The sequence below is a fragment of the Streptomyces sp. MMS24-W38 genome (genome assembly GCF_059889265.1).
In genome coordinates this window covers 980,418-1,095,760 of the sequence record NZ_JCBCPP010000001.1, presented here as the reverse complement: position 1 = coordinate 1,095,760, position 115,343 = coordinate 980,418, and the positions used below count along the sequence as shown (strand labels likewise).

Sequence of the window (115,343 nt, the reverse complement as noted above, 5' to 3'; positions counted from 1 at the left end):
CTACGGCGGCCCGCTCGAGCACCGGCTCCGCTTCCCGCTGGAGGTCTTCGACGCCGTCCGCGCGGTGTGGCCGGAGCAGCGGCCCATGACCGTCCGCCTCTCCGCCACCGACTGGGCCGACGGCGGCACCACGGCCGAGGACGCCGTCGCGATCGCCCGCGCCTTCGCCGCGCACGGCGCCGACGCGATCGACGTGTCCACCGGGCAGGTCGTGTCCGACGAGAAGCCGGAGTTCGGCCGTTCCTACCAGACGCCGTTCGCCGACCGCATCCGCCACCGCGCCGGTGTCCCCGTGATCGCCGTCGGTGCGATCTCCTCCTGGGACGACGTCAACTCGCTGATCCTGGCCGGACGCGCGGACCTGTGCGCGCTGGCCCGCCCCCACCTCTACGACCCGCACTGGACCCTGCACGCGGCGGCCGAGCAGGGCTACGAGGGTGAGGGCGTCGTCTGGCCCGCGCCCTACCTGGCCGGCCGCAGACCCCCGCGGACCGGCCGCACGGACGCTCCCAGACCCCGGCTGACCCTGGGGAACTGAGGAGACGGCCGGCCCTCGGGGTCACAGTCCGGCGAACTCGGCCCCCGCGTCCCGCAGGCGTTCGTGCAGGCCGTGGAAGACGCTCGCCGACCGCGTCCCCGGCCAGTCGGCGGGCAGCAGGCCGGCGGGCAGACCCGGGTCGGTGTAGGGGAGGTGGCGCCAGGAGTCGAGGGCGAGGAGGTAGTCGCGGTAGGCCTCCTCGGGCGGGGTGTCCGCACGCTCCCGCCAGGCGCCCAGCACCCGCGCGTGGCGCTCCAGGAACGCCTCGTGCTCCTTCGCGATCCCCTCGAGGTCCCACCAGCGGGCGACCGCCTCGGCGGTGGGCGCGTAACCGAGGTGCTCACCGCGGAAGAAGTCGACGTAACCGTCCAGCCGCAGCCGCTGAAGGGTGTGCCGGGTCTCCTCGTACAGCCGGGCGGGCGCGATCCACACACCGGGCGCGGCGGTGCCGAAACCGAGGCCGGACAGGCGGGAGCGCAGGAGGTGCCGCTTCTGGCGCTCGGACTCCGGTACGGAGAACACCGCGAGCACCCAGCCCTCGTCACCGGGTGCGGCGGTCGCGTAGATGCGGCGGTCGCCGTCGTCCAGCAACTGGCGGGCGTCCGGTGACATTTCGTAGCCGGCCGCGCCCTGCGCGGTACGGGCCGGGAGGAGCAGCCCGCGCCGCTTGAGCCGGGACACCGAGGAACGCACGGAGGGAGCGTCGACGCCGACCGCGGCCAGCAGCCGGATCAGCTCGGCGACGGGTACGGGGCCCGGCACGAAACGGCCGTAGGCGCCGTAGAGCGTGACGATGAGAGACCTCGGAGCGTGCTGCGCGGACTGGTCGGACACGTTGATCATCTTAGGTCGTCTTGATCCACTCCGGCCCCCGGCACCGGTGTCACCCCTGGTCAGCTCCCGTACCGGCGGCGGTGCGCAGGCGGAACCGCTGGAGTTTGCCGGTCGCGGTGCGCGGCAGCGCGTCCAGGAAGACGATCTCGCGCGGGCACTTGTACGGGGCGAGCTCCGACTTCACGAAGGCGCGCAGGGCCTCGGCGTCCCGCTCGGCGCCCTCCTTGAGGACCGTGTACGCCACCACGACCTGGCCGCGCGTCTCGTCGGGCCGCCCGACCACCGCCGCCTCCAGGACGTCCGCATGGCGCAGCAGCGCGTCCTCGACCTCGGGGCCCGCGATGTTGTACCCGGCCGAGATGATCATGTCGTCGGCGCGGGCGACATAGCGGAAGTAGCCGTCGGGCTCGCGGACATAGGTGTCGCCGGTGACGTTCCAGCCGCCGCGCACGTACTCCCGCTGGCGCGGATCGGCGAGATAGCGGCAGCCGACGGGCCCGCACACCGCGAGCAGCCCCGGCTCGCCGTCGGGCACGGGAGTGCCGTGGGCGTCCTGCACGCGCGCCCGCCACCCGGGGACCGGAACTCCCGTGGTCCCGGGTCTGATCCCTTCGTCGGCGGCGGAGATGAAGATGTGCAGCAGTTCGGTGGCGCCGATGCCGTTGATGACCCGCAGCCCGGTGCGCTCGTGCCAGGCCCGCCAGGTCGCGGCCGGCAGGTTCTCGCCCGCCGAGACGCAGCGCCGCAGCGACGAGATGTCGGGTCCAGCGGGTCCGTCGTGTCCGTCGAGGGTCTCGAGCATCGCCCGGTAGGCCGTGGGCGCGGTGAACAGCACCGACACCCGGTGCTCGGCGATCGCGGTCAACAACTGTGCGGGACGGGCCTGTTCGAGCAGCAGCGCGCTGGCGCCCGCCCGCAGCGGGAAGACCACGAGACCGCCCAGGCCGAAGGTGAAGCCGAGCGGCGGACTGCCGGCGAACACGTCGTCCGCCTGCGGCCGCAGGACGTGCCGGGAGAAGGTGTCCGCGATCGCGAGCACGTCCCGGTGGAAGTGCATGCAGCCCTTGGGGCGGCCGGTGGTGCCCGAGGTGAAGGCGATCAGCGCCACGTCGTCCGCGGTGGTGTCCACGGCCTCGTACGGCGTGCCGGGCGCCGGACGGTTCAGCAGGTCGTCCGGCGCGTCACCGCCGTACGGGGTGATCCGCAGGCCCGGGACCTCCGCCTTGGCGAGGTCGTCGACGGCCCGGACGTCGCACAGCGCGTGCCGTACGTCGGCGATCCCGCAGATGGTGCCCAGCTCGTGCGGACGCTGCTGGGCCAGCACGGTCACGGCGATCGCGCCCGCCTTGAGCACCGCCAGCCAGCAGGCGGCCAGCCAGGGCGTGGTGGGGCCGCGCAGCAGCACCCGGTTGCCGGGAACGACGCCGAGGTCGCCGGTGAGGACGTGGGCGAGCCGGTCCACACGGGCGCGCAGCTCGCCGTACGTCCAGGTGCCGCCGTCGGGGGTGCGGAACGCCGGGCGGTCGCCCGGCGGGCCGTGCAGCAGCTCGGCGGCGCAGTTCAGCCGTTCGGGGTAGTCCAGCTCCGGTAGGTCGAAGCGGAGTTCGGGCCACTGGCCGGGTGGCGGGAGGTGGTCGCGGGCGAAGGTGTCGAGGTGCCCGGTGGCCCGTGGATTCATGACGGTTCGCCCCCTCGGCGTGGTGGGCTCGCCCCAGGAGCGTATCGCGTTGATGACGACAGTCAACGGTTCGCGATAGCCTGGCGGGGTCCACTCGGACGAGCCTCATGGCGGGCCGCATCGGGCACGGGGAGGGAAGGGACCGGCGATGACCGCATTCTCGCTCGAACCAGAACAAATCGCCTGGTGCGCCCGGTTGCGTGCGCTGGCCGCCGAGCGCCTGCGCCCGCTCGCCGAGAAGGGCGAACCGGGCCGGGTCAACCGGCCCCTCGTCGCCGAACTCGGCGCCCTCGGCCTGCTGCCCCGCCTGTTCACCTCCGGCGCGCTCGACCTGTGCCTGATGCGCGAGTCCCTGGCCCACGGCTGCACCGAGGCGGAGACCGCCCTCGCCCTCCAGGGCCTGGGCGCCCACCCCGTGCACGCCCACGGCGCCGAGGAGCTGCGGGCCCGCTGGCTCCCCCGGGTGGCGGACGGCACGGCGGTCGCGGCGTTCGCGCTCAGCGAGCCGGGGGCCGGCTCGGACGCGGCGGCGCTCTCCCTGACCGCCGACCCGGACGGCCCCGGCCGCTGGCGGCTCACCGGCGAGAAACGCTGGATCTCCAACGCGCCTGAGGCCGACTTCTACACCGTCTTCGCCCGCACCACCCCCGGCGCCGGCGCCCGGGGCGTGACCGCCTTCCTGGTGCCCGCCGACCGTCCGGGCCTCACCGGCACCGCCCTCGACATGCTCTCCCCGCACCCCGTCGGTGCCCTCGCCCTCGACGCCGTACCGGTGAGAGCCGACGACCTGCTCGGCGAGGTGGACCGCGGCTTCCGGGTCGCCATGGGCACCCTCAACCTGTTCCGGCCCAGCGTCGGCGCGTTCGCGGTCGGCATGGCGCGGGCGGCGCTGGACGCCACCCTCGAACACACCGCCGGACGCGAGGCGTTCGGCGGCCGACTGAGCGATCTGCAGGCGGTGTCCCACCAGGTCGCCGAGATGGCCCTGCGCACGGAGGCGGCCCGCCTGATGGTGTACGCGGCCGCCACGGCGTACGACGCGGGCGACCCTGATGTCCCCAGCCGTGCCGCCATGGCCAAGCTGCTGGCCACCGAGACCGCGCAGTACGTCGTCGACCGGGCCGTCCAACTGCACGGCGCGCGGGCGCTGCAACGCGGGCACCTGCTCGAACACCTCTACCGCGAGGTCCGCGCCCCCCGCGTCTACGAGGGGGCCAGCGAGGTCCAACGGGACATCATCGCCAAGGAGTTGTACAAGAGCCTGGAGAACCGATGACCACCGAGCGTGTCAACCCGCCCGAGCTGTCTCCGCCGGCCGGCTTCTCGCACGCTGTCGTCGCCACCGGCTCCAGGGCGGTGTTCCTGGCAGGCCAGACCGCCCTCGACGGCGACGGGAAGGTCGTCGGCGACACCCTGCCCGAGCAGTTCACCCGGGCCCTCACCAACCTCCTCACCGCCCTGCGCGCCGCCGGCGGCGCCCCGGCCGACCTGGCCCGCGTCACCGTCTACGCCACCGACCTCGCCGCGTACCGCGTCCATGCCCGCGAACTCGGCCGCGTCTGGCGGCGGTTGGCCGGCACCGACTACCCCGCGATGGCGGTGGTCGAGGTCGCCCGCCTGTGGGACGAGCAGGCGATGGTGGAACTCGACGGCTTCGCCCTGCTGCCCTGACCTCCCTGCGACCCCTGACCCCACGGTGAGGCGGGCGGCCCCCCGATGGCCGGTGCCAAATCGCCACCGAAGGGGTGAGGGTCACTGTTCCCGGCTCGCTCTCCCGGTACTGATGGAGGCCCCCGTTCCTCTTTTTCCGGAGGCTTCCCCATGTCCGTACGTCCCTTCCTCGGCGCGGCAGCCGGCGCGGCGCTGCTGCTCGGGTCCGCCGTGGCGGCACCCGCGGCGGCTGCGTCCGCCGCCCCCCGCGCGAGCGTGACGGTGGCTTCGAAGGGCCGGATCGCCGCAGACGGCACCGTCACCCTCTCCGGCACGTACCGCTGCTTCGAGGGCTCCGGGCCGGTCCTCGTCGGCTCCTCCGTGCACCAGGGCCTCTCCCAGGTCCGCTACGGCATCGGCGGTACCCGTGCCGTGTGCGACGGTAAGAAGCGCCGGTGGGAGAACACCGGGAGAGTCCCCTCCGCCGCTCTGAAGGCCGGCGCGGCCGACGTCGAGGCCGCCCTCCTGGAACTGCGCCCCTTCGGCGGCATCCCGCTGCCCGTCTTCCACGCGGTGCGGCGACAGGACATCAAGCTGGTCCAGGACTGAACGAGCGGCGCCCGCGCCGCCGTTCTGCCGCGGCCCGGAAGCCGGTCGGCGCCGGTTCTGCCGTCCCCGGGCATGGACGGGTGGGCGGCCGACCCGGCAGGCTGACCGCATGGTCTCTCTCCGTCACACGGTGGTGCTCGCCCCCGTTCCGCGCGCCTGGCTCGTCGACGCTCTCGCCGCTGTGGTGGAGTCGGCGGAGAGCAGCCGGGTGGAGGCGGGGCGGGTACTGCTGCCGGACGGGAGCGTGCTGCCGGACGTGCGGCTGACCGAGGGGCGTCACCTCCGGCCCGGTGCGGTGTACGAGGGGGTGCTCGACGAGAGCGAGAGCGAGAGCGAGAGCGAGGACGGGGACGGGAACGAGAAGGGGGCCGGGACCGAGGCCGGGGACGCGGAGGAGAAGTGGACGCCGGGGGACCCCGGGGAATCGCTTCGGATCACCGTGCGGGAGTGGGACCGGCGCCGTGCGCTGCGGCTGGGGATCGCCGCGTCCGAGGCGGACGCCGTCCTGGTGGGGGAGGTGGCCCTGCGCAGCCCGGACCGTCCGCGTGAGGCCGAGATCAAGGGGAGGGCACGGATCGACGGCGTGTGGTCCGTGCTGGCCCGGCCGACGGGCCGGGCCCGGCTGCGGCTCGACGACTGGTGGACCGCCACGGACACGGGGCGGGCCCCGCGCTCCGCGCCGCTCCGGGCCCGGCTGGAGTGCGGCGCGGCGCGGGCGGAACTGCGGGCGGTACCGCGGCCGGACCCCGTCGACGACAGATGGGAGGTGACGGTCACCGTGCGGATACGAGGCCGCCGTCTGTTCCGCCCGGTGGCGGCCCTCGCCCTCCGCCTGGGACGGCGACGACTGCAACGGGCCCTGACCGGCGCCCTGGAGGACCTGGCCACGCACTGGAACACCGAGGTGCCCCGCCTCACGGCGATGGACCGCGACGACATCCGCCGGGAGATCCTGCCCCCTGCCTGAGGCGAGTGGGCCCGGACGCCCGGCAACCGGGATGAGTCGTGAACTCCTACGGAATCAGAGTTCGTTGGCCGGCCAGGCCAGCAGGCGGGCGCCGATGACCGACGTCTGGAGCATGTAACGGTGCGCCGGGTCCGACGGATCGGCGCCGGTGAGTTTGTGGATGCGTTCCAGACGGTACGTCAGCGCCCGTACGCTCAGTGAGAGTCGGCGGGCCGCCTCCGCCGCGACGCAACCGGAGTCGAAGTACGCGGTGAGCGTGTCGAGGAGGGGCTCCGCACCGCCCCGGGCCGTGGTGAGCGGACCGAGGGTGTTGTGGACCAGATCGGCCATCGCCTGGCGGTCGCGGGCCAGGACGGGGTAGACGAGCAGATCGGCGGCGCGCAGCAACGGCTCGTCGAGCCCCAGCCGTTCGGCTATCTCCAGGGTGCGCAGGGCCTCTTCGTAGGAGTGGACGACACCGCCGGGCCCGGGCTGCGGGCGGCCGATGGCGATCTGGCCGCCGTCGGTCGCGGCGTGCGCCTGCTTGGCGAAGTGGGTGAGCACCTCGCCGTGGTGGCCCGGCGCGACGCACAGCAGCCGCCCGTCCTTGGTGGTGAGCAGGATGCTGCGGTCACCGAACCGGGCGACGAGGGCCTGCTCCACCCGCCGCGGCACGGCGTCCCCCTCGTCGTAGGCGACGGGGCCCCGGGCGACGGCGACGGCGTGCGCCTGGGACAGCCGCAGTCCGAAGCGGTCGGCGCGTTCGGCGAGCCGGCCCAGGTCGCTGCGCCCGTGGAGCAGATCGTCGATGAACTCCCGCCGGGCCGCCTCCTCCCGACGGACCGCCAGCCGCTGCGCCCGCTCGTAGCCCTCGGCGAAGGCGTCCACGGCCTGCTGGACGGCGGAGAGCGCCGCCTCGGCCGAGTCGGTGTGGCCGCGCGGCCAGGCGTCACGTGCGGCGGTCAGATGGGTGCGCACCAGGGCACGCAGTCCGAAGCCCGCCTCCGCGGCGCGTTCCCCCAGTGCTTTCCGGGAGGCCAGCTCGTCCCGGGAGAGGCGCCGGCCGGTGGCCGCGACCTCCTCCAGGATCTGGGCATAACCTTCGAGATACTCCTCCGGAATCTCCCGCTCTGCCACATCGCCCCTTCGATTTTGACGCGCCCTTGACGCCGTCTTGATGCGTCGTTGATGCCCTACCCGGCATGAAGACCCTAGTGAACATTGCCGGGTTCCGGCAATGCGCGGACGGCCCGGCAGCGGGCAACATGGTCCGCGGGGAGCACCGCGGATGGTTCCGGTGCCCGGCACCGGCAGGCGTCGGGCACCGAACCCGAGAGGACCGGTGCTGCCGCCGGTACGAGCCGCGAACGGGAAGGGGGGAACGGGGATGCACTTGATCGCAGAGGCCGCGACGGGCCTGCCCACCCTCCTGTTCACCGCGGCCCTCGTCGTGGCGGCCTGCTTCTGGCTGTTGGTGGCCGTGGGTGTCACCACCCCCCACGCCTTCGACTCGGACGCGGATCTCGACGCCTGGGGGATGGGCGGGGTACCGGTCGCTCTCGCGCTCTCCCTGCTGGCCCTGTTCGCCTGGCTGCTGGCCACCGGCGCGACCGTGCTGCTGGCCGTCCACGTCCCCGACGGGGCCGCCGCGAGGTCGCTGCGCCTGCCGGTCGTGTTCGCCGCGTTGTTCGCCGCCTGGCGGCTGACCCGCTTCTTCGTGCGCCCGTTGCACCGGCTCCTGCCCGACGAACCCGAGCCGTCCCGGTAGTTTCGCGGGCTCGGAGGGAACCGGGACGGTGCGCCGCACGTGTCTCGTGACGGAGCCGGCCGACGGCTCCCGCGCAGGCCGAGCGTGCCACGCGACCACGCCGCACCACCACGCCGTACGAGCCGTCCGGGCTCTCCGGACTCGCTGAGTTCTCCGAGCCGAGCCGCACCGGGGGAGGCTCCGCCCGCTCCACTTCTCGACGCCCGGCGTCGACCTGTCACTTCTGTCCGTCACAAAGCCCTGAAGGACGTGTCCCATGGATGCTGCCACCGTGGGTGTCGCCGTGCTCGTCGGCGTCTGCCTGCTCCTCGTGTTCGCCGCCCTGTTCGTCATGACCAAGCTGTTCCGCAAGGTGGAGCAGGGCAAGGCGCTCATCGTCTCCAAGATGCGCAAGGTCGACGTGACCTTCACCGGGCAGGTCGTGCTGCCGGTGCTGCACAAGGCCGAGGTGATGGACATCTCGGTGAAGACCATCGAGATCACCCGGGCCGGCAAGGAAGGCCTGATCTGCCAGGACAACATCCGCGCCGACATCCGCATCACGTTCTTCGTCAAGGTCAACAAGACCGTGCAGGACGTCATCAAGGTCGCCCAGGCGGTCGGCACCGCGCGGGCCAGCGACCGCAACACCCTGCAGGAACTGTTCCACGCGAAGTTCTCCGAGGCACTGAAGACCGTCGGCAAGCAGATGGACTTCACCGACCTCTACACCAAGCGTGAGGAACTGCGGTACCGGATCATCGAGGTCATCGGGGTCGACCTCAACGGTTACCACCTCGAGGACGCGGCGATCGACTTCCTGGAGCAGACGCCGCTGTCCCAGCTGGACCCGGGCAACGTGCTCGACGCGCAGGGCATCCGCAAGATCACCGAGCTGACGGCCATCGAGCACGTCCGCACCAACGAGGCCCAGCGCGGCGAGGAGAAGGAGATCACCCGGCAGAACGTCGACGCGCGGGAGGCGATCCTGGAGCTGGAGCGCCGCCAGGTCGACGCGGAGATCAAGCAGCGCCGGGAGATCGAGACCGTACGGGCCCGTGAGGAGGCCGAGACGGCGCGAGTGGTGGAGGAGGAGCGGCTGCGCGCGCAGAGCGCCTTCCTGCGCACCGAGGAACAGCTCGGCGTGCAGCGCGAGAACCAGGCCCGCGAGGTCGCCGTCGCCGCCAAGAACCGCGAGCGGGTCATCGCGGTGGAGAGCGAGCGCATCGAGAAGGACCGGATGCTGGAGGTCATCGCCCGCGAGCGGGAGACCTCGCTGACCCGGATCGCCGCCGACAAGGAGGTCGAGGCGGAGAAGCGGGAGATCGCCGAGGTCGTCCGGGAGCGGGTCGCGGTGGACCGTACGGTCGCCGAGCAGGAGGAGTCGATCAAGAAGCTGCGGGCCGTGGAGGAGGCGGAGCGGCAGCGCCAGGCCGTGATCATCGCCGCCGAGGCCGAGGCGCAGGAGAAGCTGGTCAAGGACATCAAGGCCGCCGAGGCCGCCGAGCAGTCCGCCACGCACCGCGCCGCCGAGGAACTGACCCTGGCCGAGGCCCGGTTGAAGACCGCCGACCTGGACGCGCAGGCGAAGCTGCGGATGGCCGAGGCCGTCCAGGCGGAGGCCGCCGCGGAGGGACTCGCCGCCGTGCAGGTCCGCGACAAGGAGGCCGAGGTCATCGAGAAGGCCGGCCGTGCCGAGGCCGAGGCGGCCGAGGCCCGGATGCGTGCCGAGGCCGAGGGCGCGCGGGTCAAGGCGCTCGCGGACGCGGAGGCCATCAGCGGGAAGCTCAGGGCGGAGGCGGCCGGCCTCACCGAGAAGGCGGCGGCGATGGCCGCACTGGACGAGGCGTCCCGCGGTCACGAGGAGTACCGGCTGCGGCTGGAGGCGGAGAAGGACGTACGGCTCGCCGGCCTGGAGGTGCAGCGGCAGGTCGCCGAGGCGCAGGCCACGGTCCTCGCGACCGGCCTGGAGGGCGCCGACATCAACATCGTCGGCGGGGAGTCCGTGTTCTTCGACCGGCTGATGTCGTCGATCTCCCTCGGCAAGAGCGTCGACGGGTTCGTCCAGCACTCCCGGACCGCCCAGGCCCTCGCCGGGCCCTGGCTGGACGGCACGGCGAGCTTCACCGACGACCTGAGCCGGATGCTGGGCTCCGTCTCCAGCGCCGACGTACAGCACCTGACGGTGTCCGCGCTGCTGATGCAGCTGATGAAGGCGGGCGGCGAGAACACCGGACAGCTTCAGCAACTGATCGAAAAAGCTGGGGAGTTGGGCCTTGCGGACACCCCGCTGGCCGCGCTGAACGGCCACGCGAGGGCCTGACGCGCCCGACCACCCCCATCGGGAGCCGCCGCACAGGGGACGGCGGCTCCCGACCGCTCCCTCCCGAGAGGCAGCCATGAGCACCGGCACCCACGAGACGCCCGACATCCGCGCCCACGCCCCGGCCGACACCGACACCGGTACCGGCCCCGGCGCCGGCTTCCACGGGTCGGTCGACGGCGGCACCTACCAGGTGCTGCGCGACCGGCTGTCCGCGCAGGCCGCCGAACTGGCCCGCCGCACCGAGGCGTTGAACCGGCAGAGGATCGAGGCTTTCGGCTCCGCCGAACTGCGCCTCACCGGCACCGAACGGCTGCGCACCGATCGCACGAGCGTGCCCCGCGACATCGTCGCCGTGGGCGACGTGCTCCTCTTCGGCTACGGCGCCCAGCCCCGCCCGGACACGGACACCGCCGTCGGAGACGTCCTCGCCGTACACGACCGCGACCTGAGCCGGCTGCCCGACGACGCCGTTCCCGGACTCCTCGACGACCCCGCCTTCGTGCGGGAGTTCGCCGCCCTGCACCGCTACTACCGCCAGGCACGCCTGCTGCGGCTGCGCCGCGTGGACGGCAGACTGCTCGCCGTCTTCCAGACCGGCGAGAAGGCCGGCGACATCCGCGTCCTGCGCTGGTCGGTGACCGAGGACGGCCGGGCCGCCTTCCTCGACGCGCGCGGTGACCGCGACCACGCGCGCACCCCGGCCCCGGACATCGAGTGGACCCGCACCACCCGCGAGGACCACGTCCTCGGCCGGCACCCGCACGTCTCCGTCCAGGGCGAGGTCTTCGTCGACACCCTCGGCGGCACACTCACCGTCAGGACGCAGAGCGACACCGAGACCCCCGACGGCATCCACAGCGAACCGGTCGAGGAACCGCTCCAGTCCCTCGCCGACGCGGAGATCTCCTACGCCCGCGTCGGCGCCCTGATCCTGCTGCGCGTCCTGCCCTACAAGGAGACCGCGCACCGCCACCTCGTCTTCAACACCCTCACCCGGACCGTCGTCCGCCTCGACGGCGTCGGACAGGGCTGCCGACGCCTGCCCGAGGACCAGGGCATCGTCTTCCCCGGCGGCTACTGCCTGGCCGCCGGCCCCCACAAGACATACGAAATCGACACGACCGGCATGGAGTTCGAGCGCGAGGTGCGCTCACCCAACGGCGAGGACGTGCTGTACGCCTTCCACGCACCCGGCCGGGGCCGCGCCCTGCTGCTGTCGTACAACGTGATCCGCGAGGAGGTCGCCACCCCGCTGACCTGCCACGGCTGGGCCCTGTTCGACGACGGCGCGCTCACCCTGCTGCGGCCCGACGGTGACGAACCGGCCCGCGTCCACCCGCTCCAGCAGTGGCACTCGCCCTACGTCTCCGACACCCACGCCGCCGCGCAGCCCGTCGGCGACGGCCCCCTCGACCGGGTCGGCAACGCCGACCTCGTACGCGGCGTCTCCGACTGCCTCTCCCTGGTCCGCTCCGTCACCGAGACCACCCCGACGACCGAGGTGTACGAGGCCCTGGTCGCCGCCTGCGTCCGCACCGCGGACGCCCACCACTGGCTGGCCGACCCCGAACTCGGCGATCTGCACGCCCCGTTGGAGCAGGTGCGCGGCACCGCCGAGCAGGTCCTGGCCGAGTTCGAGACCGTACGCGACCTCTCCCGCCGGGCCGCCGAAGCACTCGAGGAGGCAGCCGCCCGCATTGCCTCCGTGGTACGCCGGCTGCGCGGAGAACAGCCCCGCGAGGCCACCGCCTGGGTCGCAGGACTCACCGAACTCCGCCACGCCCAGGGCCACCTGCTGACCCTGAAGGAGATGCGGTATGCCGACCACGCCCGCATCGACGAACTCGCCGCCGACGCCGGGCACGACCTCGCCTCCTTCGGACAGCGCGCGGTCACCCACCTCGCCCACGAGGACGCCTTCGCCGCCCACCACGCCGACGTCGAACGCCTCGTCGCCGACGCGGAGGCGATCACCGCCGCCGCCGAGGCGGCCCCGGTCGCCACCCGCCTGGACGAACTCGCCGACGGACTGCGGACGGTGACCGAGGTCGTCGCCGGCCTCGACATCGGCGATGCGACCGTCCGCACCGCCGTACTGGAACGCGTCGCCGAGGCCCTCGGCGGCGTCAACCGCGCACGCGCCACCCTCGACGCCCGCAGGCGCGGCCTGCGCGACCGGGAAGCGCGCGCCGGATTCGCCGCCGAGATCGCTCTGCTCGGCCAGACGGTCACCGGCGCCCTCGCCGCCGCCGCTGACCCCGAGTCCTGCGACGAACAACTGACCCGCGTACTGGCCCAGTTGGAAACCCTGGAGTCACGTTTCGCGGAGTTCGACGATGTCCTCGGCGAACTCGCCGACCAGCGTACCGAGATCTACGAGGCGTTCGCCGCCCGCAAACAGAGCCTCACCGACGCCCGCGCACGCCGCGCCGAACAGCTCGCCTCCGCCGCCGACCGCGTCCTTACGACGATCGCCCGCCGCTCCACCACCCTCGCCGACACCGACGAGGTGAGCACCTACTTCGCCTCCGACCCACTGGTCGCCAAGGTCCGCCGCACCGCCGGTGAACTGCGCGAACTCGGCGACCGGGTCCGGGCCGAGGAACTCGACGGACGCCTCCGCTCCGCCCGGCAGGAAGCCGCCCGCGCCCTGCGCGACCGCACCGACCTCTACGCCGACGGCGGCCGCGCCATCCGCCTGGGCGGCCACCGCTTCGCCGTCACCACCCAGCCCCTCGACCTCACCGTCGTCCCGCACGGCGACACCCTGGCCTTCGCCCTCACCGGCACCGACTACCGCAGCCCCGTCACCGACCCCGTCCTCACCGACGGCCGCCGCCACTGGGAGCGGCACCTGCCCTCCGAGTCGCCCGAGGTCTACCGCGCCGAACACCTCGCCGCCCGCCTCCTGCACGAGCACGGCCCCGACACCCTGAACGGCGCCGACGACCTCGACGCCCTCGTGCGCCGGGTCGCCGAGGAGGCCTACGACGAGGGATACGAGCGCGGCGTCCACGACCACGACGCCACCGCGATCCTCACCGCCGTGCTGCGCCTGCACGACGGGGCCGGAGTCCTGCGCCACGAGCCCGCCGCCCGCGCCCTCGCACTGCTGCACTGGACCCACGCCACCACCGCCGAGGAACGCGCCGACCTCACCCGCCGGGCCCGCTCCCTCGCCCGGGTCCGCGACGCCTTCGGCCCGCCCCCGGCGCTCGCCGAACTGCACACCGAACTCGCCCGCACGATCGCCGACCGGCACCCCGGCGCGACCGCCCGACCGGAAGCCTGCGCCGCCTACCTCTTCGACGAACTCACCACCGGCCCGGACGGGTTCGTCATCAGCGCGCAGGCCCGCACCCTGCTCGACAAGTTCCGCCGCACCGTCGCGACCGAGGCCTACGACGAGGACCTGCCCGCCCTCTCCGACCTCACCGCCCGCCGCCAACTCGTCGAGGCCTGGCTGTCCGCGTACGCCACCGCCACCGGTACCCACCTCACCCCCGGCGACCTCGCCGAGGCCGTCGCCGCCGAACTCTGCCCCGACCAGCCCCGCCACGAGTCCGACGCACCCCTCACCACCACCGTGGAGGGCCTGCTCGGCATCCACCCCCGCATCACCGACCGGCGCCTGGCCCTTCGCCTGGACGAATTCCTCGCCCGCACCCAGGAGTTCAGGGAGCACGAAACCCCCGCCTTCCGCGCCTTCCAGCGCCGCCGCACCGCCCTGGTCGACGCCGAACGCACCCGGCTGCGCCTGGACGACCACCGCCCGCGCGTGATGTCGACCTTCGTCCGCAACCGCCTCGTCGACGAGGTCTACCTCCCCCTCATCGGGGACAGCCTCGCCAAACAGCTCGGCACCACCGGCGAGTCCGCACGCACCGGCACCGGCGGACTGCTGCTCCTGGTCTCCCCGCCCGGCTACGGCAAGACCACCCTCATGGAATACGTCGCCGACCGGCTCGGCCTCGTCCTGGTGAAGATCAGCGGCCCCGCGCTCGGCCACACGGTCACCTCCCTCGACCCGGCCGAGGCACCGAACGCCACCGCACGCCAGGAGATCGAAAAGATCAACTTCGCGCTGGCCGCCGGCAACAACACCCTCCTCTACCTCGACGACATCCAGCACACCTCGCCCGAACTCCTCCAGAAGTTCATCCCGCTCTGCGACGCCACCCGCCGCGTGGAAGGCGTGTGGGAGGGTGAGCCGCGCACCTACGACCTGCGGGGCAAGCGGTTCGCCGTCTGCATGGCCGGCAACCCGTACACCGAGTCCGGCGAACTCTTCCGGGTGCCCGACATGCTGGCCAACCGCGCCGACGTGTGGAACCTCGGCGACGTCCTCACCGGCAAGGACGACGCCTTCGCGGCCAGCTTCGTGGAGAACGCCCTCACCGCCAACCCGGTGCTCGCCCCGCTCGCCGGGCACGACCGCGCCGACCTCGACCTGCTGATCCGCCTCGCCGAGGGCGACCCCACGGCCCACGCCGACCGGCTCACCCACCCCTACGCCCCCACCGAACTGGACCGCGTCCTGGCCGTACTGCGCCACCTGCTCACCGCCCGCCGCACGGTCCTCGCGGTCAACGCGGCCTACATCGCCTCCGCCGCCCAGTCCGACGACGCCCGCACCGAGCCGCCGTTCCGCCTCCAGGGCTCCTACCGCAACATGAACAAGATCGCCCAGCGGATCCAGCCGGTCATGAACGACGCCGAACTCACCGCCGTCATCGACGACCACTACACGGCCGAGGCGCAGACCCTCACCACCGGCGCGGAGGCGAGTCTGCTCAAACTCGCCGAACTGCGCGGCACCCTCACCCCCGCGCAGGCCGACCGCTGGGACGAGGTGAAGGCCGCCCACCTCCGCACCCGCACCCTCGGCGGCCCCGACGACGACGCCCTCACCCGCGCGGTCGCCGCCCTCGCCCTCCTCGGCGACCGCATCGCCGCCGTCGAGTCGGCCATCACCCGGGCGGCCGGCCCCCGGGGCGCCGGCCGGGGCCCGTCGGGGGATCGGAACGTCATCTGAAGAACTGTGAATTCCCTTAGATGAAAGGGGTTTATCTACGCGCGGAGATGATCCGGCTGAATGATCATTCAGGCATTACGGGCGGCTTTTCGCCGAGGTGTTACTGACGAGTTCCAGCCCTGCTAAAAGAGTGTTTGTTTCATCAACCAATCGCTCTTTCCCCGCACTTCGAAGGGCTGACCGTTATGTCAGTGCGTTCTCTCCGGGCCTCTGTGCTGGCCTTCGTCATGGGTGCCGCAGCCGTCCTCGGCATGGCGCAGCCGGCCTCGGCGGCCGGCCACAACTACGTGGCTCTCGGCGACTCCTACTCCTCCGGCGTGGGCGCCGGAAGCTATACGTCCGAGAGCGGCGCCTGCAAGCGCAGCACCAAGGCCTACCCCCAGCTCTGGGCCGCCGCGAACGCCCCGTCCTCGTTCACCTTCGCCGCCTGCAGCGGCGCGACCACGACCAGCGTCTCCAGCGGCCAACTGGGTGCGCTGAACGCATCGACCACGCTCGTCAGCGTCACCGCGGGCGGGAACGACATGGGCTTCGCGGACGTCATGCAGGCCTGCGTGCTGCAGAGCGAGGCGACCTGCGTCAGCCGCGTCAACTCGGCCATCTCCCTCATGAACAACTCCCTCCCGGGCAAGCTCGACACGATGTACAACAACATCCGCTCGCGTGCCCCGAAGGCCCGCGTGGTGGTCCTGGGGTACCCGCGCTTCTACAAGCTCTCGGGCAGCTGCATCGCCGGACTCACCGAGACCGAGCGCGGCGCGATCAACAACGCCTCGGACGTGATGAACGGAGTGATCGCCAAGCGGGCGGCCAACGCCGGGTTCGCCTTCTCCAGCGTGGTGGACGAGTTCACCGGACACGAGCTCTGCTCGGGCGACGCCTGGCTCCACAGCGTGACGGTTCCGATCGAAAACTCCTACCACCCGAAGGCCGTCGGCCAGTCGAGCGGCTACCTGCCCGCCTTCCGCACTTCGGTCTAGCCAGGGCCTGAATTCGGGTGGTGCCGCGCGCAAAACCCGGCACCACCCGACAACCGTCCGACGCGTGGGCCGGTAGGGAACTCGGGTCCTGCATCCGCGACGGTGAAGGTCACGGGAAGCGCGCCAGGAGCCGGCTTCTGGACCTGGCGGTGATCACCGGATCGGCATCGACTGCCTTGACTGCGGGGGCGCGTCCGGCCAGGGGGCCTTGCGAGGCCACTGCTGCCGGAGCCGATGTCCGGGGCGCGGTTGAAGCCCGTTCCGGAACCAGGATCACCACTACCCGGAGGACCGGACGCAGGGCAAGTGTCGGCGCGCAGGCGAACGCGGCTTGGCCAGATTTTCGTCATACGAAAATCTGGCCAAGCCGCGAACGTGCCTACGGTGCTTGGTCAGGTCGGTGTTTCTGCTTGAGCCGGGCGGAGCCGACGAGCCGGAGAGCGCGCGTCCGAAGTCGGCGACGAGTGTGCCGCTCAGCCCGAAGCAGAGGCAGGTGATCGGCCTTTGGTGGCGCCGGGGCAGAAACCGTCGGGGGCGATGGCGCCGTTGATACGGCGGCCGATCTCCCGCAACTGCTTCTGCTGAGCCCTGGTGAGCGGGTCGAACACCAGGCGGCGCACTTCGGCGACGTGGCCGGGGGCAGTCTCCACGACTTTGTCCCAGCCGGCGTCAGTGAGAACGGCCAGGGTGAAGCGGCCGTCCTCGGGATCCGGAGTGCGGTAGATCCACCCCTCCTTCTCCAGGCGCTTGGCCGTGTGGGACAGCCGGGACAGCGAACCGTCGGCGAACTCGGCGAGAGTGCTCATCCGAAGGGTCCACGTGGGCTCCATGGAGAGCCCGGCGAGGACCTGGTACTCGAAGTGGCTGATGCCCGCGTCACGCTGAAGTTGGGCGTCCAGTGCGGCCGGGAGGCGCACCACGGCGCTGGCCAGCGCGATCCACGCCTCGTGCTCCTCATCGTCCAGCCAGAGGGTCTCATCTGCGCTCATGCCCTCACGGTAACGTGAAACGTCAAGCCGGAAGTGCGACAGGTGCGCGTACGGCTCTTCCACTAGATGACTTGACCCTTCAAGTGATCGGCTCTACTTTTCACTTGAAGGTTCAACTCATCTAGTGGAAGAGCAGTCCTGATGAACGTCACTCTGTGGATCATCGCGCTCGTCCTTGCTCTGGCGTTTCTCGCGGCCGGCCTGATGAAGGTCGGCCGGCCCAAGGACAAGCTGGCGGCTTCCGGCATGGCCTGGGTCGAGGACTTCTCGCCCGGAGCGGTCAAGGCGATCGGCGCCGTGGAAGTGCTGGGTGCCCTGGGGCTGTTCCTGCCCGCCCTGCTCGACATCGCACCGGTCCTGGTGGGGTGGGCCGCTGTGGGGCTTGCCGTCACCATGCTCGCCGCGATCGGGGTGCACGCGCGCCGCAAGGAGACGAAGGCGATCCCTGCCAACGCCGTCCTGCTCGTCCTGGCCGCCGTCGTGGCATGGGGGCGACTGGGCCCCCACGCGTTCTGACCGCTTCCCGCCGAACCCCGCCCCTCCCACACCACCGCATCCACCGGTATCCCTGATTGGACACCCGTGTCTACTCCGTCCCGGACCGCCACAGCCGACCTCACCACGCCCCGGCCCGCGCCGCTGAAGGTGGCCGGCCTGTTGCTCGGCGCCCTGGTGGCCTCCGTCATCGTCAACGCCGTTATCGCGACCATCGCCCTGGCGGCCGGAGCCTCGGACGACTTCCAGCCGCTCCAGCCGGGCGCCTACAGCTCCTTCACCGTCGTCGGCGTACTGATCGGTGCCGTCGGATGGGCCCTCGTCCGGCGTCGCGCAGGCGCCCGTAAACTGCTCAGGACGCTCGTCCCGGCCGTGGTGCTCGTCTCCTTCGTCCCCGATCTGGCCATGCTCGTCAGCGACTACCGGCCCGAGGCCGACGCGACGGGAGTCATCGCCCTGCTCCTCATGCACGTCGCCGTCGCCGCGATCGCCGTCTTCGCCTATCAGCGAGCCCTGCCGCTGCCCATCGAGCAGGACTAGGGCCGGGCTTCCCGACGGATCTCCGGGGCGTTGCGACGCCCCGGTACGCACCGCAGCGACGTCCTGGCGCCCTTCGCCCGAGGTGTCGCCTGCGTTTCGCCCCCCGTCCCGTTGCCCGCTGCACGCCAACGCAACAGCTTTGGAGAAAGAGAGCGAAGATGAGCGAGAACCGCGACCCGTTCAACCCGGCCGTGCCCGCCGGTGCCTACGACGACCTGCTCGCCCGGGTCCTTCCGCGAGCACGCCTGCAGCGTCCATGGGAAGAGGGCGACGGACCACTGCCGGCTCTGTTCGTCAGCCACGGCGCCCCACCGACCCTGGACGACTCCCTGTGGCTGGACGACCTGTTCACCTGGGCCCAGAGCATGCCCAAGCCGCGAGCCGTCGTCGTCGTCTCCGCGCACTGGGAGGATGCCCCGCTCGCCATGTCGAGCACCGGGCCCGGCACCCCCCTCTACTACGATTTCGGCGGCTTCCATCCCCGCTACTACACCCTGAAGTACCCCACACCCGACGCCACCGGCCTCGCCCGGCGCATCACCGTCACGCTCAGCGGCACCACCGTCCACCACACCGACCGTGGCCTGGACCACGGCGCCTTCATTCCGCTGATGGCCATGTACCCCGCCGCCGACGTCCCCGTCGTCCAGCTCAGCATGCCCAGCCTCGACCCCCGACTCCTGTTCACTCTCGGCCAACGTCTTCGCTCACTGCGCGAGGAAGGTGTCCTCGTCATCGGATCGGGCTTCATGACCCACAGCTTCACAGCCATGCGGTCACCCGGCGCCGCGGCACACACCCGGGCTTTCGACGAATGGGCCGCCGACGCCCTCGGCCGCGGCGACGTCGACGCCATGGCCGACTACCGCAACAAGGCACCCGGGGCCGCCGTCTCCCACCCCACCGCCGAGCACTTCGTTCCTCTCCTGCTCACCCTCGGAGCAGCCACCACGCCCGGCCAGTCCGCCACCACGGCCATCGACGGCACCAGGTACGGCAACTCCATACGATCCGTCCAGGTGGCCTGACCGCACCGACTGCTACAGGAGAGGACAGTGAGCATGTGAATCACCGGATGTCCCGGGCCTCTTGACCCGCACAGTGATGGACGCGCCAGGATGCCGGTGCCGGGATGTTCTCGCGGCCTCCCGACCCGCACTCCGACCGGCGGTGCTGTCCTTCCTCTCAGTGCCTGGCCTGAGACTCTGGCATTGGGCTCTTTCTGCACGCGAACATGAGCGTGCACGACAGCACGCCAAGCCGGCCGTGGCCGACCGCCGCGTCCTTCTGGTGGGCAGCGCGAACCTCACCGAATCCGGAGTGCGCAGAAACCCGCAAGCCGGCGTGCTCGTCACTGGCGGTGCCGCTCCGCAGAGGGCCGCCGAGCACATCCGGGAACTGCAGCGCCGGGGAATTCTGAGGCCCTTGCCGTGAGCCGGTCACCATCTGCCACACCACGGTGGCCGCACCCGGCGAGGCGGGGCCCGGCGATGTGGGGCTCGTGAACCGGCTTTCCGCGCGGGGCTGCCCAAGCCGGGGGTCATCCGCCGTCGGTGTGCTCCGCGGGCTCCGGGGACATCGCGATGAGCGCGGCCAGTTCCTCCGGCGTCCGGGGCCCGGCAGCCGCGTCGGCCGGCAGGCCCTGGGCGCGGAGAAGGCGCGCGGCCGCCACCCCCCACGGCAACCGCAACCCCGCCGCCGCGAGGAGGTCCGTACGGGCCAGCATCGTGGGCGCCGGGCCGGTGCGGGCACCCGACGGGGTGAGCAGGGCGGCGTCGTCGGCCCAGCGCAGGGCGAGGTCCACGTCGTGGGTGGCCATGACGACCGTGGTGCCGTTCGCGCGCAGCCCGTCGAGGGTGGCGAGCAGCCGCTCCTGGCCGTCGGGGTCGAGCCCCGCCGTCGGTTCGTCCAGGATCAGGACCCGGGGCCGCATGGCGACCGCGCCCGCGATCGCCGTCCGCTTGCGCTGCCCGTAGGACAGCAGGTGCGTGGGCCGGTCGGCGAGGGCGGTGATGTCCAGCGCCGCCAGCGCCTCCGTCACCCGCGCCCGCACCTCCGCGTCGGACAGCCCGAGATTCAGCGGTCCGAACGACACGTCCTGGCCCACGGACGCCGCGAACAGTTGGTCGTCGGGGTCCTGCACCACCAGCTGCACGGTCGTCCGCAGCCGGGTCAGCCCCTTGCGGTCGTACCGGACGGGTCGCCCCGCCACGGTCAACTCGCCCGCACCCGGCCGCAGTCCACCGCTCAGCAACCGCATCAGCGTCGTCTTGCCGCTGCCGTTGCGGCCCAGCAGGGCGAGCGCACGCCCCTCCCGCACCTCGAAGTCGAGGCCGGTGAGCACGGCCGGGCCGTCCTCGTACGCGAACGACGCGCCCCGCAGGGCGACCAGTGCGGGCCCGCTCATGACAGGGGTCCTTCCAGGACGAGGGTGAGGACGGCCAGCGCGACAAGCAGCACCACGCTCCCGGCCGTGAAACGGACGGAGACCCGGGCCTCCGGCACCAGCACGCGCAGCGTGCCGTCGTAGCCGCGTCCGGCGAGCCCCGTCTGCAGCCGCGCCGCCCGGTCGAAGGACCGGACGAACGCGGTCGCGCCGAGCCCGCCCAGCGAACGCCAGGTCGCCGCACGGGTGGTGTGCCCGAGCCGGGCCGCCTGCGCCTCCCGGACCCGGCGCACCGAGTCGAGCAGCAGGAAACTCATCCGGTACGTCACCAGCGCCACATCGACGAGGGGAGCGGGCACCCCGGCCCGTACCAGGCGCGGCAGCAGATCCGACATCGGCGTGGTGAAGGCGAACAGCAGCACCCCGAGGGAGGCCGCCGAGGTGCGCAGCAGCAACTCCCCGGCACGCAAAGGCCCGTCGTCGGCCCAGGCCACGAACCCTCCCGGCCCGCCCACCCGCACCAGCAGCGTGAGCGCCCCGGTCACGCAGAAGCCCAGCGGCACCCGGTAGGCACGCCACAGTCGCCGGCCCGGCACCCTGGCCGGGCCCAGCAGCACCGTGAGCGCGGTCAGCAGCACCAGGGCCGCTCCCGGCCAGGGCGGCAGCGAGATCGCCAGCACGGTGAGCCCCAGCCCGAGCACGGCCTTGTCCACGGGATGACGGCGGCGCCAGCGACTGCTGTGCGCCGCCGCGTCGATCGGCAGCACGGGGGATCAGCCCCCGGGACCCGCGGGGGCCGCGTCCTCGGCGTCCGCCTCGGTGCCGACCCCTCGCGCCCGTTCCGCCCCCTGCCGGCGCCCCCGCCGCAGCCCGAAGTAGTACGCGAGCACGCCCGCGCCGATCGCCGCCTGGAGGGCGAACAGCGCCGACTCGATCTCCCCGGACGGCGGTTCGTACAGCGGCGAGAACCACGGCTCGTAATCCGGGTCGATCTCGGTGATCGCTGTCTCCGCCTCCGCGTCGGCGCCCGCGAACGGCTCCTCCTTGTGGTCGCCGAGCCCAAGGGCCAGCGGCACCACGGCGAGCACGGCCACCAGAAGCAGCAACAGGGAGTTGATCTTCGCGTCACGGCTCATCGGGCCACCGCCTCGCCCGCGCCCGCCGACTTCTTCCCGATCCCGGCCACCAGCACCCCGAGCCGGGTCAGTTCGCCCTTGCTGGACTGCACCAGCATGCGCATCACCAGCACCGTCAGCAGCCCCTCGCTCACCGCGAGCGGGATCTGCGTGACGGCGAAGATGGAGCCGAACTTGCCGAGCGCGCCCAGGAATCCGCTGCCCGGGTCGGGGAAGGCGAGCGCCAACTGCACACTCGTCACGCAGTACGTCGACAGGTCGGCGACGAACGCTCCGCAGAACACCGCGGCCATCAGCGGCGCCCCGTACCGCCGCGCCAGCCGGTAGACCCCGTACCCCGCCCACGGCCCGACGACCGCCATCGAGAAGACGTTGGCGCCGAGCGTGGTCAGCCCGCCGTGGGCGAGCAACAGGGCCTGGAACAGCAGGGTGATGGTGCCCAGCACCGCCATGACCGGCGGCCGGAACAGGATGGCGCCCAGCCCGGTGCCGGTGGGATGGGAGCAACTCCCGGTCACCGAGGGAAGTTTCAGTGCGGACAGAACGAAGGTGAACGCTCCCGACGCCCCCAGCAGCAGCGTGCTCTCGGGATGTTCCCTGACCTCACGGGTGAGCGACCGGGCTCCGTGGACGACGAACGGCGCCGACGCGACGCCCCAGGCGACCGCGTGCGCCGGCGGTAGAAAACCCTCGGCTATGTGCATGGCTCAGCAGACCCTCTCCAGCACCTCGTGGATGGTTGACGCGCCTTGGCCGGTCTCCTGGCTGACGGGTACCACCGCCCGTGCTCCGCCTTCCCGGGTCCGAGGTGGACCCAGTGGCTGCCTTTCGGTCCTGTCGAGGGGACAGGGCCTGGGGCCGGAGCCGGACTTCCCGATCACAGTGGCGAGGGCCGCACCGGCATCACACCGGATTTCCCGTTCACCAAGGCGAGGCGACACTAGACCCCGTCCCGGCCCGCTGACAAGCAGTCCCCGGGGGCGCGCGGACGGCGCTCCGCGGCTCGCGCCCCGCGGACCCGGCCCGCCGAAGCGCGGGAATGAGGGGAGGGGGTCCTGGGCAGAACTCTGCTGCAACTAATATGCAACAACGAGATCCGGGCAGCAAAGGTGTGAGACTCGATGACGACCCGACGAATAAAGGGTGCCGCCCTCGCGGCGACCATGGCCGCCGCGGTCGCCGCGTGCTCGGCGCCCGGCGGCGGCACGGACGGCGCCGCGGGCGGCGGGTCCGCCGACTCCGTGGTGATCGGGGTCGGCTCCGAGCCGGACACCTTGAGCCCGCTCCTCGGCTACGGCAAGGACGGCAACTCCAAGATCTTCGACGGGCTGCTCGCCCGGGACGCCGACCTGGAACTCGAGCCCGCCCTCGCGAAGGCGCTCCCCGAGGTCGCCGACGACGGCCGCACCTACACCTACACCCTGCGCCCCGGCGTGAAGTTCAGCGACGGCGAATCCCTCACCGCCGAAGACGTCGTCTACACGTACGAAACGGTCCTCGACGACAAGACCAACAACACCGCCAAGAGCGAACTCGACGCCGTCAAGGAGGTCCGGGCGGACGGCGACGACAAGGTCGTCTTCACCCTCAAGTACCCCTACGCCGCCTTCCCGGCCCGCACCGTCCTGCCCATCGTCCCCGAGCACGTCGCCGGCGAGCAGGACCCCAACACCGGCGCCTTCAACACCGAGCCGATCGGCACCGGACCGTACGTCCTCACCGGCTGGAGCAAGGGCGAGAAGCTCACCTTCAAGGCCAACCCGGACTACTGGGGCGGCGCCCCGAAGGTGAAGAAGCTCACCATGGCGATCATCGCCGACGACGACGTCCGCGCCACCCGGCTGCGCTCCGGCGACCTCGACGGCGCGACCCTCCCGCCCAACCTCGCCGCCACCTTCAAGAACGACGACGCCCGCAAGACGTACCAGGCCACCACCTACGACTTCCGCGCCGTCACCCTCCCCACCGGGAACAAGATCACCGGCGACACCACGATCCGCCGCGCCCTCGACCTCGCCGTGGACCGCCAGGCCATGGTCGACAAGATCCTCGCCGGCGCCGGCCGCCCCGCCTACGGGCCGCTGCCCCTCGACGACCCCTGGTACGCCAAGGACATCGAACGCCCCCGGGACCTCGCCGAGGCCAAGAAGATCCTCGACCGCGACGGCTGGAAGGCCGGCCAGGACGGCATCCGCGCCAAGGACGGCGCCCGCGCCGCCTTCACCCTCTTCTACCCCTCCGGCGACAAGGTCCGCCAGGACCACGCCCTCGCCTACGCCTCCGACGCCAAGAAGGCAGGCATCGACGTCAAGGTCGAGGGCGCCACCTGGGAGGTCATCGAACCCCGGATGGGCAAGGACGCCGTCCTCGCCGGCTTCGGCAGCACCGGCGACCCCGACTTCGGCCTCTACACCCTGCTGCACTCCTCCCTCGCCGGCGACGGCTTCAACAACATGCCCCACTACGACAACCCCGCCGTCGACGAGGCCCTGGAAACCGGCCGCCGCACCCAGAACCCCGACGACCGCAAGGCCGCCTACGACGACCTCCAGCGCGAACTCGTCAAGAACCCCGGCTACACCTTCCTCACCCACATCGACCACCTCTACGTCCTCGACGACCACTGGGGCGACCTCACCACCCAGGTCGAACCGCACGAGCACGGCTTCGCCAGCGGCCCCTGGTGGAACGCCGAGGACTGGCAGCCCGAGAAGTGAAGACCCTGCCCTGGGCGGCGATGGGACACCTCGTGGCACGGCGGACCCTGCTCGCCGTGCCCGTCCTCCTCGTCGTCACCTTCGGCGCGTTCGCCCTCGCCGCCGCCTCCCCGTTCGACCCCGTCAAGGCCTACGCCGGAACCGCCGCCCTCGGCGCCGACCAGGAGACCCTGGACCGGCTCCGCGCCAATCTCGGCGTGGACCAGCCCTTCGCCGTCCGCTGGTGGGAGTGGCTGACCTCCGCGCTCACCGGCGACCTCGGCCACTCCAGCGTGATGCGGCAGCCGGTGGCCGAGGCGATCGGCGAACGGCTGGTCTGGTCGACCCTGCTGTGCACCGTCGCGTTCGCCGTCGCCGTCCTCCTCGGCACCCTGCTCGGCGTCCTCGCCGCCCGCCGCCCCGGCTCGCTCGTAGACCGCACGGTCACCTCCCTCGCCTACTCCCTGGAAGCCGCGCCGGTCTTCTGGATCGCCCTGCTCGCCGTCTGGCTGTTCGCCCTCCACCTCGACGTCCTCCCGGCCGGCGGCCTCACCGACACCGGCAGCGAACACGTCACCGCCGCACAGGTCACAAGCCACCTGATCCTGCCCGCCGGCGTCCTCGCCGTCTCCCAGCTGCCCTGGTTCACCCTCTACGTCCGCCAGGGCGTCGGCGACGCCCTCGCCGAGGACCCCGTGCGCGGCGCCCGCGCCCGCGGCCTCGCCGAACGCACCGTCCTGCTCGGCCACGCCCTGCGCTCCGGACTGCTGCCCGTCCTCACCCTCATCGGCTCCCGCGTCCCCGAACTCATCACCGGCGCCCTCCTCGTGGAGACCGTCTTCAGCTGGCCCGGCATCGCCGCCGCCACCGTCGAGGCGGCCACCGCCGTCGACTTCCCCCTCCTGGCCGCCCTGACGACCCTCGCCACCGCCGCCGTCCTCGCCGGAAACCTCCTCGCCGACCTCCTGTACGGACTGATCGACCCGCGGGTGAAGCTGGAAGAGATGTGATCCCCATGGCTGACACGACCGTCGAGAAGGCCGACGCGACCACCCCCACGGCCGCGACCGCCTGGCGCTCGCACGGCACCACCCGCCGCTCCACCCACACCCTGCGCCTGCGCGTCTCCGCCGCCCTGGTCGCCCTCACCGCCCTCGCGGTGCTGCTCGTCCCCCCACTGGTCCAGCTCGACCAGCAGGCCGTCGACCTCGCCTCGAAACTCCTCCCACCCAGCTGGGCCCACCCCTTCGGTACCGACGACGTGGGCCGCGACCTCCTGCTGCGCTGCGTCTACGGCCTACGGGTCTCCCTGCTCGTCGGCGTCGTGGCCGCACTCACCGCCACCGTCATCGGCACCGCCGTCGGGGCCACCGCCGGAGCCCTCGGCGGCTGGGTCGACCGCCTCGTCATGCGCCTGGTCGACACCATCTCCTCCGTCCCGCACCTGCTGCTCGGCATCTTCATCGTCGCCATGTTCCGCCCCGGCGTCTGGCCCGTGGTGATCTCGGTCGCCCTCACCCACTGGCTGTCCACCGCCCGCATCGTCCGCGCCGAGGTCCTCTCCCTGCGCTCCCGCCCCTACATCGACGCGGCCGTCTCCGGCGGCGCCTCCCGCCTGCGGGTCGCGGTACGGCACCTGCTGCCCGGCGTACTGCCGCAGGCCGGCCTCGCCGCCGTCCTGATGATCCCGCACGCCATGTGGCACGAATCGGCGCTGTCCTTCCTCGGCCTCGGCCTGCCCACCCACACCGCCAGCCTCGGCACCCTCATCCAGGGCGCCCGCGGCTCCCTGCTCGCCGGCCACTGGTGGCCCACCCTCTTCCCCGGCCTGTTCCTGATCATCCCCACCCTCGCCATCGCCGGACTCGCCGGAGTCTGGCGGGAGCGGATCAACCCCCGCCGCCGATCGGAGCTGACGCTGTGACCGAGCGACCTCCCGTGCTGTCGGTCCGCGGACTGTCGGTCCGCTTCCTGGTACCCGGCGGCGGCCGCATCGCCGCCGTCACCGACGCGCACTTCGACGTGGCGCCCGGCGAATGCCTCGCCCTGATCGGCGAGAGCGGCTGCGGCAAGTCCGTCCTCGCCTCCGCCCTGCTCGGCCTGCTCCCCGCCAACGCGCAGACCGCCGGCCACGCCCAACTCGGCGACCTCGACCTGCTCACCGCCGACGAACGCACCCTCGCCCGCACCGTACGCGGCCGACGCATCGGCCTCATCCCGCAGAGCCCGGCCGCCCACCTCACCCCCGTCCGCACCATCCGCTCCCAGATGGAGGAGACGGTCGCCGAACTCACCGGCGGCCGCGGCCGCGCCGCCCTGCGCGCCGCCGCCGAACAGGCCGCCGCCCGCGCCGCCTTCCCCGCCGACCACCTCGACCGCCACCCCCACGAACTCTCGGGCGGCCTCGCCCAACGCGCCGCCACCGCCCTCGCCCTGATCGGCGACGCACCCCTCCTCCTCGCCGACGAACCCACCACCGGCCTCGACCGCGACCTGGTGGACCACACCGTCGACGAACTCCGCCGCCACGTCGACGCCGACGACGACCACGCCCGAGCCCTCCTGATGATCACCCACGACCTGACGGCAGCCCAACGCATCGCCGACCGGGTCGCCGTCATGTACGCGGGCCGCATCGTCGAACTCACCGACGCCGACGCCTTCTTCGGCACCCCCGGCCCCCGCCACCCCTACAGCCGAGGCCTCCTGAACGCCCTCCCCGACCACGCCTTCACCCCCATCCCCGGCATGCCCCCCGAACTCGGTTCCCTCCCCGACGGCTGCGCTTTCGCCCCCCGCTGCGACCGAGCCACCACCGCCTGCGCGACCCTCCCGCCCCTCACCGCGTCGGCCGCCTGCCACCACCCGCTCCCGGTCGAGGCCCTGGAGGACGTCCGTGCTTGAACTCCGCGCCATCACCGCCGGCTACGACCGCCGGGCCCCCGCCGTCCGCAACGCCTCCCTCACCGTCGCCCCCGGCGAGGCCGTCGGCCTGCTCGGCCCCAGCGGCTGCGGCAAGTCCACCCTCGCCAAGGTCGCCGCCCTCCTCCACCGCCCCGACGCCGGCACCCTCACCCTCGACGGCACCCCCGTACGCCACTGGCGCCACCGCGCCCCCCGCGCGCTGCGCACCGCCTTCGGCGTCGTCTTCCAGCAACCCCGCCTCTCCGCCGACCCCCGCCTGACCCTCACCGACCTGATCGCCGAACCCCTGCGTGCCACGGGCCGCCGTGCCGAGGCCCCCGACCGGGTCGCCGAACTGGCCGACACCGTGGGCCTCACCCCCGACCTGCTCACCCGCCGCCCCCACGAGGTCAGCGACGGCCAACTCCAACGCGCCTGCCTCGCCCGCGCGTTGGTCCTGCGCCCCCGCTGGCTGATCTGCGACGAGATGACCGCCATGCTCGACGCCTCGACAACGGCCGCCCTGGTGTCGGTGGTCGAGGACTACCGCACCGCAACAGGCGCCGGCCTGCTCGCCGTAGGCCACGACCGCACCCTCCTCGACCGCTGGTGCGACCGCACGGTCCACTGGGACACGGTGGCGCCCCGGCCGGTGTCGTCTGCCCGGTCCGCGCGGTGAGCGTATCGACGTCACGCCCCACGTAACCTTTTCCTGTGCCAGCCCCCCGCCTGCATCGCGTCGCCGTCCTCGTGCTCGAGGGCGCGAAGCCGCTCGATGTCGGAATTCCCGCGCAGGTTTTCACGACCCGCGCGAGCATGCCGTACGAAGTACGGGTGTGCGGGGCGACACCCGGTCTCGTGACCGGCGGCGACGGCCTCGCGTACCACGTCGCCCACGGCCTCGACGCCCTCGCGTGGGCCGACATCGTCTTCGTCCCCGGCTACCGGTTCCCGGACCGCGAGGACCCGCCGCAGGCCGTCGTCGAGGCACTGATCACCGCCCACGACCGGGGCGCGCGGCTCGCCGCCATCTCGACGGGCGCCTTCGCGCTCGCCGCCACGGGCCTGCTCGACGGCAGGCGCGCCACGACGCACTGGCACTACACGCGGGCGCTCGTGGCCAGGCATCCGCTCGTCCAGGTCGACGCGAACGTGCTGTTCGTCGACGAGGGCAGCGTGCTCACCTCGGCCGGCGCCGCCTCCGGCATCGACCTGTGCCTGCACATCCTGCGCGGCGACCTCGGAGTGGCCGCGTCCAACCACGCGGCCCGGCGTCTGGTCGCGGCCCCCTACCGCAGCGGCGGCCAGGCCCAGTACGTGCCGCGCAGCGTCCCCGAGCCGCTCGGCGAGCGCTTCGGCGCCACCCGCGAGTGGGCGCTGCACCGGCTCGGCGAGCCCCTCACCCTCGGCGTACTGGCGCGGCAGGCCGGGGTCTCGCCGCGCACGTTCTCCCGGCGCTTCGTCGAGGAGACCGGCTACACACCGATGCAGTGGGTGATGCGCGCCCGCATCGACCTGGCCCGCGAACTGCTGGAGCGGTCGCAGCGCAGCGTCGAGCAGATCGCCGCCGACGTCGGCCTCGGCACCGGCGCGAACCTGCGGCTGCACTTCCAGCGCATCCTCGGCACCACCCCGAGCGAGTACCGGCGCACCTTCACCCTGGGCGAGTAACCCGCCCGGCACCGCGTGGCGAGATCCTTTCGAACCATGGCGACCCCGCCACTGTCAGCGGCGCGAGCCGCGGGCGAGCCTGGTGGCGAAGGGAAAGGACACCACTCATGACTCGCATCGCCATCAACGGATTCGGCCGCATCGGACGCAATGTGCTGCGCGCACTGCTGGAGCGCGACAGCACCCTCGAGGTCGTCGCCGTCAACGATCTGACGGAACCCGCCACTCTCGCCCGGCTGCTCGCCTACGACAGCACGGCCGGCCGGCTCGGGCGCCCGGTGACCGTCGACGGGAACGCCCTCGTCGTCGACGGCCGTCGGATCACGGTGCTGGCCGAGCGCGAACCGGCGCAGCTGCCGTGGGCCGAACTCGGCGTCGACATCGTCCTGGAGGCCACCGGCCGCTTCACCTCGGCCAAGGCAGCCCGCGCCCACCTCGACGCGGGCGCGAAGAAGGTGCTCGTCAGCGCGCCGTCGGACGGCGCCGACGTCACGCTCGCCTTCGGGGTCAACACCGACGCCTACGACCCGGCCGTGCACACGGTCGTCTCGAACGCCTCCTGCACCACCAACGCGCTCGCTCCGCTGGCCGCGATCCTCGACGAACTCGCCGGTATCGAGCACGGGTTCATGACGACGGTGCACGCCTACACGCAGGAGCAGAACCTGCAGGACGGTCCGCACCGCGACGCCCGTCGCGCCCGGGCCGCCGGCGTCAACATCGTGCCGACCACGACCGGTGCCGCCAAGGCGATCGGCCTGGTGCTGCCGAACCTCGACGGCAAGCTGTCGGGCGACTCGATCCGCGTACCGGTGCCGGTGGGCTCGATCGTCGAACTCAACACGACCGTCGCTCGCGACGTGACGCGCGACGAGGTGCTGGCGGCGTACCGCGCCGCGGCACAGGGGCCGCTCGCCGGCATCCTCGAGTACTCGGACGACCCGCTCGTGTCGTCCGACATCACGGGAAACCCCGCCTCTTCCATCTTCGACTCGGCCCTCACCCGCGTCGACGGCCGCCACGTCAAGGTGGTCGCCTGGTACGACAACGAGTGGGGCTTCTCGAACCGCGTGATCGACACGCTCGAGCTCCTCGCCACCCGCTGACCGGACGCCGGGGCGGTACCCCGCCTCCGGCGACCGAGCCGGCCGGCACTTCCCTTGGGCGCTCTGGTTGACCAGCCGGGCAGCCAGAGCGCTCAAGGCACAGAACTCGTGGGTGTGGCTGTCTCGCCCATCAGCAGGGAGCCACATACGCGATCCTTCCGAACTGGCGACGGCCGGGCCGGCAAGGTCTCCTGGAAAACCACCACCGCCACGAATCACGAACCCCGGGGGCAACCTGCCCACTGTCGAAGGCGATGCTCGAGAAGGGCTTCACGATCACCGGGCAGGAGTTCCACAGCTCCACCCCGGCCGTGAGCAGTTCCGGCACCGCACGTTGCTCGTCGGAAGTCCACACGGCGCACTCGTCCCCGAACGGCTTCTCGAGCGCGCGGGATGGGTGACCGGGATGCTCAGCCGTGTGAGGTCTCGGCCACGTCGACCGCTTCGAAGCCTTCGCGACGCATCCGCTCACTTCCCCAGGCGCCGAGGGGCCCGAGCGCTTGATTGAGCGTGCGCCCGTGCTCGGTCAGGGAGTACTCCACCCGCGGCGGCACCTCGGCATAGACCTCCCGGTGCACGAGACCGTCCGCCTCCATCTCGCGCAGGTGCTGCGTCAGCATCTTCTCGCTCACTCCCGGCAGGCCGCGCCGGAGTTCGGCGAAGCGGCGTACGCGACGGGCATCGAGTTCCCACAGGATCAGTCCCTTCCACTTGCCGCTCACCACATCGAGCGCAGCGTCGATGCCGCAGATGTAAGGCCCGCGTCTCGGCGCCTTGGCCATCACTGGTCCCCTTACTGAAAGGTAAGTACCGCAGAAAATAGTGGGTACTTCCGAGAGTAGTGACGCTCTTCGAGGATGGAGGAGTGAACGAACAACAGAACCGCACCACCAAGCAGAACAGCGCTGTCACCGTGGTCGGACTCGGCCCGATGGGCCAGGCGATGACACGCACCCTCCTCACCGCCGGCCACCCGGTCACCGTCTGGAACCGCACCGCCAGTCGGGCCGACGGCGTCGTCACCGACGGAGCGACGCTCGCGGCGACACCCGGCGAGGCGGTCGAAGCGAGTGACCTCGTGATCCTGAGCCTCACCGACTACCAGGCGATGTACGACGTCCTCGACAGCGCCACCGAATCGCTCGCCGGCCGGACGCTGGTCAACCTGAGCTCCGACACTCCCGACACCACACGCAAGGCAGCAACCTGGGCAGCGGGCCACGACGCCACCTTCCTCACCGGAGGTGTCATGGTCCCCGCGCCGATGATCGGCACGGAGGCCGCCCATGTCTACTACAGCGGCCCCGACGAGACGATGCAGCGCCACCTGGCGACGCTGGCCCTGCTGGGAACACCAAAGTATCTGGGCGAGGACCCGGGCCTCGCCCAGATGATGTACCAAGCCCAACTCACGGTGTTCCTCACCACCTTGTCCGGACTGATGCACGCCACCGCGATGCTGGGCACCGCAGGAATCAAGGCCGGGGAAGCGCTGCCGGAGTTGCTGTCCTTCGCGGACTCGACAGGCGACATCCTGAGGGCCGGTGAAGAGAACCCCGGCGCCGCGCTTGATGCCGGAGAGCACCCCGGCGACCTCAGCACGGTCACCATGATGGGGGCGACGTCCGACCACATCGTCGAGACCAGCACGTCACTCGGCCTCGACCTCGCGCTCCCCCTGGCCGTGCAGGCCCACTATCGGCGCGCGATCGAGGACGGACACGGCGGCGACAACTGGACCCGCATCATCGACGGCATCCGAGGACCGCGCTGACCGAACGCGGGACCGATGGACACCGGCCCAGCCGCGATGCACGCGGTCGGCTTCGGGGCCGCGTCCAGCAAGGGCAGGTGTTCCCACAGCGGTAGCTGGAACCGGGACCATTCCCGCGGGTACGGGGAGCAGGGCAACGAGTGCGTGACGTAGATCGTCACGTCGGTGTCATCCCTGCGGGTGCGGGGAGCAGGATTACCTGAGAATCGTAGGAGAGGTAGGGATGCTCCCACCCCGGGCGGGGATATCGGTATCACGTACAGCTGCTCCCCGCACCCGCAGGGATGGCCCGCCTCCGTCATCTGCCACGAACACGGCTAAAAGACAGGCGTGTTGTCACCAGGGCCACCGAACGGAGCGCACTGGACTGGCCTCGGTTCTTTCACTTCGTGGTCATGTCACCGGTCTGCGACAGCGGTGTCCTGGAACGAAGACGCCGGGATCTCCTCGGCTCGTAGCCCCCTCATAGTGGACAAGCAAGTACCGAGAAGCCGAAACCGCTTCGGCCTCAGCCACTGATTAACAGGGGGATTTCATGTTCGGCAACCGTCGCAAGGCCTTACTCGTCTCCGCGGCCCTCGTCGGAGGCGCCATGCTGATGACGGCGTGCCAGGATTCGGACGCGGCCACGGACACCGGCGCTGCGCAAGGTTCTTCGTCCGCCACTCCGGCCGGCGATGCGGTCACCCCGTCCGGCTCGTCGACCGCGGGCGGTGACCAGGGCACCGGCAAGGGCTCCGACGCCCCGGGCAAGGGAACTGCGGACGGGGCCGGCTCCGGCGCCGACACCGGCAACGGCAAGCGGGAGCCGGTCGAGCAGAGCTGCGGCGCCAACGACATCTCCTGGAGCACCAGGTCCGAGACCCAGGCCGGCGGATACATCCTGATCGTCGCCAAGGCGAAGCCGGGGATCACCTGCTACCTGCCCGCCGCGCTTCCGACCGTGGCGTTCGGATCCGACGGCACCCAGGCGGGTCCCGCGGAGCAGGCCGTCGGCGAGCAGATCAAGCTGAGCGGGAGCACCACCGCCTACGCCGGGGTGAACCCGAAGACCACCAACGGAAACGGTGGCAAGGAACTGGACAGCATCATCGTCGCCATCGGTGACGACGACCCCAACCCGGTTTCCCTGCCGGTCGGCACCATCACTGTCGATCGCCCGATCGTCACCAACTGGCACACCGCCCCCAAGGACGCCGTTCCCTTCAGCTGAACGGACCCGCAGCGTGCCGACCTGGTGACATCCGCCGTGCCTTGTCTGATCGAAGTCGCAGGTCAACGGAGGTCGATGGTGACAACCAGCGTGCTTCGGCTCAGACGAGTCGGGTACGGCGGATGGTGCGGCACCCGAGCCCCGTAACCGCTGAGACCGCAGGTCGCGAATGCCGCCGGTGGCTCCCGTGGGAGGATGACGCCGGGCGGGGGAGGGGCGTGTGAGCGACGGGGTGAAGCGGCCGCCGGGGCTGCGTGTGGAGGAGCCGGGGGACCCGCACGGCTTGCGGGGGCCGCAGCCGATCTCCGTTTCGATGGTGGCGGTGCTGATGATGGCTCCGACGGCCGTGGAGATCGTGGGCTTCGTGGAGATGGCAGGGGAGTCTCCGATGCGCAGCGATGGTCCCGGCATCGTGTTGCTGATGCTTCCTGCCCTGTTCTGCTTCGGTCTTCCCGTGGCGTTCCTGGGCACGTTGTTCGGGGTGTTGCCGACGCTGTCGGTCGCCGTGTGGGCGGGGCGACGGTGTGCCGGTCGGCACGTGGGGTGGTGGGTTCCGGCGGTGGCCGGTTGTTGGGCGGCCGCGGTGGCGCTGTGGCCGGCGGTGACGGGGGACGGCCTGGAGACCTGGCTGTGGGCGTGGCTGTCCGGCACGGCGGCGCTGTCGACGGTGACGCTGCTGACGCGCTGGGCCCTCACCCGTGGACGCCCGTACGGGACGGTCGTCGGGGTCGGCCTGCTGTCGGCGGTCGCCGTGGTCGCCGTGGGGTCCTTGGCCTACGGGACCGGTGTGGTGGACGAGTACGCACCGCCCCGGGTCCACGCCTCGGACCTGGTCGGCACGTGGAACGACGGCCGTGGCGGCACGCTGCGGCTGGACGGAGAAGGTCGTGCGGTGGCCATCGGCACCTGGAGCCAAGGCGGAGTGGACTCGCCGGACGGGCGATGTGAGGGCTCGGGCACGTGGAGGTTCGAACCGGACGACAATCCCTGGCTCCAGAGCGTCACCGTCGATGCCGGCGATTGCTGGTCGGGACAGTGGACACTGGGCGGCACGGCCGACCGCCCCAAGCTGAACTACCAGCTCGGAGACACGGATTCGCCCGAGTGGTACGTGCTCACCCGGTGAGAAGGGCAGGCACACCGGCTGGTGCGCGGTACCCGCATTGAGCTGAGCGGCGTGGTCGGCCGGACCGGCCGACCACGCAGTGGTGACCGGGCTTGCCCGACGGCTGCGACCGCTGACGGAGTCGTGCCGGCTGTTCGCGGCGACAGGGGTCGTCACGCAGCCGGGGCCGGAGCCTCCGGCGGGGCGGGAAGCGTCCGTCCCAGGCGGGCGAGTGGGGACAGGGCCATCAGTGCCGGTGACAGCAGCATGCCTGCGGCTGTCACCAGGAGGCTGGTGCGCGTCCCCCACCCTTCCGCGAGGAAGCCGCCGAGCAGCGAACCGAGCGGGGTCAGCCCCATGCCGACGAAGTTGATCGTCGCGGCCGCGCGGCCCTGCATCCCGTCCGGAGTGAGGGTCTGCCGGACGGCCATGAGCGTGACGTTCACCAGCTGACCGAAGGCCCCGAACACGAAACTGATCGCAAGGAGCGCGGGAACCGTCACCACGGAGGAACCGTGCAGTGCGGGCACAAGCAGGAACACACCGTCGCCGAGTGCCGCCGCGGACACGAGCACGGCGCCATGTCCGAACCGGCTCGGCAGGCGGGCGGCCAGCAGCGAGCCCAGGAGCGCTCCAGGCCCCGTCGCCGACAGTGCCAGCCCGACGGCGGTGCCCGACAGGTGCAGGTCCCGTGGCAGGAACAGCAGGTAGACGGTCATCACAGCCGCGAAGGAGAACTGGAAGGCGGCTGATGCGAGGCACACGGCCCGCAGCGAGGTGTCGCCGGCGACGAAGCGGAGGCCCTCGTGGATCCGCCGCCAGACCCGAGGAGGACGTTCCGAGCGCTCCGGGATCGACTCGTGGCGACCGATCCGTCGGATCGACAGGAACGACAGCGCGAAGAACAGCGCGCTGGAGGCGGCGGCGATCGGCGCCGACAGCACGGACACCAACGCACCACCGAGGGTGGGACCGCCGATCTGCGCCGCGGACCGACTGCCCTCGAGCGCGCTGTTGGCACGCACCAACTGATCGCGTTTCACCAGCCGTACCAAGGAGGCCTGGTACGCCACGTCGAAGAACACGGACAGGGCCCCGACGGCGAAGGCGACCACGAGCAGCGTCGGCAGGCTGAGCCGGCCGAGGAGACCGGCCACGGCGGCGGCGCCCAGCACCAGGGTCCGGCCGACGTCCGTCAGCACCATCACCGTGCGGGTCCGCCACCTGTCCACCCACGCGCCGACGAAGAGCGAGAGCAGCAGAATCGGCGCCTGCCCCACCGCGCGCAGGGCGCCCAACTGGCCGGCACCGGCGTCGAGCGTCAGGACGGCGAAGAGCGGCAGAACCACCAGGCCTGCGTGTTCGCCCAGTTGGGAGGCCGTCTGGCCCATCCAGAGCCTACGGAAGTCGCCGTCCCGCCACAGGCTTGACGGAGCAGGACGAACGGAATCGGACCCAGCGGAGGAAGAGGACGGCACAGGGGTCCCTCGGATGACCGAAGACGAGAGCCGCCGACCGGCGCACGCCGGGCGCACCGACGATGTCAGGCAGCGGGAAGGGAAGGCTCGCTGTGCCGCGCTGTGAGGGCAGCACGCGATGACGGGCCGCTCGCGGCCTCAGACGTCAACGCGTGCTCGGACGACCGACCATGTCTTCGCTCCTTGTGAGTCACTCGCCGCGCGAACACTAGCTCCCGCTCGGCAGGGCACGAAAGGCAATTAAGGGCCGGGCGGGCGGCGGGAGGAGTCCGGTTGTTCGCGCCGGGGCACGAGGGTGGGGCGGCTCAGCCGGTGGCTCGGGCCCAGAAGCCGTTGAGCTGTGTGCGTGGTGAAGGCTGAGCGCAACTCGGTGGCGTCCGGAGTAGAAGTCGGGAAGGCTTGTGCGCATGGTTTCGGTAGTGCAGAACGTGGCGATCGACTGTGCGGATGCCTATGAACTGGCCCGTTTCTGGAGCGGGGTGACCGGCCGTCCGCTGCATCCGGAGGACAGACCGGGCGACCGGGAGATTCAGGTGCTGCTGGCGGAGGGCCCGGTGCTGCACTTCAACCAGGTACCCGAGGCCAAGACGGTCAAGAACCGGATCCATCTGTGTCTGCGCCCTGAGACCTCGCGCGAGCAGGAGGTGGAACGGCTGCTGGGCCTCGGCGCCGCCTTTGTCGCCGATCACCGGAATCCCGATGGCTCTGGTTGGGCGGTCCTTGCCGACCCCGAGGGTAATGAGTTCTGTGTTCTTCGCAGCGATTCCGACCGAGCCGCGATGGGTTCCTGACACTCACGCACCATCCTGGCCGGTTTCGCATGCCTGCTGGTCACGCTGCTCGTCGATGGCCGAGATGCGAACGGTCGCCTCGTTCCGACTCTGGCTCCGACAGTGCTCCGCGACTGGCTGGTCGTCCGAGCCGGTGGCCGACGGCGGTACCTCGAGGACGAAGAACAGGAAGGTGGGTCTGGTCGAAAGGTCGTGGAAGTCGTCGGGGAACAGTTCGCGGGCGGCCGGGTCGGGCTGCGGCTCGCTGATGACGGAAAGGCGGAAGCCGGCGGTGGTGAAGGCATCGGTCATCGCGTGCAGTGGCTTGCGCCAGAACCTCATCGGGACGGACTGCCCGTTGAACGTCCAGTCGAAGGTGTAACTGGTGGTCGCGGAGTAGTCGGGTCGAGGATCCTGGATCGTATAAGCCACGAAGGGGTGGTCCACCGACGCGATCAGCCGGCCGCCGGGCCTGAGCACTCGCCGCAACTCGGTCAGCGTCGGCCCCCAGTCCTCCAGGTAGTGCAGTACCAGTGACGCGACCACGTCGTCGAACGCGCCGTCGGCGAACGGCAGACGGTCGCTCAGGTCGACCAGGTGCAGGGCCACGCCTTCACCGAGCCGCCGCCTGGCCAAGTCCAGCATCTTGGCGCTGGCGTCGATGCCGGTGACGACCGCACCGCGGTCGCGCAGTGCGGCGGACAGGGGGCCCGAGCCGCAGCCGGCGTCCAGGATCCGACGGCCGGCCACGTCTCCGGCGAGGGCCACCATCGCGGGCCGCGCGTAGTACGCGTTCACGAGGTTGTTCTCGGTTTCCGCCGAGTACGCCTCGGCGAAACCGTCGTAGTCGTTCACCCGAGCCGGATCGGCGGACTGGGCGAAGCTCTCGGGCACGTCGGTCAAGCGTTCCATCGTCGCAGCCTAGTTTTCACATGATCCGCCGGACAGACCCTGGATGAATGAGTTCGATGTGTGTGCCGACCGAAACCACGGCGAAGGGGATTCGTGTCCCGTCTCGTGGTGTAAGAGCTCCGAACACAATGGGCGCTCGGCTCGTGGGGTCTGGCACGCACTTCCCCAAGCTCTCGGCTTCGCTCGAACAGGGGGGACCCCCACGAACAGGGGACCCCCACGAACAGGGGACCCCCACGAACAGGGGACCCCCACGAACAGGGGGCCCTCATGAGCAGGGGACCCCCATGACGCCGCGAGCTGCTCGGACTCCCGTTGTGTTCGGAGCTCTTAGCCGCCCGCGTCCACGTCGTTGCGGGGCGCCCCGTCGCCGACCGGCGGCAGATCGCCGCGTTCGACGGGTTCGGACGGCGCCGCGCCGTCGGCGGGTGCGGGCGGCAGCAGCTCGGCTGCCTCCTCACCGGACGGCCGGCGGGCGTCCCGCGCCGCCTCACGCAGGACGTCGCGGGAGACGCCCGCATCGCCCTCGAGCCGTACGACGTGGTCCTCCTTCACCACGGCGTACTCGTGCGTCCCCCGACCGGAGCGGTACCAGACTCCCTCCCCGTCCGACTCGCACATCTGCTGCCCCTCGGCGCAGTCGGAAGCGGACATCGTGCCCCGGTCGACGTACAGCCGCAGCTGCCCGCCCTCCTGCCGTGAGACGTACGTGGCGGAGAAGCCGTCCCCGCCGTACACCCCGACGGACTGCCGGGCGAGCGCGAACCCGGGTGCCTCGATGACGTAGACGAGCTCCGGGGCGATGCCCAACGCCCTGGCGCGGGTGGCGAGTTCGGCGGCCGGGGCGTCGGCGTCCCGTGGCTGCCCCGGCTCACTGCCGCAGGCGGTGAGCAGCAGGGGAGCGAGGAGCAGAGGAGCGAGCAGCAGCGGCAGCAGTGGGCGCACGGTACGGACCATGCGCCCATCCAACCGGACGCCGGTCGCCGGCGTCCGTGCCATCGGGATGGTCGTCTCCGGCATGGCCGCCTCCGTCGCCTTCTACCGTCGGCGCGGGTTCGTGTTCCCCGAGAGCGCCGACACGCCGGGGTGGGCCTGCGGTACCGGCCCGCCCCGGCGCGTGGGCCTCAGCCGCCGAGTGCGGCGACCATGTTCATGATGGTCTCGACCTGGGCGCCGCCCTTGATGGGGTAGTTGGTGGCGCCGAGGTAGCCCCACCAGTCCCAGCATCCGTTGGGGTTCACGACGGACGACGTGGCCTGCGGGTACAGGACGATCATCTTGTTGTTGTCGGCGTACTGGTTGAGGTTGGCGCGGTCGACGAAGGTCGTACCGACCTTGTCGTACGCCTGCAGGCAGCCGTGCAGGGAAACCATCAGGCGGCAGCTCTGCCCCGACTCACAGGACTTGGGGACGTAGGCGAACCCGGAGCTGCCCATGCTCAGGGTGCTCGGCATTCCGTTGACGGCGTGGGTGCTCTGCCCGAACTTGATGAGCTTGCCCGTCAGCGGCCCGGTGTTGGGGGAGGAGACCGAGCCGAAGAGCTTCTGCAGCAGCGCTCTCTGGGGGTCGGTGCCGCAGTCGTTCATGTACGGCGCGCTGTTCGCGGTGCAGCTGTTCGGCCCGTACGGGGTGACCCAGGAGTGCCCCGCCGCGGAGGTGTTGTCGTAGGTCACGTTCGCACCGAAGTGCTGGTAGAAGGCCTTCCCGGCATCGCCGACCGAGGGCTTCACCACGCTGTCGTTCTTGCCCTGGTAGAGGTACACGGGGCTGCCGGACAGGTTGCTGACCGGGTCGACCCACCCGTAGGAGGACCAGGTGGAGGCCCTCGAGGTCAGAGTGCTCGTATAGGTGGGGTAGAGGTTGTCCCCGCAGCCGTACAGGGCCTGGTAGACGTTGTTCTGGGCGCAGTAGTACGGTCCCGCCCCGAAGATCGCCGCGCCCTTGATCTTCTTCGAGTAGGCGACGTGCAGCTGACCGGCCATGTAGCCCCCGGAGGAGATTCCGGAGACGTACACGCCGGATACGTTGTGGCGGGTGAGACTGCCCGACACCGGGGGAACCGTGTGGGGAGTGGCGGCCTGGGCGGTACCTGCCGACGTCAGCAGGGCCACCAGGACGGAGAGGATCAAGGCGGGGGACCACCGGAAGACACGTTGACGGGCTCGCATCATGTGCACCTGCTCCCTGGGGCTTGCGGTCCGGTCGAGGCGCCGGTCCGTGCGGTAGCGGAACAGTAGGGGTGACACGAGAACACTGGCGATGTGTGCGGCACACATCCATCAGCGGATCGAAGTGGCTCAAACACACTGGTCCTGACGGCCGGTGCGCCGGGCGTGAGCCGGGCGGGCGGGAGCAGTGCCCGGGAAGACCACGACCCCTGCCCGATGTTTGCGGCTACCGGTGGTGGGGTGGGTGAGGTGGTGGGGGTGGGATGGTGGTGACGTCGGGGGCGGTTTCGGGCCAGACGAGAAGGACGGGGCAGGGGGCGTGGTCGACGACGAAGCGGCCGGCGGGGCCGAGACTGCGAGGTCCGAGACGGGTGCGGTCGCCGTCGCGGGCGAGGACGAGCAGGTCGGCGCCTTCGGCGGCGGCCACGACTTCCCGCTCGACGCGGCCGGCGCGCTCGACACGGTCACAGGGACGCGCCAGGCGCTGCGCGGCTTCGGCGAGGAGCCGCTCGGCGGAGGCGGTGGCCAGGTGCTCGACCGCCGTGCCGGGGTCGCGTTCGGGACGGCCGCGGCCGAGCAGCCCGGCGAAGGCGCCGTGTGCGGCGCCGGGGGCTTCGGGGCCGGTCACGTGCAGCAGCACGATGTCGGCGGCCTCGGGGGCGTGGCTGCGGGTGGCGTCGACGCAGGAGGGCCAGGTGCCCTCGGTGATCCAGGCGATGACTCTCACGGTGATCAGCCTCCGATGACGGTGAGTGAGGCCCACAGTGCCACCACCGCGAGCAGCAGGGCGGCGGGCACGGTGCACAGGCCGAGCCGGGTGAACTCGCCGAGTTCGACGTCACTGTCGTGTTCGTGCACGATGCGCTGCCACAGCAGGGTGGCCAGGGAACCGGCGTAGGTGAGGTTGGGTCCGATGTTCACTCCGAGCAGCACCGCGAGGACGGCACCGGGCCCGGACGGTGCGGTCAGCGGCAGCAGCACCAGCACGGCGGGCAGGTTGTTGATGAGGTTCGCCAGCACGGCGGCCAGCGCCGCGACGGCGAGCAGGGCCGCGAAGCCGTTTCCGCCCGGAACGAGACGGCCCAGGCCGGCGGCGAGGCCGTTGTCGACGACCGCGCGGACCACGATGCCCAGGGCCAGGACGAAGGCGAGGAACGGGACCGCGGCGGCGCGCACGAGGGCGGTGGGCCCGGTGCGGCGCCGCACCAGAGCACGCACAGCCAGCACGACGGCGCCGGCGAAGGCCGCCCAGGCGGGGTTGACTCCGAGGGCCGAGGTCAGGACGAACCCGGCCAGGGTGCAGGCCACGGTGGCCAGGGCGAAGACCGGCAGCTCGCGGGGTTCGGCGGTGGGGGGAGCCTGGGCTCCGGCGTCCAGGTCGGTGGCGAAGAACCGGCGGAAGACCACGTATTCGGTGGTGACGGCGACCAGCCAGGGCAGGGCCATCAGGGCGGCGAAGCGGGTGAAACTCAGTCCGCTGGCGGCGAACGCGAGCAGGTTCGTGAGGTTGGAGACCGGCAGCAGCAGCGAGGCGGTGTTCGACAGGTGGGTGCAGGCGTAGACGTGGGGCTTGGGCCGGGCGCCGAGCCGGGCGGCGGTGGCGAAGACCACCGGGGTGAGGAGCACGACGGTGGCGTCCAGGCTGAGCACCGCGGTGATCACTGACGCGGCTGCGAACACCTGGACCAGCAGGCGGCGCGGGCGACCTGCCGCGGTACGGGCCATCCACGCTCCGCACGCGTGGAACAGGCCCTCGTCGTCGCAGAGCTGAGCCAGGACCAGGACGGCGGCGAGAAAGCCGATCACCGGTCCGAGCCGCGCGGCCTCGTCGCGGGCGTGGTCGAGTGAGATCGCTCCGGTGGCGATGACCACGCCCGCGGCCGGGACGGCGACGACCGCCTCCGGCCAGCCGAACGGGCGGACGACGGCGCACGCCAGCACCGCCAGGAGCAGAACGACGGAGACGGCCTCCGCCAGCGGGGGGCTCACGATCAGATCTTCTCCCAGCCGTGCGGTACGGCCGGCCGGGGCATCCGCCGGACGGTGGATCGCCGCGGGCTGACCTGCCGAGGCGGAGCGCGTGCTCGAGGCCTACACGGTCCGCGTCGAGCAGCGGCGGCACGAGGACTTCGTCCTGTACGGGGCCGGCCTCGGTTCCGTCGACGAAGCCGTCGTCCGCACCTGCCCGGCCGCCGGCTTCTCTGCGCACCGCGCCCACGAGGTAGCCGAGACCTCCACCGCGCCCGCACATGACGATCGAGGTCACACCGCCGGCCCGCCGGGGGCAGCCGCCACCGTCCGGTGGGTGTGAAGGGTGTCGGCGAGATCGGCCAGGTCGGTGTGGCGGCGGAGAGCGCCGATGCCGTGCACCACGCCACCGGGCGCCGGGTGCGCAAGCTGCCGATCACGATCGAGGACCTCCTGTGCGGACAGCGGACGTCCTCCGAGGGGCGGCGGACCTCCTTCGAGGTCGTACGGACCGCCCCGCCGGGCGCCCCGGGGCCGGCGGGGGTCACAGGGCCGCGTCGGACCACTGGTCGAGGATGTCGTCGCCGGTCAGGGCGGCGCCGGGTTCACCCTCCCTGCCGTCCAGTTGCTGCTCGGCCCAGATCACCTTGCCGGTGGGCGTGTACCGGGTGCCCCAGCGTTCGGCGTAGCGGGCGACGAGGAACAGGCCGCGTCCGCCCTCGTCCGTGGCCGCCGCCTGGCGCAGGTGGGGCGAGGTGCTGCTGCCGTCGGAGACCTCGCAGATCAGGCGGCGGTCCCGCAGCAGGCGGACGTGGATGGGGACGGTGCCGTAGCGGATGGCGTTGGTGACCAGTTCGCTGAGGATGAGTTCGGTCGTGAAGCCCGCCTCCGTCAGGTCCCATGCCGCCAACTGCCGGGTGACGTCGGCGCGGACGCCGGACACGGCGGCGGCTTCGGGGGGCACGTCCCATCCGGCGACCCGCTCGGGGTCGAGCACCCGGGTGCGGGCGACCAGCAGGGCGACGTCGTCGTTCCCGCCGTTCGGCAGGAGGGCGTCGAGCACCGCGTCGCAGGTCTGCTCGGGGGTCCGGCCGGGGTGGGACAGTGCGCCACGCAGGATCTCCAGACCGACGTCGATGTCCCGGTCGCGGCTCTCGATGAGCCCGTCGGTGTAGAGGACGAGCTGGCTTCCCTCGGGCACCTCGAACTCCGCGCTCTCGAAGGGCAGGTCGCCCAGGCCCAGCAGCGGGCCGGCCGGCACCTCGGGGAAGGTCACGGTGCCGTCCGGACGGACGAGGGCGGGTGGCGGGTGGCCGGCCCGGGCCGCGCTGCACATGCCGGAGGCCGGATCGTAGACGACGTACAGGCAGGTGGCTCCGATGAGTCCCTCATCGTCCCCCTGGTCCGCCCGCTCCCGGTCGATTCGGGCCACCAGGTCGTCCACCCGGGCCAGCAGCTCGTCCGGCGGGAGGTCGAGGGTGGCGAAGTTGTGCACCGCGGTACGCAGCCGTCCCATGGTGGCCGCCGCGTGCAGACCGTGCCCCACCACGTCCCCGACCACCAGTGCCACCCGGGCGCCGGACAGCTCGATGACGTCGAACCAGTCCCCGCCCACCCCGGACTGGGCCGGCAGATAGCGGTGGGCCGCCTCCAGCGCGCTCAGGTCCGGCAGGTCACGGGGGAGCAGACTGCGTTGCAGGGTGACCGCCAGCGCGTGCTCGCGGGTGTACCGGCGGGCGTTGTCGAGCGCCACGGCGGCCCAGGCGGACAGCTCCTCGGCGAACAGCACATCGCTCTCGTCGTACGGCTCCGCCCGCTCCGAGCGCCAGAAGTCCACCGAGCCCAGCACCGTGCCGCGGGCCCGCAGGGGTACCGCGATCAGGGAGTGGAAACCGTGTCCCAGGAACTCCTCCGCGCGGTCGGGGGCCAGCGTCCGCCATCCCTCGGCGGTGCTCAGATCCGCCTCCAGCACCGCGCGGCCGCTCCTCACGCACCGGGCCTGCGGTGTGGCGTCGGGGAAGCGAACCGTTTCACCCACCGCCATCAGCGGCAGGCCGTCGTGGATGGTGCTCAGCCCGGCCCGCCGCATGACGGTGTGCCGCTCGGTCGGCTCCTCGCCGTGCAGCACCTCCTCGGCCAGGTCGACGGTGACCAGGTCGGCGAAGCGCGGAACCGCCACCCCGGCCAGTTCGTGTGCGGTGCGCTCCACGTTCAGGGAGGAGCCGATCCGTGCCCCCGCGTCATAGAGCAGGCTCAGGCGCTCCCGGGAGGCCTCGGCGCGACCGGACAGGGCCCGCAACTCCGTGGTGTCCCTGAGCGTCACCACGCTCCCGGCGCTCCCGTTGCCGGCCCCTGCGCTCCGCTTGTTGACCGCCAGCAACCGCTCGGCCGTGGGAAGCACCTCGTCGGTGGCCGTCCGCTCCGAGGCCAGCAGTTCGACGACGCCCGGGCTCAGACCCAGGTCGGTGACCTTCCGGCCCTCCGCGTCCGGCGGCAGGTCCAACAGCCGCCGCGCCTCGTCGTTGGCCAGTACCAGCCGCCCGTCACCCCCTACGATCAGCACCCCCTCCCGCACCGCGTGCAGCACCGCGTCGTGGTGGTCGTACATCCGGGTCATCTCCACCGGACCGAGACCGTGGGTCTGACGCAGCAGCCGTCGGCTCACCAGAGCGGTGCCGCCCGCGCAGATGGCCAGGGCCACGCCCGCGGCCCCCAGGATCACCGGGAACTGCTGGGCCGCCATGCCCGCCACCTTCTGGATCGTGATCCCGACCCCCACCGAGCCGACCGGCGTTCCGTCGGGCTCGGTGACCGGGGCGTACCCGACCACCGAGCGCCCCTTGACGGTCTCGATGGTCTGCGTCCGGGGGGAGGTCAGCGGCTTGATCGGGCCGGTGACGGCCTTCCCGATCAGCGAGGGGTCGGGGTGCGTGTAGCGGACCCCGTCCTTCGAGTACACGACGACGAGGTCCACGTCGGTCGCCCGCTCGACCCGCTCGGAGAGCGGCTGCAGGGCCTCGCTGGGGTGGGGACCGGTCATCGCCGTCAGCGTCTGCGGGGAGTTCGCGAACGTCGTGGCGATGGCCAGGGACCGGGTCTGGGCCTCGTGGAGGCTGTCACGCCGGGCCTGGAACACGAGGGCGACCAGCGCGGCGGTGATGATCAGGGTCACGACCAGGACCTGAAGCACGAACACCTGGCCGGCCACGCTGCGGACCCGAAGCAGGGACCGCAGCCGTCCGGGGGGCCGCACCGGCCGGGAACCCTCGCCGCGCCGGTCCCGCCGCCGGGCCGACCCGGCGCGTGCGGCCCGGCCCCCGAACAGGCGGGACGACATGGGGAGAGGGCGACGGGGATGTGTGGTCACTGCATCGTTCGCCTCCTCGGCAGCGGTGCCCCGGCCGTCCATGACCACCCGCCCGCCGGTCGGCGGGGGGGGAAGACCGGCGTGCGCGGCCTCCGCGGCGTCGCGTCCGGTGAGCGGACACCGGGGCCATCGACCCGGATGTTCTTCGCATTCCTCGCGAACGAGTCAACGGTACCCGCTCATCCCCGGTCCGGTTGCGGGACAGCTGCGCGCGGAGGGCGCCACACGCCACAATGCGGCTCAGGAGCGACACCACTACAGGGGGGAAAGCCATGGCCGACCGGCAGAAGTTCCAGGCAGCGGTCAGAGTCGAGAAGGCGCGGATCTGGTTCGCCTGGGCGTCCGGCGGCTCCGTCATGCTGGCCGCCGCCCTCGCCACCCAGGACATCGGTGTCGTCGGTGTTGTCGGCGTCGTCACCCAGGTCCTGCTCGTCGGCGTCGGCATCGCGTTCACCGTCACCGCCGTGCGGATGACCGACCGGCTCAACCGCAAGGCCGAAACGGCCCGCCGGAACACTCTCGGGGGCCTCTGACGCAGGGCCCCTGACTCAAAGGGGGAAACCTCGAAGGAGGAAACGGGCCGACCCGTGGCCGGGGGCTCAGCCGGCGACCTGCCCGGTGAGGTTCCGCCCGATACCCCGGGCCGCCACCTGCAGGGCGCTGACCAGCCGTGCCCGGTCGCGTTTGAGGCTGGGGGCGACGATGCCGAGCGCCGCCACCACCGCGCCGTCCGACCGGATCGGCACGGCCACCGTGCACGCGCCCAGGCTCATCTCCTCCACCGTCGTGGCGTAGTCGTCCTCGCGCACCTTCTTGAGCTGGCCGCGCAGCAGTCCCGGCCGGCTCACCGTGTAGGGGGTGATCCGGGGGAGGTCGGCGAGCACCTCCTCCTGGACGTCGGCCGGGGCGTGCGCGAGCAGCACCTTGCCGACCCCCGTCGCGTGCAGCGGCAGACGGGAGCCGATCGCGCTGACCACCGGTACCGAGGCGTGACCGGAGAGCCGGTCGACGTACAGCGCCCACAGGCCGTCGCGCACCGCGAGGTGCACGGTGGCGAGGGTCGCGCCGTAGAGGTCGTGGAGGTACGGGGAAGCGATCTGCTGCAGCCCGGTGTGCACCGGCGCGAGCAGGCCGATGTCCCACAGCCGGCGCCCGACGACGTACTCCCCCGACGCGGTACGGCTCAGCGCACCCCATGCGACGAGCTCGCCGACCAGCCGGTGCGCGGTCGGGACCGGGAGGCCGGCGCGGGCGGCGAGTCCGGTGAGGCTGAGCCGCCGGTGCCGCCCGTCGAAGGCCCCCAGGATCGCCAGCGCACGACTGGTCACGGAACGCCCGGGTCTCGTGGAATTACCTGCCATGCCCGGCATCCTTCCGCTGAGCGGAAACGAAGACAACCCCGGCACCGTCTCCACGGCCCCCGGCAGCGGCCCCGGGGCGGCAGGAAAGGTGGGCTGCTCGTCATTGCAGCCACCCGGCTCCCCGCCGAGGATGAACGCCATGACGAGGAGATCGGTGCTGGTGGTCGTCTTCGACGACGTGCAGAGTCTCGATGTGACCGGACCCCTGGAGGTGTTCACGGGGGCGGGTCGCCACAGCGGGAACCCGTACGAGATCCGTACCGCCTCGCTCGACGGTGCTCCGGTCCGTACCTCGAGCGGTCTCACCGTCGTCCCGGACCGCGCACTGGGCGAGGTCGAGGTGCCGCACACCCTGCTCGTCCCGGGCGGCAACGGCACCCGTCACCCGGCTCCCCGGCTGATCGACTGGCTCCGGGAGCACGCCCGGGACGCCGAGCGCATCGTCTCCGTGTGCAGCGGCGCGCTGCTGCTGGCCGAGGCCGGCCTGCTCGACGGCCGTCGGGCGACGACCCACTGGTCGGTCTGCGACCACATGGCCAGGACCTACCCGGCCGTGGACGTCGACCCCGACCCGATCTTCGTACGTGACGGCCGGATCGCCACCTCGGCCGGAGTCACCGCGGGCATCGACCTCGCGCTCGCCCTGGTCGAGGAGGACCACGGCAGGGACACCGCGCTCGCCGTCGCCCGACATCTCGTCGTCTTCCTCCGGCGTCCGGGCGACCAGGCGCAGTTCAGCGCCCAACTCGCCGTCCAGACCGCGCGGCGCGAACCACTGCGGAAGGTCCAGCAGTGGATCACCGAGCACCCGGACGGGGACCTCTCCGTCGAGAGCCTGGCGGAGCGCGCCAACCTCTCCCCCCGGCACTTCGCCCGCACCTTCCACTCGGAGACCGGTACGACACCCGGCCGGTACGTCGAGCGCGTCCGCCTGGAGCACGCCCGGCGTCTCCTCGAGGACACGGCCGACGGAGTCGGGCAGGTCTCCCGCGCCAGCGGCTACGGCACACCCGAGGCGATGCGCCGCGCCTTCGTGAAAGCCCTGGGCACCGCTCCGGCCGAGTACCGCCGGCGCTTCCGCCCGTCGACACCACCTGAATCCACCTGAATCCGCCCGCTGAAAGGCAGACGATGCAGATCGCGATTGTCCTCTTCGACCGCTTCACCGCGCTGGACGCGGTCGGCCCGTACGAGATGCTCTGCCGCATACCCGGTGCCGAGACGGTCTTCGTCGCGCAGCGACCGGGCCCCGTGCGCAACGACCGCGACGACCTCGCCCTCGTCGCGGACCACAGCCTCGACGACAGGCCGGCCCCCGACATCGTCGTGGTGCCCGGCGGCCCGGGGCAGACCGCCCAGATGGAGAACGAGACGCTCCTCGACTGGCTGCGCACCGCCAGCGCCACCAGCACCTGGACGACCTCGGTGTGCACGGGCTCGCTCCTGCTCGCGGCGGCCGGGCTGCTCGAAGGCCGCCGTGCCACCTCGCACTGGCTGGCGCTCGACCGCCTCGCCGCGTTCGGCGCCGAACCGACCGGCGAGCGCGTCGTCACGGACGGCAAGTTCGTCACCGCGGCCGGAGTCTCCTCCGGGATCGACATGGCCCTCACCCTGGTCGGCAGGGCCGCCGGTGACGCACACGCGCAGGCCGTCCAGCTCGGGACCGAGTACGACCCCCAGCCGCCCTACGACGCGGGTTCACCCCGAAAGGCCCCCGCAGCACTCGTCGACAAGCTCCGCGCCGGGAGCCGCTTCATCCTCCGGTAGGGCCCGTCCGGCGGATCCTGCCGCAGACGCGGGGTCTGGCACGCCCTCCCCGAGCTCTTCGAGCAGGGAGACCCCCATCGCCCCCGCTCACCCGCGCCGACGAGGCACCGTCGTTTTCCTGCGGTCTGCTCCGCCGCACAGGCCCTGGGCCGCGTCCGGCGGGTGGCCCCACGCGCGCCTCTCAGCCGCGGACGCAGTCCTCGATCACCGAGGCGACCTGCTCGGTCGCGGCCGAGACGCGGTGCGTGCGCCGGGCCAGCACCAGTTCGACGGACTCGGAGCCGGTGAGCGGTACGTAGGTCACGCCCTCGAGGCTCAGGCTCTGCACCGACTGCGGTACGAGGGCCACGCCGTGCCCCGCCGCGACGAGGACGACCAGGGTGGCCGTCTCGCCGATCTCGATGAGCGGGTCGGGCCGGAAACCGGCCCGCCTGCAGGCGGACAGAACCCGGTCGTACATCGAGGACCGGGACTGCGAGGGATGGATGACGAACGGCTCGTCGGCCAGGGCCTTCAGCGGGATGCTCGGCCGGTCCGCCAGCCGGTGGTGGGCCGGCAGCACGGCCACCAGCGGCTCGGACCGCAACGGGGTGGTGCGGATGTCCTCCTCCGACACCGCGCCCCGCAGGACGGCGAGGTCGAACGTGCCGGAGAGCAGGCCCTCGACGAGCCGCGGGGTGAGGACCTCACCCCGCAGGTCCAGGGTGATGCCCGGCAGCTTCGCCCGTACGGTGCGGGCGACCTTCGGCAGGACGTCGTAGGTGGCCGTGCCGATGAAGCCGACCGAGACCCGGCCCGCATGGCCGGTGGCGAGTTCCCGCAGGTGGATCCGCGCGCGCTCCTCCTCCGCGACGAGGGTGCGCGCGTAGTCGGTGAGGTGACGGCCGGCCTCGGTCAGTTCGACGTGCCGGGTGGACCGGTTGAACAGCGAGACGCCCAGCTCCCGCTCCAACTGCTTGACCTGCTGGGACAGGGCCGGCTGCGCCACGTGCAGACGGGCGGCCGCGCGCCCGAAGTGGCACTCCTCGGCCAGGGCGAGGAAGGAGCGGAGCTGACGGAGTTCCATCCCCCCATTCTATAAGCGCTGCTTATGAATCAATGCAGACTAGGTCTTGGACATGATGAAAGGGGCCCTCGTACTGTGGGGGCGTGAGCGACAGTTACCTTTACGCAGCAGCAAGAACGCCTTTCGGTAAATTCTCAGGCGCCCTCGCCGAGGTCCGGCCCGACGACCTTGCCGCGGTGGCTGTCACCGGGGCCCTGGCCAAGACCCCCGCACTCGACCCGGCCGAGATCGGCGACGTCGTCTGGGGCAACGCCAACGGCGCCGGCGAGGACAACCGCAACGTCGGCAGGATGGCCGTCCTGCTCGCGGGACTGCCCACCTCGGTCCCCGCCACCACCGTCAACCGGCTGTGCGGCTCCTCCCTGGACGCCGCCATCATCGCCTCCCGCGCCATCGAGACCGGCGACGTGGACATCGTGCTCACCGGCGGGGTCGAGTCGATGACCAGGGCACCCTGGGTCCTGCCCAAGCCCTCGCGCGCGTTCCCCGCCGGGGACGTGACCGCCGTGTCCACCACGCTCGGCTGGCGGCTGGTCAACCAGCGCATGCCCAAGGAGTGGACCGTCTCCCTGGGCGAGGCGAACGAGCAGCTGGGCGACCGCTTCACCATCGCCCGCGAGCGGCAGGACGAGTTCGCCGCCCGTTCCCACAACCTCGCCGACGACGCCTGGAAAGCGGGCTTCTACGACGACCTGGTGGTGCCCGTCGTCACGGACCGCAAGGGCACGACCGTCACCCGGGACGAGGGGATCCGCCCCGGCTCGACCGCCGAGAAGCTGGCCGGGCTCAAGCCCGTCTTCCGCACCGACGGCGTCATCACCGCGGGCAACGCCTCCCCGCTGAGCGACGGCGCCTCCGCGGTCCTGCTCGGCTCGGGCGAGGCCGCAGCCCGCATCGGCACCGACCCCGTCGCCCGCATCGCCGGCCGGGGCGTGTCCGCGCTGGACCCGCAGCTGTTCGGATACGCCCCCGTGGAGGCGGCGAACCGGGCGCTGAAGGGCGCCGGGATCACCTGGTCCGACGTCGCCGCCGTCGAACTCAACGAAGCCTTCGCCGTCCAGTCGCTGGCCTGCGTGGACGCCTGGGGCGTCGACCCGGAGATCGTCAACGCCAAGGGCGGCGCGATCGCGCTCGGCCACCCCCTGGGCGCCTCCGGCGGCAGGCTCCTGGGCACCCTGGCCCACCGGTTGAAGGAGTCGGGGCAGCGCTGGGGCGTCGCCGCCATCTGCATCGGAGTCGGCCAGGCGCTCGCCGTGGTCCTGGAGAACGTCTCGGGAGGCAACCGATGAACACACAGCTGTGCGAGCACGCGGACGAGGCGGTGGCCGGGATCGAGGACGGCTCGACCGTGCTCGTCGGAGGGTTCGGCATGGCCGGCATGCCGGTCGACCTGATCGACGCCCTCATACGCCAGGGCGCCAAGGACCTCACCGTCGTGTCCAACAACGCCGGCAACGGCGACACCGGACTGGCCGCGCTGCTGGCCAAGGGGCGGGTCCGCAAGGTGATCTGCTCCTTCCCGCGCCAGGCGGACTCCTGGGTGTTCGACGAGCTCTACCGGGCGGGCCGGATCGAACTGGAGGTCGTCCCCCAGGGCAACCTCGCGGAACGGATGAGGGCGGCCGGGGCCGGCATCGGCGCCTTCTTCTGCCCCACCGGGGTCGGCACGCTCCTCACGGAGGGCAAGGAGACCCGCGAGATCGACGGCCGCACCTACGTGCTGGAGTACCCGATCAGGGGCGACGTCGCGCTGATCGGCGCCCACCGCGCCGACCGCATGGGCAACCTCGTCTACCGCAAGACCGCCCGCAACTTCGGTCCGGTCATGGCCACCGCCGCGACCACGGTGATCGCGCAGGTCCGCGAGATCGTCGAGACCGGCGAGATCGATCCCGAAACCGTCGTGACCCCCGGCATCTACGTCGACCGTGTGGTCAAGGAGGCAGCCACCGCATGAACGCGACCAGCCGAGCGATGAACGACCGGGGCCCGCTGAACGGCCGGGGTCCGCTGAGCAAGAACGACATGGCCGCCCTCGTGGCGCGCGACATCCCCCAGGGCGCCTTCGTCAACCTGGGCATCGGGCAGCCGACCCTCGTCGCCGACCACCTGCCCGCCGACTCCGGTGTGGTCCTCCACACCGAGAACGGCATGCTCAACATGGGGCCCGCCGCGAAGGAGGGCGAGGTCGATCCCGACCTGACGAACGCGGGCAAGATCCCGGTGACCGAACTGCCGGGAGCCGCCTACTTCCACCACGCCGACTCGTTCGCGATGATGCGCGGCGGCCACCTGGACATCTGCGTCATGGGCGCGTTCCAGGTCTCGGCCACCGGAGACCTGGCCAACTGGCACACGGGAGCACCCGACGCCATCCCCGCCGTCGGCGGGGCCATGGACCTGGCGATCGGCGCCAAGAAGGTGTACGTGATGATGACGCTCTTCACGAAGGCCGGCGCCCCCAAGCTGGTGCCCGAATGCACCTACCCGCTCACCGGGCTGCGCTGCGTCGACCGCGTCTACACGGACCAGGCGGTGTTCGACGTCACCCCCCAGGGCCTCAGGGTCACCCAGACCTTCGGCACCACCCTGGACGAACTCGCCGACCGCCTCGACGTACCCCTGCTCCCCGCCGAGGCGTGAGCCCCGGACCGCCGGCCCGCCCGACCGCACACCGACGGCCTGCCCGCACACCGACGGCCTGCCCGCACACCGCGGGCAGGCCGTCGCACGCTCCGAGAAGAACGTCAGCGGCCTGCTCACCCGCGCCGGTCCTGGTGAGACGGGGGCACGAGCCGTGTGCGGCCTGCAGAATCAGGTCGGTGACCTCGTCCGGGTCTGTCTCCAGTACGGCGTGCGGGGCGTCGACCTCGACGGTGGTCGAGCCCGCCCGCTCGGCCGTGAAGCGCAGGTTCTCGGTGCCGATGGTGCGGTCGTCGGTGGCGACGGGGCACCAGGAGGGGATCGCCTTCCAGGCGACCGCCGTGGTCGGTTCGCTGCCGGTGGCGAGGGCCGCCGGCCGCTGCGAGGCGGCGAGTGCGTCGGCCCGGCTCGCCGTTACCGCAGACATGGACCGGTCCGTCGAGGCCTCGGCCCGAGAAGCCCCCGAACCACCCGGATGTCCGCCTACTGAGACATGCATCTCAAACGGGTACGTTTGTGGGACACCTCGGCGTTCTGCCGGGGCAGTAAGAACGCGAGAAAAGGAAACACGCATGTCTCACCCCCTGCTGGTGGACCCGGCCTGGCTGCACGAGCGCCTCGGGGACCCCGCGATCCGGATCATCGACGCGACCACCTTCCTCACCCAGCCCGAAGGCGACGGCTACTACGACGTCGAGTCGGGCCGCCAGGCGTACGAGAAGGCCCACATACCCGGCGCCGTCTTCGCCGACCTGCTGAACGACCTCGCCGACCCCGACGCGGCCACCACGTTCACCGCGCTCGACAGCGAGACGTTCGCCGCCCGGCTCGGCGCTCTCGGCGTCGGCCCCGGCACTCACGTGGTCGTCTACGACCAGGGCCCGAACATCTGGGCCACCCGGCTGTGGTGGAACCTGCGCTACGAGGGCTTCGACGACGTCTCGGTGCTGAACGGCGGGCTCCCCGCCTGGACCCGGACGGGCCACGAGGTCAAGAGCGGCGTGGAGTCCAACGAACCCGCCGTGTTCACCGCGAACCGCCGTCCCGAGCTGTACGCCGACAAGGACGCCGTCCTCGCCGCGATCGAGGACCCCGGCACCCGGCTGGTGAACTCCCTCGACCGGCCGACCTTCGCGGGCACCCGCCAGACCTACGCACGCCCGGGTCGTATCCCCTCCAGCACGAACGTGCCCTTCCCCGAGCTCGCCGACTCCGACGGTCTCTTCCGCGGCCCGGACGAGGTCCGCGGGCTCTTCGACGACGCCGGCGCCCTGGACGAGTCCAAGAAGGTCATCACGTACTGCGGCAGCGGCATCGCCGCCACCGGCCTGGCCTTCCAGCTGGCCCTCCTCGGACGCCCCGACGTCGCCGTCTACGACGGTTCCCTCACCGAGTGGGCCGCCGACCCGGCCCTGCCCCTCGAAGTCGACTGACAGTCCCGGCTCACCCGGACACCCCCGGACCCGCGCTGTCCGGGGGGTCCTGCCGGGCGGCGGGGCACGGGCGAGGCTGGAGATCCCGCTCGCTCCACGCAGCCGCCGCCCCGCCCGCAGCGCCCGCCGACCACACCTCGATCAAGGCGGGTTCGAGCGTGTTGATCACTCACTCGGGAAGGGACGCCCCTCGCGCGTTCTCCCGGGCCCGGGCCTTTGGACCAGCGGACGGCCCGCCGAACAGCCTGGTCGGCACCTGGGTCCTCCCTGTCCGGTGCCGGTGTCAAGGAGCAGCTTGCGGGTCGGGCTGGAGCGGGCCTGTTCGGTCAGGGCCTCGACCTCGATGTTCCGTTCCGTCCGTGACCTCCTTCACCCGGTAGTAGCGAGCGACACAGGAGGCGGGCCACGGCCGCTCGCCACCGCCGCTGAACGGTTCCAGCATCCCGCTGACGACGAGCCGCCTGTAGGGCAGCACCGTGGCCCCCGCCGCGGCCCGGTCCCGGAGCAGGCGGTCCTGACTGTCCCAGGCCCTGGCCCGCACCCGCATGTCCGACTCCAGGTCGCGCAGGGACACGGCCAGCACGGCGGTGACGCACACGCACAGGAGCGCGGCGCCCGCGGCCACCGGCGCCGTCCCACGACGGTACCGCCGCACCGCCAGGTTCCCGAGGAGACCGCCCGCGCCGACGAGCAGGAGGAGCAGCGGGAAGAGGTAGTCGTTCCACAGCCTGTTGGCGGTCGCGACGGAGGGGCCGAACGCCGGATAGGCGATGACCGTGCACACGTACCCGGAGAACAGCAGAGCCGCCGCCCCGGACCACAGAAGCAGGGGTGCCCTGCGGTCGGGTCGGGGAATGCCTCCGTCCGCGCGGCGGGCGAGTGCGCCGATCAGCACGCCCACGGCGATCGCGCCGACGTACTGCCAGGTCGTGACCAGGGTGTGGAGGACCTGCGCGTACCCCCGCAGCGAAGCGAAGAGCGATTCGGGCGCGAGCATGGAGTCCGTGGGGTGACGTGAGCGCCGGTTCATCGCGCCGGGGGAGGTGAGGAGCACGGCGGTGCCGATGAGGATGCCCGCGCCGGACGCGGCGCACCAGGCCCGGACGAAGGCGAGCCGTCCGGCCGGGAAGAGCCGGCGGCCCAGCAGCAGGGCCGGGGCGAGGACGGTCAGGGCGACCACGGAGGTCTCCTCCGACAGCGTGCCCAGAACGCCCCCGACGACGAACGCGACCGCGGCGGCGGTGGCCTTTCCGCGCCGCGAGGTCGCCAGCAGGGCCGGGATCGTGGCGGCGGCCGCCAGGACGGGCGGGAAGGTGTGGGAAACCGACGAGGCCGGCCAGAAGAAGGTCTTGTACGTGTTCGTGGAGGCGAAGCAGAAGAGGCCCAGGACCATGGTCGCGGAGAACAGCGGCACGCCCCGGGGCAGCCGCCACCCGGCGCACCGCAGCAGTGCCGCCGCCCACGCCCACAGCAGGACCAGCATCAGGGCCGCGCTGATCCCGGCGTACCACTGGTGGCCTGCCACGCCGAACGTGGCGTAGGAGGCGACGAGCAGGCCGTTGGCGATCCGTCCGTTGTCCATGGAATAGAACTGGTCCACCAGGGCCATGAAGCCTTCGTCACGCACGAGGGGCAGGAAGCACCACTCGTCGGCACTCGGGCGCACCCAGCGCGCGCACCATGCGGCTCCGCCCAAAAGAGCCAGCGGAACAAGGGGCAGCAGGGCGGCACCCGCCGTGATGAGGGGCGGGGGAGCGCCGGCTGGGCTCGGCGCGTTCCGGCGCACGCCCGTTTCCCTGTCGGTCTCCTCCACGGGTCGCGCGGACGCCGGGCCCTGCCCGCCGCCGTCCGCGCGGACGGCGGCGCTAGCCGGGGGTGAAATCGTCCTGTTTCGTCCGGGCGGGGCCGTTCGACACCATGGCCGCGGCGCCCGTCGGCCGGCGGCCGGAGTTGATGGCCCACCGGGCGAGGAGGAAGGAGACCGGGGTGACCAGGACCCCGGCGGCAAGTGCGGCGACATTCTTGTCCATTTCGAGTCGGCTGACGGCCACGTAGAGCAGTGCGCCGGAGGCCACGAGGTTGAAGCCGCTGGACAGCGGATACCGGAGGAACGCGTGCCAGGTCGGACGGGTCCGGACGGTGAGGCAGGAGTTGAGCAGGAAGGAGCCGACGACACTGACCGCGTAGCCCAGGACATGCGCCGCGAGATACGGGATCCAGGGGTGCAGGCCGACGTAGACGGCCAGGTACACGGCGGTGTTGACGAAGCCGATCGCCACGAAGGTGGCGAACTGCCGCGCCGTGGCGAGACGGCCTTTCGCATGAGCGGGCGATTCGTGCTGCGCAGGACTGGGGATCGGGGCGGGGCACTCGTCGGTTTCCCGGACCACGAAGGAAGGGCGGCGTTTCACCTCGTGGTAGATGCGGCCGACGTATTCACCGATGATCCCCAGAGTGATCAGCTGGATTCCGCCCAGCCCCACCACCGCCATCAGAAGTGTCGCGTAGCCGGGGACGGTGGCCCCGTGCAGCGCCACGTCGAAGCCGACCCACACCGCGTAGCCCAGTGCGGCCAGAAGACACCAGAAGCCCGCGTAGATGGCCAGCCGCAGGGGCCGGTTGTTGAAGGACAGCAGCCCGTCGATGCCGTAGTTGAGCAGACGGCGGCTGCCCCACTTCGAGCTGCCGGCGAGCCGCCGGGCGTTCCGGTAGGTGAAGGTGACCGTCGTGAAACCGATCCAGGAGAAGATGCCCTTGGAGAACCGGTTGGCCTCCGGCAGCGACAGCACCGCGTCCACCGCCCGGCGTGAGAGCAGCCGGAAATCCCCGGCGCCGTCGAGCACCTCCACCTCCATGAGGCGGCGCACCAGGGCGTAGTAGCAGCGGCTCAGCACGGTGCGCGCCGTGCCCTCCCCGTCGCGGGTCCGCCGGGGAACGACCTGGTCGTAGCCCCGCTTGTGGAGTTCGAGCATCCGCGGAAGGAGCTCCGGGGGATGCTGCAGGTCCGCGTCCATGAGGACCACCGCCTGCCCCCGGGACATCCGCAGGCCGGCCAGCATCGCCGCCTCCTTGCCGAAGTTCCTGCTGAGCACCGTGTACCGGACGCGCCGGTCCGCGGCACCGAATCCGCCGATGATGTCCCGGGTGCGGTCACTGCTGCCGTCGTCCACATAGCAGATCTCGTAGTCGAGCTCCAACGGGCCGAGAACCTCCCCGACAGCCGAGTGGAACCTCTCGATGACGGCGGCCTCGTTGAAGCACGGCACGACCACGGAAAGCTGAGGAGTCGCCAAACCAGTCTCCTGACCGAGGACGTGAGAGCGGTGCCGTCCACCGCACGAAGGCGGGACGGCTGTCCCTGTCGCTGCCGGGGACAGCCGTCCCAGGGGCATTCGATCCGTACTCACCCGCCGAAGGGCGGAATCACGCATCCACACGCCTGCGGATGACCCGTTCGGCCTCGTCGGGTGGCCTGACGGACATGAGATCCACCGGATCGTCACGGGTACGAGGAAGACCGCGAGACCGACCACCGCACCCGACGGGGCCGGTGTCGACGCCCCGGACGTCGGCTGCCGCCAGTGCGAGCCCCCGTCCGGGCCGCGCGCGACCGCCGCCGTACGCTGCCTGAGCCGCATCACCTCAGCCGCCGACCGGGAGTTTCCGCGTGACCGAGTCAACCGCTCCGTCTGCCCCGTCCGCTCCGGGCAAGAAGCCCTTCCTGTACGTCGTCGTCTGCGCGAGCGGGATCGCCGGCGATGTCGGCACGCTGATCGCCGCCGCGCAGCAACGGGGCTGGGACGTCGGGGTCGTGGCCACCCCGCAGGCATTGGGCTTCCTCGACGTGGAAGCGATCGAAGCGCGGACCGGCTACCCGATCCGCTCCGCCTGGCGCAAGCCCGGCGAGGCCCGCCCCCTTCCTCCCGCGGACGCGATCGCCGTGGCCCCGGCCACGTTCAACACGGTCAACAAGTGGGCCGCCGGCATCTCCGACACCCTCGCCCTGGGCATCCTGTGCGAGGCGTACGGCATGGGTGTCCCCGTCGCCGTCCTGCCGTACCTCAACGCGGCCCAGGCCGCACACCCGGCCTATCGGCAGAGCCTGGAACGGCTGACCGGGATGGGCGTCCTGGTCGGCTCGCACGAACCGCACCGACCGAAGGCCGGGGGAGGCATCGACGGCTTCCACTGGACGGAGGCGCTGGACCTGCTGGAACCCAAGGTGCCTGCGTAACGCGCCGCGATCGGACCGGCCTTGCCACCGGCCCCGGCCGAGGCCTGCGCCAGCGGTGCCCACCGACTCGACGGAAGGGGTTCAGGCATCCCCCGGACGGGCATCGACGAGCAGCGTCGGTACGGCACTGCTTTCCGGCCCCTGTCCGCCTTCGAGGAAGGCATGCGCAAGGTCGGCGAGCCGAGCCGGCGGCCCGCACTCGTCCGCACCGGCGCGCGCGTCGGTCGGCCGGTCAGGCGGCGGGTGGCAGATACGGGCTCGGAGCTCCGCTCCACGTCACACTCAGTGCTTCGCGAGCGCGCGTGCAGGCGACGAAGAAGAGGCAGCGTTCCCGGAGCAGGTCGGCGTCGTGTTGCAGCGGGTCCGCCTCGCGCGCGGTGATCTCCCGGGCGAACGGGACGGCGCCCTCGTTGACACCGAGGACGGACACCGCCCGGAACTCCAGTCCCTTCATCGCGTGCATCGTCGCCAGCCGTACCCCCTCGGCCTCCCGCGCGGTCTGTCCTTTGACCCGCAGTACCGGGACACCGGCGGCCCTCAGTTTCTCCTCGGCCGCGTCCAGGGAGAGGTTGAAGCGTGCGCACACACCGATCTCGTGCGGTGCGAGGCCCTCGTCGAGCAGCGCCCGTACCCGGCCCACCAGGGCCTCGGTCTCCTCCTGCCGGGTCGCGTACCCCTGCGCCTGGGGGCGGCGCCCGCGGAGCAGGGAGCGGTACCCGGCCAGCGAGTCCGTCCCCTCACCTTCGAGCGCTTCGACGGTGACGGGTGCGAGGAGCCGCGCCGACCAGGCGAGGATCTCCTCGGTGGAGCGGTAGTTGACGCGCAACCGGAAGCTGCGGCCGGCCGTGGCGATGCCCAGGGAGCCGAGCGACACCCGTGAGTCGTAGATCCGCTGGTGCGGGTCGCCGGTGACGAACAGGTCGTCGGGGCCGGGGGACACGGCGGCGCGCAGCACGCGCCACTGGGCGGGGTGCAGGTCCTGTGCCTCGTCGACGACGACATGGGTGTAGGGAGCCGTCTCCCCGGCGAGGAGTTCCGCCGCGCGGGCGCAGACCCGCAGATGTGTGGTCTCGCCGCGGTCGCTCAGGAACCGCTCGAACCGCTCCACACCTCTCGGCGGCGCGCAGGACCGAGACCGGTGCCGCGGCCCCGGCGGCTCGCACCGAGGTAGGCGTCGAGATCGCGCAGGTCCTGGCCGAGCACGACGTGCCGGTACTCCTGAGCCAGGAACCGGTCGGTGAAGGGCAGACCGAGCTGCTTGACGGCCTTCTCCCACAACTGCCGTTGTTCCCGGTCCCCGATCGGTTTGGGCGCGGCCGCCGACTTCGCGCGCACGACGCCGTTCGCGTAGGCATCGACCGTCGTCACGTCGACTCGCGCCAGCAGCTTCTCGTCCTCGTCGAGGAGCAGGCCGAGCATCTCGCGCAGTCCGGCGGCGAGCGCGTTCGTGTACGTGGTGAGCAGGATGCGGCCGTCGTCGGAACGGCCGAGCAGGTGCTTGACCCGGTGCAGGGCGGCCACCGTCTTGCCTGTCCCGGGTCCGCCGGTGACCTGGACGGGACCCCCGTACGAGGTGCGGTGGGCAACGCGCCGCTGGGAGGGATGGAGGAAGACCCGCCAGGCCGCGAACGGCTTCTCCAGGACCTCCTCCAGCTCCTGCGGCCCGGTGACCAGGCGGATGCGTGCGGGAGTGTTGGCGATCACCGTGGCCAGGTCCTCGACCGGCTCGGCGGGCGCGTCGGCCGGTCGGCGGACGGCCACGACGTCCCGGTAGACCTCTTCCGGGCCGAAACCCTCGGCGAGGTACTGCAGCACTTCCAGCTGATCCTCCGGCAGGAGCGTGGAGAACGCCTCCAGTTGGGCCTTGTCGACCAGGGAGCGTGCGGCGCGCAGCACCTGGTCGTCGATGCCGAGTTCGCGCAGCGTGCCGTCGGAGACATCTGCGAACAGCAGCCGGGGAGCCGTGCGCGCAGCCGTCTCGTACAGCGGTGTCAGCTCGTCCAGGGCGACGGCGTTGCGTACCTCCAGGGCCCGGGTCGCGGAGTTCGCGCTGTACAGACGCTTCGCCGCCCAGGTGTAGGCGTCGTCGTGCGGCAGGACGTTGACCAGCAGGAACATGTCGCTGCCGTCATCGGGAGCGAGGACGACGCCCCGCCAGAAGTCGGTGATGCGTATGGTGCGCATCCGCGGGTCACGGGCGTTCTGGACGGACTCCAGTACAGTCCCTTGTCCGCGTTGAGTTCGGCGACGCTCATGGCCTGGAATTTCGCCATGGCCTTGCGCACTCCGGCTCGGGCCGGCTTCTCCAGGGTGTCGTAGCCGTCCCAGAAGCTCTGGGCGAAGGCGAGCCGGGGCATGAGGGCACTTCCTTTCCGCCTGACGGCGTTTCATGATCGAGAATGTGGGGCGGCGGCCAGCCGTCCGGCGATCCCCCGGAGAGCCGACAGCAGCTGTGCCGGCGTGCGGGAGAGGTCGAGACTGTGCTGATATAGCCGCACTCCCTGTCCGTCCGGCCCTGCCGCCGTGCCGCGCACCTCGTGGAAGCGCTCGGGCTGCCGTCCGGCCGCGTACACCAGGTGCGCCTCGCGCAGACCGAGCACAGTGGCGTACGCGAGCGCCTGGTACAGGTCGGCGTTGAGGAGTCCGTCGGCCTTCTCGACCTTGTACTTGGCGTCGACGACGGCGAGCGGGGTGCGGCCGTCGCCGGTGCGGACGACGAGGTCGGGGCGCATCCGCACGAGACCCGCGGTGTCGAGGTGGTGGAGGTCCTGGAGGCACGCGGTCAGCCCGTGCTCCCGAAGGACCTCGCGCAGGGCGACGGTGACGAAGTCCTCGAACAGCTTGTTCATGTCGAGCAGGAAGCCGTCCACGGCGAGCGGTTCGGCCCCGGCCGGTCGGTGTTCCGGCGAGGAGCCGCGCAGGACGGCCTCGGCGAGCCGCAGTGCGGGCTGGTAGCGGGAGTTGAGGCGCGACGGCTGCCAACGCGGCAGTTCCTGCCCCCGTACCAGCGGTAGGGCGTCGGCGAGACGGACGCGCTGATGGGCCAGGCGCCGACGGACGGGACCGGGAACACCGGGCAGCCGCAGCAACCGCTCGGCGGCGGCGCGCAGGATGCGGTTCTCGGCGGTGTCGGCGGTGTACGCGTCGTAGGCGATCTCCACGGGCGGGGTGCGGCCGAAGTGCCGCCGGATCTGCTCGGCCTCGCGCAGCCGCCCGCGCACGACCAGTGCGGACTCCTCCACCTCCCGGTATCCCTGGAGAACCCCCTGTCGCAGCGCCGCGTCGATCTGCCGCTCCACGGCGTGCGCGAGCGCGGGGACGACATCGTCGTACGCGCCGGTGTCGACGGTGCCCTCCCGGCTTTCGCGCCAGGCGCGTGCGGGATCGAGGCTGAACCCGAGCAGGAAGAACAGCCGGCTCACCGGGGTCTTGGGCGTGATCCGTACGACCGGGCCGCCGGGCGTGCTGCGCACGGCGCCGACCCGGCTGCCCGCCCGCAGCAACCAGTGCCCGTCCCGGACGGGGTCCGGGGTCGCGCTCTCCAGGACGCCGGAGGCTGCCAGGGCCCGCCCGGCCGCGGCGTCCAGCGGGACGGAGACGGCGGGCCCGTACTCGCGCAGCGCCACCTCGGGCACGGACACGGGCACGGTCATGGAAGCTGCTCGCGCAGTGCGTCGAGGCCGTAGCGGGCAGCGACGTCGATTCCTTCGCCGTAGTGGTGCTCCTCGAGCAGCGGCAGGATCTTCGTGCGCCAGGTCCGTTCGAGACCGCCGTCGCGGTAGACACCCGGCTTCATCAGATACGAAGGTCCGATGGCGAAGTCGGCTTCGTCCATACGGGCGTTGAGGGCGTCGAGGAGACAGGCGGGCTCCAGGTCCCTGCCCTCACGCTTCAGCCAGCGTGCGAGCAGTCCTGCGGTCGGCTCGGTGTGCGGGGACAGCTCCACGAACGCGAAACGGCGCCGCATCGCCGCGTCGACCAGCGCGATCGACCGGTCGGCGGTGTTCATCGTGCCGATCACGAAGAGGTTGGGCGGCAGTGGGAAGTCGTCTCCGGAGTAGGTGAGACGGACGGACCGGTCCCGGTACTCCAGGAGGAAGTACAGCTCGCCGAACACCTTCGCCAGGTTGGCACGGTTGATCTCGTCGATGATCAGGAAGTGCGGGACGTGCCGGTTGCCCTCACGGGAGGCGAGATCGGCGAGCTCCCGCAGCGGGCCCGCCGTCAGCCGGAACGCCACCTCCCTCGTCTCCGGGTCCTCCGCGGGCCGGAACCCCTCGAAGAAGTCCTCGTAGGCGTACGACGGGTGGAACTGCACGATCTTGACCTGCTCCGGGCCGCCGCCGAAGTACTCGGCCAGCTTCATCGCCAGGTACGTCTTGCCCGTACCCGGCGGGCCGTAGAGCACCATCTGCTTCTCGTCGAGGAGGAGTTCGCGCATCTCCTCCAGCCAGGCCCGGTCGTGGACGAGGAGGTCGGCGGCGAGTGCTTCGGTGATGTCCGGCAGGGTCAGCTCCCGTTGCGCCGGCCGCTCCGCGGCGGGGCGGTCGCCGGTGCCGTCGGCCGCCGTCGGGTCCACAGGTTCCGTACGCCCGGTGAGCCCGTCCAGTGCGTCCAGGACACCGGTCAGATCGACCACGTCGTGCTGCACGGACAGTTTCTGCTGCACCTCCTCCGGCAGCTCCTCGTACGCGTGGCTGTCCGCCTGCCAGGCGACGGTCCGGCGCAGATTGGACAGTCCGCCCGGTGACGCGTTCTGCACGGCCTCCCCGGTGATCCGCCCGACGTGCAGTCGGCCGTCGCCGATGGTGGCCACCGTGTCGCCGACGCGCATCTGCGTCAGGAAGGCGTGCAACTCGTCGACCAAGCCCTGCTTCTGGTGGTACGAGGCCGCCCCCTCGTACCCCTCCTCGACGAAGCGGCGCAGCGCGCTCTTGGTCGGATCGGCCTCCTCCAGGGGCGGCAGGTGCGCGCCCGCGAGCGAGACGAACCCCTCCTCCAGCCACAGCCGCCGCACCAGGTTGTGCCCCGAGACGTTGGACCCGCGCACCAGCCACGCCTTGCGCGGGGCGCGCCAGCCGGTGGACAGGTAGTCGGCGAGCGGGTGGCCCTCGACGGTGCGCCAGGACTCCGGGCCGGAAGCGTCGTAGCCGTACACCAACGCGGCGGCGGCCGAGGAGGAGTTGCACTCGATGTCCCGGGTCACCGTCCAGCGCGGCGGTGTCTGCGGCCGGTCCGGATCGGCGGGCGCGTCGACGAGCGCCCCGCTCGCGCGCAGCTCCGCGCGGAACCGGCGTGCGTGGTCGCCGAGCCCGGGCCACGCCTCGGCGGCGACCGTCGAGCCCGCCTGGAGGAGGAACTTGTACGTGCCGTTGCCGCCGAACTCGGTGAGCAGGTGCCCGCGCGCCTCACCGCTGTTTTGGGAGAGCTTGATGCGGAACTCGGGAGTGCCGGGGAGGAGATCGGGCTGCGGCATGGGTGGCCCTCCGGGTGGGGCGAGGTCTGCAGAGCATCGCACACCTTACCTGTTGACGTTGTCAATCGCTTCATGTCTATAGATGAAAAGATTCGATCAATGTGTTGACGGTGTAAACGAGTTGGCTCTATGTTGTGAATGTATCCGGTCGGCTCTTTCGGGCGGAACTGGCGCTTGGTCGTCGAAATGGGGGCGCTATGGGTGGGAAGCCGATGACTGAAGCCGAGCGGCACGTGATCGAGGCGGAGTTGCCCTCCGTCATCGAAAGGCTCAAGCGCTGCGCGTCTCGTGCGGGAGTCGTCAGTCAACGGGCCTTCGTCCTGGAAGCGGAGAGGCTCGGACTCACGACCGACGAGCAGCAGCGAAGGCTCCGCAACGGGCTCGCCACTGTCGGCCTCCGTGTGAGGCCCTCGCGCCGGGGGCGGGCGGACCACCGCCCCGTGTCCGCCTCTGGCCTCGAGACGCGTGCTGCGGTCCCGTCGGCGAGGGTGTCTGCCCCGCCGATCGCCCCTGAACCCGAGTCTGTTGTCGCCGGGGCAGCCGAACGCCTGGCCCAGGCTCGGCGGATGATGGCCCGTTACGCCGACGCCGACGGCGCCGTCGGCAAGCTCGCCCACGACGGTGTGGTGCGGCTCCACGGGCTCGGCCCTGCCGAAGCGCGTGAGCTGACCGCCGACTTCCCGATCACCCGTCCCCGCCCGCTCGGCGCGTCCGTCCGGACGGTGACAAGCACTTTGAGCCTGCCCGCGGTGTCCGAGTCTCCGGCGTCGAGCACCGCATCTTCGAAGTCGCCGGTCGGCAAGAAGCGCGCCCGTTCCCCGCTCTCCGCTGTGGACGACGGGCTGTCCGGCGCCGTCCGCGCGGCGCGGGCCGTGATGGAGGAGGACCGGTGGCGCCGGAACCCGGGCAAGGTGGTGCTCAAGGCGGAAGAGGAAGTGGGGCTGGCCGTCCTTCTCCGGGGCGGTGCCGACCGCCTCGGCCGCGATGTCCCGGCGGAGGAGATCGCGGCGCTGCCCCGGGACAGCGAGCGGTGGCGCGCTTACGAGTGCCTCGTCCGGCACAACCAGCGGCTCGTGTGGAAGATCGCGCTGGGCTACCAAGAGCGCGGACTGGACATCGAGGACCTCGTCCAGCACGGAACGACCGGACTGCTGCGCGCAGTTCGCAGGTTCGACGCCACCAAGGGCTACAAGCTGTCGACCTACGCGACGTGGTGGATCAAGCAGGCCATCACCCGGGCCATCGCCGACGAGGGCACCCTGATCAGGCTTCCCGCACACATCCACGAGAAGGTCAGCAAGGTCGCTGTGGCCGAGCGCAAGCTCCTGGGCGAAGGCCGCCCCAGGACCATCGACAACGTGGCCTACGCGACCGGTCTCACCTTCGCCGAAGTGGAAAAGGTGCGCAAGATCAGCAGGCCCACCGACTCCCTGGACCGGATCATCGGCGACGACATCGCACTCGGTGACCTGATCATCGGGCCGAGTCGGCTGCCCGGACCTCCCGTCGTGCTGATCCGCAAGGAGCTTCAGGCGCGCCTGCGGCACGTCCTGGAGCACCTTTCCGAGCGTGAGCGGTACGTCCTTGTCCGGCGCACCGGTCTCGACGGTGACGAGCCGGACACGTTGGAGGGCATCGGCGCCGTCTTCGGCGTCACCCGCGAGCGCATCCGCCAGATCGAACCTAAGGCCAAGGCGAAGTTCCGTGGCCAGCTGATTCGTCACGGGATGATCCCGTCGCACGTCTGAACCGACCGCGTCTCACGGCGAGCTCGCCGCTGTTACCTTTCCACGCTCCCACCCGATCCGAAGGAACCCGCACATGGACCCGCGCCAGGAGCTGGTCGACTACCTCACCCGCCAGCTCGTCGGTCCGGCCGGCGGTGACGACGAGGTGCTCGACGCACCGCCCGACCGGCAGTACCTGATGGGAACGCTCTACCCGCAACAGGCGGACCTCCAGCGCCAACTCGCCCACGCGGGCGACGACCCGGAGGGACCCGGGGCCGAGCAGGACGCTCCCGACGTGGACCCGGCCCCCGACCCGGTGCCCGAGACCAACAGCTGGCTGCCCGCTTCCCTCGGCATCAGCTTCTACACCGACGCCGCCCACATCGAGGTGAGCTGCGCCGCCGCTCACTACGAGACGCAGAGGAACGAACCCGGCCGCGGGCGGCGCTGGCAGCGCGTCCCCCTTCCGTCCGAGACGCACACGATCGGCCTCGACCGAGAGAAGGTACCCGTCCTCGACGGCCGCGCGAAGATCCAACTGACCCGCCGCTCCTACGGCGACGGCACGCTCATCACTGTGGCCCTGGTCAACGAAGCGCACCACGACGGCTCCGACGGCAAGGCGCCGAGCTGGGACGACATGCTGTTCCAGTGCCGGCTCACCGTCCGCCCCGCCGACGGTGCCGTGCTGCCCTACCCCAGCGTCCGGCTCGCCAGCCGCGACCCCGAGGAACGCGAACTGCGCCTGCAGTACCGGCACGTCGTCACCCATGCCGTCGGCCACGGCTGCGCCGTCCACGAGGACCGCGGTGAGGACGGCGGCGTCGAACTCCTCGCCTGTGAAGTCCTGCCGCGCGCCGAAGTCCCCGCCGTCCGGGCCGGTGGCCCGCTCGACGCCCCCGTGCTCACCATCTCCCACTTGGCCGACCCAGCCGTCAGCAGTGATCAACTCCGCGAGGAGCTCGCCGAGTTCGCCGCCTCGTACCACGCCTGGTATGTGGGCCAGCGGTCCGTCGAGGTGCCGCCGTGGGGGAGGGAGGCGGCAGACCGGATCCTCGACCGTATCCGCCAGGCCGTCATCCGCATCGAAGCGGGCGTACGCACCCTCTGCGACCCGGATCGCCCCGAACTCCTCGCTGCCTTCCGCATCGCCCAGCGCTCCATGCTGCTGCAGATGCGGCACTCCGCCCCCGACCAGGCAGGTCAGCGCCGCCACCGCTCGGACCCCGTGGCCCTCGATCCGCCCGTCGACCCGGAGGCCACCTGGCGCCCCTTCCAGCTGGCCTTCTTCCTCCTCGCCCTCGACGGCGTCGCCGACCCCGGCCACCGCGACCGCGGGACCACCGACCTGATCTGGTTCCCCACCGGCGGCGGCAAGACCGAGGCGTACCTGCTCCTCGCCGCCTTCGCCATCGCCCTGCGTCGGATCCGCGACGAAGGCGACGGAACCGCCGTGCTCAGCCGCTACACCCTCAGTCTGCTCACCACCCAGCAGTTCCAGCGCGCCGCCACAACGATCTGCGCCCTGGAGCACCTCCGCCGCACCGAACCCGGACTCGGTCTCGGCGACCGACCGATCACCATCGGCCTGTGGGTGGGGGAGAGCACCACTCCCAACAGCTTCCAGGCGGCCAAGGACGCCTTCGAGGAGCAGCGCGAGGCCAGCCACCCCGAGGACGTCTTCGTCCTCGACCGCTGCCCCTGGTGCGGCACCCGCATCCTGCCGGCGACCCGGTCCAGCGTCCGCTCCGACTACGGAGTCCGCGCCGACACGGACGACTTCGCCTTCCACTGCACCCGTGACGAGTGCGCCTTCCACGACGTCCTGCCCGTCGCCGTCATCGACCAGCACCTCTACCGGGACCCGCCCACCTTCGTCCTCGGCACCGTCGACAAGTTCGCCCGGCTCGCCTGGGAACGCGACTCCGGCCGGCTCTTCGGCGCCGGCACCGGCAACCCGCCCCCGTCCCTGATCATCCAGGACGAGCTGCACCTGCTCACCGGCCCGCTGGGCACCACGGTCGGCCTCTACGAAGCCGCAATCCTGGAACTGTGCACCGGCCCGGACGGCCGCCCGCCCAAGATTGTCGCGGCCACGGCCACCATCCGGCGCTCTGCCGAACAGGTCCGCGCCCTGCACCACCAGGACGTCCAGCTCTTCCCGCCGTCCGGACTCGACGCCCGCGACAGCTTCTTCGCCGTCCCCGACACCGGCCGCCCCGGCCGTCTCTACCTCGGCGTCATGGCACAGGGCCACACCGCGGGTCGTGGTGCCGTCGCCACCACGGCGGCCATGCTCCAGGGCGTCCACCAGCTCCCCGAGGAGCACCGCGACGACTACTGGACGCTCGTCGCCTACCACCACAGCCTGCGCGAACTCGGCCGCACGGTCACCGCGGCGGGCGACGACATCCCCGCCCAGCTCCGGGGACTGGACGAGGGGGCCGGCGTCCGCACGCTCGGTGGCGGCGACGTACAGCAACTGGACAGCACCGTGCCGCGCGCCGAGCAGCCCATTCTCCTCGACCGCCTCGAAAAGCCCTGGACGGCCCTCCGGTCGGTGGCCTTCCTGCCGTGCACCAACATGCTCTCCGTCGGCGTCGACGTGAAGCGGCTCGCCTACATGCTCATGCAGGGCCAGCCCAAGACCACCGCCGAGTACATCCAGGCCACCAGCCGCGTCGGCCGCCACCGGGTGCCCGGACTCGTCGTCACCTACTTCAACGCCACCCGCCCGCGCGACCGTTCCCACTACGAGACCTTCAACGACTACCACCGGGCCCTGTACCGGTACGTCGAACCCGCCAGCGTCACCCCCTGGTCCCTGCCCGCCCGCCGCCGCGCCCTGCACGCCGCGCTCGTCGTCCTCGTGCGCCACCGAGTCGGCCTGGCCGCCGAGAACCAGGCCGGACGGATCACCCGCCACAAGGAAGAGGCCGGACGGATCGCCGACGCCCTCGCCGGGCGCGCCGCGATCGCAGAGCGCGGCGCCATGGGAGCCGACGCCGACGCCGTACGCGCCGAGGTCCGCACGGAACTCGGCTACCTCCTGGACGTCTGGTACCAGCAGGCCGAGAGGGCCGCAGCCGAAGGCAAGGACCTCCACTACCGCAGCCAGGGCAAGGGCCAGTACAACCTGCTCAAGGCCTTCGAGCAGCGCTACGGCCTGTGGGAGACCCTCAACTCCATGCGCAGCGTCGACCGCGAGTGCCAGATCACCGTGACGGGAGCAGGAAAGTGACGCGCAAACTCCGGGTCCGCCAGGCGCAGACCGTGCTGCCGTTCGGCGTCGGCGCCGTCCTCGACGTCCAGGGCGAGTCCTTCGTCGCCGCAGGCATCGAGAACTGGCCGGATCTCAAGACCCCCATCGCCTCCGAGCGGCTCGCCGCCCGCCTCGGCGTCAAGGGCTTCTTCGCCGCGCCCCACACCCTCAACGACCGCTACGACCGGCCCGACCGCCCCGGCGTCCCCTACGTCCGCTTCCCCGGCTGGCTGTTCTGCGGCTCCTGCCGTGCCATGGTCCGCTTCCTGCGCGAGCACGAGAAGCCCGGCGAGCCGCCCGTCTGCACGTCCTGCGCCGCCGCACCACGCCTCACCCCCATGCGGTTCGTCCGCATCTGTGCGGACGGGCACCTCGACGACGTCGACTGGTGGTACTGGGCCCACTCCAAGCTCGCGCCCGAACTGCGGACCTCCTGCTCCGAGGCGGAGCACGCCTGGAAGGCGGGCCGGCTCAGCTTCCGCGTCGCCGACCGCGCCTCCGGACTCGAAGCGCTCTCGGTGCGCTGCGGAGCGACCCGGCAGGACGGCAAGCCGTGCGGCGCCGAGCGCGACCTGCTCGACATCCTCGGCCCCCAGGGCGGACACTGCGCGGGCCGCAACCCCTGGCAGCGCCCGAACGGGAAGGCCACCTGCGGCCAGCAGGTCCACATCGTGCAGCGCACCGCCGGCAACGTCTACTACCCGGCCGTGTACTCGGCCCTCGACATCCCCCGGTCCGCCGAGCCCCCGCGGGCGCAGCAGGACGCGGCGGAGGCCGTCCTCGGCCACGACTACTGGACGATCCTGCTCGACGCGGTCGGTACGCCCCGGGCCGAGACCTTCCGCAACCTGATCAAGGAGGACACAGAGGCTCCCGACAGCCTCATCGACCAGCTCGTCGCGGAGGCCACGGGGTCCCCTGCCGCGCCGCCGCCCACCGACCGGCCGGAGGCCGAGAAGGTCGACCTGAGCCGTGACGAGTGGTACGCCTTCGACGCCGTCGAACTCCCGGAGGCCACGAAGGAGTTCGCAATCCGCCGCGGTGGACTCGGCCTCGACGGTGAGACCGAGGAGCCCTGGGCCACTCTCGACGTGCACGTCGACGGCGTCGTCCTCGCCGACCGCCTCCGCGAGGTGCGGGCACTGACCGGGTTCCGCCGCCACTCCCCGGGCGGCACCCTCGTACCCGCCGACACCAGCGGGCGCCTGCGCTGGCTGCCCGCCACCGAGGTCTACGGCGAGGGCATCGTCCTCACCCTCGACGAACAGCGCCTGACCGCCTGGGAGGACGACCCCCGCGTCCAGGCCCACGTCCACGGTGTCCGTACCGACCTCGACGGCTCGTTCCGCGCAGACCAGCTCGCCGAGACCGCCGGCAGCGAACTCTCCCCCCGCTTCCTCCTCCTGCACACCCTCGCCCACCTGCTCATCCGCCAGCTCTCCTTCGACTCCGGCTACACCACCGCCAGCCTGCGCGAGCGCGTGTACGGCCGTCCCGAGCACGGCCAGCGCGGCCTGCTGATCTACACGGCCGCCGGCGACGCGGAAGGCACCCTCGGCGGCCTGGTCCGGCAGGGCGGGGCACCGCACTTCGCCGAGACGCTCGTCCGGATGCTGGAAGCGGCCGCCTGGTGCTCCGCCGACCCGCTGTGCGCCGAGCACACCGGCCAGGGCTTCGGCAACCTCAACCGGGCCGCCTGTCACGCCTGCACCCTGCTGCCCGAGACGAGCTGCCAGACCGGCAACACCCTCCTCGACCGCGCCTTGGTCGTCGGCTCCGCCCGCGTCCCCGGCTACTTCACCGACGTCCTCACCGCCAGCCGCGAATACGCGGCCGCCACCGCCCTGGGATGACGCCCATGACTCCTGTGAACACCCCGGTTCTCCATCCCGACCTCACCCCGGCCCAGCGCGACTGCCTGGACGCCCTGCCGCTGACCGGCCATCACGTCGTCAGCGGCCCGCCCGGCAGCGGCAAGAGCCTGCTCGCCGCGCACCGCGCCGTTCACCTCGCCCTCACCGGCCGCCCCACCGTGCTCCTGTCGCGCTCCAACCTGCTGCGCCAGCTCCTGCGTCACACCCTGCAGGGCCTCACGGTCCCCGGCGCGTCCGTCGAAGCCGCCACCGTCCACGGCTGGATCCAACGCCGCTTCGGCCGTGACGCACCGCGCACCGAGGACGGCTGGTTCGACTGGACAACCCTCACCCACCAGGCCGCTGCACCCCTCGGTGAGAACGACGCGGCCAGACCCCACCTCATCGTCGACGAGGGGCAGGACGTGCCGCCGGGCTTCTACCGGATGGTCCGCCTCGCCGCCGCCTCCGTCACGGTCTTCGCCGACGAGTGCCAGCGCCTCACCGAGACGAACTCCACGCTCACCGAGATCACCGACGCCCTCGGCCGCGCCACGGGCCGGATCGAGACCGCCGGCAACCACCGCAACACCCGCGAGATCGCCTCCCTCGCCGAACACTTCCGCACCGGCGGCCCCGGCCCCGAGATGCCCGTCCGCAGCGGCACCCTGCCCGTGATCCGCCACTACTCCGGCAACCAGGACCTCGCCGAGGACATCACCACCATGGCGGCCCGGCAGCCGAAGCACCGCATCGGCGTCATCGTCAGATCCCTGCGCACCGCGGCCGACCTGATGCGGCGCCTGGAACGGGCCGGCCTCGCCCACGAACCCCAGCTCTACAGCTCGGCGGCCTCCGCCGGCCGCTACCGTGACCTGGACCTCGCTCGCCCCGGCGTCGTCCTCGTCCACCGGGCCAGTGCCAAGGGCCTCGACTTCGACACCGTCGTCATCGCCGACACCGAGACCGACTCCGACACGGACCCCACGGCCGCGGCCCTCCGCATGGCCTACTACGTCATGATCACCCGAGCCCGTGAGCGGCTGGTCCTGGGCTGGCAGGGCAGCCGGTTGCCGCGCCACCTGGAGGGATTGCATGGGTGGGCGCAGACGCGTTGATGGCGCGACTGCGGCCACGAGCGTGCGATGACCGTCCGCGACCGATGATCCGAGCGAGTGCTCGGCCCCCGGCCCACGGTCGTGGGTATTTTCGTCCGCCCCGATCGACTGGTCGAGGAAGTGACGGATCGCATTTCGGAATTGATGTATTCACCCGCACCGCCGACGTCTGCTTCAGACGTGACCCCATACCGACGCCCTCGAGGCGCTCGCTATCCGAGAGGACAAGAACTCCGATGGCCAAGACCGACGACGCCAAGAACCTGCTCCAGCAGGTTCTCGATAAGGCGTTGCTCACCCAGCAGCCGCTGGCGAAGAGAAACGTCGAGCGCCTGCGGCGAGTCCGTCCCGGTGACACTCCACAGGAGTTGATCCGCCGGTTGGACCGTTACTACCTTGCCGGCGTCACCGCTTCCGGCCGAGGGTACGCGCTGCTCGTACGGTGCGAGACCGAGGGCAATGACCGTCGTGTGTCCATCGGCACCGTGACCGACGGGAAGAAGACGGGCTGGGACCCCCTGGAACACTGCCGGATGACCGACAGCGGCCTCGTCACGCCCGAACTCGAGGAGCTGCGAGCCAAGGGAGCGGTCCGCGACGACGGCATCGGCTGCGAGCCGCTTCCCAGCAGTGTGTCCCTTCCCAGCGGACAGGTCGTGTTCGCGGTGGACACAGAAGCTGCACCCCTGTCTTCGTCGCCGTTGGACGTGCCGGGCAGGCGCCTGATTCCCGGCTTCGTCAAGCCGACGGGAAGCCGCATCGTCCGGGCCTGTCTGTCCCTGCCCGAGACGGTGCAGGCTCCCACGGACCAGTACGTCTACCGTCTTGTGGGATCGGTCCGGCTGCTGGTCACGGACGTCGTCGAGGGAAACGGTTCCTCGTGGGCGGTCCGGGCCGACACCCTGATGCCGCTCAACGGCCTGGAGGCGGAGCGCACCGGACTGTGGCGTCCCAGCGTCGCGCTCGACGCGAGGCACGTCCCGGCGCCTCGTGCCTCCCGCGTTCGCGAGCGGACCCCGCTCACCGAACCCGTGCCCAGCGTGCCGGAAGCGCCGGAAACCACATCGGGGCAGACAGCCGACGTGCTCAGGAAAGTGCTGGAGGAGGTCGCGGCGAAGGGCGCCACGATCACGTGGAGCGAGCTGACCGTGCGCACCGGAATGCCGCTGTATGACCTGCCGAATCCCAAGCGCCGGGATCTGCTGGTCGAGGTGGACAAGCCGCGGGTCCCTGACCGCCCGTTGCTGAGCGTCCTGGTCGTCACTCACTTGGGCAGGCCCCTTCATTACCTGGACCAGGTGCTGCGCGGACTCGGGGCCGCCGAGCCGGCTTCGGAGTTCGCTCTGCAGCAGTGGGCGGCAGCCGAGACCAGGAAGACGCACGAGGCGTACGGGAGCCGGCCGACACGCGTGCCGGCCGCTCCGCCGCCCGGTGCGAACCGGTCGGCCGCCAAGGAGCAGGAGCCCTCCGAGAGCGACCTGCTTCAGGCACGCCAAAAGCGTGCGGAGATGCGGGAAAAGCTGGAAGAGGCGGCGAAGACCCGAGCCCGGACGAAGGGGGCGCGCGTCCAGCGCCTGTCGCAGGCGATTCAACAAGGGCAGGCACATCTCCAGCGGTACGAAGAAGTCTGCTCCCGCAAGCGGGCCCTCCGTGTCTGGCTGGGGGAGGGCGACCGCGTCCTGGACCTCCTCGACCGTCTGATCGGCCGCCCCATCACCGTCACCTCTGCCAAGACGGAGCCTCGGACCGTCTCTCCCGAACCGAAGCCGGTCAAGGTCCTCGAACCGAAGCCGGCCGAGAACAAGGATCCGCTCCTCAGGAAGATTTGTCGCCTGCTCGGTGAACTGAGTCAGACCCATAGAAACCGGCCCACCCAGGACCTGGTGCGGCTGCTTGAGGAGATCGAGAAGCATTGCGTTCAGTTCGCCCAGCCACTGCCGGTCGCGCAGGCCAAGCAGCTCAGGCGGTGGCGACGCGTACTGGAGAACCGGGTGTCCGCCGAGCGCTCCGCCCGGGCCGCGGCCGCCTCGCGGAACGCGTCGTCGGGAGCAGGCCGCACCGCCGAGCCACCGCAGGACGACCGCCTGCCGGCCGAGAGGATCGGCAAGTCGGCCATCACGGTCCGCGGCATCCTCGAGGAACTGGCCCGCGCCGACGGCACTCCCTTGAGCTGGGGCGACCTCCGTCTCAGGGCAGGTGGGCAGCTTCCGTTCCTGCACCCCGACGATCAGGTCGCGTTGCTCGTCGCGGTGGACCGGGACACACCGGCCGACGAGCCGCTCCTGTCCACGCTGGTCGATAATTCCGTCGCCGCCCCGCACCGGCTCTATCGTCAGGTGCGCCTCGGCCTCGGCCGGGAGCCGGTCCCTGACACGGAGCTTGAGGCTCATCGGGCCATGGAGGCCCTGCGGTTGCGGCAGATCTGGCGTTACCGGCGGTGAGCGGGTCGGGGTTCCGGCGTTCGTGACGGGGTGGTGCGAAGCGGTGTGCGTCACCCGTCGGCTGAAGGGGTCGCACGGGGCGCAGACGCGGTGACGACGCGACGGAAGGTGCAGGCGTGCGAGGAAGCCGGCCTGGTTCCGGGACGGTCCGATGTGGATCGAGTGACACCCGGGTGCTGTGATTCGGCTATACGGTTCTGCTGGGACGTCAGTTGTGGGCTGACGTGGGGATGAGTCAGGGGGGACGATGATCGACTACCGCAAGAAGGCAGCCGTTCCGGTGTGGACGCTGGCGACAGGTGACGTCCAGGTGCCGGCGGTGGCCGGGGGTGGGCCGATGACGGCTGAGCGTCTGGCCGAACTGCGCGGTGCGCTGGCCGCGTTGGCCGACCGGCCGATCGCCACGCTCGAGGTGCATCCGCTGCCGGACAAGCTCGACCGCGGCCGGGGCATCTCGCTCGATGCCGCGAGTCCGCTGGCACAGCACCTGTCGCAGCTGATCACACAGTCGGCGCGCGGTTCCGCCGCGGCGGCCAAGGCGACGGCTGCCGGCGAGGGGCTGTACGTCATGGTGGTTCCGGCGAAGGTCGCCAAGCAGGTCGGTCAGGGCCTCGTTCGTTCGATGTCGTCGAAGGCGGTGGCCGGTGGTATCCGCGGCCCCCTCGTGAATGCGACGACGGGCAAGATCGTCGCCAACCCGACGTTCGTGCGGGTCGAAGGAGCGGCAGCGGCGGGCACGGTCGGCGGGGCCGGTGCGACCGCCGGCGCCGCGGCCGCCGGGGGTACGCTGCTCACCGTGGCCGCACCGCTCGTGCTCATGGCCGTGGCGGCCGGGGTGAGCGCGCATGCCGACGCCAAGCGGCAGGAGGCCATCACGCACATCACGGAACTGCTGGAGCAGCTTCAGGCGGACAAGCTCGACGACGAGCACAGCGCGCTCAACGGCTGTCGTCCCGCCATCGACAAGGCCACGGCCATCCTGCTCGACCAGGGCAAGCTCGGTGTCTCGCTGGGACTCGACTCGGCGGTGCACGCCATCGACACGGCACTGAGCAAGGCCGACATCCGCCTGGCCCGGTGGATGAGCGCGCTCGACAAGCTGCCCGCCGGCGAGCCCGTCGAGATCGGCACGCTGACCGAGTCGTTCCCCGGCGTGGACGACCAGGGCGGCACGTTCCGCACCCACGTCGAACTGGCGGAGCTGGCCATGGCGTTGAAGCGGCGCGTCAACGTCCTCCAGGCGGTCGAGCGGGCCCAGAGCGAGCCTGACAACCTGTTCGAGAACTTCGCCCGCGCCCTCAAGGACGACGAGCGGCGTCTCGACGAGCTGGAGTCGGGCATCGCCGGGGTGCTGGTGCGCCTGTCGACGCTGGAGCTGGCACGCCCGAACAGTAAGCGCCCCGTCTTCACGACCGGTGAGGTCGACCGGCTCCTGCGCGCGGCGTACCAGATCCGCCGCCTGGGCGACGGCGTCGCACTCAACGGCCACCCGACGGACGTGGCGATCGAGATCGCCCGCGACAGAGACGGCTCGGTGGTCGTGTTCCCCGCGCTGCCCGCAGCTGCGTAAGGGATCGAAGTGGAGGGTGCGGATCTAGTGCGGTCGCGCGGGCGTGACAGGGAAAGCCCGCCGCCCGACCGACGCCGGCCGTATCCGCTCCCGGAGCGTCTGCTGGTGAGCGCTCTTCCGGGTCCGGGATCGCAAAGCCGGCGCCGCGGCGGCGCTTGCGCTCATACGGCGCCAGCTCGTTCAGGTCTCTCCTTGGTCGCGCCATCTCGCCCCCTCGCCGCGGCCCGGCCCGGGAACCGCAGCCACTGACCGCTCCGCCCCGACATGCTGACCAGATCATTCGCGGTGCCCTGCCGCCAGCCACGACCAGATCCGACGAGCGCTAGACGACATGAGTGAAGGCGCGGTACTCCCGAGCCACCAGCTCCACCTCGTGGGAATGCCTGTTGAGGTACTGCCCGATCGAGACGATCTCGCCATCAGCCGCAATGGTTGCGTACGCCTGTGCGTACCCGCGAGGATCCGTGTCCGAGGAGTAGACGCGAGCACCCTGATCTTGGTGTATCCAGATGCGGTGCTCTTCGGCCACCGCCGCCTGGGATCCAACGGGTCCGATCTTCTCCAGGAGTACGTAGTGCAGCCCCAGGAGATCCAAGAGCTCTCGGTCACGTTCCCACACGGCCCCCGCGTACATGTTGCTCATCAGGAACAGCGGATCGCGGTACACGAGCCTTACCGCATCGGGCAACGACATGCCTCGGCCGTTCCAACACAGGGCGCCACGTACCGAGTGCCGTAGGCCGTGGCGGGGTACGGCTTCGCCCATGACCATGGGCAGGAGATTCTCCAGGCCGTCTGGCCACCCATGGGTGATTGTTTGCAGGAGGTCACAGGGGTTGTAGACGTGCAGTCCGACGTCTCCCTCACCAACCTTCGGGCCCACTTCGTCGAGCCAACCGGCCACCAGCGAATCCCACTCGTGGTTGCCGGCCAGGCTCTGCCGAGCCTCCTGCCGGAACGTCTTCCAGCGGCTGGCTACCTGCGGGCTGGCGGTGCCCGTGTACAGGATCTGACTGTCTCCTCGTTCGTCCCCGGTAAGGAAGCGGAACAGGTCCCGCTCTTCGAAGGCGGCTGTGACGTCGTAGGCGCCGGTACCCCGGAAGCCTTGGATGGCCCAGTTGGGGTCGTCACGGAGATTCTTCAACAGCCCTGGCCGTGCGGACTCCATGTTCATTCCGCGCAGCTTGTTGCGCGCAAGACGGTTGCAGATCTCGCAGAGGGCCAGGTACTCCGCCTGATGCTCGTCAGCGAACGGCTCAGGCCCGTCGTAACCACCCAGGAGATCCACTGCGGCGAGTTCCTCGTTCACTCGGCCGATCGCCAGGTACAGGCCGAAAGGCGCAGGGATGTAGTGCTTCTCCGCTACGCGGTCCAGATCCGCCGCCAACAGGTCGAGCGCCCCCAACTCGTCCGCGACCTTGCTGATGATCTTCCAGCCCTGCTCCCGCTGTTCCTCCGTGACGAAGAAGAACAGGTTGTGGATGGGGGTGATGCGGGGTTCAAACGCCCGGGGCGGGAGCTCCACCCGCTCAGTCCCGATGGGGGTGCCATTGTTGTCCAGGAGCAGTCGGTATCCGCGAAGATCATGACTCCAGTCACGCGCGGCATGGCTGACGGCGATCAGGAGTTCCTCCCAGTCATCCGGCATGGCGACGATCACCGCACGAATGCGGTCCGGCGCGAGGTTCTTCTCCCGGCAGAGAAGCTCGGTGTACTTGTTGACCTCGTGCAGGGCCTGCCGCGCGCTGGACCGGGACCGCTTCAGCTCGATGACCACCCACATCTGATGGCGATCACGGGCCAGGATGTCGATGCTGCCCCTGGTGCCGTGTGCGTTGGGCAGCGGGTACTCCTCGAACTGAACCGGCCGGAGCCCCGGCTCGATCAGCTCCAGGTTCTGTACGAGCGCATTGCGGAGAACGTTCTCGAGAGGCGGTCGCATGGCCGAAGGCTAGACCGACGCACTGACAAGAGCACTGACGTGGGCCACAGTTGGCGGTTCCCCTGCATCCCTTCGGTCCCCGTGACGAGCACGACCGCATCTCGGGCTACTCGTTCTCTTTGCTCTCCGACCCGGGTGCGCCATAGGGCTGGCGATCACGGCTCCGCAGGCGGCCTCCCAGATGCCCCCTATGTTTGTCAAGCAGCGGTCGTGAGGGCTGATGGGCCATCAGGCAACTGGTGGCGTGTGATCATGTCGGCGCGTATCAGGGCGTGCACCTCGCGGGCCGCGCGGTGGGTCGGTGAAGTGATCAGGGAGTGATGTCGAGCAGCTCCGCCCGGACGGTCTTGCCACTGGGCAGGTAGGGGACGCAGTCCCAGTGGTCGGCGAGGGCGGTGACGAGGGTCAGGCCGCGCCCGGTGGTGCTGAGTGGGTCGGACGCGGTGTCCGTGGGGCGGGAGAGCGGGTGGAGGTCTCTGCGGGCGTCGCTGACCTCGATACGGAGGCGGCCGGCCGCTGGGTCGGGGACGAGGGTGAGCCGGAAGCAGCGGCCGGGCACGCGGCCGTGGAGGACGGCGTTGGCGGCGATTTCCGCGACGACGAGTTCGGCACGTTCCGTGAGGTCCTGTGAGGCGCCCCGGGAGCGCAGTTCGGTCACGGTGAGGAGCCGGGCGAGACGGGCGCCGCGCCGCGTGGACGACAGTAGCTGGGTGAAGGCGCCGGCGGGGGCACCCACTGGGGATGTTGCGTGGTTCATGCCGTCAGACTGGCGGTCGGGTGGGGGCGGGGGCGAGTGCCGCGCCCGTACGCGGGGTGACCGTACGGCGGCGGAGAGGAGTCGGCGCGCTTGCGGAACGGGCATGTGCGAGGCGTTGGGGACCGGGCCGTGGACCGAGCGGGCCGCACCCCGGAGTGGGGTGCGGCCGACTGTGCGCACCTGGTGTCAGTTGGCCGCGGGTCCGGGGTTCCTCGGCTCTTGGCTGGGGACTGCGGTGTGCTCCGGGCCCTGGGCGGGGGCGGGTACGCGGTCCGTGGAGGAGGGGGAGGCGAAGATCTCGTCGAGGGTGGTGGCGTCGATGGTGCGGTCGAACCAGAGATCCAGGAGCGGCATGTCCGTGCAGGTGGTGACGCGCTGTCGGGTGTCTTCCGTCATCGAGAGGCCGCGGCGCTCCATCAGGCGCAGTAGTTGCTCGGCCTTTCCGGCCGCGCGCCCTTTCTCGAGTCCTTCCTCGAGTCCTTCTTCCTGTCCTGCGAGGCGGGCATCGCCCACGATGGTGCCTCGCCTGGGGGTGAAGAGGGTTTCCATGAGGTTCCTCCAGATTTTCCGGGCGTGTTCGCTGCCCAAGCCGTCCTCGATCAGCCCCGCCAGGTCGTCCCGCGCTTCGCGGTCCGTGTCCTGGGCCAATGCCTCGCCCACTACCGTCAGTATGCCCTCGATGTCCGGGTCGTTGCTGTGGATCCACAGGCAGAACGCGGCGAAGTCCAGGTCGGCCGAGGCGTCCTGGATCCGGCTCACACGCGGAACGTTGGAAGGCCCCAGTACGTGAGGCACTGTCACCTGGGTGGGGCGTCCCAGGCCGGTGCGCAGAGGTCTGGCCGCCCATGCCGCTGTTGCCGTGTCCACGCACAGGACCAGCAGGACGACCTCGAGTTTGTACCGGTCACGCAAGTAGGCGACGTAATACGGCCACGAGGTCTCCTTCTTCGTCTCGACGCCGGTCTGCGCCTCGACTAGGAGGATGAACGGCTCGTGCCCGTCGGGACGGACCACCCTCAGCACGGAGTCCATGCTCCGGGTGAACATCTTCGGGGCGCCGGAGGCGTCCGTCGGGAGAGTCTCGGTGGTGACACCGGGCGGGATTCCGAGGTCCAGGAGGTCCAGTGCGCGGTTCAGCGCTTTCGGACGTCCCGGCAGGAAGCCGTGCAGGGTGTCATGACTGACGTTGGGCATGACGTGAAACTATGCGCGAAGTGAGAACATTCGTTGGTGTTTGATGCGTGATCACCCGTTTGGTGGAGTCCTCTGGGGTTGACGCCGAGGCATGCGGTCGGGGCGGCCACGGCATGTCACGCTTCGGCCGGTGTGGTGAGCAGCGCCCGGACGGTCTTGCCGCTGGGTGGGTAGGGGACGTAGTCCCAGTGGTCGGCGAGGGCGGTGACGAGGGTCAGGCCGCGCCCGGTGGTGCTGAGTGGGTCGGACGCGGTGTCCGTGGGGCGGGAGAGCGGGCGGAGGTCTCCGCGGGCGTCGCTGACCTCGATATGGAGGCGGCCGGCCGCTGGGTCGAGGACGAGGGTCAGCCGGAAGCAGCGGCCGGGCACGCGGCCGTGCAGGACGGCGTTGGCGGCGAGTTCCGCGACGACGAGTTCGGCACGCTCCGTGAGGTCCTGCGGGACGCCCCAGGAGTGCAGCTCCGTCACGGCGAGGAGCCGGGCGAGCCGGGCGCCGCGCCGCGCCGCGCCGCGTGGACGACAGCAGCTGTGTGAAGGGGGCGGTGGGGGTGCCGACTCGGGGAATCGCGGGGTTCATGACGCCAGAGTGACGGTCGGGCCGGGTGGGGGCGAGTACGGCACCCCGTATACCGAGTCAGCGTACGGGCACGGAGGGTGGGCGGTGCGCCGGTCCTCCGTCACGTTGTGCGGTGAGCGCGGGGGTGAGGTCGACCGATGGCCGGCCCTCTCGATCCGTGGTGGGCCATCGCCCCGTTCCGACCGCCCGGGACGGACCCGGGCGTCCGCCGGAGGCTCGGCCGCCCGCTTTGGGTCAGTGGCCCACGTCACACCCGGCTCCTGTCAGCAATCGGGGCGCCGTCTCGTTCAAGGGGCACGCGAACGAGACAGGAGCAACGCCATGAAGCACCGCATCGTCGTCCTCGGCGCCGGATACGCCGGGGCCTTCGCCGCCGGAAACCTGGCCCGCCGACTCTCTCCCGCCGACACCGAGATCACCGTCGTCAACGCCGTGCCCGACTTCGTCGAGCGGATGCGGCTCCACCAGCTCGCGACCGGCCAGGACTTCGCGGTCCGCAAGCTCGCCGACGTGTTCGCGGGCACCGGGGTGCGGCTGCGCCTGGCGCGCGTCACCGGCGTCGACCCCGAGCGCAGGACCGTCGCCGTGACCGGTGAGGACGGTGAGGACGGCGAGCTCGCGTACGACACGCTCCTCTATGCCCTCGGCAGCTCCGTCGCCGACCACGGCGTCCCCGGTGTGGCCGAGTACGCCTTCGACGTGACCGGCCGGTCCTCGGCGCTGCGTCTGCGCGAGCGCCTGGCCGGCCTGGGCGGGGGTGGCACCGTGCTGGTCGTCGGTGAGGGGCTGACCGGCATCGAGACCGCCACCGAGTTCGCCGAGTCCCGGCCCGACCTCTCGGTCGCGCTCGCCGCCCGCGGCGAGCTGGGCGCCTGGCTCTCCCCGAAGGCCCGCCGCCACCTGCGCCAGGCCTTCGACCGGCTCGGCATCACCGTCCACGAGCACACCGGCATCGAAGCCGTCGAGCCGGCACACGCGATCGCCGCCGACGGCAGGTCCATCCCGGCCGACGTGACCGTGTGGTCGGCCGGGTTCGCCGTGCACCCCATCGCGGCCGCCGCCGGCCTGGAGGTCGCCGAGACCGGCCAGATCGTCGTCGACCGCACCATGCGCTCGGTCTCGCACCCGGAGGTCTACGCCGCCGGTGACTGCGCCTACGCGATCGGCGGGAACGGCCGGCCGCTGCCGATGTCCTGCGCCTCGGCCGGCTTCACCAACATGCAGGCGACCGCCGCGATCATCGCGCGCCTGACCGGCAGCGAGGTTCCGACCACCGGGCTGAAGTACTACGGCAACCACATCAGCCTCGGGCGGCGGGACGCGATCGTCCAGATGGTGGACGGGGACGCCCGGTCGAAGTCCTGGTACCTGGGCGGCCGGACCGCCGCGCGGTTCAAGGCGGCCGTGCTCAAGGGGTCCGGGTGGAGCACCGCCCACCCGACCTTCGGCATGCCGAAGCGCAAGCGCCGCCTGGCCACCGCACCGGACCGGTCCGGTGTGAGGGCCGCCGCATAACCTGTTCCGCATGGACAGCGCAGCCATCGATCGGTTCGAGGCCAGCCGGGGCCGGCTGGCCTCGCTCGCGTACCGTCTGCTCGGCTCGGCGGCCGACGCCGAGGACGCCGTGCAGGACACGTTCCTGCGCTGGCAGGCCGCGGACCGCGAACGCGTCGAGGTGCCGGAGGCGTGGCTGACCAAGGTCGTCACCCATCTCTGCCTCGACCGGCTCCGCTCGGCGCAGGCGCGCCACGAGCGAACGGCCGGTGCCTGGCTGCCCGAGCCGCTCCTCGAGGGCGACCCGATGCTCGGCCCGGCCGACACCTTCGAGCAGCGCGAATCGGTCTCCTTGGCCGTACTGCTCCTCATGGAGCGCCTCTCGCCGGTCGAGCGGGCCGTCTACGTCCTGCGTGAGGCCTTCTCCTACCCCCACGCCGAGATCGCCCAGATCCTCGACATCACCGAGTCCGCGAGCCAGCAGCACGTCCACCGGGCCCGACGCCGGGTCACCTCCGAGCGCCGCCGCGGCGACGAGGTGGACCCGGCGTCCGCGCGCCGGGTCGTCGAGGAGTTCCTCGCCGCCGCCATGTCGGGGCGCACCGAACGGCTGGTGGAACTGCTCACCGACGACGTGACGGCGGTCTCGGACGGTGCCGGACTGGGCAGGCGGCTGCTGCGGTACACGACGCGCGAGCGGGTCGCCTCCTTCGTGCGGGCCGGCTTCAAGCCCACGCCGGCGAAGCGGCGGCTGGCCGGCGGCTCGCCCGCGATCCACATCGCGCTGGTCAACGGCTCCCCGGCCGTCCTCGCCGTGGTCGACGGCCGGGTGGTGGGCGCCGTGGCGTTCGACGTCGGCGACGGCAAGGTCGCGTCCCTGTGCGGCATCGCCGCCGCGGACCGGCTCGGACGCCTCAACGAGGCCTGGCGGCAGCACGAGCCCGACGCGCCGGTCATCAGCGCGTGGTGACCGGAGCCACCGGAATCCGGTGACGCGTCCGGACCGTCGCGGGCACGGCTGCGGGCGCGATGCCGTGCCGGGCGCGTGCGCGGCTCTCGCCCGGTCGGGGTGCGAACGCGGTCGCCGTCGTGACACCGTCCACCGACGAGGCCGCGGTGGCACTCCACCGATCGGCCGGGTCCCACGCCCTCTTGACGTCGTGGCGCGTTCCGTACGCCCGCTCCGGGAGGGATGCTGTGGGCGGGTGGCCGCGTTCACCGGCCTCCTTGTGCGACGGGCACGACAGGAAATGTGGCGGAGGGGCATCGGAGGTTGCTGGTGGCCGTGGGTACGACTCGGGCCTGGTGGTCCCGGCTGGCCGCCTATCCCGCCCGTGGCGTCGTCCTGGCCTTCGCGTTCGTCGCCGTGCTGGGTGCGGCCCTGCTGGTGCTGCCGGCCGCCACCGAGCCCGGCAGGGAGACCAACGTACTGACTGCCCTGTTCACCTCCGCGGGGGCGGTCAGCGGCGGGCTGCCCCTCGTGGGGACCGGCAGCCACTGGAGCGCGTTCGGCGAGGGCGTGGTCCTGGCTCTGATCCAGATCGGCGGGTTCGGCATCATGACGCTCGCGTCGCTGCTGACCCTGCTCGTCTCCGGTCGGCTGCGACTGCGGACACAGCTCGCCACGCAGGCGGAGAGGAGCCTCGGCGTCGGTGACATCCGTCGGGTGGTCCTGGGAGTCGCGGGCATCACGCTGGCCGTCGAACTGGCCACGGCCGCCGTGCTCATGGTCCGTTTCCACATCGGTTATGGCCTGACGGCCGGAAACGCCGTCTACCACGGGATCTTCTACGGGATCTCCGCCTTCAGCAACGCCGGGTTCGGGCTGCGCGACGACAACCTCGTCGGCTATGCGCACGATCCCTGGATCGTCCTGCCGATCGCCGCCGCCTGTGTGCTCGGTGCCCTCGGCTTCCCCGTACTGTTCGAACTGCTGCGCAGCCGCCCGGGCGCCCGCGGCGGCGCCCGGCACCGCTGGTCCCTGCACACCCGGCTCACCCTCCTCACCTCCGCGGTGCTGCTCGCCGTCGGCACCGTCATGACCTGCGCGCTGGAGTGGAGCAACCCGAGGACTCTCGGACCCCTGGAATGGGGGGACAAGCTGCTGGACGGGTTCTTCACCGCTGCCAGCTCGCGTACCGCCGGCTTCAACACCGTCGACACCGGTGCCATGGAACCGGCCACCCTCCTGGGCATCTGCGTGCTGATGTTCATCGGCGGCGGCAGCGCGGGTACCGCGGGCGGCATCAAGGTCACCACGTTCGCGGTTCTGGGAGCGGCGATCCTGGCCGAGGTCCGCGGGCGCACCGACGCGGACATCATGGGCCGCCGGGTCTCCGCGGCCACGCTGCGCCAGGCCCTCACCGTGGCGCTGCTGGGTGTGGGTCTCGTCATGGCGGGCACGTTGGTGCTGCTCGCCGCCACCAGGGAAAGAGCCGACGCGGTCCTGGCGGTCCTGTTCGAGGCCGTCTCTGCCTTCGGCACGGTCGGTCTGAGCACCGGCGTCACCGGGAGCCTTCCCGCAGTGGGCCAACTCACCGTCATCGTCATGATGTTCGTCGGGCGCGTCGGCCCGATCACTCTCGCCAGCGCGCTCGCACTGCGTCAGCGTGACCGTCGGTACACCCTGCCCGAGGAGCGACCCGTCATTGGCTGACCACTTCAAGTCACTGCGTCCACACCGACGTCGGAGTTCCGCCGACCGTCGCCCGGCCCGCGATTCCAGAGTGGCGGTGATCGGTCTCGGCCGTTTCGGACAGTCCGTGGCGGCGGAGCTGATGCGGCGTGGCTGGGACGTGCTCGGCGTCGACGCCGACGTCGGCGTCGTCCAGAAGGTCGGCGAAGAGCTGACCCAGGTCGCCGCCGCGGACTGCACCGACCCCGCTGCGCTGGCGCAGCTCGGCGTCGGCGAGTTCTCCCGCGTGGTGGTCGGTATCGGCACCGACCTGGAGGCCAGCATCCTGACCACCTCCAACCTCGTCGACGCCGGCGTGGCCGCCATCTGGGTCCGGGCCACCACCCGGCAGCACGGCCAGATCCTGGAACGCATCGGTGCCCACCACATCGTCCTGCCCGAGCACGACATGGGCGAACGCGTGGCCCACCTGGTCACCGGCCGGATGCTGGACTTCATCGCCTTCGACAGCGATTACGCGCTGATCAAGACGCTCGCCCCGAAGGTCGTCGGCGGGATCCCGCTGGGCGAGAGCCGGGTGCGCAGTACGTACGGCGTCACCGTCGTCGGCATCAAACGCCCCGGCGCCGACTTCACTCACGCCACCGCCGAGACGGTCGTCCACCCCGGCGACGTCATCATCGTCACGGGCAGGACCCGGGAGGTGGAGATGTTCGCGGAGCTGGACCGGTGAGACGCACCGTCAACGCAGGCGCTACGGCCTCGGACAGCAACGGAACGACAATCCAGGTCGGCCGAGCAGCATCGCGAGCCCGTGCATGGTGTTGAACCACTGCGTGTCCGCGTTCGGACCGGCGAAGGACGTTGTCGTCGGCGCTCGAGCCGTAGGCGTACAGGATCTCGGAGAATCCGTGCGCGCCGGAGGTGATCACCGAGTCGGCCGGGGTCGACAGTGCCTTGGCCGCGGCCGTGAAGACGAGCAGCATGGCCGGGGTGACGAGGAGGTGGCAGGCGACCGTCGTGATCCCGCGGGTGCCGATCTTCTTGCCCGGATACCCGGAAGTGCGGCCGACCACGAGTCCCGCGATGGACATGACGATGACCGCAATGATCAGCATGCCGTAGAGGCCGGACCGACCGTCTGGCCGGCCGACTCGGCTCCGTGATGCCGGAGTTCGACGGGAACGGGGACACCTCGGCGCCGTTTTGCGTGCGTAACCAGTGGGCCGAGGTGTCGTTGGGCTGGTACCGGGGCTGTCGCCGCGCGTCGGGGTGGGAATGGGGGAGTGGTTCGAACGTGGCCAGGACAAGGCACCGGGCAGGGACCGTCAGGGGGGTGCCCGTCGCGGCCGGGGAGGGTGCCGTCGTCGAAGGGGCGACGCGGCACATCGTCCGCCGGGCCCAGCTGCGGGGCCACGCGTGCCGAGCGTCGTGGGGTCGGTGACCACGTCGAACCGGTGCCCCGCGTACCGCGACGACACCTGCGAACGACAGACCGGGTCGGCACGGGCCGGTCGCCGATGCGGTCGCCTCGGCCGTCCTGCGACCGCCACTGCGGTCGTGCCCGTCCCCCCGGCATGACCGGGGACCGTCATCCCCGAAGCAACCCGTCGGGCCGACGCCCGTCACAGAGGAAAGCGATGTCGTATGAGCTCTGGAGAAAGCCCGGGCCTGCCCCGTCCGTCACGGCCCCCAGGACGGTACGTGCCTGCCCGGGGGCTCTACACGGAGGCGGCGCGACTTCAGCGGCTGAACTGGCTCCGCTCCATGACCCGGTCGGCGCTGGACTCCCTGCAGCACACACGGCTCGACGCCGACAGGCTGACCGGCAATATCGAGGGCCTCGTCGGCACCGTCGAGATCCCGGTCGGCGTGGCCGGACCCCTGCTGTTCTGCGGGACGAACGTCCGGGGTGAGGTCTACGCTCCCATGGCCACCACGGAAGGTGCCCTGGTCTCGTCGGCGACGCGGGGAGCCCTGGCCGTCACCATGGCGGGCGGCGTCAGCACACGCGCCGCACTGCAAGCGATGACGCGTGCTCCTGTCTTCGCGTTCTCCCGACTGGCCGGCGCCGGCCGCTTCGCCTCGGCGGTCCTCCGGCACCTCGGCGACCTCCGCACGATCATCCGGCAGGTGTCCGACCACGCCACGCTCATCTCGATCGAGCCCGTGGTCCTGGGCAGGACCGTTCACCTGAGGTTCAGGTACACCACCGGGGACGCGGCAGGGCAGAACATGACGACTGCCTGCACCTGGCACGCGTGTCAGTGGATCCTGCAACAGCCGCACCTGGTCGCAGACGAGGAACTCGAATCCTTCATCATCGAAGGGAACACATCCGGAGACAAGAAGGCGTCAGCCCAGGCCGTGGCGGAAGGCCGCGGAATCAGGGTGGCCGCTGACTGCCTTCTGCCGGCAGGGGTCGTCCAACGGGTCCTGAGAACCACCCCCGACGAACTGGTCACGGGGTACCAGCACATCACGGCCGGAGCAGTGCACAGCGGGGTCCTGGGGTCCAACGCGAACACCGCCAACATCGTGGCGGCGATCTTCACGGCGACGGGCCAGGACATCGCCTGCGTTCACGAGTCGAGCGTGGGGCAGTTCATCCTCGAACGCACACGGGACGGCGTCTACGCGAGTATGACCCTGCCCGGCCTGGCAGTGGGCACGGTCGGGGGCGGCACCCACCTGCCCACGCAGCACGAGCTCTTGAAAGCGATGGGGTGTACCGGCCGGGGAAGCGCCGTCCGGCTGGCGGAGATCATCGCCGGCTTCGCCCTGGCCCTGGACCTCTCGACGGTCTCCGCGGCCGTTTCCGGACACTTCGCCGACGCTCACGAACGCCTCGGGCGTAACAGGCCACCCCGCCAGAACAGCACCGAACACCGGATCGGCATCCCTTCGACGCCGACGGCCGGCGAACCCCAGCCCGTACCGGTGCCCCGCCCGGCCGCGGAAGCCGGGCCTTGACCCCGGTTCTGGCCAGGGCCTTCTCTCGCAGCGGCATGCGCGTCCGCACTTGTCACAACGGGGCACGCGTCCGCCCTGGACAAACGGCGGCGCGCTTCTGGAGCGGCTGGTGGCCGGTGGGGAATCCGGAGCCTGGGCGCCGGGGAAATGGCGTTCGGCCCGTTCCCTGTGCGACCGCAGCCCGCTGACGGGCAGCCAGAGTGGCGGGAACGCCCACGCGGAGGTCACCGGGGCCGGCGCAGGTGCCGCCCGATCGCTCACCGCTTACTGCACACCGTCTTCGGAGCCGCTCTGCTGTCGGCGCCTCGGGCGGGCTGAGCGTTCTGCATCCTCTGCACATCGTGGAGGACACCCTCGACGTCGGGGTCCTGGCCGGCGGCGACCCTTGCGATGGTCAGCAGGACGGCCTCGTAGAAGGCGTCCCGCACGGCAGGTGCCATGACGTCCGAGGCGTCCAGGCAGCGGGGGCCTGCACCGAGCCGTTGTGCGATCTTGTGTTCGACCGCGTCGCCCTGTGGCTTCTCCAGCTCCACCTGACGATTCGCCGAGAAGACGTCCGCCAGATCGGCCCACCTCTGCTGGCCCTCCTCGGAGGCCAGCCGGCGGATCAGTTCACGGACCCGGGGGCGGTCGCTGAACAGCGCGGCGAAGTCGCCGGTCACCTCGTGGGCCCGGACCCGGCTGCCGCCTCCGGGCAGGAGCGGAGCGGAGCGGAGTCCGTCAGGTCCGCGTGCTCCGCGTCATCCTTGTAGAAGGAAAGTGCGAAGGAGCCCTGATGCTCCAGGGTGCACCCGTCCCAGCCGTCGAACAGCAGCCCGTCGTCGTCCGGGGCGCCGCGGTGGTCGGTGAGCAGAGCGTGCTCGGCTGCGCCCCTGTCCTCCTGGAGCAGCTCGGCCCACGACTCCCAGGCCGTGCGCACCGGATCACTCCGCCACCACTCCACCTCGCCCGTGCCCAGCGCCCACTTCTCGTAGACGTCCGGGCCCTCCCGTTGCAGCACGAGGTCCTCGATCCAGTCGGTGCCGGGCCAGCCGGAGGCACCGTCGTCCCCCATGCCGATGCACCAACTCCTCAGTGGAGCAGGCTTATGGGCAGGCTTGTGACCCTGGCGGTACCAGACGATGATCTTCAGGTCCGCCTTGACCGGGACCCAGTAGACGTCTTCGGAGGGCGAGCCGGTCGGCTTCCAGGAGGCGCCGTACTCCTGCGGCTCGTAGAGCCGGTTCAGCGGTTTGAGGAGCTTTTGGTCGGCGTATTCGGCGAGTTCGCCGAGGCCCGGCATGATCACGATGTCCGGGGGCTCCCCGACTGCACCTTGGAGAGCAGCACATCCCGTTGGGCCGCGGTGCCCTGGTAGCGGAAGGGGATGCCGAAGCCGTGCAGCAGGGCTTCGAAGTGCTCCGCCTGCTTGGCCGTCCACGTTCCGAGGATGGTCACCGGCTCCTCGTCGTCGCGCTGTGCCCAGACCACCACCATGCCGGCGGCGGTGATCAGCAGCATGACCATGACGAGGACCAGCATCTTGAACCGTCGGGTCACCGTCGCCCCCAGTAGTCGTTGTCGAGCCGAAGACCGAGCCCCAGCGCGGGCAGGACGACTGCCAGCAGGCTGCCGATGAAAGCGCCCTGGTACACCGGGGCGGTCCAGGCGTCATCGGCCGTCTTCTGCCGGACCTCCTCCGACTTCTTCGTGACGTACTGCTGTGCGTCGGCCGGCTCCGTGCCGTTTTTCCGGGGCACGTCGGTGATCTGTCGCAGATCCTTGATCGCCCCGTCGAGGTCGTCCTGGGTGGAGGACATCGCCGTCAGCGGGACCACCGCGAGCAGCACGGTGAGCACGAAGGCGGCGAGCAGGTACGGATTCCAGTCGCGGCCGCAGCGGTCGCGCAGTACGAACAGCGCCGAGAGCAGGATCAGTCCCACCAGGGCCAGGGCGAGTTCGGCGAGCCACCACCCGCCGCGCTGCCACTTCCCCATGGTGGCTGTGGCTTCGGCGTGCCTCAGCTGGACTTGCTGCAGTGCCTCCAGGCGAAGTAGGAGCCCCACCGAATCGCGGTTGAGCAGCGAATCCGCTTCTTTGAGTTTCTGCTTCCGCATGAGGGGCTGGTCAAGGTAGGGGGACGTGCCGAGGCCGAGCGATTCGCTGTAGGTGGCGAGCAGGCCCTTGACCGTGCCGAGGTCCTGGTCCGTGCGGTCGGCGATCCGGGACAGGCCCTGGTCGGCGGCCGAGAGCTGGGACCGGTAGGCCCTGCCCGAGCCCGTGACGTCGATGAGGTCCATTTCCACCAGGGCGCGGGCCTCCTGGTCGGCCCGCAGGGCCGCGAGCCGGGTGGCGGCGAGCCCCTGCACGGCCGGCGCCTCGCGGGACGCGAGCGCTTCGGCGCTGTGCTGGACCTGACGGCAGGAGAGGAACAGGGCGGTCGACGCCACGGCCGTGAGCAGGAACAGAACCAGCAGGTGCATCTCCAGCAGCCGCCGGGTCCGCCAGGGGCTCAGACGCCGGCGCCAGAAAGCGGCGAGGGAGAACCGATGCCAGGAGGCGGCGCGTTTGGTCGTCACAGCAGCTTCTCCCCGCATGCGATGCAGTAACGGGCCTCGCTCCCGGCCGGGGTGCCGCAGCCGCCGCAGCGCGGGCCCGGCCGCGCACCGACGGCGTCGGCCAGGGGCCCGCCGGGGCGGGACCCGGCGCGCAGGATCAGCGGGCCGAGGGCACCGGCGTCGACGGCGCGCGGCCGGACCAGTCCCGCGGCCGCGTCCTCGATGTCGGCGACCGTGCGGATCTCCTCCAGCACCCAGTCCGTGCCGAACCGCGCCGCCAGCCGGGCGGCCTGTCCCAGGTGGTCCTCGGCGGTGTCCGGCCGGTGTTCCTGAAGAGCGGTGAGGCCCTGGCGGAGAGCCCTCCGCATCCTGGCGGTGGCGTTGAGGTCACGCACGCTGTCGGTGCCCGTCGGTGCCCGTCGGTGCCCGTCGGTGCCCGTCGGTGCCCGTCGGTGCGTGGGGCGGGGACTGCTCGGGGAGGTGCCAGCGGGCGATGACGGGCGCGTGGACATCACCGATGGAGACCATGGCGAACTGCAGCTCGGTCTCCAGCGGGTCGGCGTCGGAGTCGGCGACCAGGGTGAGCAGGTAGTCGCGTCTGCCCTGCTGCCACTGGTAGGTCGGGAATTTCCAGCGGTGCGGCCGGCCGGGCTGGGGCAGTCTGCCGAGGCGGTGCGGCCGGGGCGCCTTCTCGCTGAGCGAGACCTGGCGCACGGAGGGCCGCACGGTCACTTCGATCGGCAGCTGGGGAGTGTGCACCCGGCGCAGCCGGTGGATGGCGGCAGTGACCGCATGGCCGAGTTCACCGTCGTCCACGAACTCGGCCGTGCCGTGCAGCCGTTCGGCGAGGGCCAGCAGGGGGTCGGGAGCCCAGTCCGTGCCCACGGCGAACACATCACAGGTGAACTGCCCTGCGTACGCTTCCAGTTCTTCTTCCAGACGGGTCTCCCCCGACGGCGCTGCTGCCATCGGTGATCAGCACCAGATGGCGTACGGACACCGGCCGGCCGGCGAGCAGGGCACGCGATCGGGCCACCCATGGGGCGTAGCCGGCAGGGCGCGGCCCCTCCCGGTGCAGCGGGAGCGATCCCGCGACGAAGGCGGCCCGGCGCCTCTCCTCCCGGTCGGCGACGGCCCACTCGTCGGCACCCCGCGGATAGCAGCGGACCGGCTCAGGACCGCTGCCGAGCACGGCGAAGGAGATGCGGTCGGGCAGGGCGCGCAGCGCCGACGGCAGGGCGTGCCGGACGGCTGCCCGGTTGCGTTCGGCGACGTCCACCGCGATGATCACGGCGAGTTGGACCGCGGGCAGGTCGGTGGGCGTACCGTCGGCGGCCACGTCGACCCGCAGACGGGCCTCGATCTTCGCGCTCCGGTGCGGGCGCAGGTCGCCGCCGAGGTCGACGTGCAGTCGGATGCCCGGCTGCGGCGGCCGGGTGTGGCTGCTCATGTCGTACGTCACCGCTCCTTCGCCTTTGTCGCCGCGGCACACCGGGTGCCGGTTCGGTCTGTCGTGCCGTGCGGTCAGAACACGGTCTGGGGCCGTACCGCGTGTATGAGATCCACGAGGTGTTCATGGGCGGTCGGCCAGGAGCCGGAGAGACGCGCAGGGCGGACAACCCGCCCTGGTGACCGGCGCGGCCCGTCGCGACGGCGTTCCCGGCCTCGGGGGAGTGACTGGTCATGGGGCCCGGGGCGGGCTGGTGGCCTGTTGCAGCCGGTGCCGGGTCGGACGAGCTTGGAAGACGAAGCGGGCGGCGTCGAGGATGCGCTGCCGCGACTCCACGCCGTTCGCGCGCTTCTTGCGTGTCGTCCGGGGCCTGGTCATGGGGTCTTCCCTCCCGTCGCACCGGCCCCTGACCGTGTCCGGTGCCATGCTTGCCGTAGCGCTCGTTCCCACTGGAGCGAACGCTCCATCAATGCGTGAGTCGCGACCCGGTGACAGCGAGGTGGGCCTGGTGGAAGAGATCCGAGCCGGGGACGACACGTACGACGTGGCGGTGATCGGCTACGGACCCACGGGGGTGACAGCGGCGAATCTGCTGGGCGCGCTGGGCTTGAGGACCGTCGTCGTGGACCGCGACGCCGAGATCTTCTCGCGCGCCAGGGCCATCTCCACCGACGAGGAGGTCATGCGGATCTGGCAGCGCGCGGGCCTGGCCGAACGACTCAAGCAGGACATGCTGACCGAGCGCCCCGTCGACTTCGTCGACGCGCACGGCCGCCCCTTCCTCAGCGCGCACCCCACGCCGCGCGGCCACGGCCATCCACCGCAGATGTTCATCTACCAGCCGGCGCTGGAGCAGGTCCTGCGCGACGGTGTCGACCGCTATCCGAACGTGAAGATCCTCTTGCGTCACGAGTGTCTGCGCCTGCGCCAGGACGCCGACGGGGTGGACCTGACGGTGGTCGGCACGGCCGACGACTCCGTGCACCGGCTGCGCGCTTCCTATGCGATCGCGGCCGACGGCGGCTCCAGTCTCACCCGTGCCCAGCTGAACATCGGCTACGAGGGCAAGACGTACGAGGACCGCTGGGTGGTCATCGACACGAAGATGCTCAAACCCTGGCCGGACCACGACAAGCTGCGCTTCCACTGCGACCCGGCCCGTCCGGCCGTGGACTGCCCGACCCCGCTCGGCCACCACCGGTGGGAGTTCCCGATCCTGCCCGGCGACGACGAGGAACAGCTGACCACCGAGGAGGCCGTGTACCGGCTGGTGGCCCGGTACGGCATCTCCCGCGACAGCGTCGAGGTCCTGCGCGCCACCGTCTACAGCCACCACGTGCGCTTCGCCACCCGCTTCCGCATGGACCAGGTCTTCCTCGCCGGCGACGCCGCCCACGCCATGCCGCCGTGGATCGGGCAGGGCATGGCCGCCGGCGTGCGCGATGTGGCCAACCTCTGCTGGAAACTCGACGCGGTCCTGCGCGGCGAACTGCCCGAGACGGTGCTCGACAGCTACGAGGCCGAGCGCAAACCGCACGTCAAGGAGGTCACGAAGCGGGCGGTGTTCGTCGGCCGGATCATCACCGAACGCCGCCTGCCGGTCGCGCGCGTCCGCAACGGCGCTCTGCGCGCCCTGGACCGCATACCGGGCTTCGGTGACTGGATGCAGGACTCGAACTGGATCCCCGTCGCCCGCTACCACGCCGGCCTGCAGGCCCCTTCCCGCACCAGGGCGACCGGCCGCCAGGTCCCCCAGCCATGGGTCACCGGCCCCGACGGCACCCGCGTCCGCCTCGACGACGCGCTCGGCGGCCGATGGCTCCTCCTGCACGCGCGCACGGCCACGCCCCAGCCCGCCTGGAACCTTCCGGGCGTCCCCTCCCTGACCGTCACACCCGTCGGCTCCCGGCCGGCCGAGGGCACCCTCGTCGACAGCGACGGCGTCTTGCTGCCCTGGATGACCGGGCACGGCGCGTCCACGCTCGCCCTGCGCCCCGACGCCTACGTCTACGCGGCGGCTCCCGAGGACGCCCCGCTTCCGCCGCCACCCCGCGGCTTCATGCCGACCGCGACCTCCCGCCCGACCGCGTCCACCGCCCGGTGAGGACACCGGCATCATGACGACGACACCGACCGGCCTGCCGACGATGCGGGAGACGACGTACGACATCGACGGAAGGAAGATCTTCGCCGCGGAGACCGGCGACGGCCCGCCGGTCCTGCTGCACGGCGGCGGCCCCGGAGCCTCAGGCGTCTCCCACTACGCCCGCAACATCGCGGAGCCGGCCAAGGAGCACCGGGTCATCGTCCCCGACCTGCCCGGCTACGGACGCAGCACCAAGGGCGTCGACGGCACCGACCCCTTCGGATACCTGGCCGGCGGCATTACCCCCTCGGGTTTCGAGTGGAAAGTCGGCTGGCACCTTCTCGTCATCGACGAGACGACCTGGGAACCCACCACCCACCAGGGCAGCAGCGTCTGGGGCCGTCTTCCCGTCGGCCGGACCATCGTGGACAAGCTCGCCCGGTTCCGTGCCGGAGCCCGCTCCCCGGCCCACCCGGAGAACACGGTGCCCGCACACTCAGCGGTACCGGCATCGCCGACGACTGACGGACCGTACGCCGCCGTACGAACCGCACGCATCACTCCCTCCCGGAGGCACCCCGCATGTCTCTTCCACACCACCGCACCACCGCGCCGAGTGGGTCCGCGTGAGCGCCCACGAGTCCTCCGACGCCGTGACGAAGGCGGCCGCCGTCCTGGACGGGACCGCCCGCACGGGAGTGCCGTGTCCGCCGGTGCGCTCGCTCCTGCCCGAGCGCGATGTCGAGGCCGCCTACGCGGTGCAGCGGTTGTACGTGAAGTGCCGGACAATCCGCCGCCCGGCCCCGGAGGCCGACAGCCTCTCGGTCCCGGTCCGAAGGCCCAGAGAAGTCCCACAGGCGCCGCCGAATCCCCTCCTGGCTCGCATACGTACAAGTCAGGAGGGGGTAACGGCGTCTTTTCCGAAGACCTTCAGATGTCCCGGAAGATCTCGATCTGGGCCCCGACCGAGTTCAGCCGCTCCGCCAGGTCCTCGTAACCCCGGTTGATGACGTAGACGTTGCGGAGCACCGAGGTGCCCTCGGCGGCCATCATCGCCAGGAGGACGACCACGGCGGGGCGCAGGGCCGGGGGGCACATCATTTCGGCGGCGCGCCAGCGGGTGGGGCCCTCGACCAGGACGCGGTGGGGGTCCAGGAGTTGGAGGCGGCCGCCGAGGCGGTTGAGGTCGGTCAGGTAGATGGCGCGGTTGTCGTAGACCCAGTCGTGGATGAGGGTCTGGCCCTGCGCGACCGCCGCGATCGCCGCGAAGAACGGTACGTTGTCGATGTTCAGGCCCGGGAAGGGCATCGGGTGGATCTTGTCGATCGGCGCCTCCAGCTTGGAGGGCCGGACCGTGAGGTCGACCAGCCGGGTGCGGCCGTTGTCGGCGACGTACTCGGGGGTGCGGTCGTGGTCGAGGCCCATCTCCTCCAGGACCGCGAGCTCGATCTCCAGGAACTCGATCGGCACCCGGCGCACCGTCAGCTCGGACTCGGTGACGACGGCCGCGGCGAGCAGGCTCATCGCCTCGACCGGGTCCTCGGAGGGGGAGTAGTCCACGTCGACGTCGATGGTGTGCATGCCGTGCACGGTGAGCGTGGTGGTGCCGATGCCCTCGACCTTGACGCCCAGCGCCTCCAGGAAGAAGCACAGGTCCTGGACCATGTAGTTGGAGGAGGCGTTGCGGATGACGGTGACGCCGTCGTGCCGGGCGGCGGCCAACAGCGCGTTCTCGGTGACCGTGTCCCCGCGTTCGGTCAGCACGATCGGTCGGTCCGGGCGCACGGCGCGGTCCACCACCGCGTGGTACTGCCCTTCGGTCGCGGCGATCTCCAGGCCGAACCGGCGCAGCGCGATCATGTGCGGCTCGACGGTGCGGGTACCGAGGTCGCAGCCGCCCGCGTACGGCAGCATGAAGCGGTCCTGGCGGTGCAGCAGCGGGCCGAGGAACATGATGATCGAGCGGGTGCGGCGGGCCGCGTCCGCGTCGATGGAGGCCAGGTCCAGCGTGGCGGGCGGCACGATCTCCAGGTCGACGCCGTCGTTTATCCACCGGGTGCGGACGCCGATGGAGCCCAGCACCTCCAGGAGGCGGTACACCTCCTCGATGCGGGCGACGCGGCGCAGCACCGTGCGGCCCCGGTTGAGCAGGGAGGCGCACAGCAGTGCCACGCACGCGTTCTTGCTCGTCTTCACATCGATGGCGCCCGAGAGGCGGCGGCCGCCGACGACCCGCAGATGCATGGGGCCGGCGTAGCCCAGAGAGACGATCTCGCTGTCGAGTGCTTCACCGATGCGGGCGATCATCTCAAGGCTGATGTTCTGGTTGCCGCGCTCGATGCGGTTGACGGCGCTCTGGCTGGTACCGAGAGCCTCCGCCAGCTGTGCCTGTGTCCAGCCGCGGTGTTGCCGGGCGTCGCGGATGAGCTTGCCGATGCGTACGAGGTAGTCGTCTGACATGAGGCTGAGGCTATCTCAGATATGAGATGGCGCCTCCTGGGGGCCTCTCGAGTGGGGCCATTCGGGTGATATGACGTCAATATTACCTGGTGCGGCGGGCGCTGCGCGTGCGCCGCCATCCGAAAGGTCCGGGCAAATCCACTGATGTCGTACGACGCCCTGTGCTGCTCGTGGTGTGGCGCGGGCCGCGCCTCCCGTCGGTGGTGACGGACCAGGAGCGCTTGTTGATGTTCAGTCGCACCCCCGGGAAGATCCTGAAGCTCTTGCGGAACGTGAGCGGCATCCCCGTCTCCCTCCTTGGGTCCATGGCGCCGGGTTCGCGACGCCGTCCCGGTGCGCATACCCCGTCCGGGGCCGGTGATGACGGGGTCGAGGGCGGAGGGTCGGGAATGAGGGGAGGGTCGGAAACGGGGTACCCGGGGGGCGGTGTCCGGGTGTCGTGGGCGGGCCCACGCATGACCATTCGGCCGCGGTGTACTAGAGTTATCTCGACATCGAGATATCTGCCGAGATGCACCGCAGCCGCCACCTTGGTAAGGGGTACCTAACTTAGCCTTACCTTAGCGGATCGGTCGAGACGTGGGTGGCGGCACCACGCGGCGGTAGCCGCACACGGTTTGCGGTGTGGTGGTACGCGTACATCAATGAAGGAGACTGTCGTGTCGGCGAACAGCTTCGACGCCCGCAGCACGCTGCAGGTGGGCGACGAGTCGTACGAGATTTTCCGGCTGGACAAGGTCGAGGGCTCCGCGCGCCTTCCCTACAGCCTGAAGGTGCTGCTGGAGAACCTGCTCCGTACCGAGGACGGCGCGAACATCACCGCCGACCACATCCGAGCGCTCGGCTCCTGGGACTCCCAGGCCCAGCCGTCGCAGGAGATCCAGTACACCCCGGCCCGTGTGATCATGCAGGACTTCACCGGTGTTCCCTGTGTCGTGGACCTCGCCACCATGCGCGAGGCCGTCAAGGAGCTCGGCGGCGACCCGGCGAAGATCAACCCGCTGGCCCCGGCCGAGCTGGTCATCGACCACTCCGTCATCGCCGACAAGTTCGGCACCAGCGACGCCTTCAAGGTGAACGTCGACCTGGAGTACGGCCGCAACAAGGAGCGCTACCAGTTCCTGCGCTGGGGCCAGACCGCCTTCGACGAGTTCAAGGTCGTCCCGCCCGGCACCGGCATCGTCCACCAGGTGAACATCGAGCACCTGGCCCGTGTCGTCATGACCCGTGACGGCAAGGCCTACCCCGACACCCTGGTCGGCACCGACTCGCACACCACCATGGTCAACGGCCTCGGCGTCCTCGGCTGGGGCGTCGGCGGCATCGAGGCCGAGGCCGCCATGCTCGGCCAGCCGGTCTCCATGCTGATCCCGCGCGTCGTCGGCTTCAAGCTGACCGGTGAGCTCAAGCCCGGCACCACCGCCACCGACCTCGTGCTGACCATCACCGAGATGCTGCGCAAGCACGGCGTCGTCGGCAAGTTCGTCGAGTTCTACGGCGAGGGCGTCGCCGCGACGAGCCTGGCCAACCGTGCCACCATCGGCAACATGTCGCCGGAGTTCGGCTCCACCGCCGCCATCTTCCCGATCGACGACGAGACGCTGAACTACCTGCGCCTGACCGGCCGCAGCGACCGGCAGGTCGCGCTCGTCGAGGCGTACGCCAAGGAGCAGGGCCTCTGGCTGGACCCGAAGGCCGAGCCGGACTTCTCCGAGAAGCTCGAGCTGGACCTGGCCACGGTCGTGCCCTCCATCGCCGGTCCGAAGCGTCCGCAGGACCGCATCGTCCTCGCCGACGCGAAGGCCCAGTTCGCCCAGGACGTGCGCAACTACGTCAAGGACGGCGGCGACGTCGACGAGGCCGGCGAGGAGTCCTTCCCGGCCTCCGACGCCCCGGCCGTCTCCGACACGGCCCCCAGCCACAAGGTGAAGGTCACCGCCGCCGACGGCGCGGAGTACGAGCTCGACCACGGCCACGTCACCGTCGCCGCGATCACCTCCTGCACCAACACCTCCAACCCGTACGTCATGGTCGCCGCCGCCCTGGTGGCCAAGAAGGCGGTCGAGAAGGGCCTGACCCGCAAGCCGTGGGTCAAGACCACCCTCGCACCGGGCTCCAAGGTCGTCACCGACTACTTCGACAAGGCGGGCCTGACCCCGTACCTCGACAAGGTCGGCTTCAACCTCGTCGGCTACGGCTGCACCACCTGCATCGGTAACTCCGGCCCGCTGCCGGAGGAGGTCTCCAAGGCGGTCAACGAGCACGACCTCGCCGTCACCTCGGTGCTCTCCGGCAACCGCAACTTCGAGGGCCGGATCAACCCCGACGTCAAGATGAACTACCTGGCGTCCCCGCCGCTGGTCGTGGCCTACGCCATCGCCGGTTCGATGAAGGTGGACATCACCCGCGAGTCCCTGGGCCTGGACCAGGACGGCAACCCGGTCTTCCTCAAGGACATCTGGCCGACCGAGGCCGAGGTCAACGACGTCGTCGCCAACACCATCGGCGAGGACATGTTCTCCAAGTCCTACGCCGACGTCTTCGCCGGTGACGCCCAGTGGCAGGCGCTGCCGATCCCGACCGGCAACACCTTCGAGTGGGACGCCGAGTCCACCTACGTCCGCAAGCCCCCGTACTTCGAGGGCATGGGCATGGAGCCGGCCCCGGTCGAGGACATCGCCGGCGCCCGCGTCCTGGCCAAGCTGGGCGACTCGGTCACCACCGACCACATCTCCCCGGCCGGCGCCATCAAGGCCGACACCCCGGCCGGCAAGTACCTCACGGAGCACGGCGTCGAGCGCCGCGACTTCAACAGCTACGGCTCCCGCCGCGGCAACCACGAGGTCATGATCCGCGGTACGTTCGCCAACATCCGCCTGCGCAACCAGATCGCGCCGGGCACCGAGGGCGGCTACACCCGCGACTTCACCCAGGACGGCGCCCCGGTCTCGTTCATCTACGACGCCTCGCGCAACTACATCGACCAGGGCATCCCGCTGGTCGTCCTGGCCGGCAAGGAGTACGGCTCCGGCTCGTCCCGCGACTGGGCCGCCAAGGGCACCGCGCTGCTCGGCGTCAAGGCCGTCATCGCCGAGTCGTACGAGCGCATCCACCGCTCGAACCTCATCGGCATGGGCGTGCTGCCGCTCCAGTTCCCCGAGGGCCACACCGCCGAGACGCTCGGCCTCACCGGCGAGGAGACCTTCTCCTTCACCGGCGTCACCGAACTGAACGACGGCACCATCCCGAGCACGGTGAAGGTCACCACCGACACCGGCGTCGAGTTCGACGCGGTCGTCCGCATCGACACCCCCGGCGAGGCGGACTACTACCGCAACGGCGGCATCCTGCAGTACGTGCTGCGCAGCCTGATCAGCAAGTGACCTGATCAGCAAGTAAGCGGTACCGCAAGGTAGTTGAGGGCCGCATCCCCGTCCGTCGGGGGTGCGGCCCTCGCTGCGTCAGCCGTTTACAACCGGAGCGTACGGCGCTACCTTCCTGACGAGTGGGATGGGAGCGCTCCCATCGTGTAGGCGGACCGGAACCCGCCGCAGGCGCGCTCCCGTCTCGCTCACCCCCACGCACCCATGCGCACAACCCGTAACCCGCAGCGACGGACAGGTGTGTCATGATCTCGACAATCACGGGGCGCGCTGCCGCTCCCCGATCAACCCTCCCCACCCGCACCAGAGCCCTCTTCCTCGTCCTGGTCTCCCTGCTCGCCACCCTCCCGGCCGTCGGCCTGATCATGACGACGGGCGGCGAGGCGGAGGCGCACGGTACTCCCATGAAGCCTGCCAGCCGGACCTTCCTGTGCTGGCAGGACGGGCTGACCGACACCGGTGAGATCAAACCGGTCAACCCGGCGTGCAAGGCCGCCGCACAGGTCAGCGGCACCACGCCGTTCTACAACTGGTTCTCCGTACTGCGTTCCGACGGCGCCGGCCGCACCGAGGGCTTCGTGCCGGACGGGCAGCTGTGCAGCGGCGGCAACACCAGCTTCACCGGCTTCAACCAGCCGCGTGACGACTGGCCGCTCACCCACCTCACCTCGGGTGCGACCGTCGACTTCTCCTACAACGCCTGGGCCGCGCACCCGGGTTGGTTCTACGTCTACATCACCAAGGACGGCTTCGACCCGACCCGGACCCTCACCTGGGGCGACATGGAGAAGCAGCCCTTCCTCTCCGTCGACCACCCGCCGCTCAAGGGGTCCCCGGGCACCGTCGAGGCCAACTACTCCTGGACCGGGCGGCTTCCGCAGGGCAAGTCGGGCCGTCACATCGTCTACATGGTCTGGCAGCGTTCGGACAGCGCGGAGACCTTCTACTCCTGCTCCGACGTCGTCTTCGACGGCGGCAACGGCGAGGTGACCGGCATCAAGCAGCCCGGCAACCCCCCGACCGAGCCGGTTCCCGGCCAGTGCACCGCCACCCGCAGCACGACGGGCAGTTGGAACGGCGGCTACCAGTCCCAGGTGACCGTCACCAACAGCGGGAACGTCCCCATGCTCGGCTGGATGGTCGACTGGACCCTCCCGGCCGGTCAGCGGATCGACAGTCTGTGGAGCGGCAACGCCACCTACCAGGGCCAGCACGTCATGGTCCACAACGCCGACTACAACGGCGCGCTGGCCCCGGGGAAGAGTGCCACCTTCGGCTACGTCGTCTCCGGCTCCGGCGGTGACAGCGCGACGACCCTGCCCTGCCGGGTCGGCTGAACCCGATGCACCACGAAGCGGGTCCGGGCCGCCACGGCCCGGACCCGCTTCCTGCGCGCGGCCGGCTCAGCTCGGCCAGGCCCGGCTCAGCTCAGCTCAGCAGTTCCACCTCCGTCAGCGCCGACTCACCGGTCAGCACCAGCCGGTAGTGGCCGTAGGCCTTCGGCCTGTCGACCGAGAAGGCCCGGGTCTGCCGGTCCCAGCGGAAGGACTCGTCCGCCCGCTTGTCCAGGTCCTTCCACGTCCGGCCGTCCGAAGACCCCTGCAGCACCCAGCCCGTGGGCGCCTTGGCGGCGTCCGAGGACGTCAGCGTGTACTGCACCGCCTTCGTCTCCCCGGTCACGGGCAGGTCGACCGTGGACACCGTGGCGCCGGTCGCCGACGTGTCGTCGAACAGGGCGCCCGCGCCCTTCAGCGCGTCCTCACGGGGCGCGGGCACCTCGCCGTCCTGGGTGATCGACACCGGTGCCGCGTCCTTGCCGGTGCCCCACGTCGACGGCCGCGGGCCCATGTCGAACTCCAGGACGCCGCCCTTCGCGATCAGCGCGTGGGGGAGCGAGGTGGAGTTCCAGCGCTTTCCGTTGACCTTCAGACCCTGCACGTAGACGTTCTTCGCGCTGTTCTTCGGCGCCTTGACGACCAGTTCGCGGCCGTTCTCCAGGTGCACGGTCGCCTTCGTGAACAGCGGGGAGCCGATGGCGTACTCACCGCTTCCCATCACCAGCGGGTAGAAGCCGAGCGAGGAGAACAGGTACCAGGCCGACTGCTCGCCGTTGTCCTCGTCGCCGTGGTACCCCTGCCCGATCTCGCTGCCGGTGTAGAGCCGGGACAGCACCTCACGGACGTTCTTCTGGGTCTTCCAGGGCTGTCCGGCCGCGTCGTACATGTACAGGGCGTGGTGGGCGACCTGGTTGGAGTGCCCGTACATGCCCATCCGGACGTCCCGCGCCTCGGTCATCTCGTGGATGACTCCGCCGTAGGAGCCGACGAACTCGGGGGAGGCCGTCTCCGGGGTGGCCAGGTACTCGTCGAGCTTGTCCGCGAGGCCGCCCCGGCCGCCGTACAGGTTGGCCAGGCCGCGGCTGTCCTGCGGGGCGGTGAAGGCGTAGCCCCAGCCGTTCGTCTCGGTGTAGTCGTACCCCCAGACCCGCGGGTCGTACTTCGAGGACTCGACGCGCCAGTCGCCCTTCGTGTTCCTCCCCTGGAAGAAACCGGCCTCGGAGTCGAACAGGTTGACGTACTCCTGGGCGCGGTCGAGGAAGTAGGCGGACTCCTCCTGGTAGCGCTTGTCGCCGGTCTTCTCGTAGAGGGCCCGGCCCATCCGGGAGATGCCGTAGTCGTTGAGGTAGCCCTCCAGCGCCCACGACAGGCCCTCGTGCGTCTCGGTGCCGGTGTAGCCGAGGAAGGGCGAGGTCGCCATGCCCTTGCGGCCGACGCCCGACGAGGGGGGCACGACGGTGGCGTTCTTCACGGCCGCGTCGTACGCCGTCTCGGCGTCGAAGTCCACGCCCTTGACGTACGCGTCGGCGAACGCGACGTCGGAGGAGGTGCCGGTCATCAGGTCGGCGTAGCCGGGGGAGGACCAACGGGAGGTCCAGCCGCCGTCCTTGTAGTGCTGTACGAACCCGTCGACCAGCTCACCCGCCTTGGAGGGGGTCAGGAAGGAGTAGGCGGGCCAGGTGGTCCGGTAGGTGTCCCAGAAGCCGTTGTTGACGTACACCTTGCCCTCGACGATCTTCGCGCCGGTGTGCGTCGGGGTGTCGGGCCCGGGCATCTTGGAGAACGGCGAGGCGTACTTGTAGGTGCCGTCGACCTTCTCGAAGCCGGAGTTCGGGTACAGGTACAGCCGGTACAGGCTGGAGTAGAGCGTGGTCAGCTGGTCCGGGGTGGCGCCCTCGACCTCGACCGTGCCGAGCAGCCCGTCCCACTGCCGCTGGGCGCTCTTCCTGACCGCCTCGAAGGACCGGCCCTCGGGTATCTCCTGGCGCAGGTTGTCCTTCGCCTGGTCGACGCTGATCAGGGAGGTGGCCAGGCGCAGGGTGACCGTGCGGTCCTTGCCCGCGTCGAACCGCAGATGGCCCTTGACGCCGCTCGTGTCGCCGCCGGTGACCTTCTTGTCGAACTCGCCGTACACGAAGAGCCGGGTGGCGCCCGTGGACAGCCCGGACTTGACGTCCGAGTAGCCGGTGAAGGTGCCGTTCTCCTTGTCGAGGGTCAGGCCGGCCTGCTCGGTGACGTTGTCGAACAGGACGCTCGCGTCGTCGCCGGGGTAGGTGAAGCGCATGACCGCCGCGTGGTCGGCCGGCGCGATCTCGGCCTTCTGGCCGTTCTCGAACCGCACCCCGTAGTAGTACGGCCGCGCGGTCTCGTTCTCGTGCCGGAAGGCCAGTTCGCGTTCCTCCCGGCCGAGGGCCGGGGTGCCGGACGCGGCGGAGGGCAGCACCTGGAAGGTCTGCCGGTCGCCCATCCAGGGGCTCGGCTCGTGGCTCGCGCTGAACGCCTGGATCGTCGGCAGGTTGTCCGCGTTGTTGCCGCGCGCGTAGTCGTACAGCCAGCTCAGCGAGCCGGCGTTGGTGACCGGGGTCCAGAAGTTGAAGCCGTGCGGCACGGCCGTCGCCGGGAAGTTGTTGCCGCGGGAGAAGCCGCCGCTGGAGTTGGTGCCCCGGGTCGTCACCGCGTAGTCGGACAGGTGGGCCTTGGGCCGTTCGGGTTTCACCGTCGTCAGCGAGATGTCGTCCAGCCAGCCGCGGAACTTGGCGGGACCCTTGGGGGAGTCGTACGCCACCAGGATCCGGTCGACGGTCTTGCCGGCCGCGACCGAGCCGATCCGGGAGGTCACGTTGTTCCACTGGTTGACGTACAGGACCTTCGAGGAGCCCTGCCCGCGCGGGGTCAGCGGGAAGCCGTGCTGGTCGGTGGCGCGCAGGTCGCTCAGCCGGGAGCCGTCGGTGAAGACCAGGTCCACGGAGACGTGGGTGGCGTCGTGGTCGAGGTCGCCGTCCGCCATGGAAGGGAAGACGCGGTAGGCCAGTCGAGTGTCCCGGCCGACCGCCACGTCGACGTCGAAGACCTTGTTGTACGAGTACGCCCGCCCGTCGGCGGTGTGCCGTCCGGCGTAGCGCAGTGCACGCTTTCCGGTGAACCCGGCGCCCGACTTCGCCGTCGGGGAGCCGCTCGGGCCGCGGTCGACCAGCGAGAGCATGTCCTGCGGGACGGGCGCCTCGCTGTCGCCGGTGGAGAACTGGACGTCGGCCAGCTGGAGTACGCCGCCGCTCTGGTTCTTGGTGAACTCGATGCGGAAGTGCCGGTACTCGGCGACGGCGGAGGCTTCGAGGGCGTAGATCTTCGTCTGGAACCGCTCCGGGAAGGACTCGCCCGAACGGGTGTCGAGAGTCTTCCAGTTCTCGCCGTCGGCCGAACCCTTCAAGCTCCAGTCCCGCGGGTCGCGTTCGGCGTGGTCGTTGGCCGAGGTGAGGGCGTAACGGACGGCCCGCACCGGCTTGTCCAGGTCGAACTCCGCCCAGCCGGTGGACTCGAAGGCCAGCCATTTGGTGCTCGGTTCACCGTCGACCAGGTTCTCCTTCACCTCCCCGCCGCCGGTGTTCTCCGCGCTGGCGCGCACCTCCGTGACATGGTCGGTGACATTGCCCGGAATGCCGCTGCTGTAGCCGCCGTCGACGCCCGAGGCGCGCTTCTCGCCGCCCGGTGCGGTGTCGACCGTGTTCAGCCAGTCGGGGGCGGGCTCCCCCGGCTCGAACGACGAAGCGAACTCCCGGTCGGCCTTGGCCGGGACCCCGGGCAGGGCGACCGCGACGCCCGGTGAGGCCGCGGCCACGGCGAAGGCGGTCGTCGCGACGACCGCCGGACCCCATCTGAGCCGAACTCTGTGCCGAACTCCGTGCTGCATGCGCGAGCGCCCTCCCTGCGTTGGACAACGTTGTCAAAATTGCTGCGCAAGCACCAGTAGTGGGCCAAGTGGCGAGTGGTGTCAAGGGTGTTGGCTGCTGCGTTCGCGTCCGGGGGCAGGGATTCTTCCGCTGCGAAACGTGGCGACCGCTCGTTTTTCCGCCAGGTCTCAACTCGGAAAAGACCGGTGGTGAACCTTGCGTTCGATCTTGCTCCGTCGGAGGGAAGTGGACTATACCTGTCGGCACTCCGGGGCATCCTCACAGCACCTCGAACAGCAGACGTCCCGTACCACTGGTGCCACCGGCACCGGCCGCACTTCCTGCACGACCCAGCTTGACCCGAACGCGGTGCCGGGAAGGATCCGGTTCACCGCCTGAGTCCTGGAGAAGGCGAGGACTTGAGCATGGGATCCACTTCCGCCGAGAACGACGGCACCCGTGACCACGGCACGCGTACCCACGGCACTTTCGGCCACCACAGCACCGGAGTCGGCCGCCGCGACCTGATCAAGCGGTCCGCGGCGCTCGGCCTGATCTCCGTACCCGCGATGGGTTTCCTGTCCGCGTGCGCCAGCGGCGGCGGGGAGGACCAGGACAAGGCCAAGGCGGGCAAGAAGACCGAGCAGAACCCGCTCGGCGTCAACGACACCGCGCAGATGGAGTTCGTCCTGTTCGACGGCGGTTTCGGCAAGGAGTACGCCGAGGACGCGGTCAAGCTCTACGAGAAGGCGTTCTCCGGGGCGACGGTCAAGTTCTCCGCCACCCAGAAGATCCAGTCCACCCTGCAGCCGCGGTTCAACCAGGGCAACCCGCCCGACCTCATCGACAACTCCGGTGCCGAACAGATGGACATGGGCGTCCTGGTCGGCAAGAAGCAGCTCGCCGACCTCACCCCGCTGCTGGACGCCCCCTCCTACGACGACCCGGCCAAGAAGGTCCGCGACACGCTGCGCCCCGGCATCGTGGAGATGGGCCAGTTCGACGGGGAGCAGGTCTGGATCCTGTACTACGCCTACACGGTCTACGGCGTCTGGTACTCGCAGAAGGCCCTGGACTCGCTCGACGAGCAGTACCCCGAGACCTGGGACCAGATGCTCGCGGTCTGCGCGAAGGCCAAGAAGAAGGGCATGGCGGGCTGGACGTACGCGGGCAAGTACCCGTACTACCTCCCCTTCTCGCTCTACCCGATGATCGGCAAGGTCGGCGGGCGCGAGGTGCTCGACGCCATCGACAACCTGGAGCCGAACGCCTGGAAGCACCCGGCCGTCAAGGCGTGCTTCGAGGCCTACTACGAGCTCCAGCAGAAGGGCTACGTCCTCAAGGGCACCCCGGGCCTGGACCACGTCCAGTCGCAGACCGCCTGGGCCCAGGGCAAGGCACTGTTCATCCCGAACGGCTCCTGGGTGGAGAACGAGTCGGCGAAGGTCATCCCCGCCGACTTCGACCTGGCCGTCTCCGCGCCCACCGGACTCGACTCCTCCGACAAGCTGCCCTTCGGCACCATCTGGGCCTCCGGCGGCGAGCCCTTCGTGGTACCGGCCAAGGCGAAGAACGGCGCCGGCGGCATGGAGCAGATGCGCATCATGCTCAGCGAGGCGTCCTCGAAGAACTTCACCAGCAAGGTGAAGTCGCTGACCGCGTACAACGGCGGCACCGACGGCATCGAACTCACCCCGGGCCTGAAGGCCGGTGTCGCCGCGCTCGACAAGGCCGGCGAGAACGTGGTGAACCCGCGCATCCAGGACTGGTACGTGCAGCTCCAGAAGGAGAAGATCGGCGTCTCCGGGCTCGGCGAGATGATGGCCGGTCGCGCGACCCCGGCCGAGACCATCAAGAAGATCCAGGGCTTCGCCGACGCGGCGGCCAAGGACTCGTCGATCAAGCACTACAAGCACCAGTGAGAATCCGTCGCCAGGGCCTGTCCGGCACCCCCGTGCCGGGCCGGCCCCGGCGGCGCCCGCGCGCAGAACGGGGTCACCAGCAATGCAGCACGGCAAGTACCGGTTCATCGTGGGGTTCCTGGCGGTTCCCCTGGGGCTGTACGCGCTCTTCGTCGTCTGGCCGTTCATCCAGTCGATCTACTACTCGTTCACGGACTGGACCGGTCTGAGCCCCGATTTCACGATGGTGGGGTTCGACAACTACGCACGCATGCTGGACGACGACATCTTCTGGAAGTCGTTGCAGCACAGTCTGCTGTTCGCCCTGCTGGTACCGGTGGTGACGATCGGTCTGGCGCTGTTCCTCTCCTTCATGATCAACGTGGGCGGCCGACGGCGCCGCGGCGGACCGGTGATCTCCGGGGTCCGAGGCTCCGCGTTCTACAAGATCGTCTACTTCTTCCCGCAGGTCCTGTCGATCGCGATCGTCGCCCTGCTGTTCGCTTTCGCGTACAACCCGGACAGCGGTGCGATCAACTCCTTCCTGCGGGCGGTCGGGCTCGACGACGTCCAGCCGCTCTGGCTGGGCGATCCGGACCTCGCCCTGTGGGCCGTCATGGCGGTGATCGTCTGGTCCACGGTCGGCTTCTTCGTGGTCCTCTTCTCCGCCGGTATGGCGTCCATCCCGATGGACCTCTACGAGGCGGCGCTGCTCGACGGCGCCAACCGGATCACCACCTTCTTCCGCATCACCCTGCCGCTGCTGTGGGACACCGTGCAGTCCGGCTGGGTCTACATGGGCATCCTCGCCCTGGGCGCCGAATCGTTCGCGGTCGTGCACATCATGACGACCGGGCCCGGCGGCCCCGACTACTCGACCACCGTCATGGTCCTGTACGTGTACCAGAAGGCGTTCCGTGACGGTCAGGCCGCCTACGCCACCACCATCGGTGTCGCCCTGCTCGTCGTCACGCTGGCCTTCGCAGCCGTCGTGATGAAGCTGGGGCGGCGCGAGCGGCTGGAGTACTGATCCATGAAGACGACCGAGACCCCCGCCCCGGTACCGGCCGAGTCCGGTGCCACCGTGACCAAGGCCGACAGCCCCGGCGGCGCGCCCCCCGGGGAGGAGAAGACGGGCGGCGTCCTCAACGTCTTCTCCCACGGCATCCTCGTGATCTGGGCGATCATGGTGGCCCTGCCGCTGGTGTGGGCGGCGATGACGTCCTTCAAGGACGACGCCTCCATCTTCGGCTCGCCCTGGTCGCTGCCGGACAAGCTCCACTTCGAGAACTGGTCGCGGGCCTGGACCCAGGCCCACATGAGCGAATACTTCCTCAACACCGTCCTGGTGGTGGGCGGTTCACTCATCGGCACGCTGGTGCTCGGCTCGATGGCCGCCTATGTGCTGGCCCGCTTCGAGTTCCCGGGCAACCGGTTCATCTACTACCTGTTCATCGGCGGCATGAGCTTCCCGATCATGCTCGCCCTGGTCCCGCTGTTCTACGTCGTCAACAACATGGGCCTGCTGAACACGATCCACGGGCTGATCCTGGTCTACATCGCGTACTCGCTGCCGTTCACGGTGTTCTTCCTGACCGCGTTCTTCCGGACCCTGCCCAGCACCGTGGCGGAGGCCGCGTTCGTGGACGGGGCCTCGCACACCAGGACGTTCTTCCAGATCATGCTCCCGATGGCCAAGCCGGGCCTGATCAGCGTGGGCATCTTCAACTTCCTGGGCCAGTGGAACCAGTACATGCTGCCCACCGTGCTCAACACCGACGAGGACAAGCACGTCCTCACCCAGGGCCTGGTGCAACTGGCCGTCAGCCAGGGCTACAAGGGGGACTGGTCCGGCCTCTTCGCCGGCCTCGTGATGGCGATGCTCCCGGTGCTCGCCGCGTACATCGTCTTCCAGCGCCAGGTCGTGCAGGGCCTCACCGCGGGCGCCCTGAAATGACGTTCCGGGTCCTTCCGGGGCAGCCCTGCGGCCGCCTTGGGGAGCGCCCCGGGGGATCCTCTGAAGTCACCCTCTGAATTTGCTCGCGCACCCGCCGTACCCGTCCCTGGGAGCGGCGGGTGCCGACGTGTGCAAGTACCTGGAAACGGTTCAACCTCTTGACGGGAGGCAACCGGAACAGCTCATCTTAGAGTTCACTAGTTGGACACGGAATGGGGCCTCATCGAAGCGGCCCCGCGCGCAGGAGGTCGTCGTGGAGACTCCGGGGTCGCAGTCGTCGCTGCACCGAGCCAATCTGGAACGGGTCGTTCGAGCGGTACGGCTGGCCGGCTCCCTCACCCAGGCCGAGATCGCGAGGACGACGGGCCTGTCCGCGGCGACGGTGTCCAATATCGTCCGGGAACTGAGGGAAGGCGGGACGGTCGAGGTCACGCCCACTTCGGCGGGCGGCCGCCGGGCCCGCAGCGTCTCGCTCAGCGGGGACGCCGGGATCGTCATAGGGGTGGACTTCGGGCACGCCCATCTGCGGGTGGCCATCGGGAACCTCGCCCACCAGGTGCTGGCCGAGGAGTCCGAGCCGCTGGACGTGGACGCCTCCTCGACGCAGGGCTTCGACCGGGCGGAGCAGCTGGTCAGCCGGCTGATCGAGGCGACCGGGGTGGACCGTGCCAAGGTCGCCGGGATCGGCCTCGGCGTGCCCGGTCCGATCGACGTGGAGTCGGGCACCCTGGGCTCGACCGCGATCCTGCCCGGCTGGACCGGCACCAAGCCCGCCGAGGAGCTGCGGGGGCGGCTCGGCGTGCCCGTGCACGTGGACAACGACGCGAACCTCGGCGCCCTCGGCGAGATGGTCTGGGGCAGCGGCCGGGGCGTGCGCGACCTCGCGTACATCAAGGTCGCCAGCGGTGTCGGCGCCGGACTGGTGATCAACGGGAGGATCTACCGCGGACCCGGCGGCACGGCGGGAGAGATCGGACACATCACGCTCGACGAGTCGGGCCCGGTGTGCCGTTGCGGCAACCGCGGCTGCCTGGAGACGTTCGCGGCGGCCCGCTATGTGCTTCCGCTGCTCCAGCCCAGCCACGGCACGGACTTGACGATGGAAGGCGTCGTACGGTTGGCGCGCGAGGGTGATCCCGGCTGCCGTAGGGTGATCGCCGACGTCGGTCGTCACATCGGCAGTGGAGTCGCCAATCTCTGCAACCTGTTGAACCCGAGCAGGGTCGTGCTGGGCGGCGACCTCGCCGAGGCCGGTGAGCTGGTGCTCGCACCGATAAGGGAATCCGTCGGCCGCTACGCGATTCCCAGTGCGGCGCGTCAACTCTCCGTTCTTCCCGGGGCACTTGGGGGCCGTGCGGAGGTGTTGGGCGCGCTCGCCCTCGCGTTGGGTGAAATGGGCGATTCCACCCTGTTGGACGGCACGGCGACCGGGACCCTCACCGCGGCCTCTCCTGCCTTCACTTAGAGAACGGATGGCACCGTTGCCATCTCGTTAAGGATTTACTTCTTGACGTCGCACGTGCGGCCGAGTTGACTTCCAGCCACCTCGGCCGCACCGTCGCGGCCTCGTCAGGGAGGTTTCTGAAGTGAACACGCGTATGCGTCGTACCGCTGTCGCCATCGCCGCCGGTGCGATGGCCGTCTCTCTCGCCGCTTGCGGCAGCGCCGCCGAGTCCGGCGACAAGAGCGAGGCGAGCGACTCCGCCGCCAAGAAGGGCGACGCCATCAAGGTCGGTCTGCTCCTGCCGGAGAACCAGACCGCGCGGTACGAGAAGTTCGACAAGCCCTTGATCGAGAAGAAGGTCAAGGAGCTCACGAACAACAAGGCCGAGGTCGTCTACGCCAACGCCAAGCAGGACGCCAGCCTGCAGAACCAGCAGGTCGACACGATGGTGACCAACAAGGTCGACGTGCTGATCCTGGACGCGGTGGACGCCAAGGCCATCGCCGGCTCGGTGAAGAAGGCCAAGGACGCCGGCATCCCGGTCGTGGCCTACGACCGCCTGGCCGAGGGGCCGATCGACGCCTACACCTCGTTCGACAACGTGACCGTCGGCAAGACGCAGGGCGAGGCCCTGCTCGAGGCGCTGGGCGACAAGGCCAAGGGCGGCCAGATCGTCATGATGAACGGCTCCTCCACCGACCCGAACGCCGCCCAGTTCAAGGAGGGCGCGCACTCCGCCCTCGACGGCAAGGTCAAGGTCGGCCGCGAGTACGACACCAAGGAGTGGAAGCCGGAGAACGCCAACGCCAACATGGAGGGCGCCATCTCCGCCCTCGGCAAGGACAAGATCGTCGGCGTCTACTCCGCCAACGACGGCATGGCGGGAGGCATCATCACCGCCCTGAAGGCCGCCGGCATCAAGGTCCCGGTCACCGGCCAGGACGCCGAACTCGCGGGTGTGCAGCGCATCGTGACGGGCGAGCAGTTCATGAGCGTCTACAAGCCGTACGCCCCCGAGGCCGAGGCCGCCGCCGAGATGGCCGTCGCGCTCGCCCAGGGCAAGTCGCTCGACTCCGTCGCCAAGGACACGGTCGACAGCCCCACCACCCAGGGCGTGCCCTCCGTGCTCGTCCCGGTCGTGTCGCTGACCCAGGAGAACATCAACGACACCGTGATCAAGGACGGCGTCTACACCGTCGACGAGATCTGCACGGGCAAGTACAAGGCCGCCTGCGACAAGCTCGGCCTGAAGTAAACAGTCCCGAAGTCCCATGAGATGTACGGGAGTCCGCACCGGGCTCCCGTACGGGACGGACTGCCGCGAACTCCGACCGGCGCCCCGCACACACCAGCCCCGCAAGCTACGCGGGGCGCCGGTCGGAACACCCCGCGGGTGTTCCCCACCCCCCACCCAGTCGTTCTGCACAACCTCCCGCCGGGTCAGGCGGCGAAGGAGATGGTTCACGTGTCCGCTACGCCTGTGCTGGCGTTGCGCGGGGTCTCCAAGCGTTTCGGTGCCGTCCAGGCGCTCACCGACGTAGAGCTTGAGGTCCGCGCCGGTGAGGTGGTCGCCCTGGTCGGCGACAACGGCGCCGGTAAGTCCACGCTGGTCAAGACGATCGCCGGCGTGCACCCCATCGATGAGGGCGTCATCGAGTGGGACGGCAAGGCCGTCCAGATCAACAAGCCGCACGACGCCCAGAACCTGGGCATCGCGACGGTCTACCAGGACCTCGCGCTGTGCGACAACATCGACGTCGTCGGCAACCTCTACCTGGGGCGGGAGATCCGCAAGCGCGGCGTCCTGGACGAGGTGGAGATGGAGCGCCGCTCCCGCGAGCTCCTCGACACCCTGTCGATCCGCATCCCCAGCGTCCGGATCCCGATCGCCTCGCTCTCCGGCGGTCAGCGCCAGGTCGTGGCCATCGCCCGGTCCATGCTCGGCGAGCCCAAGCTGGTGATCCTCGACGAGCCCACCGCCGCCCTCGGCGTCGAGCAGACCGCGCAGGTCCTCGACCTGGTCGAGCGGCTGCGCGAGCGGGGCCACGCGGTCATCCTCATCAGCCACAACATGGCCGACGTCAAGGCCGTCGCGGACAAGGTCGCCGTACTGCGCCTCGGGCGCAACAACGGCACCTTCGAGGTCAAGTCGACCTCTCAGGAAGAGATCATCTCCGCCATCACCGGCGCCACGGAGAACGCCGTGACCCGCCGTGCGGCGCGCACCAATGGGGAGGTCAGCAAGTGAGCACCGAAAAGACCTCGACGCCCGCCGCCGACACGGTCGAGAACACCGAGGCGGCCGCCGCGGCGGTCACCGCCGTCGACCCCCGGCTGCTGGTCCGCGAACAGGGCTTCGCCGGCTACATCGGCGAGTTCAAGCGGAAGATGAAGGCCGGCGACCTCGGGTCCGTCCCCGTCATCATCGGCCTGGTGATCATCTGGGCCATCTTCACCGGCCTGAACTCCAACTTCCTCACCGCCGGCAACTTCTCCGACATGTCCGTCGCCATGGTCGGCACGGGCATGATCGCCGTCGGTATCGTCTTCGTCCTGCTGCTCGGCGAGATCGACCTGTCGGTCGGTTCGGTCAGCGGTGTCGCGGGCGCCACCTTCGCGGTGCTGAGCGTCACCCACGGGATGAACGAGTGGCTGGCCCTGGTGCTGGCCATCCTCACCGGCACGGCGGCCGGCGCCATCCACGGCTTCGTCTTCGCCCGCATCGGCGTCCCCGCCTTCGCCGTGACGCTGGCCGGTCTGCTGTTCTGGCAGGGCTTCATGCTGCAGATACTCGGCAGCAACGGCACCATCAACCTGGACAGCGAAGGCATTGTCGGCAAGTTCACCAGCTACTACTTCACCGACGTCGCGGCCGCCTACGGCCTCGCCCTCGTGGCCGTCGTCGGGTACTTCCTCACCGCGTTCCTGGGCAACCGCCGCCGCGAGGCCGCCGGTATCCCCTCGCGCCCGCTGAACGACATCATCGTGCGCACGGTGCTGCTGGCCGTCGTCTCCTTCGCCGTGGCGATCGTCTACAACCAGCACAAGGGCCTGCCGCTCGCCGTGGTGATCTTCCTCGCGGTGCTGGTGTTCACCGACTTCCTGCTCCGCCGCACCGCCTACGGCCGCAAGGTCTTCGCGCTCGGCGGCAGCGTCGAGGCGTCCCGCCGTGCCGGTATCAACGTGGAGATGGTCCGGATCTCGGTCTTCGCGATCGCCGGCACCTTCGCCGCGATCGGCGGCCTCTTCGTCGCCTCGAAGATCGCCTCCGCCAACCAGGGAGCGGGTACCGGTGAGTTCCTGATGAACGTCATCGCCGCGGCCGTGATCGGCGGTACGTCCCTCTTCGGCGGCCGGGGCCGCACCTGGAACGCGCTCCTCGGTGTCCTGGTGATCGTCTCCATCCAGTACGGCCTCGCCCTCGAGGGCATCGCCTCGCCGGTGCAGTACATGATCACCGGTGGCGTGCTGCTGGCGACCGTCGTCATCGACGCGATCACCCGCAAGACGCAGAAGACCGCGGGCCGCGCCTAGCGATCAGGCGTACCGTTTCCGCGGTGTTGTGCCCGGTGCCCCTGCGGTACCGGGCACAGCCGTGTCCACGACCTGGCACAGGGCCTGGCTCAGGGCGCTCCGGGCCTGGGCGGAGCCGGACCGCGTGAGGCATGACGCACGGCCCGGACGCCGACCGCCGGAGCGGAACATTAGACTCGTCGAGCCCGGCAACAGCTCGATCAGCTCTACTGCAAGGAGGCACGGGTGCCGCTGCTGACCCGTATCAGGGGACCGCGCGATCTGGACCGGCTCACCGCGGAGGAGCTGAGCCAGCTGGCCGAGGAGATCCGGACCTTCCTGGTCGACGCGGTCTCCAAGACCGGCGGCCATCTCGGCCCCAACCTGGGTGTGGTGGAGCTCACCATCGCCCTGCACCGCGTCTTCGAATCCCCCAGGGACAAGGTGCTCTGGGACACCGGCCACCAGTCCTACGTGCACAAACTGCTGACCGGCCGACAGGACTTCTCCCGGCTGAAGATGAAGGGCGGCCTCTCCGGCTACCCCTCGCAGGCCGAGTCCGAGCACGACGTCATCGAGAACAGCCACGCCTCCACCGTCCTCGGCTGGGCCGACGGCCTGGCCAAGGCCAACCAGCTCAGGCGGACCGGCGACCACGTCGTCGCCGTCATCGGGGACGGCGCGCTCACCGGCGGCATGGCCTGGGAGGCGCTGAACAACATCGCCGACGCCCGGGACCGGCCGCTGGTCATCGTCGTCAACGACAACGAGCGCTCCTACGCGCCCACCATCGGCGGCCTCGCCAACCACCTGGCGACCCTGCGCACCACCGACGGCTACGAGCGCTTCCTGGCCCGCACCAAGGAGGTCCTGGAGCGCACCCCGGTCGTCGGCCAGGCCCTCTACGACACCCTGCACGGCGCCAAGAAGGGCCTGAAGGACTTCATCGCCCCCCAGGGCATGTTCGAGGACCTCGGGCTGAAGTACGTCGGCCCCATCGACGGCCACGACATCGAGGCCCTGGAGTCCGCCCTCACCCGCGCCAAGCGCTTCGGCGGCCCGGTGATCGTGCACTGCCTCACCGAGAAGGGCCGCGGCTACCAGCCCGCCCTGGCGGACGAGGCCGACCGCTTCCACGCCGTCGGCAAGATCCATCCCGACACGGGCCTGCCCATCGCCAGCTCCGGTGCCGACTGGACGTCCGTCTTCGGCGAGGAGATGGTCAAGCTCGGCGAGGAGCGCGAGGACGTCGTCGCCATCACCGCGGCCATGCTCCAGCCGGTCGGCCTCGACCGGTTCGCCAAGCGGTTCCCGGACCGGGTCTACGACGTCGGCATCGCCGAGCAGCACGGCGCGGTCTCCGCGGCGGGCCTGGCCCACGGCGGGGTGCACCCCGTCTTCGCCGTGTACGCCACCTTCCTCAACCGCGCCTTCGACCAGGTGCTGATGGACGTGGCCCTGCACAAGTGCGGCGTCACCTTCGTCCTGGACCGGGCCGGTGTCACCGGCACCGACGGAGCCTCCCACAACGGCATGTGGGACATGTCGATCCTCCAGGTCGTCCCCGGGCTGCGGCTGGCCGCCCCGCGCGACGCCGACCAGGTCCGCGCCCAGCTGCGTGAGGCCGTCGAGGTCACCGACGCGCCGACCGTGGTCCGCTTCTCCAAGGGCGCGGTCGGGCCCGCCGTACCGGCCGTGGGACGCGTCGGCGGCATGGACGTCCTGCGCGAGCCCGGCACCGACACCCCGGACGTGCTGCTGGTCTCCGTGGGCGCCCTCGCCCCGATGTGCCTGGAGATCGCCGGCCTGCTCGACCGGCAGGGCATCTCCACCACCGTCGTCGACCCGCGCTGGGTCAAGCCCGTCGACGAGGCCATGGCCCCGCTCGCCGAGAAGCACCGGGTCGTCGTCACCGTCGAGGACAACTCCCGCGTCGGCGGAGTCGGCTCGACGATCGCGCAGGCCCTGCGCGACGCCGACGTCGACGTACCGCTGCGCGACTTCGGCATCCCGCCGCGCTTCCTCGACCACGCCTCCCGTGCCGAGGTCCTGGCGGAGATCGGGCTCACCGCTCCCGACATCGCCCGTCAGGTCACCGGTCTGGTGGCGAAGCTGGACGGCGGCCTCCCGCCCTCCCGGATCCGCTCGAACGGCACGCACGATGCGAACCCGGGCGTACGCGCCGCACGAGCCGCCGCCGAGTCGGTGGAACCGGCCCGCGACTGACCCCCTCCGCCGATGCGCCCGAACGGGTCGCCCGTGCCACTGTGAAGAGTGGCGAGGGCGGCCCGTTCGCGTGAAGGCGCCCGCGCCGGGGCATACGAGGTACGCCCCCTCTCGATCATGTCGAGGACGACGCAGCGTGGGAGGTACCTGTGAGCAACACCCTCTTCCGGACGAAGAAGGTCGAGCAGTCCATCCGCGACACCGAGGAACCGGAGCACGCGCTCAAGAAGTCCCTCTCCGCGCTGGACCTGACCGTCTTCGGCGTCGGCGTCATCATCGGCACCGGCATCTTCGTGCTCACCGGCACGGTCGCCAAGAACAACGCCGGGCCCGCCGTGGCCCTGGCCTTCGTGGTGGCCGGCGTCGTCTGCGCGCTCGCCGCGCTCTGCTACGCCGAATTCGCCTCCACCGTCCCGGTGGCGGGCTCCGCCTACACCTTCTCGTACGCCTCCCTCGGCGAGCTGCCCGCGTGGATCATCGGCTGGGACCTGGTCCTGGAGTTCGCGCTCGGCACGGCGGTGGTGGCCGTCGGCTGGTCCGGGTACATCCACTCGCTGCTGGGCAACGTGGGCTGGCAGCTGCCCGCGGTGCTCGGCACGCGGGACGGCGCCGTGGG

General features: G+C 70.9%; 90 protein-coding genes, 5 pseudogenes and 1 riboswitch (2 of these 96 cut by a window edge). Of the genes and pseudogenes, 58 read left to right on the top strand and 37 right to left on the bottom strand.

The features are described from left to right. On the top strand, positions 1–538 hold the 3' portion of the coding sequence (locus AC6F7H_RS03800) for a bifunctional salicylyl-CoA 5-hydroxylase/oxidoreductase (protein WP_500755192.1). The gene continues 1,766 nt to the left of window position 1, outside the view; 538 of the gene's 2,304 nt are visible here — the last part of the coding sequence; its start codon lies beyond the left edge, outside the window; it ends in the stop codon at positions 536–538. A gap of 21 nt (positions 539–559) precedes the next feature. On the opposite strand, the gene AC6F7H_RS03795 is transcribed toward AC6F7H_RS03800, so the two are convergent. Beyond that, positions 560–1,381: a PaaX family transcriptional regulator gene (locus AC6F7H_RS03795; protein WP_500755190.1), complete on the bottom strand. Its 822-nt coding sequence runs from the start codon at positions 1,379–1,381 to the stop codon at positions 560–562. 40 nt (positions 1,382–1,421) lie between these two features. Continuing rightward, positions 1,422–3,050 (bottom strand): AMP-binding protein, encoded by a 1,629-nt coding sequence (locus tag AC6F7H_RS03790; protein WP_500755189.1) that lies wholly within the window; start codon positions 3,048–3,050, stop codon positions 1,422–1,424. 148 nt (positions 3,051–3,198) lie between these two features. Between AC6F7H_RS03790 and AC6F7H_RS03785 the strand changes: the two genes are divergently transcribed. The 4 genes from AC6F7H_RS03785 to AC6F7H_RS03770 all read left to right on the top strand — a co-directional run bounded on the left by AC6F7H_RS03785 (position 3,199) and on the right by AC6F7H_RS03770 (position 6,276). Next, positions 3,199–4,326: an acyl-CoA dehydrogenase family protein gene (locus AC6F7H_RS03785; protein WP_500755188.1), complete on the top strand. Its 1,128-nt coding sequence runs from the start codon at positions 3,199–3,201 to the stop codon at positions 4,324–4,326. Then, positions 4,323–4,721 (top strand): RidA family protein, encoded by a 399-nt coding sequence (locus tag AC6F7H_RS03780; protein WP_500755187.1) that lies wholly within the window; start codon positions 4,323–4,325, stop codon positions 4,719–4,721. The genes AC6F7H_RS03785 and AC6F7H_RS03780 overlap by 4 nt, the downstream gene beginning before the upstream one ends. Before the next feature lie 150 nt (positions 4,722–4,871). Next, positions 4,872–5,309, top strand: a complete 438-nt coding sequence (locus tag AC6F7H_RS03775) for a DUF6299 family protein (protein WP_500755186.1) — start codon at positions 4,872–4,874, stop codon at positions 5,307–5,309. 109 nt (positions 5,310–5,418) lie between these two features. Next, entirely contained in the window at positions 5,419–6,276 is an 858-nt protein-coding gene (locus AC6F7H_RS03770) for a hypothetical protein (protein WP_500755185.1), read from the top strand. 54 nt (positions 6,277–6,330) lie between these two features. Here the strand turns inward: AC6F7H_RS03770 and AC6F7H_RS03765 are convergent, their stop codons facing one another. Next, positions 6,331–7,392 (bottom strand): PucR family transcriptional regulator, encoded by a 1,062-nt coding sequence (locus tag AC6F7H_RS03765; protein WP_500755184.1) that lies wholly within the window; start codon positions 7,390–7,392, stop codon positions 6,331–6,333. Positions 7,393–7,642: 250 nt separating this feature from the next. Between AC6F7H_RS03765 and AC6F7H_RS03760 the strand changes: the two genes are divergently transcribed. From AC6F7H_RS03760 to AC6F7H_RS03745, 4 genes are all read left to right on the top strand, one after another. Beyond that, the gene (locus AC6F7H_RS03760; protein WP_500755183.1) at positions 7,643–8,023 is read left to right on the top strand and encodes a hypothetical protein; all 381 of its coding nucleotides are present in this window, start codon (positions 7,643–7,645) and stop codon (positions 8,021–8,023) included. A 256-nt stretch (positions 8,024–8,279) separates the two neighbouring features. Continuing rightward, positions 8,280–10,325, top strand: coding sequence for a flotillin family protein (locus tag AC6F7H_RS03755; RefSeq protein WP_500755182.1), 2,046 nt, complete (start codon positions 8,280–8,282; stop codon positions 10,323–10,325). A gap of 76 nt (positions 10,326–10,401) precedes the next feature. Further along, positions 10,402–15,363, top strand: a complete 4,962-nt coding sequence (locus AC6F7H_RS03750; protein ID WP_500755181.1) for a DNA repair ATPase — start codon at positions 10,402–10,404, stop codon at positions 15,361–15,363. A gap of 185 nt (positions 15,364–15,548) precedes the next feature. After that, positions 15,549–16,343: an SGNH/GDSL hydrolase family protein gene (locus AC6F7H_RS03745; RefSeq protein ID WP_500755179.1), complete on the top strand. Its 795-nt coding sequence runs from the start codon at positions 15,549–15,551 to the stop codon at positions 16,341–16,343. A 473-nt stretch (positions 16,344–16,816) separates the two neighbouring features. Here the strand turns inward: AC6F7H_RS03745 and AC6F7H_RS03740 are convergent, their stop codons facing one another. After that, positions 16,817–17,332 carry a MarR family winged helix-turn-helix transcriptional regulator gene (locus tag AC6F7H_RS03740; RefSeq protein ID WP_500755178.1) on the bottom strand — a complete coding sequence of 172 codons (516 nt, stop codon included), beginning with the start codon at positions 17,330–17,332 and terminating at the stop codon, positions 16,817–16,819. Positions 17,333–17,473: 141 nt separating this feature from the next. Between AC6F7H_RS03740 and AC6F7H_RS03735 the strand changes: the two genes are divergently transcribed. From AC6F7H_RS03735 to AC6F7H_RS03720, 4 genes are all read left to right on the top strand, one after another. Continuing rightward, positions 17,474–17,848 carry a DoxX family protein gene (locus tag AC6F7H_RS03735; RefSeq protein ID WP_500755177.1) on the top strand — a complete coding sequence of 125 codons (375 nt, stop codon included), beginning with the start codon at positions 17,474–17,476 and terminating at the stop codon, positions 17,846–17,848. 66 nt (positions 17,849–17,914) lie between these two features. Next, the gene (locus AC6F7H_RS03730) at positions 17,915–18,367 is read left to right on the top strand and encodes a DUF6069 family protein (RefSeq protein WP_500755176.1); all 453 of its coding nucleotides are present in this window, start codon (positions 17,915–17,917) and stop codon (positions 18,365–18,367) included. Positions 18,368–18,525: 158 nt separating this feature from the next. Next, entirely contained in the window at positions 18,526–19,395 is an 870-nt protein-coding gene (locus AC6F7H_RS03725) for a DODA-type extradiol aromatic ring-opening family dioxygenase (protein ID WP_500755175.1), read from the top strand. A gap of 76 nt (positions 19,396–19,471) precedes the next feature. Beyond that, positions 19,472–19,801, top strand: a complete 330-nt coding sequence (locus AC6F7H_RS03720) for a phospholipase D-like domain-containing protein (RefSeq protein WP_500755174.1) — start codon at positions 19,472–19,474, stop codon at positions 19,799–19,801. Between the two features lie 106 nt (positions 19,802–19,907). Here the strand turns inward: AC6F7H_RS03720 and AC6F7H_RS03715 are convergent, their stop codons facing one another. Genes AC6F7H_RS03715 through AC6F7H_RS03700 form a run of 4 tightly spaced genes read right to left on the bottom strand, consistent with a single transcriptional unit; the run spans position 19,908 to position 22,593 of the window. Continuing rightward, positions 19,908–20,774: an energy-coupling factor ABC transporter ATP-binding protein gene (locus tag AC6F7H_RS03715; RefSeq protein ID WP_500755173.1), complete on the bottom strand. Its 867-nt coding sequence runs from the start codon at positions 20,772–20,774 to the stop codon at positions 19,908–19,910. Then, positions 20,771–21,520: a cobalt ECF transporter T component CbiQ gene (cbiQ, locus tag AC6F7H_RS03710; protein WP_500755172.1), complete on the bottom strand. Its 750-nt coding sequence runs from the start codon at positions 21,518–21,520 to the stop codon at positions 20,771–20,773. The genes AC6F7H_RS03715 and cbiQ overlap by 4 nt, the downstream gene beginning before the upstream one ends. 6 nt (positions 21,521–21,526) lie before the next feature. Beyond that, complete coding sequence (locus tag AC6F7H_RS03705; protein ID WP_500755171.1) at positions 21,527–21,889, bottom strand: energy-coupling factor ABC transporter substrate-binding protein; 363 nt, start codon at positions 21,887–21,889, stop codon at positions 21,527–21,529. Continuing rightward, the gene (locus tag AC6F7H_RS03700; RefSeq protein ID WP_500755170.1) at positions 21,886–22,593 is read right to left on the bottom strand and encodes an energy-coupling factor ABC transporter permease; all 708 of its coding nucleotides are present in this window, start codon (positions 22,591–22,593) and stop codon (positions 21,886–21,888) included. The genes AC6F7H_RS03705 and AC6F7H_RS03700 overlap by 4 nt, the downstream gene beginning before the upstream one ends. 30 nt (positions 22,594–22,623) lie before the next feature. Then, positions 22,624–22,833, bottom strand: a riboswitch (cobalamin riboswitch). Between the two features lie 177 nt (positions 22,834–23,010). Here AC6F7H_RS03700 and AC6F7H_RS03695 point away from each other — a divergent pair. The 7 genes from AC6F7H_RS03695 (at position 23,011) to gap (ending at position 30,266) form a co-directional block, all read left to right on the top strand. After that, positions 23,011–24,606 (top strand): ABC transporter substrate-binding protein, encoded by a 1,596-nt coding sequence (locus tag AC6F7H_RS03695; RefSeq protein WP_500755168.1) that lies wholly within the window; start codon positions 23,011–23,013, stop codon positions 24,604–24,606. Positions 24,607–24,626: 20 nt separating this feature from the next. Further along, complete coding sequence (locus AC6F7H_RS03690) at positions 24,627–25,595, top strand: ABC transporter permease (protein ID WP_500761640.1); 969 nt, start codon at positions 24,627–24,629, stop codon at positions 25,593–25,595. 5 nt (positions 25,596–25,600) lie between these two features. Next, positions 25,601–26,509, top strand: a complete 909-nt coding sequence (locus AC6F7H_RS03685) for an ABC transporter permease (protein WP_500755166.1) — start codon at positions 25,601–25,603, stop codon at positions 26,507–26,509. Further along, positions 26,506–27,489 (top strand): ABC transporter ATP-binding protein, encoded by a 984-nt coding sequence (locus AC6F7H_RS03680; RefSeq protein ID WP_500755165.1) that lies wholly within the window; start codon positions 26,506–26,508, stop codon positions 27,487–27,489. Before AC6F7H_RS03685 ends, AC6F7H_RS03680 begins: the two co-directional genes overlap by 4 nt. After that, complete coding sequence (locus AC6F7H_RS03675) at positions 27,482–28,168, top strand: ABC transporter ATP-binding protein (protein WP_500755164.1); 687 nt, start codon at positions 27,482–27,484, stop codon at positions 28,166–28,168. The genes AC6F7H_RS03680 and AC6F7H_RS03675 overlap by 8 nt, the downstream gene beginning before the upstream one ends. A 35-nt stretch (positions 28,169–28,203) precedes the next feature. Further along, a complete protein-coding gene (locus AC6F7H_RS03670; RefSeq protein WP_500755163.1) occupies positions 28,204–29,160 on the top strand; it encodes a GlxA family transcriptional regulator in 957 nt (318 codons plus the stop codon). A 107-nt stretch (positions 29,161–29,267) separates the two neighbouring features. Next, positions 29,268–30,266 (top strand): type I glyceraldehyde-3-phosphate dehydrogenase, encoded by a 999-nt coding sequence (gene gap, locus AC6F7H_RS03665; protein ID WP_500755162.1) that lies wholly within the window; start codon positions 29,268–29,270, stop codon positions 30,264–30,266. A 410-nt stretch (positions 30,267–30,676) separates the two neighbouring features. Here the strand turns inward: gap and AC6F7H_RS03660 are convergent, their stop codons facing one another. Next, the gene (locus tag AC6F7H_RS03660; protein ID WP_500755160.1) at positions 30,677–31,048 is read right to left on the bottom strand and encodes a winged helix-turn-helix transcriptional regulator; all 372 of its coding nucleotides are present in this window, start codon (positions 31,046–31,048) and stop codon (positions 30,677–30,679) included. A gap of 83 nt (positions 31,049–31,131) precedes the next feature. On the opposite strand from AC6F7H_RS03660, the gene AC6F7H_RS03655 reads away from it, so the two are divergent. The 3 genes from AC6F7H_RS03655 (at position 31,132) to AC6F7H_RS03645 (ending at position 34,379) form a co-directional block, all read left to right on the top strand. Next, entirely contained in the window at positions 31,132–32,040 is a 909-nt protein-coding gene (locus tag AC6F7H_RS03655; protein ID WP_500755159.1) for an NAD(P)-dependent oxidoreductase, read from the top strand. 535 nt (positions 32,041–32,575) lie between these two features. Further along, entirely contained in the window at positions 32,576–33,253 is a 678-nt protein-coding gene (locus AC6F7H_RS03650) for a DUF4232 domain-containing protein (protein ID WP_500755157.1), read from the top strand. 220 nt (positions 33,254–33,473) lie between these two features. Next, positions 33,474–34,379, top strand: coding sequence for a hypothetical protein (locus AC6F7H_RS03645; RefSeq protein WP_500755156.1), 906 nt, complete (start codon positions 33,474–33,476; stop codon positions 34,377–34,379). A gap of 152 nt (positions 34,380–34,531) precedes the next feature. On the opposite strand, the gene AC6F7H_RS03640 is transcribed toward AC6F7H_RS03645, so the two are convergent. Continuing rightward, on the bottom strand, positions 34,532–35,836 hold the full coding sequence (locus AC6F7H_RS03640; RefSeq protein ID WP_500755154.1) for an MFS transporter: 1,305 nt from the start codon (positions 35,834–35,836) through the stop codon (positions 34,532–34,534). A 407-nt stretch (positions 35,837–36,243) separates the two neighbouring features. On the opposite strand from AC6F7H_RS03640, the gene AC6F7H_RS03635 reads away from it, so the two are divergent. Further along, complete coding sequence (locus tag AC6F7H_RS03635) at positions 36,244–36,627, top strand: VOC family protein (protein WP_500755153.1); 384 nt, start codon at positions 36,244–36,246, stop codon at positions 36,625–36,627. A 3-nt stretch (positions 36,628–36,630) separates the two neighbouring features. Here the strand turns inward: AC6F7H_RS03635 and AC6F7H_RS03630 are convergent, their stop codons facing one another. The 5 genes from AC6F7H_RS03630 to AC6F7H_RS03610 all read right to left on the bottom strand — a co-directional run bounded on the left by AC6F7H_RS03630 (position 36,631) and on the right by AC6F7H_RS03610 (position 41,675). After that, complete coding sequence (locus AC6F7H_RS03630) at positions 36,631–37,518, bottom strand: class I SAM-dependent methyltransferase (protein ID WP_500755151.1); 888 nt, start codon at positions 37,516–37,518, stop codon at positions 36,631–36,633. A gap of 330 nt (positions 37,519–37,848) precedes the next feature. After that, positions 37,849–38,475, bottom strand: a complete 627-nt coding sequence (locus AC6F7H_RS03625; protein WP_500761638.1) for a hypothetical protein — start codon at positions 38,473–38,475, stop codon at positions 37,849–37,851. Between the two features lie 167 nt (positions 38,476–38,642). Next, positions 38,643–39,689, bottom strand: a complete 1,047-nt coding sequence (locus tag AC6F7H_RS03620) for an extracellular catalytic domain type 2 short-chain-length polyhydroxyalkanoate depolymerase (protein WP_500755149.1) — start codon at positions 39,687–39,689, stop codon at positions 38,643–38,645. A 223-nt stretch (positions 39,690–39,912) separates the two neighbouring features. Further along, positions 39,913–40,413: a universal stress protein gene (locus AC6F7H_RS03615; protein ID WP_500755147.1), complete on the bottom strand. Its 501-nt coding sequence runs from the start codon at positions 40,411–40,413 to the stop codon at positions 39,913–39,915. Positions 40,414–40,418: 5 nt separating this feature from the next. Further along, complete coding sequence (locus tag AC6F7H_RS03610) at positions 40,419–41,675, bottom strand: SLC13 family permease (protein ID WP_500755146.1); 1,257 nt, start codon at positions 41,673–41,675, stop codon at positions 40,419–40,421. A 91-nt stretch (positions 41,676–41,766) separates the two neighbouring features. Here AC6F7H_RS03610 and AC6F7H_RS03605 point away from each other — a divergent pair, with 91 nt between their 5' ends. Then, positions 41,767–41,997 (top strand): hypothetical protein, encoded by a 231-nt coding sequence (locus tag AC6F7H_RS03605; protein ID WP_500755144.1) that lies wholly within the window; start codon positions 41,767–41,769, stop codon positions 41,995–41,997. A 201-nt stretch (positions 41,998–42,198) separates the two neighbouring features. Here AC6F7H_RS03605 and AC6F7H_RS03600 read toward each other — a convergent pair whose 3' ends face one another. Then, positions 42,199–44,991 carry a SpoIIE family protein phosphatase gene (locus AC6F7H_RS03600; protein WP_500755143.1) on the bottom strand — a complete coding sequence of 931 codons (2,793 nt, stop codon included), beginning with the start codon at positions 44,989–44,991 and terminating at the stop codon, positions 42,199–42,201. A 302-nt stretch (positions 44,992–45,293) separates the two neighbouring features. Between AC6F7H_RS03600 and AC6F7H_RS03595 the strand changes: the two genes are divergently transcribed. Continuing rightward, positions 45,294–45,554: a hypothetical protein gene (locus tag AC6F7H_RS03595; RefSeq protein WP_500755141.1), complete on the top strand. Its 261-nt coding sequence runs from the start codon at positions 45,294–45,296 to the stop codon at positions 45,552–45,554. Between the two features lie 66 nt (positions 45,555–45,620). Here AC6F7H_RS03595 and AC6F7H_RS03590 read toward each other — a convergent pair whose 3' ends face one another. Next, positions 45,621–46,382, bottom strand: a complete 762-nt coding sequence (locus tag AC6F7H_RS03590) for an IclR family transcriptional regulator (RefSeq protein ID WP_500755140.1) — start codon at positions 46,380–46,382, stop codon at positions 45,621–45,623. A 139-nt stretch (positions 46,383–46,521) separates the two neighbouring features. On the opposite strand from AC6F7H_RS03590, the gene AC6F7H_RS03585 reads away from it, so the two are divergent. Continuing rightward, positions 46,522–47,490, top strand: a complete 969-nt coding sequence (locus AC6F7H_RS03585; RefSeq protein WP_500755139.1) for a GlxA family transcriptional regulator — start codon at positions 46,522–46,524, stop codon at positions 47,488–47,490. 23 nt (positions 47,491–47,513) lie between these two features. Further along, positions 47,514–48,149 (top strand): DJ-1/PfpI family protein, encoded by a 636-nt coding sequence (locus AC6F7H_RS03580; RefSeq protein ID WP_500755138.1) that lies wholly within the window; start codon positions 47,514–47,516, stop codon positions 48,147–48,149. Positions 48,150–48,330: 181 nt separating this feature from the next. Here the strand turns inward: AC6F7H_RS03580 and AC6F7H_RS03575 are convergent, their stop codons facing one another. After that, positions 48,331–49,215 carry a LysR family transcriptional regulator gene (locus tag AC6F7H_RS03575; RefSeq protein WP_500755137.1) on the bottom strand — a complete coding sequence of 295 codons (885 nt, stop codon included), beginning with the start codon at positions 49,213–49,215 and terminating at the stop codon, positions 48,331–48,333. An 83-nt stretch (positions 49,216–49,298) separates the two neighbouring features. On the opposite strand from AC6F7H_RS03575, the gene AC6F7H_RS03570 reads away from it, so the two are divergent. The 4 genes from AC6F7H_RS03570 to AC6F7H_RS03555 all read left to right on the top strand — a co-directional run bounded on the left by AC6F7H_RS03570 (position 49,299) and on the right by AC6F7H_RS03555 (position 53,291). Next, positions 49,299–50,504 (top strand): thiolase family protein, encoded by a 1,206-nt coding sequence (locus AC6F7H_RS03570; RefSeq protein ID WP_500755136.1) that lies wholly within the window; start codon positions 49,299–49,301, stop codon positions 50,502–50,504. Continuing rightward, positions 50,501–51,172 carry a 3-oxoacid CoA-transferase subunit A gene (locus AC6F7H_RS03565; RefSeq protein ID WP_500755135.1) on the top strand — a complete coding sequence of 224 codons (672 nt, stop codon included), beginning with the start codon at positions 50,501–50,503 and terminating at the stop codon, positions 51,170–51,172. Before AC6F7H_RS03570 ends, AC6F7H_RS03565 begins: the two co-directional genes overlap by 4 nt. Next, a complete protein-coding gene (locus AC6F7H_RS03560; RefSeq protein ID WP_500755134.1) occupies positions 51,169–51,858 on the top strand; it encodes a 3-oxoacid CoA-transferase subunit B in 690 nt (229 codons plus the stop codon). Before AC6F7H_RS03565 ends, AC6F7H_RS03560 begins: the two co-directional genes overlap by 4 nt. 572 nt (positions 51,859–52,430) lie before the next feature. Continuing rightward, positions 52,431–53,291, top strand: coding sequence for a sulfurtransferase (locus AC6F7H_RS03555; RefSeq protein WP_500755133.1), 861 nt, complete (start codon positions 52,431–52,433; stop codon positions 53,289–53,291). A 283-nt stretch (positions 53,292–53,574) separates the two neighbouring features. Here the strand turns inward: AC6F7H_RS03555 and AC6F7H_RS03550 are convergent, their stop codons facing one another. Continuing rightward, entirely contained in the window at positions 53,575–55,077 is a 1,503-nt protein-coding gene (locus tag AC6F7H_RS03550; RefSeq protein WP_500755132.1) for a DUF6056 family protein, read from the bottom strand. Between the two features lie 79 nt (positions 55,078–55,156). Continuing rightward, positions 55,157–56,584, bottom strand: coding sequence for a glycosyltransferase (locus AC6F7H_RS03545; protein WP_500755130.1), 1,428 nt, complete (start codon positions 56,582–56,584; stop codon positions 55,157–55,159). Positions 56,585–56,958: 374 nt separating this feature from the next. Between AC6F7H_RS03545 and AC6F7H_RS03540 the strand changes: the two genes are divergently transcribed. After that, positions 56,959–57,525: a flavoprotein gene (locus AC6F7H_RS03540; RefSeq protein WP_500755129.1), complete on the top strand. Its 567-nt coding sequence runs from the start codon at positions 56,959–56,961 to the stop codon at positions 57,523–57,525. Between the two features lie 232 nt (positions 57,526–57,757). On the opposite strand, the pseudogene AC6F7H_RS03535 reads toward AC6F7H_RS03540, so the two are convergent. The 3 genes and pseudogenes from AC6F7H_RS03535 to AC6F7H_RS03525 all read right to left on the bottom strand — a co-directional run bounded on the left by AC6F7H_RS03535 (position 57,758) and on the right by AC6F7H_RS03525 (position 63,001). Further along, positions 57,758–59,882: pseudogene (locus AC6F7H_RS03535) on the bottom strand (UvrD-helicase domain-containing protein). A 30-nt stretch (positions 59,883–59,912) separates the two neighbouring features. Next, entirely contained in the window at positions 59,913–61,178 is a 1,266-nt protein-coding gene (locus tag AC6F7H_RS03530; RefSeq protein ID WP_500755128.1) for an McrC family protein, read from the bottom strand. Next, a complete protein-coding gene (locus AC6F7H_RS03525) occupies positions 61,175–63,001 on the bottom strand; it encodes a DUF4357 domain-containing protein (protein ID WP_500755127.1) in 1,827 nt (608 codons plus the stop codon). The genes AC6F7H_RS03530 and AC6F7H_RS03525 overlap by 4 nt, the downstream gene beginning before the upstream one ends. A 566-nt stretch (positions 63,002–63,567) precedes the next feature. Here AC6F7H_RS03525 and AC6F7H_RS03520 point away from each other — a divergent pair. From AC6F7H_RS03520 to AC6F7H_RS03495, 6 genes are all read left to right on the top strand, one after another. Next, complete coding sequence (locus AC6F7H_RS03520) at positions 63,568–64,749, top strand: sigma-70 family RNA polymerase sigma factor (protein WP_500755126.1); 1,182 nt, start codon at positions 63,568–63,570, stop codon at positions 64,747–64,749. A 73-nt stretch (positions 64,750–64,822) separates the two neighbouring features. Then, the gene (locus AC6F7H_RS03515; protein WP_500755125.1) at positions 64,823–67,972 is read left to right on the top strand and encodes a helicase-related protein; all 3,150 of its coding nucleotides are present in this window, start codon (positions 64,823–64,825) and stop codon (positions 67,970–67,972) included. Then, on the top strand, positions 67,969–69,846 hold the full coding sequence (gene drmB, locus AC6F7H_RS03510) for a DrmB family protein (protein ID WP_500755124.1): 1,878 nt from the start codon (positions 67,969–67,971) through the stop codon (positions 69,844–69,846). Before AC6F7H_RS03515 ends, drmB begins: the two co-directional genes overlap by 4 nt. A 5-nt stretch (positions 69,847–69,851) precedes the next feature. Then, a complete protein-coding gene (locus tag AC6F7H_RS03505; RefSeq protein ID WP_500755123.1) occupies positions 69,852–70,964 on the top strand; it encodes a DEAD/DEAH box helicase in 1,113 nt (370 codons plus the stop codon). A gap of 236 nt (positions 70,965–71,200) precedes the next feature. Further along, positions 71,201–73,405 (top strand): hypothetical protein, encoded by a 2,205-nt coding sequence (locus AC6F7H_RS03500; RefSeq protein ID WP_500755122.1) that lies wholly within the window; start codon positions 71,201–71,203, stop codon positions 73,403–73,405. Between the two features lie 247 nt (positions 73,406–73,652). Then, the gene (locus AC6F7H_RS03495) at positions 73,653–74,975 is read left to right on the top strand and encodes a hypothetical protein (protein ID WP_500755120.1); all 1,323 of its coding nucleotides are present in this window, start codon (positions 73,653–73,655) and stop codon (positions 74,973–74,975) included. Between the two features lie 322 nt (positions 74,976–75,297). On the opposite strand, the gene AC6F7H_RS03490 is transcribed toward AC6F7H_RS03495, so the two are convergent. The 4 genes from AC6F7H_RS03490 to AC6F7H_RS03475 all read right to left on the bottom strand — a co-directional run bounded on the left by AC6F7H_RS03490 (position 75,298) and on the right by AC6F7H_RS03475 (position 79,335). Continuing rightward, the gene (locus AC6F7H_RS03490) at positions 75,298–76,917 is read right to left on the bottom strand and encodes an endonuclease NucS domain-containing protein (RefSeq protein WP_500755118.1); all 1,620 of its coding nucleotides are present in this window, start codon (positions 76,915–76,917) and stop codon (positions 75,298–75,300) included. Positions 76,918–77,227: 310 nt separating this feature from the next. Beyond that, a complete protein-coding gene (locus tag AC6F7H_RS03485; protein WP_500755116.1) occupies positions 77,228–77,674 on the bottom strand; it encodes an ATP-binding protein in 447 nt (148 codons plus the stop codon). A gap of 186 nt (positions 77,675–77,860) precedes the next feature. Beyond that, positions 77,861–78,868 carry a hypothetical protein gene (locus AC6F7H_RS03480; RefSeq protein ID WP_500755114.1) on the bottom strand — a complete coding sequence of 336 codons (1,008 nt, stop codon included), beginning with the start codon at positions 78,866–78,868 and terminating at the stop codon, positions 77,861–77,863. Between the two features lie 116 nt (positions 78,869–78,984). After that, entirely contained in the window at positions 78,985–79,335 is a 351-nt protein-coding gene (locus AC6F7H_RS03475; RefSeq protein WP_500755113.1) for an ATP-binding protein, read from the bottom strand. Positions 79,336–79,765: 430 nt separating this feature from the next. Here AC6F7H_RS03475 and AC6F7H_RS03470 point away from each other — a divergent pair, with 430 nt between their 5' ends. The 4 genes from AC6F7H_RS03470 (at position 79,766) to AC6F7H_RS03455 (ending at position 84,306) form a co-directional block, all read left to right on the top strand. Further along, complete coding sequence (locus AC6F7H_RS03470; protein ID WP_500755111.1) at positions 79,766–80,959, top strand: NAD(P)/FAD-dependent oxidoreductase; 1,194 nt, start codon at positions 79,766–79,768, stop codon at positions 80,957–80,959. Positions 80,960–80,969: 10 nt separating this feature from the next. Then, on the top strand, positions 80,970–81,908 hold the full coding sequence (locus tag AC6F7H_RS03465) for a sigma-70 family RNA polymerase sigma factor (protein ID WP_500755110.1): 939 nt from the start codon (positions 80,970–80,972) through the stop codon (positions 81,906–81,908). Positions 81,909–82,223: 315 nt separating this feature from the next. Beyond that, positions 82,224–83,594 carry a TrkH family potassium uptake protein gene (locus AC6F7H_RS03460; protein ID WP_500755108.1) on the top strand — a complete coding sequence of 457 codons (1,371 nt, stop codon included), beginning with the start codon at positions 82,224–82,226 and terminating at the stop codon, positions 83,592–83,594. A 70-nt stretch (positions 83,595–83,664) separates the two neighbouring features. Next, complete coding sequence (locus tag AC6F7H_RS03455) at positions 83,665–84,306, top strand: potassium channel family protein (RefSeq protein WP_363033136.1); 642 nt, start codon at positions 83,665–83,667, stop codon at positions 84,304–84,306. Between the two features lie 57 nt (positions 84,307–84,363). Here the strand turns inward: AC6F7H_RS03455 and AC6F7H_RS03450 are convergent. Beyond that, a pseudogene (locus tag AC6F7H_RS03450) lies at positions 84,364–84,706 on the bottom strand (potassium-transporting ATPase subunit KdpA); the annotation flags it as partial. A gap of 571 nt (positions 84,707–85,277) precedes the next feature. On the opposite strand from AC6F7H_RS03450, the gene AC6F7H_RS03445 reads away from it, so the two are divergent. Next, entirely contained in the window at positions 85,278–86,546 is a 1,269-nt protein-coding gene (locus AC6F7H_RS03445; RefSeq protein WP_500755106.1) for a hydroxymethylglutaryl-CoA reductase, read from the top strand. A 257-nt stretch (positions 86,547–86,803) separates the two neighbouring features. Here AC6F7H_RS03445 and AC6F7H_RS03440 read toward each other — a convergent pair. From AC6F7H_RS03440 to AC6F7H_RS03415, 6 genes and pseudogenes are all read right to left on the bottom strand, one after another. Further along, a pseudogene (locus tag AC6F7H_RS03440) lies at positions 86,804–88,085 on the bottom strand (extracellular solute-binding protein). Beyond that, positions 88,082–89,104 (bottom strand): hypothetical protein, encoded by a 1,023-nt coding sequence (locus AC6F7H_RS03435; RefSeq protein ID WP_500755105.1) that lies wholly within the window; start codon positions 89,102–89,104, stop codon positions 88,082–88,084. The pseudogene AC6F7H_RS03440 and the gene AC6F7H_RS03435 overlap by 4 nt, the downstream one beginning before the upstream one ends. Further along, the gene (locus tag AC6F7H_RS03430; RefSeq protein ID WP_500755104.1) at positions 89,101–89,478 is read right to left on the bottom strand and encodes a hypothetical protein; all 378 of its coding nucleotides are present in this window, start codon (positions 89,476–89,478) and stop codon (positions 89,101–89,103) included. Before AC6F7H_RS03430 ends, AC6F7H_RS03435 begins: the two co-directional genes overlap by 4 nt. Further along, complete coding sequence (locus AC6F7H_RS03425) at positions 89,471–90,052, bottom strand: vWA domain-containing protein (RefSeq protein ID WP_500755103.1); 582 nt, start codon at positions 90,050–90,052, stop codon at positions 89,471–89,473. The genes AC6F7H_RS03430 and AC6F7H_RS03425 overlap by 8 nt, the downstream gene beginning before the upstream one ends. Further along, positions 89,979–90,533: a vWA domain-containing protein gene (locus AC6F7H_RS03420; RefSeq protein WP_500755101.1), complete on the bottom strand. Its 555-nt coding sequence runs from the start codon at positions 90,531–90,533 to the stop codon at positions 89,979–89,981. Before AC6F7H_RS03420 ends, AC6F7H_RS03425 begins: the two co-directional genes overlap by 74 nt. Before the next feature lie 231 nt (positions 90,534–90,764). After that, a complete protein-coding gene (locus tag AC6F7H_RS03415) occupies positions 90,765–90,911 on the bottom strand; it encodes a hypothetical protein (protein ID WP_500755100.1) in 147 nt (48 codons plus the stop codon). 91 nt (positions 90,912–91,002) lie between these two features. Between AC6F7H_RS03415 and AC6F7H_RS03410 the strand changes: the two genes are divergently transcribed. The 3 genes and pseudogenes from AC6F7H_RS03410 to AC6F7H_RS03400 all read left to right on the top strand — a co-directional run. Further along, entirely contained in the window at positions 91,003–92,637 is a 1,635-nt protein-coding gene (locus AC6F7H_RS03410; RefSeq protein ID WP_500755098.1) for a bifunctional 3-(3-hydroxy-phenyl)propionate/3-hydroxycinnamic acid hydroxylase, read from the top strand. 43 nt (positions 92,638–92,680) lie between these two features. After that, a pseudogene (locus AC6F7H_RS03405) lies at positions 92,681–92,920 on the top strand (alpha/beta fold hydrolase); the annotation flags it as partial. Then, positions 92,921–93,144: pseudogene (locus AC6F7H_RS03400) on the top strand (VOC family protein); the annotation flags it as partial. A 405-nt stretch (positions 93,145–93,549) separates the two neighbouring features. On the opposite strand, the gene AC6F7H_RS03395 reads toward AC6F7H_RS03400, so the two are convergent. Both AC6F7H_RS03395 and AC6F7H_RS03390 read right to left on the bottom strand, forming a co-directional pair. Beyond that, the gene (locus tag AC6F7H_RS03395; RefSeq protein ID WP_500755097.1) at positions 93,550–95,079 is read right to left on the bottom strand and encodes a helix-turn-helix domain-containing protein; all 1,530 of its coding nucleotides are present in this window, start codon (positions 95,077–95,079) and stop codon (positions 93,550–93,552) included. An 82-nt stretch (positions 95,080–95,161) separates the two neighbouring features. Next, positions 95,162–95,362 carry a DUF4236 domain-containing protein gene (locus AC6F7H_RS03390; protein ID WP_500755096.1) on the bottom strand — a complete coding sequence of 67 codons (201 nt, stop codon included), beginning with the start codon at positions 95,360–95,362 and terminating at the stop codon, positions 95,162–95,164. A 376-nt stretch (positions 95,363–95,738) separates the two neighbouring features. Between AC6F7H_RS03390 and acnA the strand changes: the two genes are divergently transcribed. Then, entirely contained in the window at positions 95,739–98,462 is a 2,724-nt protein-coding gene (acnA, locus tag AC6F7H_RS03385) for an aconitate hydratase AcnA (protein ID WP_500755095.1), read from the top strand. A gap of 245 nt (positions 98,463–98,707) precedes the next feature. After that, a complete protein-coding gene (locus AC6F7H_RS03380; protein ID WP_500755094.1) occupies positions 98,708–99,799 on the top strand; it encodes a lytic polysaccharide monooxygenase auxiliary activity family 9 protein in 1,092 nt (363 codons plus the stop codon). Between the two features lie 91 nt (positions 99,800–99,890). On the opposite strand, the gene AC6F7H_RS03375 is transcribed toward AC6F7H_RS03380, so the two are convergent. Then, positions 99,891–103,706: a GH92 family glycosyl hydrolase gene (locus tag AC6F7H_RS03375; protein WP_500755093.1), complete on the bottom strand. Its 3,816-nt coding sequence runs from the start codon at positions 103,704–103,706 to the stop codon at positions 99,891–99,893. Between the two features lie 405 nt (positions 103,707–104,111). On the opposite strand from AC6F7H_RS03375, the gene ngcE reads away from it, so the two are divergent. The 9 genes from ngcE to AC6F7H_RS03330 all read left to right on the top strand — a co-directional run. Continuing rightward, positions 104,112–105,608 (top strand): N-acetylglucosamine/diacetylchitobiose ABC transporter substrate-binding protein, encoded by a 1,497-nt coding sequence (gene ngcE / locus AC6F7H_RS03370; RefSeq protein WP_500755092.1) that lies wholly within the window; start codon positions 104,112–104,114, stop codon positions 105,606–105,608. 82 nt (positions 105,609–105,690) lie between these two features. Continuing rightward, positions 105,691–106,617, top strand: a complete 927-nt coding sequence (locus AC6F7H_RS03365) for a carbohydrate ABC transporter permease (RefSeq protein WP_363033195.1) — start codon at positions 105,691–105,693, stop codon at positions 106,615–106,617. Between the two features lie 3 nt (positions 106,618–106,620). Further along, on the top strand, positions 106,621–107,544 hold the full coding sequence (locus AC6F7H_RS03360; RefSeq protein ID WP_500755091.1) for a carbohydrate ABC transporter permease: 924 nt from the start codon (positions 106,621–106,623) through the stop codon (positions 107,542–107,544). A 253-nt stretch (positions 107,545–107,797) separates the two neighbouring features. Then, complete coding sequence (locus AC6F7H_RS03355; protein WP_363033199.1) at positions 107,798–109,009, top strand: ROK family transcriptional regulator; 1,212 nt, start codon at positions 107,798–107,800, stop codon at positions 109,007–109,009. A gap of 133 nt (positions 109,010–109,142) precedes the next feature. Beyond that, on the top strand, positions 109,143–110,243 hold the full coding sequence (locus AC6F7H_RS03350; RefSeq protein ID WP_500755089.1) for a substrate-binding domain-containing protein: 1,101 nt from the start codon (positions 109,143–109,145) through the stop codon (positions 110,241–110,243). Between the two features lie 201 nt (positions 110,244–110,444). Beyond that, the gene (locus tag AC6F7H_RS03345) at positions 110,445–111,236 is read left to right on the top strand and encodes an ATP-binding cassette domain-containing protein (RefSeq protein WP_181383847.1); all 792 of its coding nucleotides are present in this window, start codon (positions 110,445–110,447) and stop codon (positions 111,234–111,236) included. Then, complete coding sequence (locus AC6F7H_RS03340; protein WP_500755088.1) at positions 111,233–112,522, top strand: sugar ABC transporter permease; 1,290 nt, start codon at positions 111,233–111,235, stop codon at positions 112,520–112,522. The genes AC6F7H_RS03345 and AC6F7H_RS03340 overlap by 4 nt, the downstream gene beginning before the upstream one ends. Before the next feature lie 225 nt (positions 112,523–112,747). Continuing rightward, positions 112,748–114,727, top strand: coding sequence for a 1-deoxy-D-xylulose-5-phosphate synthase (gene dxs, locus AC6F7H_RS03335; protein ID WP_500755087.1), 1,980 nt, complete (start codon positions 112,748–112,750; stop codon positions 114,725–114,727). Positions 114,728–114,876: 149 nt separating this feature from the next. Then, positions 114,877–115,343, top strand: the 5' portion of a protein-coding gene (locus AC6F7H_RS03330; RefSeq protein WP_500755086.1) for an amino acid permease. 1,054 nt of this gene lie beyond the right edge of the window; 467 of the gene's 1,521 nt are visible here — the first part of the coding sequence; the start codon lies at positions 114,877–114,879; the stop codon falls past the right edge of the window.

Coding starts and splice junctions, on each gene's coding strand:
- AC6F7H_RS03795 (WP_500755190.1), bottom strand. CDS start 1,381: ATGATCAACGTGTCCGACCAGTCCGCGCAGCACGCTCCGAGGTCTCTC.
- AC6F7H_RS03790 (WP_500755189.1), bottom strand. CDS start 3,050: ATGAATCCACGGGCCACCGGGCACCTCGACACCTTCGCCCGCGACCAC.
- AC6F7H_RS03785 (WP_500755188.1), top strand. CDS start 3,199: ATGACCGCATTCTCGCTCGAACCAGAACAAATCGCCTGGTGCGCCCGG.
- AC6F7H_RS03780 (WP_500755187.1), top strand. CDS start 4,323: ATGACCACCGAGCGTGTCAACCCGCCCGAGCTGTCTCCGCCGGCCGGC.
- AC6F7H_RS03775 (WP_500755186.1), top strand. CDS start 4,872: ATGTCCGTACGTCCCTTCCTCGGCGCGGCAGCCGGCGCGGCGCTGCTG.
- AC6F7H_RS03770 (WP_500755185.1), top strand. CDS start 5,419: ATGGTCTCTCTCCGTCACACGGTGGTGCTCGCCCCCGTTCCGCGCGCC.
- AC6F7H_RS03760 (WP_500755183.1), top strand. CDS start 7,643: ATGCACTTGATCGCAGAGGCCGCGACGGGCCTGCCCACCCTCCTGTTC.
- AC6F7H_RS03755 (WP_500755182.1), top strand. CDS start 8,280: ATGGATGCTGCCACCGTGGGTGTCGCCGTGCTCGTCGGCGTCTGCCTG.
- AC6F7H_RS03750 (WP_500755181.1), top strand. CDS start 10,402: ATGAGCACCGGCACCCACGAGACGCCCGACATCCGCGCCCACGCCCCG.
- AC6F7H_RS03745 (WP_500755179.1), top strand. CDS start 15,549: ATGTCAGTGCGTTCTCTCCGGGCCTCTGTGCTGGCCTTCGTCATGGGT.
- AC6F7H_RS03740 (WP_500755178.1), bottom strand. CDS start 17,332: ATGAGCGCAGATGAGACCCTCTGGCTGGACGATGAGGAGCACGAGGCG.
- AC6F7H_RS03735 (WP_500755177.1), top strand. CDS start 17,474: ATGAACGTCACTCTGTGGATCATCGCGCTCGTCCTTGCTCTGGCGTTT.
- AC6F7H_RS03725 (WP_500755175.1), top strand. CDS start 18,526: ATGAGCGAGAACCGCGACCCGTTCAACCCGGCCGTGCCCGCCGGTGCC.
- AC6F7H_RS03720 (WP_500755174.1), top strand. CDS start 19,472: ATGGACGCGCCAGGATGCCGGTGCCGGGATGTTCTCGCGGCCTCCCGA.
- AC6F7H_RS03715 (WP_500755173.1), bottom strand. CDS start 20,774: ATGAGCGGGCCCGCACTGGTCGCCCTGCGGGGCGCGTCGTTCGCGTAC.
- AC6F7H_RS03705 (WP_500755171.1), bottom strand. CDS start 21,889: ATGAGCCGTGACGCGAAGATCAACTCCCTGTTGCTGCTTCTGGTGGCC.
- AC6F7H_RS03700 (WP_500755170.1), bottom strand. CDS start 22,593: ATGCACATAGCCGAGGGTTTTCTACCGCCGGCGCACGCGGTCGCCTGG.
- AC6F7H_RS03695 (WP_500755168.1), top strand. CDS start 23,011: ATGACGACCCGACGAATAAAGGGTGCCGCCCTCGCGGCGACCATGGCC.
- AC6F7H_RS03690 (WP_500761640.1), top strand. CDS start 24,627: ATGGGACACCTCGTGGCACGGCGGACCCTGCTCGCCGTGCCCGTCCTC.
- AC6F7H_RS03685 (WP_500755166.1), top strand. CDS start 25,601: ATGGCTGACACGACCGTCGAGAAGGCCGACGCGACCACCCCCACGGCC.
- gap (WP_500755162.1), top strand. CDS start 29,268: ATGACTCGCATCGCCATCAACGGATTCGGCCGCATCGGACGCAATGTG.
- AC6F7H_RS03660 (WP_500755160.1), bottom strand. CDS start 31,048: ATGGCCAAGGCGCCGAGACGCGGGCCTTACATCTGCGGCATCGACGCT.
- AC6F7H_RS03650 (WP_500755157.1), top strand. CDS start 32,576: ATGTTCGGCAACCGTCGCAAGGCCTTACTCGTCTCCGCGGCCCTCGTC.
- AC6F7H_RS03635 (WP_500755153.1), top strand. CDS start 36,244: ATGGTTTCGGTAGTGCAGAACGTGGCGATCGACTGTGCGGATGCCTAT.
- AC6F7H_RS03630 (WP_500755151.1), bottom strand. CDS start 37,518: ATGGAACGCTTGACCGACGTGCCCGAGAGCTTCGCCCAGTCCGCCGAT.
- AC6F7H_RS03625 (WP_500761638.1), bottom strand. CDS start 38,475: ATGGTCCGTACCGTGCGCCCACTGCTGCCGCTGCTGCTCGCTCCTCTG.
- AC6F7H_RS03620 (WP_500755149.1), bottom strand. CDS start 39,689: ATGATGCGAGCCCGTCAACGTGTCTTCCGGTGGTCCCCCGCCTTGATC.
- AC6F7H_RS03600 (WP_500755143.1), bottom strand. CDS start 44,991: ATGTCGTCCCGCCTGTTCGGGGGCCGGGCCGCACGCGCCGGGTCGGCC.
- AC6F7H_RS03595 (WP_500755141.1), top strand. CDS start 45,294: ATGGCCGACCGGCAGAAGTTCCAGGCAGCGGTCAGAGTCGAGAAGGCG.
- AC6F7H_RS03590 (WP_500755140.1), bottom strand. CDS start 46,382: ATGGCAGGTAATTCCACGAGACCCGGGCGTTCCGTGACCAGTCGTGCG.
- AC6F7H_RS03585 (WP_500755139.1), top strand. CDS start 46,522: ATGACGAGGAGATCGGTGCTGGTGGTCGTCTTCGACGACGTGCAGAGT.
- AC6F7H_RS03580 (WP_500755138.1), top strand. CDS start 47,514: ATGCAGATCGCGATTGTCCTCTTCGACCGCTTCACCGCGCTGGACGCG.
- AC6F7H_RS03575 (WP_500755137.1), bottom strand. CDS start 49,215: ATGGAACTCCGTCAGCTCCGCTCCTTCCTCGCCCTGGCCGAGGAGTGC.
- AC6F7H_RS03565 (WP_500755135.1), top strand. CDS start 50,501: ATGAACACACAGCTGTGCGAGCACGCGGACGAGGCGGTGGCCGGGATC.
- AC6F7H_RS03560 (WP_500755134.1), top strand. CDS start 51,169: ATGAACGCGACCAGCCGAGCGATGAACGACCGGGGCCCGCTGAACGGC.
- AC6F7H_RS03555 (WP_500755133.1), top strand. CDS start 52,431: ATGTCTCACCCCCTGCTGGTGGACCCGGCCTGGCTGCACGAGCGCCTC.
- AC6F7H_RS03530 (WP_500755128.1), bottom strand. CDS start 61,178: ATGACCGTGCCCGTGTCCGTGCCCGAGGTGGCGCTGCGCGAGTACGGG.
- AC6F7H_RS03525 (WP_500755127.1), bottom strand. CDS start 63,001: ATGCCGCAGCCCGATCTCCTCCCCGGCACTCCCGAGTTCCGCATCAAG.
- AC6F7H_RS03520 (WP_500755126.1), top strand. CDS start 63,568: ATGATGGCCCGTTACGCCGACGCCGACGGCGCCGTCGGCAAGCTCGCC.
- AC6F7H_RS03515 (WP_500755125.1), top strand. CDS start 64,823: ATGGACCCGCGCCAGGAGCTGGTCGACTACCTCACCCGCCAGCTCGTC.
- AC6F7H_RS03505 (WP_500755123.1), top strand. CDS start 69,852: ATGACTCCTGTGAACACCCCGGTTCTCCATCCCGACCTCACCCCGGCC.
- AC6F7H_RS03500 (WP_500755122.1), top strand. CDS start 71,201: ATGGCCAAGACCGACGACGCCAAGAACCTGCTCCAGCAGGTTCTCGAT.
- AC6F7H_RS03495 (WP_500755120.1), top strand. CDS start 73,653: ATGATCGACTACCGCAAGAAGGCAGCCGTTCCGGTGTGGACGCTGGCG.
- AC6F7H_RS03490 (WP_500755118.1), bottom strand. CDS start 76,917: ATGCGACCGCCTCTCGAGAACGTTCTCCGCAATGCGCTCGTACAGAAC.
- AC6F7H_RS03485 (WP_500755116.1), bottom strand. CDS start 77,674: ATGAACCACGCAACATCCCCAGTGGGTGCCCCCGCCGGCGCCTTCACC.
- AC6F7H_RS03480 (WP_500755114.1), bottom strand. CDS start 78,868: ATGCCCAACGTCAGTCATGACACCCTGCACGGCTTCCTGCCGGGACGT.
- AC6F7H_RS03470 (WP_500755111.1), top strand. CDS start 79,766: ATGAAGCACCGCATCGTCGTCCTCGGCGCCGGATACGCCGGGGCCTTC.
- AC6F7H_RS03465 (WP_500755110.1), top strand. CDS start 80,970: ATGGACAGCGCAGCCATCGATCGGTTCGAGGCCAGCCGGGGCCGGCTG.
- AC6F7H_RS03425 (WP_500755103.1), bottom strand. CDS start 90,052: ATGGCAGCAGCGCCGTCGGGGGAGACCCGTCTGGAAGAAGAACTGGAA.
- AC6F7H_RS03420 (WP_500755101.1), bottom strand. CDS start 90,533: ATGAGCAGCCACACCCGGCCGCCGCAGCCGGGCATCCGACTGCACGTC.
- AC6F7H_RS03415 (WP_500755100.1), bottom strand. CDS start 90,911: ATGACCAGGCCCCGGACGACACGCAAGAAGCGCGCGAACGGCGTGGAG.
- AC6F7H_RS03410 (WP_500755098.1), top strand. CDS start 91,003: ATGCGTGAGTCGCGACCCGGTGACAGCGAGGTGGGCCTGGTGGAAGAG.
- AC6F7H_RS03395 (WP_500755097.1), bottom strand. CDS start 95,079: ATGTCAGACGACTACCTCGTACGCATCGGCAAGCTCATCCGCGACGCC.
- AC6F7H_RS03390 (WP_500755096.1), bottom strand. CDS start 95,362: ATGCCGCTCACGTTCCGCAAGAGCTTCAGGATCTTCCCGGGGGTGCGA.
- AC6F7H_RS03380 (WP_500755094.1), top strand. CDS start 98,708: ATGATCTCGACAATCACGGGGCGCGCTGCCGCTCCCCGATCAACCCTC.
- AC6F7H_RS03375 (WP_500755093.1), bottom strand. CDS start 103,706: ATGCAGCACGGAGTTCGGCACAGAGTTCGGCTCAGATGGGGTCCGGCG.
- ngcE (WP_500755092.1), top strand. CDS start 104,112: ATGGGATCCACTTCCGCCGAGAACGACGGCACCCGTGACCACGGCACG.
- AC6F7H_RS03365 (WP_363033195.1), top strand. CDS start 105,691: ATGCAGCACGGCAAGTACCGGTTCATCGTGGGGTTCCTGGCGGTTCCC.
- AC6F7H_RS03360 (WP_500755091.1), top strand. CDS start 106,621: ATGAAGACGACCGAGACCCCCGCCCCGGTACCGGCCGAGTCCGGTGCC.
- AC6F7H_RS03350 (WP_500755089.1), top strand. CDS start 109,143: ATGCGTCGTACCGCTGTCGCCATCGCCGCCGGTGCGATGGCCGTCTCT.
- AC6F7H_RS03345 (WP_181383847.1), top strand. CDS start 110,445: ATGGTTCACGTGTCCGCTACGCCTGTGCTGGCGTTGCGCGGGGTCTCC.